This is a genomic window from Micromonospora zamorensis (assembly GCF_900090275.1).
In the GTDB taxonomy this organism is placed as follows: Bacteria; Actinomycetota; Actinomycetes; order Mycobacteriales; family Micromonosporaceae; genus Micromonospora; species Micromonospora zamorensis.
In genome coordinates this window covers 6821205-6934361 of record NZ_LT607755.1, presented here as the reverse complement: position 1 = coordinate 6934361, position 113157 = coordinate 6821205, and the positions used below count along the sequence as shown (strand labels likewise).

General features: G+C 71.8%; 111 protein-coding genes and 1 riboswitch (2 of these 112 running past the window's edge). Of the genes, 50 read left to right on the top strand and 61 right to left on the bottom strand.

Going from position 1 to position 113157, the window contains the following annotated elements; all coding sequences use genetic code 11:
• The 6 genes in view from GA0070619_RS31290 to GA0070619_RS31265 are tightly spaced (at most 47 nt apart) and all read right to left on the bottom strand, a layout consistent with a single transcriptional unit that may run on beyond the window.
• Positions 1 to 196 carry the 5' end (the start) of an IucA/IucC family protein gene (locus GA0070619_RS31290; protein ID WP_088951339.1) on the bottom strand. It extends 1403 nt beyond the left edge of the window, so only the first 196 of its 1599 coding nucleotides appear in the window; its start codon is at positions 194 to 196; its stop codon lies beyond the left edge, outside the window.
• Positions 193 to 1821, bottom strand: coding sequence for an IucA/IucC family protein (locus GA0070619_RS31285; protein WP_088951338.1), 1629 nt, complete (start codon positions 1819 to 1821; stop codon positions 193 to 195). Before GA0070619_RS31285 ends, GA0070619_RS31290 begins: the two co-directional genes overlap by 4 nt.
• On the bottom strand, positions 1818 to 2987 hold the full coding sequence (locus GA0070619_RS31280) for an ATP-grasp domain-containing protein (RefSeq protein ID WP_088951337.1): 1170 nt from the start codon (positions 2985 to 2987) through the stop codon (positions 1818 to 1820). The genes GA0070619_RS31285 and GA0070619_RS31280 overlap by 4 nt, the downstream gene beginning before the upstream one ends.
• A 47-nt stretch (positions 2988 to 3034) precedes the next feature.
• Positions 3035 to 4558, bottom strand: a complete 1524-nt coding sequence (locus tag GA0070619_RS31275; protein ID WP_088951336.1) for an MFS transporter — start codon at positions 4556 to 4558, stop codon at positions 3035 to 3037.
• Positions 4555 to 5811: an MFS transporter gene (locus GA0070619_RS31270; RefSeq protein WP_088951335.1), complete on the bottom strand. Its 1257-nt coding sequence runs from the start codon at positions 5809 to 5811 to the stop codon at positions 4555 to 4557. The genes GA0070619_RS31275 and GA0070619_RS31270 overlap by 4 nt, the downstream gene beginning before the upstream one ends.
• Complete coding sequence (locus GA0070619_RS31265; RefSeq protein WP_088951334.1) at positions 5808 to 6518, bottom strand: siderophore-interacting protein; 711 nt, start codon at positions 6516 to 6518, stop codon at positions 5808 to 5810. The genes GA0070619_RS31270 and GA0070619_RS31265 overlap by 4 nt, the downstream gene beginning before the upstream one ends.
• A gap of 81 nt (positions 6519 to 6599) precedes the next feature.
• Between GA0070619_RS31265 and GA0070619_RS31260 the strand changes: the two genes are divergently transcribed.
• A complete protein-coding gene (locus tag GA0070619_RS31260; protein ID WP_088951333.1) occupies positions 6600 to 7160 on the top strand; it encodes a GNAT family N-acetyltransferase in 561 nt (186 codons plus the stop codon).
• 42 nt (positions 7161 to 7202) lie between these two features.
• Here the strand turns inward: GA0070619_RS31260 and GA0070619_RS31255 are convergent, their stop codons facing one another.
• Positions 7203 to 7871: a DUF305 domain-containing protein gene (locus GA0070619_RS31255; RefSeq protein ID WP_088951332.1), complete on the bottom strand. Its 669-nt coding sequence runs from the start codon at positions 7869 to 7871 to the stop codon at positions 7203 to 7205.
• Between the two features lie 14 nt (positions 7872 to 7885).
• Complete coding sequence (locus tag GA0070619_RS31250) at positions 7886 to 9775, bottom strand: sigma-70 family RNA polymerase sigma factor (RefSeq protein ID WP_088951331.1); 1890 nt, start codon at positions 9773 to 9775, stop codon at positions 7886 to 7888.
• Between the two features lie 311 nt (positions 9776 to 10086).
• Here GA0070619_RS31250 and GA0070619_RS31245 point away from each other — a divergent pair, with 311 nt between their 5' ends.
• Both GA0070619_RS31245 and GA0070619_RS31240 read left to right on the top strand, forming a co-directional pair.
• Complete coding sequence (locus GA0070619_RS31245) at positions 10087 to 10272, top strand: hypothetical protein (RefSeq protein ID WP_088951330.1); 186 nt, start codon at positions 10087 to 10089, stop codon at positions 10270 to 10272.
• A 245-nt stretch (positions 10273 to 10517) separates the two neighbouring features.
• A complete protein-coding gene (locus GA0070619_RS31240; protein ID WP_088951329.1) occupies positions 10518 to 11324 on the top strand; it encodes an RNA polymerase sigma factor SigF in 807 nt (268 codons plus the stop codon).
• A 20-nt stretch (positions 11325 to 11344) separates the two neighbouring features.
• On the opposite strand, the gene GA0070619_RS31235 is transcribed toward GA0070619_RS31240, so the two are convergent.
• From GA0070619_RS31235 to GA0070619_RS31205, 8 genes are all read right to left on the bottom strand, one after another.
• Complete coding sequence (locus GA0070619_RS31235; RefSeq protein ID WP_088951328.1) at positions 11345 to 12412, bottom strand: DUF2855 family protein; 1068 nt, start codon at positions 12410 to 12412, stop codon at positions 11345 to 11347.
• Between the two features lie 68 nt (positions 12413 to 12480).
• Positions 12481 to 13695, bottom strand: a complete 1215-nt coding sequence (locus GA0070619_RS31230) for a PP2C family protein-serine/threonine phosphatase (protein ID WP_231927203.1) — start codon at positions 13693 to 13695, stop codon at positions 12481 to 12483.
• 57 nt (positions 13696 to 13752) lie between these two features.
• Positions 13753 to 15261, bottom strand: a complete 1509-nt coding sequence (locus tag GA0070619_RS31225; RefSeq protein ID WP_088951327.1) for a glycoside hydrolase family 130 protein — start codon at positions 15259 to 15261, stop codon at positions 13753 to 13755.
• Positions 15258 to 16310: a glycosyltransferase gene (locus tag GA0070619_RS31220; RefSeq protein ID WP_088951326.1), complete on the bottom strand. Its 1053-nt coding sequence runs from the start codon at positions 16308 to 16310 to the stop codon at positions 15258 to 15260. The genes GA0070619_RS31225 and GA0070619_RS31220 overlap by 4 nt, the downstream gene beginning before the upstream one ends.
• Complete coding sequence (locus GA0070619_RS31215) at positions 16307 to 17443, bottom strand: glycosyltransferase (RefSeq protein ID WP_088951325.1); 1137 nt, start codon at positions 17441 to 17443, stop codon at positions 16307 to 16309. The genes GA0070619_RS31220 and GA0070619_RS31215 overlap by 4 nt, the downstream gene beginning before the upstream one ends.
• 117 nt (positions 17444 to 17560) lie before the next feature.
• Positions 17561 to 18565 (bottom strand): glycosyltransferase family 4 protein, encoded by a 1005-nt coding sequence (locus GA0070619_RS31210; protein WP_088951324.1) that lies wholly within the window; start codon positions 18563 to 18565, stop codon positions 17561 to 17563.
• Positions 18562 to 18735, bottom strand: a complete 174-nt coding sequence (locus tag GA0070619_RS32920) for a hypothetical protein (RefSeq protein WP_172862148.1) — start codon at positions 18733 to 18735, stop codon at positions 18562 to 18564. Before GA0070619_RS32920 ends, GA0070619_RS31210 begins: the two co-directional genes overlap by 4 nt.
• 317 nt (positions 18736 to 19052) lie before the next feature.
• Positions 19053 to 19385 carry a nuclear transport factor 2 family protein gene (locus tag GA0070619_RS31205; protein ID WP_088951323.1) on the bottom strand — a complete coding sequence of 111 codons (333 nt, stop codon included), beginning with the start codon at positions 19383 to 19385 and terminating at the stop codon, positions 19053 to 19055.
• A gap of 136 nt (positions 19386 to 19521) precedes the next feature.
• On the opposite strand from GA0070619_RS31205, the gene GA0070619_RS31200 reads away from it, so the two are divergent.
• Entirely contained in the window at positions 19522 to 20031 is a 510-nt protein-coding gene (locus GA0070619_RS31200) for a winged helix-turn-helix transcriptional regulator (protein ID WP_088951322.1), read from the top strand.
• On the opposite strand, the gene GA0070619_RS31195 is transcribed toward GA0070619_RS31200, so the two are convergent.
• Positions 20016 to 20897 carry a helix-turn-helix domain-containing protein gene (locus tag GA0070619_RS31195; protein WP_088951321.1) on the bottom strand — a complete coding sequence of 294 codons (882 nt, stop codon included), beginning with the start codon at positions 20895 to 20897 and terminating at the stop codon, positions 20016 to 20018. The genes GA0070619_RS31200 and GA0070619_RS31195 overlap by 16 nt on opposite strands.
• 132 nt (positions 20898 to 21029) lie before the next feature.
• On the opposite strand from GA0070619_RS31195, the gene GA0070619_RS31190 reads away from it, so the two are divergent.
• A complete protein-coding gene (locus GA0070619_RS31190) occupies positions 21030 to 21896 on the top strand; it encodes an oxidoreductase (protein ID WP_088951320.1) in 867 nt (288 codons plus the stop codon).
• 34 nt (positions 21897 to 21930) lie between these two features.
• Here the strand turns inward: GA0070619_RS31190 and GA0070619_RS31185 are convergent, their stop codons facing one another.
• Complete coding sequence (locus GA0070619_RS31185; protein ID WP_088952173.1) at positions 21931 to 22836, bottom strand: LysR family transcriptional regulator; 906 nt, start codon at positions 22834 to 22836, stop codon at positions 21931 to 21933.
• Between GA0070619_RS31185 and GA0070619_RS31180 the strand changes: the two genes are divergently transcribed.
• Together GA0070619_RS31180 and GA0070619_RS31175 are read left to right on the top strand one after the other, a co-directional pair.
• Positions 22784 to 23746: an NAD(P)-dependent oxidoreductase gene (locus GA0070619_RS31180; protein ID WP_331716859.1), complete on the top strand. Its 963-nt coding sequence runs from the start codon at positions 22784 to 22786 to the stop codon at positions 23744 to 23746. The genes GA0070619_RS31185 and GA0070619_RS31180 overlap by 53 nt on opposite strands.
• A complete protein-coding gene (locus tag GA0070619_RS31175; protein WP_172862147.1) occupies positions 23743 to 24150 on the top strand; it encodes a RidA family protein in 408 nt (135 codons plus the stop codon). Before GA0070619_RS31180 ends, GA0070619_RS31175 begins: the two co-directional genes overlap by 4 nt.
• Positions 24151 to 24274: 124 nt before the next feature.
• Here GA0070619_RS31175 and GA0070619_RS31170 read toward each other — a convergent pair whose 3' ends face one another.
• A complete protein-coding gene (locus GA0070619_RS31170) occupies positions 24275 to 25822 on the bottom strand; it encodes an MFS transporter (RefSeq protein ID WP_231927202.1) in 1548 nt (515 codons plus the stop codon).
• Positions 25823 to 25926: 104 nt separating this feature from the next.
• Here GA0070619_RS31170 and GA0070619_RS31165 point away from each other — a divergent pair, with 104 nt between their 5' ends.
• Together GA0070619_RS31165 and GA0070619_RS31160 are read left to right on the top strand one after the other, a co-directional pair.
• Positions 25927 to 26406, top strand: a complete 480-nt coding sequence (locus tag GA0070619_RS31165) for a winged helix-turn-helix transcriptional regulator (RefSeq protein WP_088951318.1) — start codon at positions 25927 to 25929, stop codon at positions 26404 to 26406.
• Between the two features lie 153 nt (positions 26407 to 26559).
• Positions 26560 to 27810: an HNH endonuclease signature motif containing protein gene (locus tag GA0070619_RS31160; protein WP_088951317.1), complete on the top strand. Its 1251-nt coding sequence runs from the start codon at positions 26560 to 26562 to the stop codon at positions 27808 to 27810.
• Between the two features lie 285 nt (positions 27811 to 28095).
• Here GA0070619_RS31160 and GA0070619_RS31155 read toward each other — a convergent pair whose 3' ends face one another.
• Genes GA0070619_RS31155 through GA0070619_RS31130 form a run of 6 tightly spaced genes read right to left on the bottom strand, consistent with a single transcriptional unit; the run spans position 28096 to position 36214 of the window.
• Positions 28096 to 28836, bottom strand: a complete 741-nt coding sequence (locus tag GA0070619_RS31155) for a serine/threonine protein kinase (RefSeq protein ID WP_231927201.1) — start codon at positions 28834 to 28836, stop codon at positions 28096 to 28098.
• The gene (locus tag GA0070619_RS31150) at positions 28836 to 31049 is read right to left on the bottom strand and encodes a glycoside hydrolase family 27 protein (RefSeq protein ID WP_088951316.1); all 2214 of its coding nucleotides are present in this window, start codon (positions 31047 to 31049) and stop codon (positions 28836 to 28838) included. Before GA0070619_RS31150 ends, GA0070619_RS31155 begins: the two co-directional genes overlap by 1 nt.
• A 45-nt stretch (positions 31050 to 31094) precedes the next feature.
• Positions 31095 to 33182 (bottom strand): alpha-galactosidase, encoded by a 2088-nt coding sequence (locus GA0070619_RS31145; protein ID WP_088951315.1) that lies wholly within the window; start codon positions 33180 to 33182, stop codon positions 31095 to 31097.
• Positions 33179 to 34000, bottom strand: coding sequence for a carbohydrate ABC transporter permease (locus GA0070619_RS31140; protein ID WP_088951314.1), 822 nt, complete (start codon positions 33998 to 34000; stop codon positions 33179 to 33181). The genes GA0070619_RS31145 and GA0070619_RS31140 overlap by 4 nt, the downstream gene beginning before the upstream one ends.
• Complete coding sequence (locus GA0070619_RS31135) at positions 34000 to 34917, bottom strand: carbohydrate ABC transporter permease (protein ID WP_088951313.1); 918 nt, start codon at positions 34915 to 34917, stop codon at positions 34000 to 34002. The genes GA0070619_RS31140 and GA0070619_RS31135 overlap by 1 nt, the downstream gene beginning before the upstream one ends.
• A 1-nt stretch (position 34918) precedes the next feature.
• On the bottom strand, positions 34919 to 36214 hold the full coding sequence (locus GA0070619_RS31130; RefSeq protein WP_088951312.1) for an ABC transporter substrate-binding protein: 1296 nt from the start codon (positions 36212 to 36214) through the stop codon (positions 34919 to 34921).
• Between the two features lie 147 nt (positions 36215 to 36361).
• Here GA0070619_RS31130 and GA0070619_RS31125 point away from each other — a divergent pair, with 147 nt between their 5' ends.
• The 8 genes from GA0070619_RS31125 to GA0070619_RS31090 all read left to right on the top strand — a co-directional run bounded on the left by GA0070619_RS31125 (position 36362) and on the right by GA0070619_RS31090 (position 43517).
• Positions 36362 to 37120 (top strand): SDR family NAD(P)-dependent oxidoreductase, encoded by a 759-nt coding sequence (locus GA0070619_RS31125; protein ID WP_231927200.1) that lies wholly within the window; start codon positions 36362 to 36364, stop codon positions 37118 to 37120.
• 35 nt (positions 37121 to 37155) lie between these two features.
• Positions 37156 to 37866: a FadR/GntR family transcriptional regulator gene (locus GA0070619_RS31120; RefSeq protein WP_088951310.1), complete on the top strand. Its 711-nt coding sequence runs from the start codon at positions 37156 to 37158 to the stop codon at positions 37864 to 37866.
• On the top strand, positions 37863 to 39008 hold the full coding sequence (dgoD, locus tag GA0070619_RS31115) for a galactonate dehydratase (protein ID WP_088951309.1): 1146 nt from the start codon (positions 37863 to 37865) through the stop codon (positions 39006 to 39008). The genes GA0070619_RS31120 and dgoD overlap by 4 nt, the downstream gene beginning before the upstream one ends.
• Positions 39002 to 39841 (top strand): hypothetical protein, encoded by an 840-nt coding sequence (locus GA0070619_RS31110; protein ID WP_088951308.1) that lies wholly within the window; start codon positions 39002 to 39004, stop codon positions 39839 to 39841. The genes dgoD and GA0070619_RS31110 overlap by 7 nt, the downstream gene beginning before the upstream one ends.
• 10 nt (positions 39842 to 39851) lie before the next feature.
• Positions 39852 to 40472: a bifunctional 4-hydroxy-2-oxoglutarate aldolase/2-dehydro-3-deoxy-phosphogluconate aldolase gene (locus tag GA0070619_RS31105; protein WP_088951307.1), complete on the top strand. Its 621-nt coding sequence runs from the start codon at positions 39852 to 39854 to the stop codon at positions 40470 to 40472.
• Positions 40469 to 41410 carry a sugar kinase gene (locus GA0070619_RS31100; protein ID WP_088951306.1) on the top strand — a complete coding sequence of 314 codons (942 nt, stop codon included), beginning with the start codon at positions 40469 to 40471 and terminating at the stop codon, positions 41408 to 41410. Before GA0070619_RS31105 ends, GA0070619_RS31100 begins: the two co-directional genes overlap by 4 nt.
• Before the next feature lie 20 nt (positions 41411 to 41430).
• On the top strand, positions 41431 to 42312 hold the full coding sequence (locus GA0070619_RS31095; RefSeq protein WP_088951305.1) for an SMP-30/gluconolactonase/LRE family protein: 882 nt from the start codon (positions 41431 to 41433) through the stop codon (positions 42310 to 42312).
• Between the two features lie 101 nt (positions 42313 to 42413).
• Entirely contained in the window at positions 42414 to 43517 is a 1104-nt protein-coding gene (locus GA0070619_RS31090; RefSeq protein ID WP_088951304.1) for an L-dopachrome tautomerase-related protein, read from the top strand.
• Positions 43518 to 43535: 18 nt separating this feature from the next.
• Here GA0070619_RS31090 and GA0070619_RS31085 read toward each other — a convergent pair whose 3' ends face one another.
• Positions 43536 to 44288: a dienelactone hydrolase family protein gene (locus GA0070619_RS31085; protein WP_231927199.1), complete on the bottom strand. Its 753-nt coding sequence runs from the start codon at positions 44286 to 44288 to the stop codon at positions 43536 to 43538.
• A 164-nt stretch (positions 44289 to 44452) separates the two neighbouring features.
• Between GA0070619_RS31085 and GA0070619_RS31080 the strand changes: the two genes are divergently transcribed.
• Both GA0070619_RS31080 and GA0070619_RS31075 read left to right on the top strand, forming a co-directional pair.
• Complete coding sequence (locus GA0070619_RS31080; RefSeq protein ID WP_143743152.1) at positions 44453 to 44863, top strand: hypothetical protein; 411 nt, start codon at positions 44453 to 44455, stop codon at positions 44861 to 44863.
• Positions 44860 to 45288, top strand: coding sequence for an SAV_915 family protein (locus GA0070619_RS31075; RefSeq protein ID WP_157744119.1), 429 nt, complete (start codon positions 44860 to 44862; stop codon positions 45286 to 45288). Before GA0070619_RS31080 ends, GA0070619_RS31075 begins: the two co-directional genes overlap by 4 nt.
• On the opposite strand, the gene GA0070619_RS31070 is transcribed toward GA0070619_RS31075, so the two are convergent.
• From GA0070619_RS31070 to GA0070619_RS31040, 7 genes are all read right to left on the bottom strand, one after another.
• Positions 45251 to 45931 carry a response regulator gene (locus GA0070619_RS31070; protein ID WP_088951300.1) on the bottom strand — a complete coding sequence of 227 codons (681 nt, stop codon included), beginning with the start codon at positions 45929 to 45931 and terminating at the stop codon, positions 45251 to 45253. The genes GA0070619_RS31075 and GA0070619_RS31070 overlap by 38 nt on opposite strands.
• Complete coding sequence (locus GA0070619_RS31065) at positions 45928 to 48477, bottom strand: sensor histidine kinase (protein ID WP_088951299.1); 2550 nt, start codon at positions 48475 to 48477, stop codon at positions 45928 to 45930. Before GA0070619_RS31065 ends, GA0070619_RS31070 begins: the two co-directional genes overlap by 4 nt.
• 72 nt (positions 48478 to 48549) lie before the next feature.
• A complete protein-coding gene (locus GA0070619_RS31060) occupies positions 48550 to 49431 on the bottom strand; it encodes a potassium-transporting ATPase subunit C (RefSeq protein ID WP_088951298.1) in 882 nt (293 codons plus the stop codon).
• Positions 49431 to 51638 (bottom strand): potassium-transporting ATPase subunit KdpB, encoded by a 2208-nt coding sequence (kdpB, locus tag GA0070619_RS31055; RefSeq protein ID WP_088951297.1) that lies wholly within the window; start codon positions 51636 to 51638, stop codon positions 49431 to 49433. The genes GA0070619_RS31060 and kdpB overlap by 1 nt, the downstream gene beginning before the upstream one ends.
• Before the next feature lie 20 nt (positions 51639 to 51658).
• Entirely contained in the window at positions 51659 to 53314 is a 1656-nt protein-coding gene (gene kdpA, locus GA0070619_RS31050; RefSeq protein ID WP_088951296.1) for a potassium-transporting ATPase subunit KdpA, read from the bottom strand.
• Positions 53314 to 53403: a K(+)-transporting ATPase subunit F gene (kdpF, locus tag GA0070619_RS31045; RefSeq protein WP_088951295.1), complete on the bottom strand. Its 90-nt coding sequence runs from the start codon at positions 53401 to 53403 to the stop codon at positions 53314 to 53316. Before kdpF ends, kdpA begins: the two co-directional genes overlap by 1 nt.
• 457 nt (positions 53404 to 53860) lie before the next feature.
• Positions 53861 to 54901, bottom strand: a complete 1041-nt coding sequence (locus GA0070619_RS31040; RefSeq protein ID WP_088951294.1) for a TRM11 family SAM-dependent methyltransferase — start codon at positions 54899 to 54901, stop codon at positions 53861 to 53863.
• Positions 54902 to 54973: 72 nt separating this feature from the next.
• Here GA0070619_RS31040 and GA0070619_RS31035 point away from each other — a divergent pair, with 72 nt between their 5' ends.
• Positions 54974 to 55831, top strand: coding sequence for a zf-HC2 domain-containing protein (locus GA0070619_RS31035; protein WP_088951293.1), 858 nt, complete (start codon positions 54974 to 54976; stop codon positions 55829 to 55831).
• A gap of 9 nt (positions 55832 to 55840) precedes the next feature.
• On the opposite strand, the gene GA0070619_RS31030 is transcribed toward GA0070619_RS31035, so the two are convergent.
• The 4 genes from GA0070619_RS31030 to GA0070619_RS31015 form a co-directional block, all read right to left on the bottom strand.
• Positions 55841 to 56515 carry a CGNR zinc finger domain-containing protein gene (locus tag GA0070619_RS31030; protein ID WP_231927198.1) on the bottom strand — a complete coding sequence of 225 codons (675 nt, stop codon included), beginning with the start codon at positions 56513 to 56515 and terminating at the stop codon, positions 55841 to 55843.
• Entirely contained in the window at positions 56508 to 57356 is an 849-nt protein-coding gene (locus tag GA0070619_RS31025) for an MBL fold metallo-hydrolase (RefSeq protein ID WP_088951291.1), read from the bottom strand. The genes GA0070619_RS31030 and GA0070619_RS31025 overlap by 8 nt, the downstream gene beginning before the upstream one ends.
• Positions 57357 to 57488: 132 nt before the next feature.
• Entirely contained in the window at positions 57489 to 58148 is a 660-nt protein-coding gene (locus GA0070619_RS31020) for a TetR/AcrR family transcriptional regulator (protein WP_088951290.1), read from the bottom strand.
• Positions 58149 to 58169: 21 nt separating this feature from the next.
• The gene (locus tag GA0070619_RS31015; protein ID WP_088951289.1) at positions 58170 to 58577 is read right to left on the bottom strand and encodes a VOC family protein; all 408 of its coding nucleotides are present in this window, start codon (positions 58575 to 58577) and stop codon (positions 58170 to 58172) included.
• Between the two features lie 100 nt (positions 58578 to 58677).
• Between GA0070619_RS31015 and GA0070619_RS31010 the strand changes: the two genes are divergently transcribed.
• The 9 genes from GA0070619_RS31010 (at position 58678) to GA0070619_RS30970 (ending at position 67713) form a co-directional block, all read left to right on the top strand.
• Complete coding sequence (locus tag GA0070619_RS31010; RefSeq protein ID WP_088951288.1) at positions 58678 to 59652, top strand: helix-turn-helix transcriptional regulator; 975 nt, start codon at positions 58678 to 58680, stop codon at positions 59650 to 59652.
• A gap of 141 nt (positions 59653 to 59793) precedes the next feature.
• A complete protein-coding gene (locus GA0070619_RS31005) occupies positions 59794 to 60960 on the top strand; it encodes an acyl-CoA dehydrogenase family protein (RefSeq protein WP_088952171.1) in 1167 nt (388 codons plus the stop codon).
• Complete coding sequence (locus GA0070619_RS31000; RefSeq protein WP_088951287.1) at positions 60950 to 62164, top strand: acetyl-CoA C-acetyltransferase; 1215 nt, start codon at positions 60950 to 60952, stop codon at positions 62162 to 62164. Before GA0070619_RS31005 ends, GA0070619_RS31000 begins: the two co-directional genes overlap by 11 nt.
• Positions 62165 to 62178: 14 nt before the next feature.
• Positions 62179 to 64335: a 3-hydroxyacyl-CoA dehydrogenase NAD-binding domain-containing protein gene (locus tag GA0070619_RS30995; protein WP_088951286.1), complete on the top strand. Its 2157-nt coding sequence runs from the start codon at positions 62179 to 62181 to the stop codon at positions 64333 to 64335.
• Positions 64332 to 65453, top strand: a complete 1122-nt coding sequence (locus GA0070619_RS30990; RefSeq protein WP_088951285.1) for a CaiB/BaiF CoA transferase family protein — start codon at positions 64332 to 64334, stop codon at positions 65451 to 65453. Before GA0070619_RS30995 ends, GA0070619_RS30990 begins: the two co-directional genes overlap by 4 nt.
• 111 nt (positions 65454 to 65564) lie before the next feature.
• The gene (locus GA0070619_RS30985) at positions 65565 to 66014 is read left to right on the top strand and encodes a YbaB/EbfC family nucleoid-associated protein (RefSeq protein WP_088951284.1); all 450 of its coding nucleotides are present in this window, start codon (positions 65565 to 65567) and stop codon (positions 66012 to 66014) included.
• Between the two features lie 4 nt (positions 66015 to 66018).
• A complete protein-coding gene (locus GA0070619_RS30980; protein WP_088951283.1) occupies positions 66019 to 66360 on the top strand; it encodes a WXG100 family type VII secretion target in 342 nt (113 codons plus the stop codon).
• Positions 66338 to 67423, top strand: a complete 1086-nt coding sequence (locus GA0070619_RS30975) for a WXG100-like domain-containing protein (RefSeq protein WP_157744118.1) — start codon at positions 66338 to 66340, stop codon at positions 67421 to 67423. The genes GA0070619_RS30980 and GA0070619_RS30975 overlap by 23 nt, the downstream gene beginning before the upstream one ends.
• A gap of 14 nt (positions 67424 to 67437) precedes the next feature.
• A complete protein-coding gene (locus GA0070619_RS30970; protein ID WP_088951281.1) occupies positions 67438 to 67713 on the top strand; it encodes a hypothetical protein in 276 nt (91 codons plus the stop codon).
• A gap of 12 nt (positions 67714 to 67725) precedes the next feature.
• On the opposite strand, the gene GA0070619_RS30965 is transcribed toward GA0070619_RS30970, so the two are convergent.
• Both GA0070619_RS30965 and GA0070619_RS30960 read right to left on the bottom strand, forming a co-directional pair.
• The gene (locus GA0070619_RS30965) at positions 67726 to 68556 is read right to left on the bottom strand and encodes a cytochrome c oxidase assembly protein (RefSeq protein WP_197699582.1); all 831 of its coding nucleotides are present in this window, start codon (positions 68554 to 68556) and stop codon (positions 67726 to 67728) included.
• A gap of 2 nt (positions 68557 to 68558) precedes the next feature.
• Positions 68559 to 69047 (bottom strand): DUF2243 domain-containing protein, encoded by a 489-nt coding sequence (locus GA0070619_RS30960; RefSeq protein WP_197699581.1) that lies wholly within the window; start codon positions 69045 to 69047, stop codon positions 68559 to 68561.
• 186 nt (positions 69048 to 69233) lie between these two features.
• Here GA0070619_RS30960 and GA0070619_RS30955 point away from each other — a divergent pair, with 186 nt between their 5' ends.
• The 3 genes from GA0070619_RS30955 to GA0070619_RS30945 all read left to right on the top strand — a co-directional run bounded on the left by GA0070619_RS30955 (position 69234) and on the right by GA0070619_RS30945 (position 72253).
• Positions 69234 to 70499: a DUF2786 domain-containing protein gene (locus tag GA0070619_RS30955; protein ID WP_088951279.1), complete on the top strand. Its 1266-nt coding sequence runs from the start codon at positions 69234 to 69236 to the stop codon at positions 70497 to 70499.
• 147 nt (positions 70500 to 70646) lie between these two features.
• Positions 70647 to 71003, top strand: coding sequence for a YciI family protein (locus tag GA0070619_RS30950; protein WP_231927527.1), 357 nt, complete (start codon positions 70647 to 70649; stop codon positions 71001 to 71003).
• The gene (locus tag GA0070619_RS30945; RefSeq protein ID WP_088951277.1) at positions 71000 to 72253 is read left to right on the top strand and encodes an RNA polymerase sigma factor; all 1254 of its coding nucleotides are present in this window, start codon (positions 71000 to 71002) and stop codon (positions 72251 to 72253) included. Before GA0070619_RS30950 ends, GA0070619_RS30945 begins: the two co-directional genes overlap by 4 nt.
• Positions 72254 to 72259: 6 nt before the next feature.
• On the opposite strand, the gene GA0070619_RS30940 is transcribed toward GA0070619_RS30945, so the two are convergent.
• A complete protein-coding gene (locus GA0070619_RS30940; RefSeq protein WP_088951276.1) occupies positions 72260 to 72844 on the bottom strand; it encodes a helix-turn-helix domain-containing protein in 585 nt (194 codons plus the stop codon).
• Positions 72845 to 72932: 88 nt separating this feature from the next.
• Here GA0070619_RS30940 and GA0070619_RS30935 point away from each other — a divergent pair, with 88 nt between their 5' ends.
• The gene (locus GA0070619_RS30935) at positions 72933 to 73565 is read left to right on the top strand and encodes a class I SAM-dependent methyltransferase (protein WP_088951275.1); all 633 of its coding nucleotides are present in this window, start codon (positions 72933 to 72935) and stop codon (positions 73563 to 73565) included.
• A 55-nt stretch (positions 73566 to 73620) separates the two neighbouring features.
• Here the strand turns inward: GA0070619_RS30935 and GA0070619_RS30930 are convergent, their stop codons facing one another.
• From GA0070619_RS30930 to GA0070619_RS30905, 6 genes are all read right to left on the bottom strand, one after another.
• Entirely contained in the window at positions 73621 to 75093 is a 1473-nt protein-coding gene (locus tag GA0070619_RS30930; protein ID WP_088951274.1) for an alpha/beta hydrolase, read from the bottom strand.
• Positions 75094 to 75218: 125 nt separating this feature from the next.
• The gene (locus GA0070619_RS30925) at positions 75219 to 75488 is read right to left on the bottom strand and encodes a hypothetical protein (protein ID WP_088951273.1); all 270 of its coding nucleotides are present in this window, start codon (positions 75486 to 75488) and stop codon (positions 75219 to 75221) included.
• A gap of 239 nt (positions 75489 to 75727) precedes the next feature.
• Entirely contained in the window at positions 75728 to 75901 is a 174-nt protein-coding gene (locus tag GA0070619_RS30920; RefSeq protein WP_088951272.1) for a CsbD family protein, read from the bottom strand.
• A gap of 74 nt (positions 75902 to 75975) precedes the next feature.
• Complete coding sequence (locus tag GA0070619_RS30915) at positions 75976 to 78231, bottom strand: heavy metal translocating P-type ATPase (protein WP_088951271.1); 2256 nt, start codon at positions 78229 to 78231, stop codon at positions 75976 to 75978.
• Between the two features lie 12 nt (positions 78232 to 78243).
• Complete coding sequence (locus GA0070619_RS30910; RefSeq protein ID WP_088951270.1) at positions 78244 to 79215, bottom strand: hypothetical protein; 972 nt, start codon at positions 79213 to 79215, stop codon at positions 78244 to 78246.
• Positions 79216 to 79228: 13 nt separating this feature from the next.
• On the bottom strand, positions 79229 to 79438 hold the full coding sequence (locus GA0070619_RS30905) for a heavy-metal-associated domain-containing protein (RefSeq protein WP_088951269.1): 210 nt from the start codon (positions 79436 to 79438) through the stop codon (positions 79229 to 79231).
• 98 nt (positions 79439 to 79536) lie between these two features.
• On the opposite strand from GA0070619_RS30905, the gene GA0070619_RS30900 reads away from it, so the two are divergent.
• Positions 79537 to 79833: a metal-sensitive transcriptional regulator gene (locus GA0070619_RS30900; protein ID WP_088951268.1), complete on the top strand. Its 297-nt coding sequence runs from the start codon at positions 79537 to 79539 to the stop codon at positions 79831 to 79833.
• A 6-nt stretch (positions 79834 to 79839) separates the two neighbouring features.
• Here GA0070619_RS30900 and GA0070619_RS30895 read toward each other — a convergent pair whose 3' ends face one another.
• Positions 79840 to 81978: a heavy metal translocating P-type ATPase gene (locus GA0070619_RS30895; protein ID WP_088951267.1), complete on the bottom strand. Its 2139-nt coding sequence runs from the start codon at positions 81976 to 81978 to the stop codon at positions 79840 to 79842.
• Positions 81979 to 82287: 309 nt separating this feature from the next.
• Between GA0070619_RS30895 and GA0070619_RS30890 the strand changes: the two genes are divergently transcribed.
• Complete coding sequence (locus GA0070619_RS30890; protein WP_088951266.1) at positions 82288 to 83658, top strand: YibE/F family protein; 1371 nt, start codon at positions 82288 to 82290, stop codon at positions 83656 to 83658.
• Between the two features lie 166 nt (positions 83659 to 83824).
• Positions 83825 to 83955: riboswitch (cyclic di-AMP (ydaO/yuaA leader) on the top strand.
• A 4-nt stretch (positions 83956 to 83959) separates the two neighbouring features.
• Positions 83960 to 84979 carry a coiled-coil domain-containing protein gene (locus tag GA0070619_RS30885; RefSeq protein ID WP_088951265.1) on the top strand — a complete coding sequence of 340 codons (1020 nt, stop codon included), beginning with the start codon at positions 83960 to 83962 and terminating at the stop codon, positions 84977 to 84979.
• Positions 84980 to 85035: 56 nt separating this feature from the next.
• Here the strand turns inward: GA0070619_RS30885 and GA0070619_RS30880 are convergent, their stop codons facing one another.
• A complete protein-coding gene (locus GA0070619_RS30880; protein WP_088951264.1) occupies positions 85036 to 85764 on the bottom strand; it encodes a carbonic anhydrase in 729 nt (242 codons plus the stop codon).
• Between the two features lie 227 nt (positions 85765 to 85991).
• On the opposite strand from GA0070619_RS30880, the gene GA0070619_RS30875 reads away from it, so the two are divergent.
• Both GA0070619_RS30875 and mycP read left to right on the top strand, forming a co-directional pair.
• The gene (locus GA0070619_RS30875) at positions 85992 to 86327 is read left to right on the top strand and encodes a helix-turn-helix transcriptional regulator (protein WP_088951263.1); all 336 of its coding nucleotides are present in this window, start codon (positions 85992 to 85994) and stop codon (positions 86325 to 86327) included.
• Between the two features lie 51 nt (positions 86328 to 86378).
• Positions 86379 to 87611, top strand: coding sequence for a type VII secretion-associated serine protease mycosin (mycP, locus tag GA0070619_RS30870; protein ID WP_231927196.1), 1233 nt, complete (start codon positions 86379 to 86381; stop codon positions 87609 to 87611).
• A 79-nt stretch (positions 87612 to 87690) separates the two neighbouring features.
• Here the strand turns inward: mycP and GA0070619_RS30865 are convergent, their stop codons facing one another.
• The 3 genes from GA0070619_RS30865 to eccCa form a co-directional block, all read right to left on the bottom strand.
• The gene (locus tag GA0070619_RS30865; RefSeq protein WP_088951261.1) at positions 87691 to 87969 is read right to left on the bottom strand and encodes a WXG100 family type VII secretion target; all 279 of its coding nucleotides are present in this window, start codon (positions 87967 to 87969) and stop codon (positions 87691 to 87693) included.
• A gap of 25 nt (positions 87970 to 87994) precedes the next feature.
• Positions 87995 to 88303, bottom strand: a complete 309-nt coding sequence (locus GA0070619_RS30860) for a WXG100 family type VII secretion target (RefSeq protein ID WP_088951260.1) — start codon at positions 88301 to 88303, stop codon at positions 87995 to 87997.
• A gap of 206 nt (positions 88304 to 88509) precedes the next feature.
• Entirely contained in the window at positions 88510 to 92475 is a 3966-nt protein-coding gene (gene eccCa, locus GA0070619_RS30855) for a type VII secretion protein EccCa (RefSeq protein ID WP_088951259.1), read from the bottom strand.
• Between the two features lie 165 nt (positions 92476 to 92640).
• Here eccCa and eccD point away from each other — a divergent pair, with 165 nt between their 5' ends.
• Positions 92641 to 94038, top strand: a complete 1398-nt coding sequence (eccD, locus tag GA0070619_RS30850) for a type VII secretion integral membrane protein EccD (RefSeq protein WP_088951258.1) — start codon at positions 92641 to 92643, stop codon at positions 94036 to 94038.
• 16 nt (positions 94039 to 94054) lie between these two features.
• On the opposite strand, the gene GA0070619_RS30845 is transcribed toward eccD, so the two are convergent.
• Positions 94055 to 95239, bottom strand: coding sequence for a type VII secretion protein EccE (locus GA0070619_RS30845; protein WP_088951257.1), 1185 nt, complete (start codon positions 95237 to 95239; stop codon positions 94055 to 94057).
• Between the two features lie 160 nt (positions 95240 to 95399).
• Here GA0070619_RS30845 and eccB point away from each other — a divergent pair, with 160 nt between their 5' ends.
• The 8 genes from eccB to GA0070619_RS30805 all read left to right on the top strand — a co-directional run bounded on the left by eccB (position 95400) and on the right by GA0070619_RS30805 (position 101912).
• Positions 95400 to 96935, top strand: coding sequence for a type VII secretion protein EccB (gene eccB / locus GA0070619_RS30840; RefSeq protein ID WP_088951256.1), 1536 nt, complete (start codon positions 95400 to 95402; stop codon positions 96933 to 96935).
• A gap of 89 nt (positions 96936 to 97024) precedes the next feature.
• Complete coding sequence (locus GA0070619_RS30835) at positions 97025 to 97393, top strand: hypothetical protein (RefSeq protein ID WP_088951255.1); 369 nt, start codon at positions 97025 to 97027, stop codon at positions 97391 to 97393.
• Positions 97386 to 98669: a WXG100 family type VII secretion target gene (locus GA0070619_RS30830; protein WP_088951254.1), complete on the top strand. Its 1284-nt coding sequence runs from the start codon at positions 97386 to 97388 to the stop codon at positions 98667 to 98669. The genes GA0070619_RS30835 and GA0070619_RS30830 overlap by 8 nt, the downstream gene beginning before the upstream one ends.
• 207 nt (positions 98670 to 98876) lie before the next feature.
• Positions 98877 to 99233: a hypothetical protein gene (locus GA0070619_RS30825; RefSeq protein ID WP_157744117.1), complete on the top strand. Its 357-nt coding sequence runs from the start codon at positions 98877 to 98879 to the stop codon at positions 99231 to 99233.
• 154 nt (positions 99234 to 99387) lie between these two features.
• A complete protein-coding gene (locus GA0070619_RS30820; protein ID WP_088952169.1) occupies positions 99388 to 100185 on the top strand; it encodes a hypothetical protein in 798 nt (265 codons plus the stop codon).
• A gap of 33 nt (positions 100186 to 100218) precedes the next feature.
• The gene (locus tag GA0070619_RS30815) at positions 100219 to 100560 is read left to right on the top strand and encodes a YkvA family protein (protein ID WP_088951252.1); all 342 of its coding nucleotides are present in this window, start codon (positions 100219 to 100221) and stop codon (positions 100558 to 100560) included.
• A gap of 31 nt (positions 100561 to 100591) precedes the next feature.
• Positions 100592 to 100999: a pyridoxamine 5'-phosphate oxidase family protein gene (locus GA0070619_RS30810; RefSeq protein WP_088951251.1), complete on the top strand. Its 408-nt coding sequence runs from the start codon at positions 100592 to 100594 to the stop codon at positions 100997 to 100999.
• A 268-nt stretch (positions 101000 to 101267) separates the two neighbouring features.
• On the top strand, positions 101268 to 101912 hold the full coding sequence (locus GA0070619_RS30805) for a C39 family peptidase (RefSeq protein WP_088951250.1): 645 nt from the start codon (positions 101268 to 101270) through the stop codon (positions 101910 to 101912).
• Positions 101913 to 101922: 10 nt separating this feature from the next.
• Here the strand turns inward: GA0070619_RS30805 and GA0070619_RS30800 are convergent, their stop codons facing one another.
• On the bottom strand, positions 101923 to 103293 hold the full coding sequence (locus GA0070619_RS30800) for an FUSC family protein (protein WP_231927195.1): 1371 nt from the start codon (positions 103291 to 103293) through the stop codon (positions 101923 to 101925).
• Between the two features lie 123 nt (positions 103294 to 103416).
• Here GA0070619_RS30800 and GA0070619_RS30795 point away from each other — a divergent pair, with 123 nt between their 5' ends.
• A complete protein-coding gene (locus GA0070619_RS30795; RefSeq protein WP_088951249.1) occupies positions 103417 to 104022 on the top strand; it encodes a hemerythrin domain-containing protein in 606 nt (201 codons plus the stop codon).
• A gap of 67 nt (positions 104023 to 104089) precedes the next feature.
• Here GA0070619_RS30795 and GA0070619_RS30790 read toward each other — a convergent pair whose 3' ends face one another.
• Positions 104090 to 104260, bottom strand: a complete 171-nt coding sequence (locus GA0070619_RS30790; protein WP_218908168.1) for an antitoxin — start codon at positions 104258 to 104260, stop codon at positions 104090 to 104092.
• Between the two features lie 225 nt (positions 104261 to 104485).
• Here GA0070619_RS30790 and GA0070619_RS30785 point away from each other — a divergent pair, with 225 nt between their 5' ends.
• A complete protein-coding gene (locus GA0070619_RS30785; RefSeq protein WP_088951247.1) occupies positions 104486 to 105607 on the top strand; it encodes an AI-2E family transporter in 1122 nt (373 codons plus the stop codon).
• Here GA0070619_RS30785 and GA0070619_RS30780 read toward each other — a convergent pair whose 3' ends face one another.
• Complete coding sequence (locus GA0070619_RS30780) at positions 105608 to 106261, bottom strand: dienelactone hydrolase family protein (protein WP_088951246.1); 654 nt, start codon at positions 106259 to 106261, stop codon at positions 105608 to 105610.
• 169 nt (positions 106262 to 106430) lie between these two features.
• On the opposite strand from GA0070619_RS30780, the gene GA0070619_RS30775 reads away from it, so the two are divergent.
• A complete protein-coding gene (locus GA0070619_RS30775; RefSeq protein ID WP_088951245.1) occupies positions 106431 to 106610 on the top strand; it encodes a hypothetical protein in 180 nt (59 codons plus the stop codon).
• 76 nt (positions 106611 to 106686) lie between these two features.
• On the opposite strand, the gene GA0070619_RS30770 is transcribed toward GA0070619_RS30775, so the two are convergent.
• From GA0070619_RS30770 to GA0070619_RS30745, 6 genes are all read right to left on the bottom strand, one after another.
• The gene (locus GA0070619_RS30770; protein WP_088951244.1) at positions 106687 to 109059 is read right to left on the bottom strand and encodes a glycoside hydrolase family 65 protein; all 2373 of its coding nucleotides are present in this window, start codon (positions 109057 to 109059) and stop codon (positions 106687 to 106689) included.
• Positions 109056 to 109859, bottom strand: coding sequence for a beta-phosphoglucomutase family hydrolase (locus GA0070619_RS30765; protein ID WP_088951243.1), 804 nt, complete (start codon positions 109857 to 109859; stop codon positions 109056 to 109058). The genes GA0070619_RS30770 and GA0070619_RS30765 overlap by 4 nt, the downstream gene beginning before the upstream one ends.
• A 59-nt stretch (positions 109860 to 109918) precedes the next feature.
• Positions 109919 to 110383 carry a DUF4442 domain-containing protein gene (locus GA0070619_RS30760; protein WP_088951242.1) on the bottom strand — a complete coding sequence of 155 codons (465 nt, stop codon included), beginning with the start codon at positions 110381 to 110383 and terminating at the stop codon, positions 109919 to 109921.
• A gap of 63 nt (positions 110384 to 110446) precedes the next feature.
• A complete protein-coding gene (locus tag GA0070619_RS30755; RefSeq protein WP_088951241.1) occupies positions 110447 to 111463 on the bottom strand; it encodes a hypothetical protein in 1017 nt (338 codons plus the stop codon).
• 94 nt (positions 111464 to 111557) lie between these two features.
• The gene (locus tag GA0070619_RS30750; RefSeq protein WP_088952167.1) at positions 111558 to 112859 is read right to left on the bottom strand and encodes an ABC transporter ATP-binding protein; all 1302 of its coding nucleotides are present in this window, start codon (positions 112857 to 112859) and stop codon (positions 111558 to 111560) included.
• A 133-nt stretch (positions 112860 to 112992) separates the two neighbouring features.
• Positions 112993 to 113157: the end of a bifunctional glycosyltransferase/CDP-glycerol:glycerophosphate glycerophosphotransferase gene (locus tag GA0070619_RS30745; protein WP_088951240.1), read on the bottom strand. Its footprint extends 2046 nt past the window's final position; only the last 165 of its 2211 coding nucleotides appear in the window; its start codon lies off the right edge, out of view — the gene reads right to left on this strand; it ends in the stop codon at positions 112993 to 112995.

Below are 113157 nucleotides of genomic sequence, written 5' to 3'. Positions count from 1 at the left end.
GTCGCGCCACACCGCAGCGCACCGTGACGCCGAGGTGCCGCAGCAGCAGATGCCCGGCACCGTCGACCACGCTCGGGCCGCCGTCCGGCGGGGTGAGTTCGCGGACCAGGCAACCGAAGACGGCGTGGGCGGTGGCCAGGTCGGCGAGCTGACCGGTCTCGGTGGCCGGGCGGGAGCGCAACTGGGCGCTCGTCATCGTGTCTCCCGGAGGTAGTTCGGGCCGGTACGCAGGTAGTACTTGTTGATGTCGGTGCAGCCCAGCCGCTGTTTGGGCAGCAGGGTGCCGGCGGTGAGCATCGCCTTGATGGGCAGGTGGCCGGCCCGTAGGACCCGGTCGGTGAAGGTTCGTGCCGCTGGCCCGTCACCCCACCGGTCGCGGGCGGCGGCGAGCCGGGGTGCCAGCGCCTCGGCGGGTGACGGCACGGGCAGCCCTCGGGCGGCCAGCGCGACCAGGGGTGCGGCGGCGGCCAGGTGCAGCGTGATGGTGATGAACACGTCGGCCAGCTCCTGCGGGTCGCGCGCCCACATCCGGTCGTCGTCGAGGGTGAGCCCACCCGGGCCGCCGTGCCGCGGGTCGAGGCGGGCCCCGTCGTTGTCCTTGTAGAGCAGGCCGACAGTGCCGTCGGGGTGCACCAGCAGGTGGATGTTCTGCGGATGCGCCTCCAGCGCGATCCCGTGGCGGAGCCAGAGGAAGACGTGCCAGTCGAGCAACAGGTCCAAATAGGACTCCAGCAGCGCCCCGGGCCGCTCGGGGCTGATCCGTTCGAGGACCGTTGCCGCGACCGGGTCGGGTGCGGCCAGGGCCGCGACCGGCACCACGTGGACGCCGGCCAGATCACCCGGGAATCGGCGCAGCAGGAAGCTGCGCCGCTCGTCGCCGCCGACGTGCGCCCAGGTGCTCTCGTCGACGTGCCGGATCCGCCCGGCGAAGGTTGGTTCGGCGTTGGCGATCCGGTCAAGCAGCGCGGCGACGGCCGCGCCGTCGGCGAGCGAGCCGGGGTGCAGCGTGCGCCGGTTGCGGGCGCCGAGGCTCGCGGTCGGCAGCGGCAGCTTGAGGTGCAGGTACGGGTGATCGTCGAGCGCCACCGTCCGCATGGAGAGGGTGGGCCGTACGGTGATCGCCGGCAGGTCCGTCACCGGTAACGCGTCGCGCTCAGCGGTGATCGGGTGCGCCGGCAGCAACAGGTGGTCCGGCCGCCGTGCCCGTGGCCACCAGGACGGGAGTTCGCCGGTGAGCTGGACGTCCTCGGCAGGGACGGTGTACCAGCGCAGCGCGAAACGCGGGGCGTGCTCCGGGGCGTACCGGAGAAGGTCGTCGTCTCCGAGACCGTGCCGGCACCGGTCGGTGGGGTAGACCGGGTGGCCGAGGTGGGCGGCGAGTACGTCGTCCAGGAGCGCCGCCGGCAGTCCCGTGGGGGTGGTGGCGCGTTCGGCGGCGACCTCGGCGAGCACCCGCGAGCGGTGTCGGGCCGCGAGCCGCCGGGCGCGCAGGTCGGCGCGGCACTCGACGCCGAAGTCCCGCCAGCCGGCCTCGGCCTCGGCGTTGCCCTGCGGGGTGAGCAACCTGAGCAGGCCTTCCACCGTGTCCGTGCGGTGGGTGTCGCCGCCGCTGTCGAGCAGCAGCATCATCGGTGCGGCGCTGCGCAGGGCCTGCTGGAACCCGTCCGCCCGGACCGGGATCCGCAACAGGCCGGCGGGGTGCGGTGCCTGCCACCAGTCGGGCCCGTCCGGTCGGCCGGTGCTGAGCAGACCGAGGTGATCCTCGCGCAGCAGGGCGTCGAGGACCCGGGTGAACACCTCCCGCTCGCAGTCGTCGCTCACTCGACGATGGTCCACTGGAGGTCGCCGCGGAAGGCGGCCAGCGACTGCCGGACCGCGCCCTCGTCGGGGCCGATCCCGTGCAGCACGGCGAGGTAGTCGCGGTTCGTGCCGGTGTGCTCGGCGGTGCGCCCCACCTCGCGCAGCGGATGGCAGCCCAGCCGGACATCATCATGGACGGTGTCCAGTCGGCCCGGCGCGGCGACCAGGCGGCCGGAACGATCCGCGCAGACGTACTCGACCTGGGCGTACCGGTCGACACTGGCGGGCAGGTCGAGGGCGGCCAGGGGCTCGCCGAGGTGCAGCCGGATGACGTGTTCGAACAGCGGCACACCGAGCAGCTCGGACAGGATCAGGTCCATTCGGTCGCCGATGAGCCGATAGTTCACCTCGATCAGCCGGACCCTGCCGTCGGCGATGACGTACTCGGTGTGGCAGGCGCCGAAGCCGACCCCGAGCGCGTCGAGCCGCGCCCGAAGCTGGGTGGTCTCCGGCTCCGCCGGAGGCGACCAGGCGAGGCTCTCCTCGGTGAAGGTCGGTGGCGGCCCGAGGCCGGTGCGCCAGCCGCCGAGGGAGGCCAGCGCCGTGCCGTCGCCGAGGGTCTCGAAGGTCCGCAGCTCGCCGGGGAGGTACTCCTCCACCACCAGGGCCACGTCCGGCCGACGGCCACGGATCTCGGCGATCCGGGCGACCAGTTCGGCATGGTCGGCCACCAGGTACGCGTCCTCGCTGGCCACCCCCTCGCGGGGTTTGACCACGGCTGGGAACATCCCGTCCGGCACCTGCGGTGCGGCACCGGGATCGACGGTGACGGTGCGTACCAGATCGAGGCCCGCAGCCGCGATCACCCGGCGGGCCGCGGCCTTGTCCTTGCAGAGACGGGCGGCGTCGGGATCCTTGCCGGGCAGACCGAGCTTCCGTGCGGCGATCGCGGTGGCCTCCTGAAGGTGGTCGCTGTTGGACAGTAGCGCCACCGGTCGGGTCGGTGCCGTCGCCGCGACCACAGCGGCCGCGTCCCGGACCGCGCAGCGCGCCACCGGCACGCCCGCCGGCCACTCCGCCGGCCGGTCGGTCAACACGGTGACCGACAGCCCGAGCGACGCCGCCGCGGGGAGGAACCCCTCCAGCACGGCGTCGGTGGGGTTGAGCGCGGTCAGGTACAGCCGCATACCGCCTCCGTCGACTACGACGATGTCGTGATTAGGATAGCCTACCCTTATTGGGCGGTTTTGGGGCGGTCTGCCCGGTAGAGCAGCCCAGCGGCGACCAGCCCACCGATCAGCACCGCGGCAGCGCCCGCCAACTGTCCCGTCTCCAGCGCCGAGGCGAAGGCGACAGTGACGGCCTCCCGCTCGGCTCCGTCGCGGGCGGCGGCGAGGGCGGCGGGAAACGATCCGGCGCCGGCCAGGGCCGCCGGCAGCAGGGCGGCGAACCGGGCGTTCAGCACGGCACCCAGCACCGCGATGCCGAGACTGCTGCCGACCTCGGTCATGGTGCCGTCGACACCCGCGCCCGCGCCGGCCCTCTGCGCCGGGATGGCGCTCATCACGGCCTCGACGATGGCCGGGTTGGCCAACGCGCACCCGACACCCATCACGAGCAGCCCGGCCAGCAGCACCCCGTACCCGTCGGACGGGAAGAGGGTGATCAGCGCGAGACCGCCCGCGAGCAGCGTCATACCGATGGCGATGGCGGCGGCCAGGCCGAGCCGACGGATCACGACCGCGACCGCACCGCTGACGTTGAGCAGCACAATGGACAGCGCGAAGGGCGCCATCCGCAGACCGGCTTCCCAGGCGGGATAGCCGCGGACGAACTGCAGATGCTGGGTGAGCAGGAACAACGCGCCGGTGGCGCCGAACGTGATCAGCACGACCCCGGAGATCGCGCCCACGAACCGCCGGTCCTGGAAGAAGTGCATGTCCAGCATGGGGTGCGGGATCCGCCGCTCCCAGCGGACGAAGAAACCGAGCAGGAGTACGCCGACAGCAGCCGCCCCGAGCACCTCAGCCGACGTCCACCCGCGCTCCGGCCCGGAGATGATCGCCCAGACGACAGCGGTCAGGCCGGCGGTGGAGAGCGCCGCGCCCACCACGTCCAGGCGGCCACCGGCCGGGTCACGGGACTCGGGTATCAGCGCGCGAGCGACGAACAGGCAGACCAGCACGATGGGCACGTTGACCAGGAAGATCGCGCCCCACGGCAGATGCGCGAGGATGGTGCCGCCGATCGGTGGCCCGACGGCGAAGCCCAGCGCGCTGGTGGCCGCCCAGATGCCGATCGCTCGGGACCGCTCGGTGGCGTCGAAGACCTGCATCGCGACCGCGAGCGTCGAGGTGATCAGCAACGCGCCACCGACACCCATGCCGGCCCGGGCCGCGATCAGTTGCCCACTGGTGCTGGACAGCCCGGCGGCCAGCGAGCTGAGACCGAACAGGACGAGCCCGGTGAGCAGCATCCGACGACGCCCGTACCGGTCGGCGGCGCTGCCGGCGGTCAGCAGCAACCCAGACAGCACCAACGCGTACGCGTTGATCATCCATTGCACGTCGGCGGTGCTGGCGCCCAGCTCGGTGGTGAGCACCGGCACCGCCACGGTCAGCACTGTGTTGTCCAGCACCACCACGAGCTGCGCGACGCAGAGCACGGCCAGGATCAGCCACCGCTGCGGCAGTCGCGCCGAGGCCGTGGCACCGCCGGCCGGCTCGGTGGTGTCGCTGGCCGGCTGAACCGTGGTCACGCCACGGCCTTCACGCCATCCACCGTCGGGTGCTCCGCCGTCGAGCCGACGGGACCGGGCCTGCGGGGGAATCGCCGCTGGTGGGCGAGGCCGAGGATGACACCCGCGGCCACCAGCACGATGGCCGCGATCGCGACCGGCGGGTAGCCGACCCCGTCGGCGGCCGCGAGACCGATGGACGAGGCCACGAACGAGCAGACCAGGCCGAACGACGACAGGACGGTGAAGTCGGTGCCACCGGTGTCGGGGCGCGAATAGTCCATGTTGACGGTGTAGAGCACCACGTTGGCGATGGTGTAGGCCACCATGAAGCAGCAGAGCGCGGCGACCGTCCCGCCCAGTGGGGCGCGACCGTTCATCAACGGCAGCAGCAGCAGCGTCGACACCGTGAGTGCCACGCCGCCGACCACGAGCACGCCGCCGCGCCCGAACCGGCCGATGCCGAGCCCGGCGACCAGGCCCGCCACGATGGCCGGGACGCTGGTCACCACTCCGGTGACGACGCCGATGCGGCCCAACGACCACCCCGCGTCGACCAGCGCCGGCGTCACCAGGGCGTACGCCATCCCCGCCCCGACGTAGACCAGCGGCACCACGCCGAACGTCCACCACCGGCAGCCCGGCTGGCCGAACACCGACAGCAGGGCCCGGTAGGCCGTGCCGACCTTGGCCACCCGGTCGGTACGCGGAGGTTCCCGGAACCGCCACACAACCACCAGCCCGACCGCCGTCATCGCGGCCAGCAGACCGATCGCCGCCGCCCAGCCGAACTGGTCGTAGACCAGGACGCACGCCCCGCCGCCGAGCAGGTTGCCGAGGTAACTCGCGGCGACCTGGATCCCGTTACCGGTCCCCCGGCTCGACTCGGCGAGCATCCGGACCGCCACGGCGTCCACGGCGATGTCCTGCGTTGCGGAGAAGAAGACGTACGCGGCGCAGATCGCAACGATCGGGCCGAGCGCGTCGGCCGGGTCGGTGAACGGCAGCAGCGCCAGCAGAGCGAGCACCAGGGCGGTCTGGAGCACGAGTAACCAGGATCGGTAGTGGCCGCGGTGCCGCGAGCCGTACCGGTCGAGGATCGGCGCCCAGAGGAACTTGATGGGCCAGATCAGGCCGACGATCTGCAACAGGGCCAGCGTGTCCAGCGAGGTGCCGCCGTCGCGCAGGATGGCGGTCAGCCCGACGGTGATGAAGCCGACGCCGAGGTACTGCGTGACGTACAGCGCGGTCAGGGTGCCAAGCCGACCCTTCATGCGGCTTTCCAGTAGCCGAGGGAGGTCACCCGGTCCTTGTCGACACCCAGCGTTCGTCGGATGTGTCGGGTGATGCCACGGGTGGTGGCCGCCTCGCAGGCCACCCAGTAGTGCCCCGCGCCGCTGGTCGGCAGGGCCGCGCAGACCGTGTCGACGAGGTGTTGACCGTCGTCGCGCCGAGGCACCCAGGTGATGTCGTGGTGTGCCCGGGCCCGCAACGCGAGAGCCTTCTCGCCCTCGTGGGCGTACTCCAGCCACACGGTCGCCGGGATGTCGGCGCTGGCGTCGAGCAGGCTGTTCACCGCGGGCAGGGAGGCCGCGTCGCCGACGAGGTAGAGGTGCTCGGGCGCCGGGTCGGGCAGGTCGAAGGCGCTGCCCTGGACGGTCGCGCTGATGGTGTCGCCGACCTGGGCGGTGGTGGCCCAGCGGGCGGCGCAGCCGTCGTGGATGGCGAATTCGAGGGTGAACCGGCCGGTGGACGGGTCGGGGTCCACCAGTGTGTACGCGCGCTGGTGTGCCCGGCCGTCGTTGTCGAACCACAGCCGGATCCACATCGTGGGGTGCACCCCGCACGCCTCCAGCAGGCCGCCGCCGTCCAGGAGGAGCCGCTGATAGTGGCCGTCGATCGACTCGGTGCCCAGCACGGTCAACCGAAAGTCCCGGCCTCCCATGGCCTTGAGGACCAGGGCCTCCCAGTTCCGTTTCACGCACCCCTCCAGGTAAGGTCATCCTTGGTTAGGGGAGGTTAACCTAAGTCGCGCCCCGGATGGAACAGAGGACAGCGCCCGATGACGTACCTGGAGAAGATCGCCGGTCTCGGTGAGTTGTCATTGGTGACCGTCGACCCCGACCGGCACGCCGCCCTCCTGCACGGCTGGGTCACCCAACCTCGAAACTCGTTCTGGGGCATGGGTTCGCACACCCTGGAACAGGTACGCGAGATCTACGCCTTCGTGGCCAGTCTGCCGACGCACCACGCGTACCTGATCATGGTCGACGCGGAGCCGGTCGGCCTCTTCCAGACCTACCAGCCCGAGGCGGACCCGGTCGGCGAGCGCTACCGCGTGCAGCCCGGTGACATCGGGATGCACCTGCTGCTCAGTCCCGACCGGCGCCTCGCCCGCGGCCTCACCAACGTCGTCGGCCCGGCCCTCGCCCGCTTCCTGTTCCGCGACCCGGCCGCCCAGCGGATCGTGGTCGAGCCGGACATCCGCAACCACCTCGCGCTGCGCCGACTGGAGATCGAGGGGTTCACCTTCGATTCGGAGATCGACATGCCGGACAAGCGGGCCCAACTGGCGTTCCTGACGCGCGACCGGTTCGACGCGAACCACCCGACGCCGGCCTGAGCAGCGACGCCGCGACTTCGGTAGGTCTTCTGCGCGGCATGCTCAGTCGGTCTGCGGGGTTCCGGTCGCGCCGGGCTGACCGTCCAGTGCGCTCAACTCGGCGGCCCGGGCCTGCTGGATCCGGCCGGCGAGCGCCTTCAGCTCCGGGCTGCCCCCGGCGCTCTGCTCGCCCCGGCACAGCACCACGGTCTGCGCGAGGTGCGCCCGCACCAACGCGGCGGCCCGGGACGGCACCTCGGTGTCGGGGGCGGCGCGCAGCTCGGCGAGGCTGGCGTCGGTGACCATGCCGGGCATCTGGTGCCCCTCGTGGATGTTCTGCTCCGCGACGTTGCCCGCGGCCAGCAGCCCGCGCAGGTCCCGCAACTCGGCCTGGTGAGCAGCCCGGAGGTTGTTGAGCAGTGCCCGCAGCGACGGATCCGCGCCCGCCGACCGGCTGTCGACGTGGTCGATCAGCGCGAGCGCACCCTCGTTCATCGGGATGAGCAGTTGGATGAAGGCGTCATCGGTGCTGTTGAGCACCACCGACGCGGTCGGCGCCGGGCCGGTCGGCGGGGATGCCGTCGACGGGAATGCCGTCTGGTCGGCGCGGCCCCAACCCTGACTGAGCACGACCGCCACCGTCGTCACGACCAGTGTCGCGACGACGCCGACGATCCGCCCGGCGCGGCCACGGAACGCCGGGCGTCTGGTCGTGGTCGGCTGCTGGTCCACCGGCGCGTCGCCGCTCAACGGGCGGCCTGGAACGCGCGACCGACCACTGTCGCCTCGGTGCCGTTGCTGAACAACCCGGACCGGTCCTTGTCCGTGGCGGGCAGGCCGAACCACGCGTACCGCTGCACATAGGACAGTTGGCCGAGCATGGTGGTGGCCGCGGTGAGGAACGCCGCCTGCTGCTCCTGACCGGGAAACTGTGCGCCGCCGCTGTCGAAGCGGATCAGTGCGAACTCGGTCAGCCAGATCGGTTTGCGGTACCGCTGGTGGACGGCCTGGAGATACCGCCGGAGCTGGTCGACCGCGGTGCTGGTCGTGAAGTCGGCGCCGAACCAGTGCAGGGTGATGAAGTCGACGCGGTGGCCGCGGGCCTGGGCGCCGGTCATGAACCTGTCCAGCCAACCCTGCGGATCCGGCCCGCCCCAGGCGACCGCCGGGCTGCCCAGTCTGCTGCCCGTCGCCATCAGTTGCGGCCAGAGGTCCAGCGCCTGCTCGACGGTCATGTTCGCCTGCTCGGGCATGTCCGGCTCGTTGAAGGTGAGCAGATCGGGCCCCGCCGCCCTGGCCCGGGCCAACTCCGTGGCGGTGACGTTCTCCGCACTGCGGATCATGGGCACGAACGTCACACCGCGCGGCGTGCTGATTCCCGGGTGCTGGGTGCCCCAGGTGTAGTACCAGCCGGCCTTCGAGTTCGCCAACGCCTGACTGGCTCCGGCGAAGTTCCACACTCCGACGCCCTTACGGGCGGAGCTGACCGCCGGGACGACCGGAGCCTTCGACGAGGGGCGTGCGCTCGGTGACGGTGCGACGCTCGGGCTGGCCACGGCGGTGGGGGCTGCGGGCGGCGGTGCAGCCCACGAGGGCGCTGGTGGGTCCTCCGGCAGGATCACCACCGCCATGGTGATGGCGAGAACTGCCGCTGCCACCCCGGCGGCGAGGGACGGGACCAGGCCACGGGGGCGGTTCACCGCGAGGTCGACGATGCTCGGGCCACCGCCGCCGTCGGAGGGCACACCGCCGGGCGGGGTCGTCCCGGCGGTGTGCCCGGCCGTCGGGCCCGGGGGGTGGTACCCGACGGCCTGCGCGGCAGCCGGGGGTGCGGCCGCGCTCGGAATGTGGGCGCTCAGACCCGCCGGCAACGGCAGCATCGGCAGACCGGCGAGCAGCCGGTCGATCGGTAGGAGCGTGGAGCCCAGTCGCCCACAGAACGCGCAGTCGCGGACGTGTCGGGCCAGCCTCTTGCGCCACAGCGGGCTGGGAGTGCCGTCCCACTCGCCGCTCACGGCGCGCAGGTCCGGGCAACCGGGGCGGGCGCCGAGCGCGCGTACGACGCCCCGGGCGCTCTGGATCTGCTCCTTCATCCGGTGGATCCGCACGGCGACGTGCCCGGGTGACAGCCCCAGCGCGTCGGCGACCTCGGCGCGGGTGATCTCGCCGGTCTCCTCCAGCCACCACAGCGACAGCAACTCCTGGTCGTCCGGGTCGAGCCAGCGGGTCGCCTCGGCGACCTCGCGTCGCTGGTCGGTGAGGCCAAGCCGGAGGATGGTCATCCCCGCGAAGTCGGAGGCCGGGTCGGGCACGTTGTGGATCGCGTCGAGCCCCGCGTCGCGGTTGAGCGCGAGCCGTCGACGCTGTTCCCAGTCACGCACCTGACGGATGGCGATCGCCACCAGCCACGAGCGGTACGCCGCCGGGTCGTTGAGCGCGGGCAGGTACCGGATCACCCGTACCAACGTCTCCTGGACCACGTCGTCGACGTCGGCGTGACCGCGCAGCGCACGCCCGACGATGTTGTAGACCAGCGGGAGCGAGGCCGCGACGACGTCATCGAGGGCGCGCTGGTCGCCCTGTCGGGCCGCGACGACCAACCCGGCATCGGGTAGTGCTCGACCGGCTGACGACATGCGTGTCACTCCTTGTGTGCTCGTCCGCGCGGCACCCGCGCTGCGCGTTGACCGCCCTCAGGATCGGAGACTGGCAGCACCGGGTCGGATTACAGAATTCTCGGCTGCTGGCGGTGCGGATGCGATCCCGGGGCCTCGGCGGCGCATGAGGGGTGCCGAGGGCGGGTATGGTGCGGGGTGTCGGTGTCGCCGGGCGTTCGCCCGTGCACGAGGCACCTGATCGGGCGCCAGTGTGAGCGCCGCATGTCACGAGGTCGCACGGCGAGAGCCGGGGCCCGGACGCACTCCTCAATGGAAGACAGGAATCCTGCATGACATCGAACGACAACCCTCGACCGGCCCTGTTCCTCGCCACGTCGACCTCCGACGTGCTCGACGGGTCGATGGCGACCTTCGACGGCAGCGAGGAGGCCATGCTGCGGCTGCGCCATCCGTTCGCGGTGAAGCCGGCCCAGCAGGCCCCGATCGCCGGCGACGAGCCGGACCCGCAGGGCTGATCGGGGCCGTTCTCACCCGTTTCGAGCACCATCCACCTGCACCGGATCGTACTTTCGGCTAGTAAACATTCAGTATTTCGGGTAGTGTCCGGGCCATCAAGTGAACGACATGACGCGGCGGCGAGGCCCGTGCTCGTGGCCTTGCGACAGCGCACCTTCGCCCGTACGTGCGCCCCGGCGTCAGCCGGTTCGGAGACCCCTTCCGGTCGACTCGATCGACGGGCAGTGCGGGAAGGACCACTCCCATGGCCATCATCGTCGACACCGCGATCAGCACCAGCATCGACCAGCGGCGCAGTGAGCAGAGCCCGGAAGACCTCCTGGCCGCCCTGGCGGCGACGCCGGCCGACGACCCTCGCCGCCCAGCCCTGCGCGACCGCACCATCGAGGCGTGGCTTCCGCTCGCCCGGCACCTGGCCCGCCGCTACGGCGGTCGTGGCGCGCCGGACGACGACCTGGTCCAGATCGCCTCGGTCGGTCTGATCAAGGCTGTGGACAACTTCGACCACAGTCGAGGCGTCGACTTCGCCGGGTACGCCATCCCCACCATCATCGGCGAGATCAAGCGCTACTTCCGGGACCGCACCTGGGCGATCCGGGTGCCCCGCCGCCTCCAGGAGCTACGCCTGTCGATCAGCGCGGCCAACAGCGTTCTGACCCAGACCCTCGGTCGGTCGCCGACCGTGGCCGACATCGCGTCCTACCTGGCCGTGACCGAGGAGACGGTGCTGGAAGGGCTGGAGGGCGCACGCGCCTACCGGGCCACGTCGCTGTCCACGCCGATCGGTGGCGAGGGCAGCCGGGAGCTCGGCGACACCCTCGGCGGCGACGACCACGAGTTCGACGTCGTGGAGATCAGGGTCGCCCTCGGCCCGGCCCTCGCCACGCTGCCGGAGCGCGAGCGCGAGATCCTGAGCCTGCGCTTCCACGGCAACCTGACCCAGTCCCAGATCGCCGACCGGGTCGGTGTCTCGCAGATGCACGTCTCCCGGCTGATCAACCGGTCGTTGGCCACGCTGCGTCGCCACCTCTCCGGCGACAACTCGTTCTGACCGTCGGCGTCGTCGACCGCTCAGAGTTGGACGACGTGACCCACCCGCGGCGGCGTACGACCCGCGAGGACGTCGGCCCAGGCCCGTTGCAGGGCCTCCGGCCCGACACCCACCTGGACGTCGAGCCACCCGCTGACCACTGCGGTGAAGCGCTGCCAGGCTTCGGTGAACCGTTGGTCGAGCCCTTCGCGGCCCCAGTCCTGGCCGCGCTTGCGCATCTGGACCGGCGCGAAGAACACCTCCTCCGCGGCGGCGGCGTTCGGTGTCTGGTTGGTGAGCCCGACCGCGATGTCCCGGACGAGTCGGTCGCCGAGGTGCTGGCGCAGGGCGGCACGGGTCGAGGGCGCGCCGGACAGGTCGAGGTAGACGGTCGGGACCACGTCGAGGGCGCTGATGTCGTCGTACGGGACGACCTCGTCATAGCAGCCGAGTGACCGGGTGAAGGCCAGGTTGCCGGGTGAGGTGAGCCCGACCAGGCGCGGTCCGCGACCGCGCAGCTCGAACGCGGCGGCGTACGCGGTCTTGCTCGACGCCGACGACACCAGCAGCGCCTCGGCACCGTAGAAGCCGTTGTCGACGACCTGGTCGGCCAGCATGAACGAGGTGAAGAACAGGGGCCGGAACAGGATCAGCAGGTCCTCCTGGTCGGCCTGGTACGCCGGGTCGCCGGTGGTCGACCGGTACGCGTTGTACGGCGACGGCAACTCGGCCCGGTGCGTGCTCGCGTCGCGGAACCCGGACGCGTCCACCCGGTCCGGCCGCACCACGAGGTGCCCCGCGGGAGGCAGGTAACCGTAGGCCCGTTGCCCCACCTCGACACCGGCAACCGTCGAGGCGACCACCTCGGCGAAACCCCAGAGCGGCGGGAGGCCCCACTGCGGCCCGAGCCCACGGGCCGCAGGCGGAAAGAACTCCCAGTAGCGCATCGCGTCGCCGAGCACCGCGTAGGTCACGTTGTTGGCGGTGAGGCCGACGCGGTCCACCCGCAGCAGAGCCTCACCATCGGCCACCTCGGGCGTGGCGCCATCGACGAGCGTGCTCTGCCCGAGGTCGTCACGTGCGACGGCGAAGGTCCATGAGTCAGCCATGAGGTGACGCTAGACAGCGCCACAACCGGAGACAAGTGCACTGCGAGTGCAAAATCCCACTGCTGCGGTCAGTGGCGGTTCGCCGCGAGGTCACGGAGGTGTGCGAGCGGCAGGTGCGGCGGCCGCCACTCCACGAAGAGCGCCGTCGCGTCGTCCTGAAGCTGGTCGTCCTGGTAGCCGACGACGGCGCGTACCAGGCGACGCATCGTCTCCGGGCTGGGCAACCCGTCGTTGAGGGCCCGGTTGACGAAGTCGACCAGCCGGTCCAGCCCGAAGTGCTCACCGTCGGCGCTGCGCGCATCGGTGATGCCGTCGGTGTAGGCGAGGATCCGGTCGCCCGGGTGCAGGTCCTCGACGTGCACCTGCGGGCGGTGTGGGGTCAGATGACCCAGGCCGAGCGGCAACGCGGTCGGCCCTGGCAACTCACGGATGGCCTTGCCGTCGCGCAGCAACATCGCACCGGGATGACCCGCGTTGATCGCGCTCAGCCGGCCGGTCCGGCGGTCCAGTTCGAGGAGCAGGCCGGTCGCGAAGAAGTTCGGGTGCTCGGATCGCACCCACCGGTCGATGCTGATCGCCGTGTCGACCAGGTCGAGGCCACACCGGCGGGCGTTGCGGTACGCGCTGACGACCAGCGAGGCCAGGGTGCTCGCCTTGATGCCGTGCCCGCAGGTGTCGAAGAGCCCGACGCTGAGCACGTCGTCGTTGAGCGCGTAGTCGAAGATGTCGCCGCCGACGTCGTAGCACGGTTCGAGGATGGCGGTGATCACCAGGTCGTCGGTGGCGAAGGTCAACGGGGGCAGCAGACCCCACACGATCTCGGCCGCGACCTGCATCGGGAGCCGGCGACGCATCCGCTCGACCACGTCGCCGTAGAGCCGGCGGTTGACCAGGATCTGGGCGATGGTGACCGCCACCTCCCAGGCCGGCCCGTCCATCGCCTCGTCGGCGGCCGTCGGCGCCACGATCTCCAGCACGCCCATCCGCTCGCACCCGAGCAGCAGCGGCACCCAGACCCGGTCCGGATTGTCGGGCGCGCGCTGGATGGTGAGGTTGGTGAAGGCCCGGCCGGCGAGGGTCGTCTCGATCGGCAGCTCGTCCCGGTCGAGGCCCGCGCCGAGCAGGGGCACGAGCAGGGACTGCGTGTAGTCGGCCAGATAGAGCACCATCTCGCTGGCATCGAGGGCGGGAGCCGCCTCGGCGATCAGCTGAGACAGCTCGTCCGGCCCGCCACGGGGCGCGTTGAGCTGAAGCCAGCGCACCATCTCGCCGACGTCACCCACGCTCCACCTCCCCCGAGTCCTCCCCCGACCGCGGGAGCACGTAGTGCCAGCGTGAGGCTACCCTGCCCCACCCAGTTCATCAGTCGCGGTCACCGGCGGTGGGGCCTGCACCATGGCGCTGAGCAGCGCGGGCACCGACACGGTGGCGAAACCGACCCGGGCGTCACTCGCCCCGTACGGCACCCACAGCTCACCGTCGTGCACGAGTGCCCCGCAGGAGTAGACGACGTTGGGAACGTACCCGTCCCGGTCGTTCTCGTCGGGTGCCAGGAGCACGCCGGGCAGGTGCGCGACGACCCGCTCCGGTCTGTGCAGGTCGAGCAGGAGCGCGCCGATCGCGTACCGGCGCATCGGCCCGACCCCGTGGGTGAGGACGAGCCAACCCGCGTCGGTCTCGATGGGAGACCCGCAGTTGCCGACCTGGATCAGCTCCCAACTCTCGCCCGGGGCGTGCAACGGGGCCGGAGCCTGCCAGCGGTTGTCGCTGTCCAGAGTGGTCAGACCGATGGTCTCGCCGTCGGCACGGCACAAGGCCAGATGCCGGCCGCCGACCGTACGCGGAAACAGCGCGATCCCCTTGTTCCGGGCACCCGGCCCACGCATCGGGGTCATCTCGAAGCGGCGCAGGTCACTGCTGACCAGCGCACGGGTGGCGATGCTCCGGCCGTCGTAGGCGGTGTAGGTGGCCCGGTACACCGGCCCGGACTCGTCGACGAACCGGACGAACCGCGCGTCCTCCATGCCGTTGCTCTCTGCCGGGGTGGCCGGCCAGAGCACCCGTTGGTGCAGGGCCGTGTCGGTGGGAAAGGCCGTGGCGTAGCTGCCGGCGTTGGTGCGACGCAGTTGTTCGAGGGTGCCCAACCCGGTGCTGCGAGAGAGCAGATCGGGTGGCAGGTTGGCGAGCACCCGCTCGAAGGTGGCCTCGTCGTACCACTCGGGCAGGGCGTCGAGCACCGTGGCGGCGACCTCGTTGTCGCAGTCCTCCTCGGCCAGGCCGGCGACGAGCAGGTCCCGACGGTGCCGTACGCCCACCCGCTGCCCGACGGCCAACGGACCGGACCGGTCGGCGACCGTGAGCTGCCGCCCTGGTCCGATGACCGCGGTGGCGAACCCGATGGAGGACACGTGCCCCTCCCCGACCTGGCGCAGGCTGACGGCGACACGAAGTTGCCCGGTGCCGAGTTCGGTCTGGTCCGGGTGGGCCACCATCGACGGGTTGCAGAGGGCGGCGGCCTCGACGGCGTACTCGTGGCTGAAGTAGGCGCCGACCAGCAGCCGGCTGGTCGGCGAGAGGTCCCGGGCCCGCGCGGCCCGGTGCCGGACCAGGTCGTAGTGGTGGTGGAACGTGCCGGCCAGGTCGCGGTGCCGGGCGCCGAAGCGGTCGAAGGTGTCCCGCAGCAGCCGGCCGGTCTCCTCGTCGCCGAGGCGCGCGACCCGGTCGATGAGTGCCCGCGCGCGGGTGCGTACCACCGCGGCGTCCTCACCCGGGACGAAGAGCTTGATGATGACCCGGCGTGGGTCCGGGGTGAGGGTGACGTCCTGACGGACGGCCAGGCTCCGGGTCACGACCACCGCCGGGCGTGCTGCAGGGTGGAGATGAGCGCGAGGGTGGACTCGGCGCCCTGGTTGAGGTTGGGCCCGTGCGCGGTCAGCCCGTCGTAGCCACCGCCGGTCGCCGGATCCCACATCGGGCTGCCGAGGTCGTTGTCACCGAGGAACCACCCGACCGACTGCCGCACGCCGGCGTCCCACCCGGGGTCCCCGGTGACAGTGGCAGCGGTGGCGCAGGCGTCCGCGAAGGCGGCGACCTCGATCGGCTGCTGGTCGTGGTGCAGTCGTACGGCGCCGCGCCGCCACCCCCCTGCGGGTACGACCGACAACCGCCCGTCGCGGAGCTGGGCCTGGTGCAGCCAGGTCAGCATCCGCAGGCCGTCGTAGAGAGGTGGACCACCCTCGCGAAGCTGGCTGGCGGCGATGACCACCTCGGCGAGGGCCGCGTTCGCGTAGGTCAGCTCCTGCCGTGGCCACGGCCACCGCGGGTCGGACCCGGCCGGGCCGACAGTGCTGGCCGCGTCCGCGAGCAGGGATGCCGCGGCGACGTGACCCGGGTGACGGCGGAGCACCTCGGCCGCGCCCAGACCGGCGAACGCCATCGCGTGCGGTGCCTTGGCGCGCCGGGTGGCACCCCGGCTGAACGCCACCAGCGCCTCCTCCCGTACCCAGGGTGCGGAGCTGCGGGCGACGGCAGTGCCCAGGCCCCACAGCGCCCGACCCCACCAGTCGCCGAGCCCTGGTTCGTCGGCCCAGCGCCGGTCGTGCCCGAGTCGGTTGTGGAACGCGCCGTCGGTGTCCTGCGCGTGGGTCAGGAACGCCAGGTAGCGCTCCGCGAGCCGGAGCAGCTCGTCGCTCGGCTCCGGCTCGCGGCTGACGACCACCAGGCCGCGAGCCACGTCGTCGGTGCAGTAGCCGTGCTCGCGGCGGACGATGGCGTGCCGGGCATGCTCGAACAGACCGGTGTCGTCACTCAGCCGTGCCAGGTGCGCGAAGCTCGGCGCGGGCGCCGTCACCCAGCGCTCACCCGTCGCGGTCCGGGGGTGTCCGGTGGTCGCCGTCACGCCGGCACGGGGCTGACGGTGGGCGAGCGGGCGGCCAGGAGGTCTTCGGCGAGGGTGCCGTAGCGGGCCGCCACCGCCGGCCAGCGCAGGTCCGCGGCCAGCGGGCGGACCCGCCCGGCCAACCGGGCGGCCAGGCCCGGCTCGGTCAGGACCCGCCGGATCGCCTTGGCCAGCGCCGCCGGGTTCTGATGGGGTACGACCAGACCGGGCCCACCGGTCAGCAGCTCGACGGCGTGCGGGAACGCCGTCGCCACGACGGGCACCCCGGCGGCCACCGCTTCGATGAGGACACCGGAGGTGACCTGTTCGCGGGAGTCGTAGGGCAGGACGACCACGTCGGCGGAGCGGATCAGCCGACCCAGTGCCTCCTGGTCGTGGTAGATGTCCTGATAGTCGACGGCGTGCGCGACACCCAACTGGGCACCGAGCTGGTGCAACCCGGCCCGGTACGCCTCACCGTGGTGCTCGATCACCTTCGGGTGGGTCCGTCCGGCGACCGTGTAGGTCGGAGTCGGTTCCAGATCCTGCAACCGCGCGAGGGCCCGCAACGACCACTCGATGCCCTTGCCCGGGCCGATCAGTCCCCAGGTCAGCAGGTGCGGGCGGGCACGCCGGTCGACGGGCACACCGGCAAGCTCGGCGGCGCCGTGCGGGATGACCGTCACCTTTCCCGCTGGCACTGCGTACCCGACGAGCAGCCGGTCCCGGGCGGTGTCGGTCATCGTGACGACCGCCCCGGCGGTGGCCACGATCTGCTCCAGCAGGGATTTCTGCCGGGCGGAGGGCTGGCTGAGGACGGTGTGCAGGACCACGATGCTCGGCACGCTGAGGCGCCGCAGCAACGGCAGGACCTCCTCGCCGTCGGTGCCGGGGTAGATGCCGTACTCGTGCTGGACGATCGCCACGTCGTACGCGTTGAGGGCGGCCGCCGCGTCCCGCCAGCCGGACGGGTCCCGCGCCGACCAGGTGTGCACGACCCCTGGGGTGGGCCGTTGGTCGTCGCCGTGATCGGTGACCCGGACGATGCCGCCGTGGGTGCCGTCGGCGGTGAGCTGGGCGGCGAGGGCGGCGTTGAACGTGGCCAGGCCGCACCGGGTCGGTGGGTGGGTGCTGAGGAAGCCGTAGCTGGGCATGAACGTCGTGCCTTCCGGTTGTCGGCCCACCACAGGAGTACGCGGTGAGCCTCACGCGGGAACGGCGCACGCCGGTCAGCGTGTGTGACCGGCGGAACGAAGAGGTGTGCGGCTGAGTCAGTTACGAACGAGCTGGTCGTAGACCGCGAGATAGTCGGTGACCATCCGGTCGGCGCTGAAGCGCTTCAAAGCCTGCGCCCGACACTCCGCCCGATCGAGGTCGGCGGCCCGGGTGATCGCCTCGACGGCCTGGTCGACGGTGTGGACGAGGAGGCCCGTCACCCCTTCGTCGACCACCTCGGGCATGGACCCCCGCCGATAGGCGACGACCGGGGTGCCGCAGACCATCGATTCCACGACCGACAGCCCGAACGGCTCGTCGAAGGCGATCGGGTGCAGCAGCGCGGTGCTCTCGCCCAGCACCTCGGCACGCCGTTGCGGGCCCACCGACCCGAGGAAGACGACCTGGTCACCGTCGATGTGCGGTGCCACCTCTTCGGCGAAGTACCGCTCGTCCTGCACGATCCCGCAGATGGTCAGCGGCCGGCCGGCGCGGCGGGCGATCTCGATAGCGGTGTGGGTGCCCTTGTCCGGGTGGATCCGGCCGAAGGCGGCCAGCCCGGGGCCGGCCTTGTCGGTGAACGGCAGACCGCCGACGTCGACGCCGTGGTACACCGTGGCAACGTAGTCGAGCTCCGGTGCCCGGTCGGCGTCGGAGATCGACACGTACGACGATCGGGCTCGGCCGTAGGCGGGCAGGATCCCCGCGCCGGAGAAGCCGTGCACCGTGGTCAGCAGCGGTGCCCGGCAGTGTTCCGCGAAGGCCAGGGGCAGCCAGTCCAGGTGGCTGTGCACCACGTCGAACTGCGCCGAGCGGGCCATCGCGTGGGAGACGTGCATCGCCTCCCACACCCGACCGTCCAGGTCGGGGTCGTCCGCGTACCCCCGTGGGCAGACTCCGTCGAGCTGGGCGGAGGTGACGGAGTCCAGTGTCGCGAAGAGCGTCACGTCCACGCCGCGGCTGACCAGCCCCTCGGCGAGCAGGCCGGTCACCTGCTCCCACGGCCCGTAGTGGTGCGGGGGCGTACGCCAGGCGACCGGTCCGAGCAGCGCAACCCTCAAGGGGAGGACGCGTCGACGAGATCAGCTGGGTTGAGGTGCAGGGTGGCGAGCAGCCCGGAGTGCTTCGCCGGGTCCACGCGCTCCGGCAGTTCGCGCTCGACCCAGTCGGCCCGGGCCTGCTGGCCCCGGTCGCGAAGTGCGGTGACGATCCTGTCCCTGGCGATCCTCATCTGGTGCTCCCCCTGGTTGGGTGTTCAAAACGATCATTCGCACGGACAGTGGTGTGCATGCGTGCGTCGGATCCGGACCACCAACTGTTCCGACCGCGATGACGGCGGAACCCGACAGCCGGCACGTGCTCGGCGATCGGCCGACACGGCCAAAGAGTCGCGGCGACGGGGATGACGATCGGTAACGCCCCTGATGGGCTGGTGGCGACGGCGTCTGGCGGCCACCGGGATCCCGGGCGACGTGTCCACCGTACGCCCTCGGGGCCCTCGACTGCATACGCACCGGTGGCGAGGCCTGCCGGACACGTGTGTGATGGTCAGGGCGCGATCCGCAGGGCCCGGATCGCGCTCTCGTCGTAGTCACCGAAGCGGTAGCGGAGCCCGGCGAAGGGACTGCCGGGAAAGTCGCCGGTGATCGTCGCGGTCACGATCGTGCCAGCGGGAGTCTCCTCGATGTCGGTGATCTCGTACGACACCAGCGGCACGGCTCGACGCCACCGGCGGATGGCCTCGATGCCCCGGTACTCGGTCGACTCGTCCTCGACCACGGCGTCCTCGGCGAAGAGGCGGAAGTAGTCCTCCGAGTCGGGCTGGCCGGCCAGCTCGAAATAGCGGCGGATGATGGCCGGTGCGGCCTGGGTGGCGGTCATGGTGTCGCGTTCCTCCCGGACGTGGCTGGGCAGCAGGAAGCCGACGTCGCGAGGACGTCGTATAGTTACTGCTGAAATAGCACCTACTAACTTCGACACTAGCACCGACTGCACCGACTCGGAGAAGGGCACACCCGTGGCAGGGAAGATCCGGCTGGAGGACCGCGAATGTCCGCTGTCGAGCGCACTGGGCCACGTGGGCGAGTGGTGGACGCTGCTGATCCTGCATGACGCCTTCGACGGCTACACCAGGTTCGATCAGTTCCAGGCCAACCTGGGCGTCTCGTCCAGCATCCTGACCAGCCGACTCAAGACCCTGACGGGGCAGGGGCTGCTCGAACGACGCCGCTACCAGACCAGGCCCGACCGCTACGAGTACGTCCTCACCGACCTCGGTCGCAGCCTGCGGCCCGTCGTCGTCGCCCTCGCCGCCTGGGGCAACTCACGCCTCGACCCGAGCGAGCGCAGCATGATCCTGGTCGACCGGAACACCGGCGTGGAGGCCGACCCGGTGATCGTGGATCGCAGCACCGGGCGTCCGCTCGACGACGCCGACTTCGTCTTCGCCGCCGGCCCGGCCGCCAGCGAGGCCATGCGCAAGCGCTACGAGCACATCCCTACCGAGTCAGCTCACTCCGACGGGTAGAGCCGGGCCGGGTCACCGGGTCGGAGACTGTCCGGGGTGTCGTCCGGGGTGCTGGCGGCGATCAAGCCGAGCAGCGCCAACGAGCGTGCGGACTCCGTACCCGGCTCGGCGTGGTAGATCACCAGCAGTTGCCCGTCGGCGCCCGCGACCGCGAGCTTGTCGCAGTACAGGTCGAGGTCACCCACCTCGGGATGACGCAGCCGGCTGACCACGCCCTCCCGCCGACGCACCTCGTGACGCGCCCACAACCGGCGGAAGCAGTCGCTCTTGAGTGACAGCTCCCCCACCAACGCCGTCAACCGGGGGTCGTCGGTGGCCCCGCCCGAGTCGGCGCGCATCTGCCCCACCACGCTCTGCATCGCCTGCCGCCAGTCGCGGAACAGCTCCCGCTCGGCCGGGTCCAGAAACACCGCGCGTAGTCGGTTGGCGCCCGGGGCGAGATTCGGCGACAGTGCCCTCGCCATCGGGTTCGAGGCCAGGATGTCGAGGTAGCGGTTCTGCACGAAGGCCGGCATGTCGAGCTCCCGCAGCAGGTGCAGGATGCTGGCCGGCACCCGGTCAGCGGCCGGCCGGGCGGCCCGGCGCGACCGCGCACGGCTCAGCCCGATCATGTACGCGGTCGCCTCCGGGTCCAACCCCAGCACCCCGGCCAGGGCATCGAGGACCTGCACCGACGGATGCCGCTCGCGGCCCTGCTCCAACCGCAGGTAGTAGTCGGCGCTGATCCCGGCCAGCATCGCCACCTCCTCGCGCCGCAGCCCCGGCACCCGGCGCAGGCCCACTCCCGGGCCGAGCCCGACGTCCTCGGGCCGGGTCTGCTCCCGGCGGGCACGCAGAAAGTCGCCGAGCGGGTTCGTCGCGTCCATGAGACCGACGGTAGATCGCCGGGCCGCCCGGTGACTGGCTGTGTCACTACCAGGAACAGCTCGCCCTGCCGGCCGGCTGATCCCCGACGCACAGTCGACGCATATCCACTCCGATCACGGATAGAGGACGACATGAGCGAGAACCTTCCCGGCGGGTCCCTGACCCTGGCTGACGGCCTCACCCTCAGCCGGATGGGCTACGGAGCTATGCAGTTGGCCGGCCCGGGTGTCTTCGGCCCGCCCCGCGACCGCGAGCAGGCGATCGCCGTGCTCCGCGAGGCCGTCGACCTCGGTGTCCGGCACATCGACACCAGCGACTTCTACGGCCCGGTGGTGGTGAACGAGCTGATCCGCGAGGCGCTGCACCCGTACCCCGAGGATCTGCACCTGGTCACCAAGGTCGGCGCGCGCCGCGGCGCCGACCGCTCCTGGATCCCGGCGCTCGAGCCGGACGAACTGAAGGCCCAGGTCCGGGACAACCTCCAGCACCTCGGCCTGGACGTCCTCGACGTGGTCAACCTGCGGGTCGGTGTGGCGGAGGGCACCGGCGACGATCCCCTCTCCGAGCAGTTCGGCGCCCTCGCCGAACTGCGGCAGGAAGGGCTGATCCGGCACCTCGGGCTCAGCAACGTCACGCTCGACCAGCTGAGCGAGGCCCAGGCCATCGCCCCGGTGGTCACTGTCCAGAACCTTTACAACCTCGCCAACCGACAGGACGACGCCCTGGTGGACCGGTGCGCGGCGGAGAACATCGCGTTCGCCGCGTTCTTCCCGCTCGGCGGTTTCACGCCGTTGCAGTCCGACACGCTCAACGACGTGGCCGCCCGGGTGGGGTCGTCGCCGCAGCAGGTCGCCCTGGCGTGGCTGCTCCAGCGCTCCCCCACCACGGTGCTGATCCCGGGCACCTCGACGCTGGCGCACCTGCGGGAGAACATCGCCGCTGCCGACCTGAAGCTGCCGGCCGACGCGATCGAAGAGCTCGACACCATTGGCGGCTGACGCCGGGACGCGGACCGCCACTCGGCGGTCCGCGTCACCCGCCCGCTTCACTCAGGCCCGCCGCCCGGTCCAGATGGGTGAGGAACCGCCGCACCGCCGGTGGTCGGCTCCGCCCGGCGACGGTCGCGGCGAAGATCCGCCGGACAGAGACGTCGTCGGGGTGCAGGCGGAGCAGAGTCAGGTCGGATGGAGCGGCGCGTACGGCCAGGGCCGGCACCAGCGCGACGCCCAGGCCTGCCGCGACACAGCCGAGCTTGCCGGTCCACTCGGCCGCGACGATGTCGATGCGCGGGCGAAAACCCGCCGGTAGGGTCGCCCGCAGCAGGGTCTCCTCGGCGGTCGCCGAGCCGGCGATGAACGACTCGTCGGCCAGGTCGCGCAGACGGATGGTCCGCCGGTGGGCGAGCCGATGCGTCCGGGGAACAGCCACCAGAAGCGTCTCGTCGACGAGGTGGTGCAGGTCGAACTGGTCGCCGTCGAGCGGCTTGTCCGACGCGGCGCTCACCACGGCGATGTCGGCGTCGCCGTCGACCAGACGCTCCAGCAGCCCCGGCGTGAGCCCTTCGACCAGCGACAGGGCCACCTCGGGATGCTCGGACCTGAAGCTGGCCAGAGCACGTGGCACAAGCGCGGCGACCGCCGTGGGGAACGCGCCGACCCGCAACCGGCCGGCGGACAGGTCGCGCAGCGCCGCCAGGTCCCGCCGGGCGGTGTCCAGCCGGTCGAGCACCGCCTCGGCGTGGCCGAGCAGGCAACGGCCCTGCTCGGTCAGGGCGACACCGCGCGGCATCCGGTCCAGCAACGGCGACCCGGTCTCGGCTTCCAGTGCGGCGATCTGTCGGGACACCGCCGACTGGGTGTAGCGCAGGCTGCGGGCAGCAGCCGTGATGGAGCCGTGCTCGGCGACGGCACGGAAGACCTGGAGCGCGTTCAGCTGCATCGTGCCATGCTCCCGCAGCATGGCAACGATGCGTAACAGTCGTTGGTGGCATGACTTCCCGCCCCATAGCGTTGGCGACATGTTCGAGATCGCACTGTTGGGTACGGGCACGATGGGCACCGCGATCGGCCGTCGGCTGCTGGCTACCGGGCATCGGCTCACCGTCTGGAATCGCACGTCCGCCCGCACGGCGCCGCTCGTCGACGCCGGGGCGCGAGCCGCCGGCAGCCCAGCCGAGGCGGTCCGCGACGCCGACGTGGTGATCACCATGCTCACCGATGCGGTGGCCGTCCGGCACACGTTGGTCGACTCCGGTGCGGCACTGGCGCTGCGGTCGGGCACCCCCGTGATCGAGATGTCCACCATCGGTCCCCGGGCCGTGGCCGAACTGGCCACCCTGCTGCCGGCGGGAGTACCGCTGGTTGACGCTCCGGTCGCCGGCAGTGCCGGGGCTGCCGAGACAGGCCAACTCGTGGTCCTGGCCGGCGGGGAAGAGGCGGTCGTCGAGCGGATCGCCCCGCTGCTGGGGACGTTGGGCACCGTCCGTCGCTGCGGCGGCTCCGGCCGGGGCGCCGCGTTGAAGCTGGTGCTCAACACCGCGCTGATCACCGCTGTCACCGCGGTCGCGGACACGCTCACCGTCGCGGACGCCGTCGGCGTCGACCGACGTACCGCGATCGATGCCCTTGGCACCGGACCGCTCGGCGGCGCGGTCGCCCGGGCGACCGCCACGGACGCCGCGTTCGCTGCCGCCCTGGCCGCCAAGGACGCCCGACTCGCCCTCGACGTGCTCGGCGACGCGCCGGTGCCCCTGCTGCGCGCCGCCGCGTCGGCGCTGGCGGCCGCACGCCATCCGCAGGACGACATCGCCCGTCTCACCGACGCCGCCGCTTCCGAGGAGAATCAGTGAACCTGACCCTGGACAACCCGACGACCGTCGCCGCGCCGTTCGGCGACCGCTTCGCGCACGTCGCCCGCCTCGACCTGCCAGGGGGCGCGCTGCTGATGCTCTCCGGTCAGGTCGGTGTGGACGACGCCGGCGCGGTGATCGCACCCGGCGACGTGCGGACGCAGTCCGAACGGATCTTCGAGTTGATCGGCGCGCTGCTCGCGGCGCACGGCGCCACCTTCGCCGACGTGCTGCACGTCCGGACGTTCATGACCGACCTCGGCGACCTGGCCGGCTATGCGGACGTCCGCAACCGCTACTTCGGGCAGAGCAGGCCCGCCAGCACCACCGTCGAGGTGAGCCGGCTCTTTCTCGACGGCGCGGTGCTGGAGGTCGAGGTCACCGCGGCCGTGACCACGGGTTGACCGGCATCGGCTGATCTTCGTGGTGATCGGCGCAGTCGGCGCGCTGGTCTCAGCGCTGGTCTCAGTGCTGGTGCGGCCGGTCTCAGCCCTGGTGCGGCCGGTCTCAGCCCTGGTGCGGCCGGTCTCAGCGCTGGTGCGGCCGGTTGCGGACGAGGGCGAGCGTGAGCACGGCGGTGACGAGGAAGACGATGCCGTTGATCCGCAACCCGGCCTGGACGCCGGAGGTCATGGCTTCGGCGATCGCCGCCCGGACCGGGTCGGGCAGCGGCTGGTCGCCGGTGACACCGGCGGCCACCGCCGCCTGCACGGCGCCACGGGTGGGTTCGCCGACCTGGTGCGCGGCCAACCGGTCGGGCAGGTCAGCCAGCATCGTGGTGGTGAGCAGCGTGCCCAGCAGGGACGTGCCGAGCACGGAGCCGACCTGTCGGGCGGCGTTGACCGCGCCGGAGGCCATCCCGGCCTGCGCGGGCGCGACGCTGGCCAACGCGGCGGCGGTCGCCGGAGCCACCACAAGGCCGCCTGCGGCACCGAACAGGGCGAACAGCGCCCACCGGTGACCGAACGACGCGGTGGGACCCTGGGCCGCCAGGCCGAAGCTCGCCACCGCACCGAGGACCAGGCCGAGGGTGAGCGGCGCTTTGAAGCCGGTACGACGGATCGCCCGCCCGGCACCGAAGGCGACGACCACGTAGGCGCCGAAGAGCACCAGCATCCGCCAGCCGGTGTCCAGCGGGCTGAGTGCCTGGACACGTTCGTGGAAGAGGACCAGCAGGATCGCCACGCCGGTGAAGCCGAACAGCGACACCGCGGCGACGACCATGACGGCGCTGAACGACGCGGACCGGAACAGCCGCATGTCGAGCATCGGCGCATCGGAACGCAGCTCGACCAGGACGAACGCGACAAGCGCGGCAGCCGCGGCGATCCAGGCCACCGTCACCACCGGGCTGGTGTAGCCGTCCTTGCCGCCCTGGATCAGGGCGTAGACGGCCGCGGCGATGGCGACGGTGCCGAGCAGCAGGCCGGGTACGTCGAGTCGGCCTGCGCTCGGCCGGGACTCGGCCACGCCGATGGCGGCGACGACGAGGGTGACCACGCCCAGCACGATCGTCGACAGGTAGACGCTGTGCCACGCGTAGTGCTTCAGCAGGGTGCCGGCGATGAGCGGGCCGATCGCGAGCCCGATGCCGGAGGCGGCCGCCCACGCGGTGATGACCTCGGTACGGCGGTGCGGGTCGGTGAAGGTCGCGCCGAGGATCGCCAGGCTGTTGGGCAGGATCAGGGCCCCGCCGAGGCCGGCGACCAACTGCCCGACGATCACCCAGGCCACGGTGGGGGCACCGGCCACCACGGCACCGCCAACGATCATGGCGAGGATGCCGGCACCGAACATGCGCCTGCGTCCGTAGCGGTTGCCGAGAGTGGCTGCGGACAGCACCACGCTGGCCACGACCAGGGTGTAGGCGCTGGGAATCCAGATCACGGTGGTCGGGTCGACCCGAAGATCGCGCTGGATGGTCGTCAGGGCGGAGACCGTCGCGGTGATCTGGAGGAACGTGATCATCGCGCCCAGGCACATGGCGATCAGGGTCACCGGGCGGGAACCGCGAACGGACCTGGCGGTGGCCGGTCCGGGTGCGGCTGCGGTCGGGGCCGTGGTGTTGGTGGTCACTGGCGTCCTCGATGCTCGTCGGGCTGACTTGCGTTCGCATAAGCCAGCGACGGCCAAGTGAACCACCTGGCTAGCTTTTACGCAAGTCAGGTAGGCTGGACGGCATGGAGGACCTCCGAGAAGATCGCGACTCCTGGTCGAGCGAGAACTGCTCGGTAGCCCGGGCGATGGACATCGTCGGCAGCAGGTCAACGGTCCTGATCATGCGTGAGGCGCTGCTCGGCACACGCCGCTTCGACGACTTCGTCCGCCGGGTCGGCGTCGGCGAGCCCGCCATGGCCGCCCGACTCAAGGAAATGGTCGCCGCCAACCTGCTCGAACGCATCCCCTACCGGGAGCCGGGTCAGCGCACCCGCCACGAATACCAGCTCACCCGCAAGGGCCACGAACTGCTGCCAGTGATCACCGCGCTGCGCAACTGGGGCGACACCTGGGCCGCCGACGACGCCGGCCCGTCCGTCGTCGCCACCCACCACGACTGCGGCGAGCCGGTCCGCGCGGTGCTCCGCTGCGCGGCGGGCCACGAGGTGGAGGACGGCGACATCGACATCGCCGCCGGCCCGGGTCTGATCCGGCGCAGCTGACGGCCGGGGCGCCGGATCAGGCCCAGGTCTGATCCGGCGCAGCTGACGGCCGGGGCGCCGACGACCCGAGGCGCTGACGGGGCCAGCGGCGTGCCGCCATCCAATCGATCCTGGCCACTGAAAATTGTCGTACACCTGTTCTAGTCTCTGGTCATGGTCGAGGAGTTGGCGCAGGCAGACGACGCGGTCGCTGCCTGCGTTGACAACACCGTCTGGGCCCTCGCCGACGATGAACTGATCGCGGCGCTCGACGCCGCACACCGCTTGGAGCAGCGTCTCGCCGCCGTGAAGCTGGCGTTGGTGCGGGAGGTGGACGGTCGGGGCACGGCGGTGGCGCAGGGCGCGTCCAGCACAGCGGTCTGGTTGCGTGAGCGACTGCGGTTGACCATTCCGGCGGCCCGTCGGTTGGTCGATCTCGCGGCGTGCGTTGACGCGGCCCCGACGGCCGTGCGGGGCGCGCTGGCGGCCGGCGCGGTCAGCGTGGAGCAGGTGCGGGTCATCGCCGACACCGTCGCCACTGTGCAGTCGACCGCCGGGCCGGAGGTGGCCGACAAGGCCGCCGGTGTGCTGGTCGACTGGGCCGGGCAGTTCGACCCCACCCTGCTGCGCAAACTCGGCACCCGCATCCTCGACCACGTCGCACCCGACATCGCCGACGCCGCCGCCCAGGCCGCACTGGAAGCCGACGCCCGCCGAACGAGCCGCGACCGCCACGTCACGATGTCGACGCTGACCGACGGCCGACTCCGACTCACCGGCATCCTCGACAGCGAAACGGCCGGCCTGCTGCGCGCCGCGATCGACCCGCTGACCGCCCCGTCCGGCCCCGACGACCAGCGCTGCGCCGGGCAGCGCCGCCATGACGCCCTCGCTGACCTCTGCCGGCTCAGCCTGCGCACCGGGGAGCTACCCGAACACGGCGGCGACCCCGCCCAGGTCGTCGTCACCACCAGCTACGACGCCCTCGCGGGGCAGCTCGGCGCCGGCACCCTCGACACCGGCCTGCACCTCACCCCGGAAACGGTGCGCCGACTCGCCTGCGACGCCGCGATCCTGCCCGCCGTGCTCGGCGGCACCGGTCAGGTCCTCGACGTCGGCCGACAACGCCGCCTCATCACCGGCCCACTACGCCGCGCCCTCGTGCTCCGCGACGGTGGCTGCGCCTTCCCCGGCTGCGACCGACCACCCCGCTGGTGCGACGCCCACCACATCCACCACTGGGCCGACGGCGGCCCCACCAACCTCAACAACGCCGTCCTACTCTGCGGCCACCACCACCGACACCTCCACCACAACGACTGGACCGTCCGGCTGACAGGCGACGGCTACCCCGAATTCATACCGCCCGCCTGGCTCGACCCCGACCAACTCCCCCGCCGCAACCACTACCACCGGCGGACATAGACACGACCAGCCGCGCTGAGCGCACTGTCACCCCGCAGGCGGATCCCGGTAGTCGCACGCGCGACAAGGCCGGGGCCTCGGATGACGCCGCTCGCTCGGCGGCACCGGCACGGTGGCGCGACGGCGCAGGCCGGCGCTGGGCATGAGCCCAAACCGCTGCGGGCCACGCTCCCGAACGCGGAGAACCAGCCCCTTCCCGCACCAGGCCACCAGGCCACCAGGCCACCAGGCCACCAGGCCACCAGGCCACCAGGCCACCAGGCCACCAGGCCACCAGGATGAGGGTCAGGGTGTCGCGGACTGACGACAAGGGCATCCCGGTCGGCAACCAGCCCGCCGCCAAGCACCTACCAGCGCTGGCACGTCGGAGTAACGGGCGGCGGGGGCAGCCCTGGTCGCCCGGTCCACGACGCGACGCTGGTCGTCGTTGCCCCGCCAGCCCTCGGGTGAGTCAAGCAGGTGGTGCAGGGTGCGGCCGAGCAGGTGCACGGTGGTCCGCTCGTCGATCACCGCGCCACGGACGAACTCCTCCAGTGCCATGTAGCGCCGCGAGCCGGGCAGCCGTTCGGCATCGAGCAGGAAGGACCCGGGTCGGTACTCGTCCAGGTCGATCAGCCGCATCCGCCCGGCGGAGAAGTCGTACAGGAAGCAGCCGGCGTAGAGGTCGACCGCGACCAGGCCGGCGGCGCTGACGGCGAGATGGGCGTCGAGGATCGCGTCGAGGGCCTCCTCGACCTGCGGCAGCGGCAGTTGCTGGAACCGGGTGAGCCCGCTGCGGTCGGCGCCGTGGACTGTCGCGTGGTTCAACAGGTCGCCGTCGTACCAGGGGTAGACGAGCGTTGGCCCGGCCGGTCCGTGAACTGTCCGCACTGGACGGACGACCGCCGGGTGGTGGACTGCGGTGTGCACCGCGCAGGCCCGGTCGAGGGAAGCTCTGCCCTCGGCCGCGATGGCCGTCTTGCCGCCTGAGCGGACCGGGATGGTGCAGGGTGGCGGGCTGCCCAACGACGGCCCGCCACCGTGCATCAGAGGACGACTTGGTGCACCCGGTTGTCCACGCCGCGTACGGCCAGCCAGGCGCTGCCGTTGGCACCGACGGCGGCCCCGGGCGCGCCCCGGAACGCGTCGGTCGCGAACTCACCGCGCCGGAACCAGCCACCCCAGGCGCCGTCGGTCAGGTTGCGCTGCCAGAGCCGGTTGTCGGCGGCCAAGGAGAACAGGTAGACCCGGCCGGACGTGGCGAGCAACGTCGGGCTGCCACTGGTGGTGCCGCCCAGGTTGGTCCAGGCGGACCAGGTGGTGCCGGTCCGGCTGCTCCACCACACCTCGTCGGTGCGGCTGCGGACCGCCACGTGCAGGACGCCGTCGTCGTCGACGACAGCGCTCGGCCGACCGTAGAACGGCCGGTTCTCCGGAGCCCCGACACCGGTCCAACCGGTGCTCGCTGCACGGGACCAGAGCTTGCCGTCCGCGCCTCGGGCGACGAGCGTCCACTGGGTCGGGCTGGTCCAGGCCACCGTGGGCGCGTCGGTCAACGTGCCACCGAGGCTGCGCCACGGGCCCCATTTTCCGTTGGTGTAACTGCGCTGCCAGGCCGCATTGTCGGTGCCACGGACGAAGACGTCGAGTCGCCCACCGGCGGAGCCGTACGCGGCTGGCTGGCCGAGGATCCGGCCGCCGACCGGGCCGCCGAGCGAGGTCCAGCGCGTGCCCCACGTCGTACCGGTGCGGGTGTTCATTGCCAGCGCACCGGAGGCGTCGCGGACGAAGGCGGCGGCGTGCGTGTCGTCCACCCGGACCAGCGCCGGGCTGGCGCTGGCGGTGCCGCCGAGGTTGGCGCCGGCGACCTGGTCGGTGCCGGTCAGACCGAGCATGGCCACGCCGTGCGCCGGCACCTCGACGGTGTACGAGCCGGTGAACGGCTGGACTCCGGCGGCGCCGGGCTGGGCGTCCACGTCAGCGCGGGACCACAGGTCACGGACGCGCACCGACCCGCCGAGCGCGACGTCGGCGAAATTCACAGTGATCTGTTGAGCGGTGTCGTGCCGGTTGAGCAGCGCGACGGCCCGCTTGCCGGAACCGGTGAGCACCTTGCTCCAGACCTGCGCGTCGGTGCCGGTGTCGGCGACCTTGACGCCCTGTCGGACCAGCGGGTCCTGGTCCACCGCGATGATCTCCGGGTTGGTCAACGCCGAGATCATCTCCGCCGGCAGGCCACGCGGGTCGGAGCCGATCACCAGTGGTGCGGCCATGATGGCCCACATGCCGAGCTGCGTCTTGGACTCGTCCAGGCTCAACTCGTACCCGCCGTCGGGCAGCGGGCGCATCGGCAGCAGGTAGTCCGGGTCGTTGTAGTGCCCCGGCCCGGTGGCCGCAGGGTGGTACGCGTTGACGTCCATGTTGCGCAGCACCCACGGGTACGCCCACTGCGGGCTCGGGTCGGTCAGGCCCACGTCGGTGTACGTCCGCCAGGAGTCGGCGATGGTGGGCGCGTACGTGTAGCTCCAGGTGGAGAGCTCTTCCGGGGTGTACGGGCCGCCACCCCAGTCGGAGCTGACCGGGTTGCAGATGTTGAGCAGCATCGACCGCGGCGACTGGCGTACCGCCTCGGCCAGCTCACGGAAGGTGGCCTCCGGGTCGAGGCCGGCGGCCCGGCCGCAGAGCCAGTCGGCCTTGAGCGCGTCGAAGCCCCAGCCAGCGAACTGGGCGACGTCGGCCTGGTAGTGGCCGTTGCTGCCGAGCCCGCACTGCCCCGGCAGGTACGGCCCGGCGTCGGTGTAGATGCCGGCCTTCATCCCCTTGCTGTGGATGTACGCGGCCAGCGCTTCCATTCCGCCGGGGAAGCGGGCGGGGTCGGCGACGAGCTGACCGGCCTCGTTGCGTGGGGTGGGCGCGGCCCAGTTGCCGTCGATCCAGACGTAGGTGTAGCCGGCGTCGCGCAGGCCACTGTGGACCATGTGGTCGGTGACGGACCTGACCTCGGCCTCGGTGGGATCGCCACCGAGGCCGAAGTAGGTGTTCCAGCCCTGGTAGGGCGTCGGGGCGAGGCCGCTGTTGAAGAACGTCGGGGCCCCCTGGTCCTCCGCGCCGGTGGCGGCCGGGGCGTGGCCGGGCCGGCCGGGCCCGTGACCGACCTGGGGTGGGTCGGTCTGCGGTGGGCCGGCCAGTGCCGGCGTCGGGCTGACCAGGCCCAGGCCGAGCACGGCCAGGGCAGCGGTCAGCGGTCGGTTCAGGCGCATGGAGGTACTCCTGTCCCTCGGGGGTGGGGTGGTGGTGCTCCGACCTCAGTCGCGGGTCAGCACGATGAGGTCGGCGTCATGGGTCGGGCTCCACTGCACGGGCAGGCCGACAGCGGCGAGGTGACTGCCGGAGTAGTGGCGGTCGCCGTGTCGGTAGCGGGCCGCCGGGTCGAGGCCGTGCAGCGGCAGCCGTACCGGGCGCGACGGCAGCAGGCCGACGCCGTCGAGCCGGCCGGTGTGCCAGGCCAGGACGACCACCCGGCGCTCGTCGGGCGCCGTGTACTGCACCGCGCAGCGGGCCTGGTCGGGCCCACCGATCAGGTGCACCTCGCCGTGCGTGACGACGTCCCGGATCTGCTTGTACCGGGCGATCCAGCCGGCCGCCTCGGCCCGTTCCTCGGGAGTCCAGGCCCGGATGTCCGCGCCGATGCCGAGCACACCGGCCATCGCCAGGACGAAGCGGAACGCAAGCGTTCGCGGTCGACTGTCGAACAGGCCGGGCGCGTCGGTGACCCAGGAGCTGAGCAGGTGCGGGGCGTTGGCGTGCAGGAAGCCGTACTGGATGGCCAGCCGGTCGAGTGGGCCGGTGTTGTCACTGGGCCAGAACACGTCGGCGCGGGCGGCCATCGCCAGGTCGGTCCGCGCGCCGCCGCCGGCACAGGTCTCGATCAGCACACCGGGGTGGTCCCGGCGCAGCCGCTCGTAGATCCGGTGCAGGTTGGCGACGTGGGCGCCGTCCAGGTCGAGCGGACCGACACCGCCCGGCCGGCCCGGCTCGGTACGCGGCCGGTTGAAGTCCCACTTCAGGTAGTCGATGTCGTACCGGCGCAGCAGATCGTCCACAGTGGAGTGGACGAACTCGGCGACCTCCGGCCGGCCCAGGTCGAGCAGGTACTGGTTGCGCACGGGGGTGAGCGGCCGACCGTCGACGGAGTAGACCCATTCCGGGTGCTCGGCGTAGAGGGTCGACCTCGGGTTGACGCACTCCGGCTCGACCCAGAGCCCGAAGTTCAGCCCGAGCGCGCGGACGTCGGCGATGAACGTGTCGAACCCGGCGGGGAACTTCGCCGGGTCGGGCGTCCAGTCACCCAGTCCGGCGGTGTCGTCGTCGCGGCCGACGAACCAGCCGTCGTCCACCACGAACGTCTCGACGCCCAGGTCGGCGGCGATCCGGGCGAGCGCGAGCTGGCTCTCCGCCTCGACGGCGAAGTAGGTGGCCTCCCACGAGTTGTAGAGCACCGGACGTGGGGTGAGCCGGTCGGCGGCGAGCAACCGCTGGTGGGTGTGCCAGACCCGGGCCAGCCCGTCCAGGCCGTCCGGGCTGTACGCCCCGGTGACCACCGGCAGGGCCAGCACCTCGCCGGGGGCCAGCGCCAGCGGGCCGTCGACCAACTGTCGGCCGGCCCGGACCCGGGTCAGCCCGCCGGTGTCCCGCTCGGCGCTGATCTCCCACGAACCGGTCCAGGCCAACGCCATCCCCCACGCCGGACCGGCCGGCTCGGCGGTGTCCCGCACGGCCAGCCAGGGCACGTGCAGATGCCCGGGTACGCCCTGGGAGCTGCCGATGCTGAAGGTGCCGTGGCCCAGCTCGACGTGGGAGAGCTGGAACTCCTGCGCCCACTGCCCCCACTGGTGGCTGAGCAGCGCGCCGTGCGGCGTCGGTACGCAGAAGCCGCCCGACCCGGCCCGGACCACCCGCAGCGGGGCGGAACCGGCGTTGGTCAGCTCGACCCACCGCTGCACCACATCGGTGCCGGCGGGCACCCGGTAGTGCACCGTGGTGCGCAGCCCGGTCACCGCATCGGCGAAGTCGACGGCCAGCTCTCGCTGGTCGGCGTCGACCCGTACGCCGGTGTGCGTGAAGCCCACCCGGCGCTGCCCAGTCACGGTCTCCACCACCAGGTCCGCGCCGGTGAACGGCCGGTCGGCGTCGGTGGCGTACTCGATGGGGGCGGCGTCCCCGGCGGTGAGGAACGGCACCGGGCCGTCGTAGGCGACCGGCGACGGCCCGTCGGAGACGCCGTGCGGCCCCCACGCGACCAGTTCCAGCCAGCGGCCGTGCGCCGGCACGGTGACTGTGTACTCGGTGTGCGTGCCGCGCAGCGTCCAACGCTGCCCGGGCGCGGCGGTCACTTGACCGCTCCGAGCGCCAGGCCGGAGACGAAGTGCCGCTGGAAACGCAGGAAGACCGCGACGGTGGGGACGGCCGCGATGACGGTGCCGGCGGCGATCACGTTCCAGGACGAGACGAACTGGCCCTGGAGGGCGAGCAGCGCCGGGGTGACCGGCATGTTGTCGTCGGTACGCAACACGGTGATCGCCCAGAGCAGGTCGTTGAAGATCCAGGTGAAGGACAGCGCCCCGAGAGCGGCGAGCGCCGGCCGGGTCAGTGGCAGCATCACCCTGGTGAAGATCTGCGCCGTGCCGGCACCGTCGATGGTGGCCGCCTCCTGGATCTCGCCCGGCAGGTCCCGCATGAAGCCGTGCAGGACGAAGGTGTAGAAGCCGAGCCCGAAGCCGACCTGCACCGCGATCAGCGCCCAGAGCGTGTCGTACAGGCCGGTCAGCTCGCTGAACTTCGCCACCGGGATGAGCAGGATCTGCGGTGGCAGCAGGTTGCCGGCGAGCATCAGCAGCAGGATTGTCCGCCGGCCGGGGATCCGGAAGCGGCTCAGCGCGAACGCGGCCATCGCGGCCAGCCCCAGGCTCAATGCCACCGACGGGACGGCGACCAGCATGCTGTTGATCAGGGCGCGGAGCTCGCCGCCGTCGGTCCACGCCTGTCGGTAGGTGTCCAGCGTGAACGACCGGGGCAGACTGCCCACTCCGTGTGCGGCGATGTCGTCGAACGACCGGGTGGACATCACCACGACCCAGAGCACCGGGCCCAGCCAGAGCAGCGAGAGCAGGATCATGCCGGTGTGGAAGGCCCCGGTACGGAGCTTGTTCATCACGCTTCCTCCCGGAACGCGCGGACCAGGTAGCCGAGGATGACGGCCAGCGCGAGCACGAAGATCACCACGGCGATCGCGGAGGCGTAACCCAGCCGCAGGCTCTGGAACGCTGTCGAGTACATGTAGGTGCTGAGCAGCTCCGACGAGTGGTACGGCCCACCCTTGGTCAGCGACCAGACGATGTCGAACGAGCGCAGCGAGTCGATCACGATGACCGACAGCACGACGGCGTTGACCCCCTTGAGCTGGGGGATCGTGACGTGCCGCAGCCGCTGCCAGGCGTTGGCGCCGTCCATCCGGGCGGCCTCGTGCAGCGCCGGGTCGATCGCCTTCAGCCCGGCCAGGAACAGCACCATCACGTAGCCGATCTGCCGCCACAGGGCGGGCAGGATCACCGCATAGAGGGCGGTCTGCGGGTCGGCGAGCCAGGGCCGGATCAGGTGCTCCAGGCCGACGGCCCGCAGCAACGTGTCGGCGATGCCGTCGGGCTGGTAGAAGACCCGCCAGACCAGCGCGGTCACCACCAGTGAGAACACCACAGGGGTGAACAGCGCGGCCCGGTAGAAGCCGACCCAGCGCCTCTCCTTCTGCAGGACCAGCGCCATGCCGAAGCCACCCAGCACGGAGAGACCACCGAAGAGCACCAGCCAGATCACCGTGTTGACCAGCGCGCCTCGGAAGGTGGCGTCACCGGCCAGCTCGACGTAGTTGTCCGTGCCCACGAAGGTCGGCGACGACATGCCGTCCCAGCGGGTGAGGGAGAACCAGAAGCCCTGCAGCGCAGGCCAGAAGACCCAGATGCTCTCGACCGCGAACGGCACGAGGACGAACGCCACCAGCAGCGGCGACAGTCGAGCCGACCGTCGCCGCCGCCGGGTGGGGGTGACCGAGGTCGTGGAGATCGTTGCTGTCACGTCAGCCCTTGAAGACCTTCTCGGCGCCGGCCTGCCACTCCCGCAGGATCGCGTCGATCTGGTCCGGCTTGTCGATGAACTTGGTCAGCGCGGTGTCCGCAGACGGCTGGAGTGCGTCACTGGAGTCGCGGTTGAAGAACTGGGTCAGCTCCTTGGCCTCGTCGAGCATCGCCTTGCCCTTGACCACCAGCGGCGAGTCGGACGCCTTGGCCCTGGGGTTGGCCGGCAGGACGATGCCCGAGCTGGCCTTGACGTACGCCTCCTGGGCCTCGACGCCGGAGAGGTAGCTGAGCAGGGCCCTGGTGCCGGTCGGGTTGGCGGTCTTCGCGCTGGCGAAGAAGCCGTCCGTCGGGGCCTCCTCGGCCAGCGGCACCGCCGGGTCGATGATCGGGAACCGGAAGAAGTCCAGGTCACCGAGGGCGTCCTTCGGTGCCGCGTCGGCGAAGAACGTGCCGATCAGGAACATGCCAGTCTTGCCGGCCAGCAGCGCGGTGGTCGCCTCCTGGAACGGGTACGCCTTGCCCTTGGGGTCGAAGTAGGGCAGGGCCTCGCGCCAGCGGGTGAAGACCGCCTTGACCTTTGGGTCGTCGAAGCGCTGCTTGCCGGCGAGCAACTCGCGGTGGAACGGCGCGCCGTTGATCCGGATGTTGAGGTAGTCGAACCAGGCCGAGGCCACCCATGGGGTGTCGCCGAGGCCGATGCCGATCGGCGGGATGCCCTTGCTCTTCAGCGTCTCGCACAGCGCCAGGAAGTCGGTCCAGGTCTTCGGCTCCTGCACGCCCCACTTGGCGAAGTTGGACTTGCGGTAGAAGAAGCCCCACCAGTAGTTGTTCATCGGCACGAAGATCTGCTTGCCGCTGGCATCGGTGGAGAGGGTGCGCAGCGACTGGGGGTAGTCGCCCAGCGACTTCCAGACGTCGGAGACGTCCAGCAGCAGGTTCTTGCTGGCGTAGTCGTTGGCGACCGAGCCCGCGTACCAGGTGTAGAGGTCCGGCGGGTTCGCCGAGGTCAGGTACGTCGGCAGCTGGGTCCGGAAGGTCTCCGAGGCGATCGTGTTGAGGCTCGCCGTTCCCTTGCCCTGCGCGTTGAAGTTCTCGATCAGCTTCTCCATCGCGGCCTTGGCCTGCGGCGAGGAGAGGTTGGACTGGATGGTGACCGCGCCCGAGCCGTTGCTCGTCGTCGGCCCGCTGGCGGAGCTGGCGCACGCGCTGAGGAACGAGCTGGCGCCGAGCGCGCCCATGCCGGCGAGCCCAAGGTGACCAAGGAATCGCCGGCGACCGGGGTCGAAGTCGCTCACGGAGGTATCCCTTCCTCTACGACACGCAGCGTCACTGCGCAGTGTGTCGTCCATGTGAATGCTGTGACGAGAAGGTTGCATCGGCCGCCGCCGGCTGTCAAGATATCTTCGTAATTAATGATTAGATGAGATCAAGGTGAGGGTCAGGTGGATCAGCCTATGCGTCGGCTCGAAGGCAAGAACGCGCTGGTCACTGGCGCTATGGGCGGGATCGGCGCGGCCATCGCCCGGCGGCTCGCCGCCGAAGGTGCGGCCCTCGCGCTGCTCGACGTGCAGGATCCGACCCCGCTGGCCGACGAGCTGACCGCCGCCGGTCACCGAGCACTGTCCGTAATGGGCAGTGTCAGCGAGGAGAGCGACTGGACGGCCGCGGTGTCGGCGGCACGAGCGAGCCTCGGCCCGATCGACATCCTGGTCAGCACCGCGTACGCCGTGCAGGTCGCTCCGGCGCACGAGACCAGCCGGCAGTCCTGGGACGACCAGCTCGGCGTCAGCCTCACCGGCTCGTTCCTCGGCGTCCGCGCCTGCCTGGACGACCTGCGGGCCCGCTCGGGCGCGGTGGTCCTGATCTCCTCGGTGCACGCGCTGGTCGGGCTGCCCGGCCGACCCGCGTACGCCGCGGCCAAGGGCGGCCTGGTCGCGCTCGGCCGCCAACTCGCCGTGGAGTACGGCCCACAGGTGCGGGTCAACACCGTGCTGCCCGGGCCCATCCTCACCGGCGCCTGGGCCGACGTGTCCGAAGAGGACCGGCAGCGTAGCGTCGCCGAAACCGTGGTGAAGCGCTTCGGCACGCCCGACGAGGTGGCCTCGACAGTTGCCTTCCTCGCCTCACCGGACGCCGCCTACATCACCGGCGCGAGCCTCGTGGTGGACGGTGGCTGGACAGCGGTGAAAGCCTCGGCCTGAGAGATCGATACCGACCAGCGAAAAGGCCAGGAGCATTGGCACAGTACGCACGCCGCGGCGTCCACGGGCAGACCGTCGAAGCGATCGCCCGTCGCATCCTCACCGGCGAGATCGCCGTCGGCGCGACCCTGAACATCGTCGCGTTGCAGGAGGAGTTCGGCGTCAGCCTGACCGCGCTACGCGAGGCGCTGAAGGTCCTCTCCGCGAAGGGCATCGTCGACGCCCGGCAGAAGCGCGGCACCTTCGTGCGGCCCCGCGCGGACTGGAACCTGCTCGACGGTGACGTGATCCGCTGGCAGTTCGCCGAGGGCCCCGACGAGCGCCTGCTCGAAAAGCTGCACGAGGTACGCGCCATCATCGAGCCCGCCGCCGCGCGACTGGCCGCCACCCGTGCGACCGAGGACGACCTGGCCGCCCTCGACCAGGCACTCGCCGAGATGACCGACGCCATCGGTGATCCCGCCGCCGCCATCGCCGCCGACCTCGCCTTCCACCGCGCGCTGCTCGCCGCCACCCACAACGAGCTGTTGGAGCGGATGGAGGTGGTGATGGAGACCGGGCTCGCCGAACGGGACCGGCTGGTGCACGGCGGTGACGCGCACGACGACCCGGTGCCCAGCCACCGTGCGGTCGTCGACGGGCTGCGCGAGCGGGACGAGACGGCGGCCGAGACCGCCATGCGTGAGTTGCTGGACAAGGCCGTCCGCGACGTCGAGAAGGCACGGGGACGAAGGGGCAGTCAGTGAAGATCGAGCGGATCGAGACCTTCCTGGTCGCGCCACGGTGGCTGTTCTGCCGGGTGGAGACCGACGACGGGTTGGTCGGGTGGGGCGAACCGGTGGTGGAGGGGCGCGCCGAAGTGGTGCGCAGCGCCGTCGAGGTGCTCGCCGAACACCTGATCGGCGCCGATCCACTGCGCATCGAACAGCACTGGCAGGTGCTCACCAAGGGCGGCTTCTACCGGGGCGGCCCGATCCTCTCCAGCGCGGTCGCCGGCCTCGACCAGGCACTCTGGGACATCGCCGGGCAGGCGTACGGCGCGCCGGTGCACGCGCTGCTCGGCGGGCCCGTACGCGACCGGGTGCGGATCTACTCGTGGATCGGCGGGGACGAGCCGGACGAGGTGGCCGACGCCGCCGCCGCGCAGGTCGCCGCCGGTCTCACCGGCGTCAAGATGAACGCCTGCGGGCGGCTCTCCCCCATCCCCACCTCCGCCGAGGTGGACGCGGTCGTCGGCCGGGTCGCCGCAGCCCGCGAGGTGCTCGGCCCCGACCGGGACATCGCGCTGGACTTCCACGGCCGGGCCGGGATGGCCGCCGTACGCCGGATCCTGCCCGAGCTGGTCTCCCTGCGCCCGTTCTTCGTGGAGGAGCCGGTCCTGCCCGACCAGGCCCACCACCTGCGCGACATCGTCGCCAGCACACCGATCCCGGTGGCCACCGGTGAGCGGCTCTACGGCCGGTCCGAGTTCCTCGGCCCGTTGCAGGCCGGAGTCGCCGTGGTTCAGCCGGACCTGTCGCACGCGGGTGGGATCTCCGAGGTCCGCCGGATCGCCGCGCTGGCCGAGACGTACGGCGCGTTGCTCGCCCCGCACTGCCCGCTCGGCCCGATCTCCCTGGCGGCGAGCCTCCAGGTGGCCTTCGCGACGCCGAACTTCCTGATCCAGGAGCAGAGCATCGGCATCCACTACAACGCCGGCTCGGAGTTGCTGGACTACCTGATCGACCCGGAGCCGTTCCGGTTCGTGGACGGGCACATCGCCCGCTTCGACCGGCCCGGCCTGGGCATCACTGTGGACGAGGCGGCGGTCCGCAAGGCCGCGCAGACCCCGCACACCTGGCGTAACCCGGTCTGGCAGCACGCCGACGGGTCGTTCGCGGAATGGTGACCGGCGCGACGCCGGTGCCGCTGCGGGTGGCGTACGACACGGCGCTCGGCGGCCGGTGGACCAGCCTGCACGGCGGCGGTCGGGAATGGCTGTGGCGCGGCCCGGAACCCGGCCGCCACGAGGTACGCCCCGACGACGCGTTCGTCGACGCCGGCGGCCTGGAGGAGTGCCTGCCCACAGTGCGCGGTCGACCCGACCACGGCGAGGTGTGGTCGCGGCCGTGGCACAGCGCCGGCCCCGACACGCTGGTGATCCAGCGGCCGACGTTCACAGTGAGCCGCCGGATCACCGACGAAGGCGGCGTGGTGGTGGCCGACTACCGACTGTCCGCCGACCCCGGTCACCGGTTCGTCTGGGCCGCGCACGCCCTGCTCGACCTGTCCCCCGCAGCCCGCCTCGACGCACCCGCCGGCACGCCGACCCGGCTGCATCCGGAGGCTGCCGCGTTCCTGCCGTCGGGCACCTGGCCCACGAACGCCCCGTGGCTCACCGGGGCGTGGCCGGTCCCCGCCGGGCTGACGCTGGACACCTTCGGCCCGGACGACGGGACGGCGCTCGGCGCGGTGCTGCTCGACTGCCCCCGAGTCCAGGTGATCGACGGCCCCGACCGGCTGACCCTGGAGCTGGAGTGCGCTGACCAGCCCCGCAGCACCGCGCTCTGGCGCAACCTGGGCGGCTGGCCGGCCAACGGCCCCTACCGCAGCGTCGGAGTCGAACCGATGCTCGGCGCCGCCTTCGACCTGGCCGACGCCGGCCCGTCCGACGCGGCGGTGGTTCCCGCCGCCGGTGAGGTCGCCTGGCGACTCACCATCTCCGCCCACCGCACCCCCTGAGGACACCGCGATGAACCTGCTCGACGAGTTGCGTACCCACCGGCTGCTGGCCATCGTGCGCGGCCCCGACCCGGCGGCGGCGCTGACCGCCGTGCTCACCCTGGCCGAGAGCGGCGTCGCACTGGTCGAGGTCTCGCTCACCAGCGCCGACGCGCTGGACGTCATCCGACGTGCCCGGGCCGCCCTCGGGCCTGACTACGCCCTGGGCGCGGGCACCGTGCTCAGCGCCGAGGACGCCCGCGCGGCGGCCGACGCGGGCGCCGCCTTCCTGGTCACCCCGGCGATCTCCGCCAGCCTCGCCGAAGGTGGCCGGCTCGGGTTGCCGGTGCTCGCCGGCGCGCTCACCCCCACCGAGGTGGTGCAGGCCAGCAGCGGCGGGGCCGCCGCGGTCAAGCTCTTCCCGGCCTCCCTGGGTGGGCCCGACTACCTCGGCGCGCTGCGTGACCCGTTCCCCGGCACCGCGTTCGTACCGGTCGGTGGGGTCGACGCGGACGGCGCGCGACAGTACCTGGACCGGGGCGCGGTCGCGGTCGGCGTCGGCTCCCCGCTGCTCGGTGACGCCGTTCGCGGCGGCGACCCGACGGCGCTGCGCGAGCGCGCCGAGACCTTCCTCGCGGCGGTCCGGCGATGACCGACCTGCTCACGCTCGGCGAGACGATGGCGGCCTTCCGCACCACCGGGCCGCTGCGACTGGGCGGCACCGCCGGGATCTCCATCGCCGGTTCCGAGTCGACGGTGGCGATCGGGTTGGCTCGGCTCGGCCACCAGGCCGCCTGGATCGGGGTCACCGGCACCGACGAGCCCGGCGAACTGGTCCGCCGCACACTGCGCGCCGAGGGTGTCGACCTGCGCTGGTCCCGGATCGACCCGACCGCTCCGACCGGCCTGATCCTCTTCGAGAACCGGGTCGCCGACATCAACCGGGTCACCTACCACCGCGCGGGGTCGGCAGGCTCCCGGCTGCGCCCGGTCGACGTGACACCGGCCTTCGACGCGCCCGGGCCGCCGCCCCGGCTGCTGCACGTCACCGGCATCACCTGCGCGCTCGGAATCGAGCCGTACCAGGCCGTGGTGGAGGCCGTCCGGCGCGCCCGCGCGGCCGGCAGCACGATCTGCCTTGACGTCAACCACCGCAACCGGCTCTGGTCGGTCGCGGAGGCCGCCGCCGCGCTGCGCCCGCTGCTGCCCTCGATCGATCTGGTGGTCGCCTCCGACGACGAGCTGGCCGTGCTGACCGGCGCCTCCGACCCGGTCCCGGCGTTACTCTCGGCCGGCGTCACCGAGGTCGTGGTCAAGCACGGTGCCGGCGGGGCGACCAGCCACAGCGCGACCGGCTTGGTGCACCGTCCAGCCCGGACGGTGCCGGTGGTGGACACCGTCGGCGCGGGCGACGCCTTCGTGGCCGGCTTGCTCTCCGGCTGGCTCGACGGCGCCGACGTCCCGCGTCGGCTGGACCGGGCCGTCACCACCGGGGCGTTCGCGGTGGCCACCCGGGGCGACTGGGAGGGCCTGCCCGACCGGGCCGAGCTGGCGCTGCTCGACCATGGCCCCGGCGGTACCGTCCGCTGACGATCCTTTGGAGGAGCACCATGGAGCTGACCGAGCCGACCATCTGGAGCACCGACCGCTTGGAGCTGGGCGAGGGGCTGCGCTGGGTCGACGACCGGCTGGTCCTGGTCGACCTGCTGGCCGGGCGACTGCTGGAGACCGACGGTGACGCCCCGACCCCGCTGCGGGAACTGCGCCGCCTGGATGTCCCGCTCGGCGCGGTCGCCCCGGTGACCGGCCGACCCGGCGACTGGCTGGCCGCCGCCGGGACCGGCATCACAGTGCTCACCACCGCCGGAGACCCCCGACCGGTCGCCGACCTGGTCGGTGACGCACCCGAGCCGACCCGGATGAACGACGCGGTCGCCGACCCGCACGGCCGCTTCTGGGCCGGCAGCATGACGTACGCCGCGGTGCCCGGCGGAGGCACGTTGTTCCGCCTCACCCCGGGCAGCGAGCCGGTGCCCGCGGTGACCGGGCTGACCATCCCGAACGGGCCCGCCTTCGACGCCGCCGGCACCACCATGTACCTGGCCGACACGCCGCTTGGCGCCATCGACCGGTTCACCGTCGACCCCGAGACCGGGGCCCTGCACGGGCGGGAGCCGTTCCTGCGGATCTCCTCCGCCGACGGTGGCCCGGACGGCATGACCGTGGACGCGGCCGGCCATCTCTGGATCGCACTGTGGGGCGGTTCCGCGGTACGCCGCTACCGTCCCGACGGCACCCTCGACCGGGAGATCCGGCTACCGGCGAAGCAGCCGGCCGGCATCTGCCTGGGCGGCCCCGACCTGCGCCGACTCTTCGTCGGCACCGCCCGCGTGGGGCTGGACACCGCCGGCCCGGCGGACGGCGCGCTGCTCGCGGTGGACGTCGAGGTCCCCGGCCTGCCCGCCGCGGGCGCCACCGCGCCCCCGAGCTGACCGCAGGCATATCGGACGCCGGGGCGGGAATAGTCCCGCCGAAGCGGGACAACGGGCCGACTGGCAGGGGGCGGGACGATGAGCACCATGGGGCGGGAGTCGTGAACGGGCCGGTCGGCGACGAGCCGGTCGGCGAGTTGGAGCTGGTGCACACCTTCACCGGCCCCATGCCGACCGGCGTGAGCGTCTCGCACCAGGGCCGGATCTTCGTCAACTTCCCCAAGTGGGGCGACGAGGTGCCGGCCACGGTCGTCGAGCTGCGCGACGGCCAGGAGGTGCCCTACCCCGACCAGCAGTGGAACGACCCGTCCGGCGACGACGACGCGGGCGCGTTCGTGTCGGTGCAGAGCATCGTGGTCGACCCGGCCGACCGGCTCTGGGTGCTGGACACCGGCAGCCCGATGTTCCAGCCCACGAAACCGGGCGGCCCGAAGCTGGTCCGCGTCGACCTGGACACCGACACGGTGGCCCAGGTGATCACCTTCCCGACGGACGTGGCGCTGCCGACGACGTACCTCAACGACGTCCGCTTCGACCTGCGGCGGGGCGAGGCTGGGATCGCGTACATCACCGACTCGGCGGACTCCGGCCCGAACGGGATCATCGTGGTGGACCTGGCCAGCGGTGCGTCCTGGCGACGGCTGCACGACCACCCGTCCACCAAGGCGGAGCCGCTGACGTCGTTCCGCCCGGTGGTCGAGGGCCGACCGTTCCTCGAACGCCCGGCGGACGGCCCACCGAAGCCGGTGAGCATGGGCTCCGACGGCATCGCCATCTCCGCCGACGGCACCCGGCTCTACTACTGCCCGTTGGCATCCCGGCGCCTGCACAGCGTGTCCACCGAGGCGCTGGCCGACCCGGGCGTCACCCAGGAGGCGGTCGCGGAGACAGTCGTCGACGAGGGCGACCGGGGCACCGCCTCGGACGGGTTGGAGAGCGACGATGCGGGGCGGCTCTACCTGACCTCGTACGAGCACAACGCGGTGCTGCGTCGACTGCCCGACGGCGAGTACGAGACGCTGGTCCACGATCCGCGGCTGCTCTGGCCGGACACCATGTCGGTGGCCACCGACGGGTACCTCTACGTCACCGCCAACCAACTGCACCGCCAGCCGCAGTACCAGCGGGGCCAGGACCTCCGGCGCAAGCCGTACGCGCTGTTCCGCACCCGCATCGACGCCGGCCCGGTGCTGCTGCGCCGCTGATCCGGGCCGGCGGGCTCGTCAGCTCGCGGGCAGGGTGCGGTCCAGGAGGTCGAACAGGGCGGCCCAGTGACGCTCGGTGGCCTTCTCGTCGTACGCCGGGGTGTCGGCCATGGTGAAGCCGTGGTGGGCGCCCTCGTACACCTCGGAGCGGTAGCGCACGCCGGCGGCGTCGAGCGCCTGCTCCAGCGTGGCGATCTGCTCGGGCGTCATCGACTGGTCGGCGTCGGCGTGCCCGAAGTACACCTCGCCGGTGATCGAGCCGACGCCCCGGTGCGGGCTGTCCGGCGCGTCGGTGACGAGGTGCCCGCCGTGGAAGCTGGCGACGGCCGCGATGCGGTCGGGGTGCGCCTCGATGGCCCGCAGCGCGTTGGTGCCGCCCAGGCAGTAGCCGGTGATCGCGACCGGGCCCGGCCGGACGTCGTCGCGGGCGGCCAGGAAGTCGAGGTACGCGGCGGTGTCCCGGCTGATCGCCTCGGGGGTCAGCGCCTGGGCCAGCGGCGCGATCTTCGCGAAGAGCGCACCGCGCTGGTCGGCCTCACCGAGCCGGGACAGGTCGAACATTGGTGCCCGGCCGCCTCGGTAGAACAGGTGGGGCGTCAACACCAGGTAACCGCGCTCGGCGATCCGCTCCGCCATCTCCACCAGGCGCGGACGCGGCCCGAAGGCATCCATGAAGAGCAGGACCGCCGGGAACGGGCCGTCCCCGTCGGGCCGGATGAGGGACGCGTCCGCCACTCCGTCACTGGTCGGGATGTCCACCGTCGTCTGCACAGGAGCCTCCTCGTACGCCGATCTTGGTCCGTCCGGAACGCTACTCCCCGTGTCTGTGGGCCGGCCTGGCAGGCGCGTGAACGCGGCGTCAAGAATTGGCGGTGACCCGTCGAAAGCGCGTATCGGCGGGCGCTCCATCGCCGTCCGGTGGTGACGATGGGTCCATGAGTCCTTGGCGGATGACACGCTGGGAACGCGGTGGATCGCCGGCCGGCACCGACACAGACAACGGCCCCGGCGAGCCCGCGACCAGCGCGGAAGAGCCGGTACGGCGGCACGAGGCGCTGGTCAGCGTCCGGCTCGGCCCGTCCGCGCCCGGCAGTCACCTGGTGGAGTACCTGCGGCACGAGCCCTGCGCCGTCGACGCGTGGTGGATCGCCGCCGACGTCGACGCCGTGGTGCGGCTCTCCGCCGACAGTATGACGGTGCTGCACCGCGCCGTGGCCGACCTGCGCCGCCGCGCCGGGGTGGAGGTCGCCGTGGCCAACTACATCCTCCGCGCACTCGACCTGACCACGCCCGCCGACCCGCGTACCGGGAAGGACGCCCCGGCGTGGGCGGTGTCCGCCGCATGAGCCGCCCCGCCGACGACCGCTTCCTTTCGGAAAGGACCAACCCGACCATGGACGTGGCCCCGATAATTTACGCCGTTCCGGTGCGCGATCTGCCGGGGCGGCTGGTGCGGACGGTGCGGACCGGCCGTTCGCCACAGGGGCAACGGGTGGGCATCGCCTTCACCCGACCCGAACTGCTGGCCACCGCGATGGGCGCCGACCAGCAGTGGGAGGAGCTGTGCGAGTCGGCGCTGCGCGGCATGCTGCGCCCTCTCGGTATCGACGTGATCCAGGTCGACCCGCTGCTGGTGGCGCCGCCGCTGGATCCGAAGACCGCCGCCCGTCCGATCGGTATCCGGGTGGTCACCCCGCCGGCGTACGCGATGTCCACGGGCGGGTGTCAACGAGTCAGGGGCGGTAGCGGTAGCCCATTCCCGGCTCGGTGATGAGGTGGCGGGGGCGGGCCGGGTCGTCCTCCAGCTTGCGCCGCAGCTGGGCCAGGTACTGACGCAGGTAGTTGGTTTCGTTCTGGTATTCCGGGCCCCACACGTCCTGGAGGAGCTGACGCTGACTGACCAGTTTGCCGGGGTGACGCAGCAGCTTCTCCAGCACGCTCCACTGGATCGGGGTCAACTTGACCTCGGTGCCGTCGTCGCGCCGCACGCTGTGGTCGGCCAGGTCGACGGTGTGCTGGCCGATCCGCAACGCCGGCACCGCCTCGCTGGGCCCGCCGAGGCGACGGGTGACGGCACGGATGCGGGCCAGCAGCTCCTCCACCCCGAACGGCTTCGTGACGTAGTCGTCGGCGCCCGCGTCGAGCGCCGCGACCTTGTCCTCGCTGCCGGCCCGGCCGGAGAGCACGATGATCGGCACGGCGGTCCATCCGCGCAGGCCGCGGATCACCTCCACCCCGTCGATGTCGGGCAGACCGAGATCCAGCACCACCAGGTCGGGCGGGTGGCTGGCGGCGGCCTTCAACGCGGCGGCGCCGGTCGCGGCGACGTCCACGTCGTACCGGCGGGCCCGCAGGTTGATCCGCAGGGCGCGCAGGATCTGCGGTTCGTCGTCGACGACCAGGATGCGCGTCATTCCTGCGACCCCTCCGAACTGGTCGGCGCGGCGGGCAACCGCAGCACCATGGTGAGCCCACCGCCGGGCGTGGTCTCCGGGGTGATGCTGCCACCCATCGCCTCGGCCAACCCCCGGGACAGGGCAAGCCCGAGACCGACACCCGTCTGGTTGTCCCGGTCGCCGAGGCGTTGGAACGGCAGGAAGACGTGCTCCCACTGGTCCTCCGGGATGCCCGGCCCCCGGTCGATCACCCGCAGCTCCACCTGGCCGGCGTGCGCGCTGGCGGTGATCGTGGGCGGCTGGTCCGGTGGGCTGTAGCGCAGCGCGTTGGCGACGATGTTGACCAGCACCCGTTCCAGCAGGCCCGGGTCGGCGGTGGCGGCCGGCAGGTCGGCCGGGATGTCCGTGCCGACAGTCGCGGCCGCCGGGCCAAGTTCGTCCAACGCCAGGGGTACGGCGTCCTCCAGGCCGATCGCCGTGGCCGTGATGCCGAGGACACCGGCCTGGAGCCGGCTCATGTCCAGCAGGTTGCCGACCAGCCGGGCGAGCCGGTCCAGCGACTCCTCGGCGGTCTCCAGCAACTCCTCACGGTCGGACTCGTCGAACTCGATGTCGTGGCTGCGCAGGCTGGTCACCGCCGCCTTCGCCGACGCCAGCGGCGTACGCAGGTCGTGGCTGACCGCGGCGAGCAGCGCGGTGCGCATCCGGTCCGCGGCGGCCAGCGGCCGGGCGGTGGCGGCCTCCTCGGCGAGCCGCTCCTGCCGCAGCGCGACGGCGGCCTGGGCGGCGAACGCCTCGACGATGCGCCGGTCGGCGGCCTCCAACCGTCGGCCACAGAGCACGACGGTGATCCGGTCGTCGACCGGTACCGTCGTCTCACCGCCTTCGGGTGTGCAGGGCGGGCTCTCGCCGACGCTGGCCACGACACACCAGGCGTGCTCCTCGCGGGCCCGTTCGGGGCGCCCGCTGGCGTCCTCGGCCAGCTCCAGGACGCTCACGGCGCGCAGCCCGAAGGTCTCCCGGAGCTGTTCCAGCAGTGCGGGAAGTGGGCGTTCGCCGCGCAGCACGCCACCGGCGAGGGCGGCGAGGGTCTGCGCGTCGGCGGCGGCGCGGGCGGCCTCCCGGGTGCGCCGGGCGGCCACGTCGACGACCCAGCTCACCGCCAGCGCCACGGCGACGAAGACGGCCAGGGCGAGCAGGTTGTCGGCCTCGGCGATGGTCAACGTGCGGTAGGGCGGTGTGAAGAACCAGTTGAGCAGCAGCGAGCCGCCGAGCGCGGCGACCAGGGCCGGCCACACCCCACCGACCAGCGCGACACCGACGACCCCGGCGAGGAACAGCAGGATGTCGTTGGTCAGCGTCAGGTCGGGCAGTGTCCTCAGCAGCAGGGTGAGCAGCGGCATCCCCAGCGCGGCCAGACCGAAGCCGAGCAGCCGTCGACGCCGGGACAGCGCCGCCGGCACGGCCATGGCTCGGCGGCCCTTGCCGGCCTGCTTGTGGGTGACCAGGTGCACGTCGATCGACCCGGACAGCGCTGTGGTGGTCACCCCGACGCCCCGGGCGAAGATCTGCGCGAGGCGACCCCGTCGGCTGGCGCCGAGCACCAGCTGGGTGGCGTTCACGCCCTGGGCGAAGTCCAGCAGAGCGGCCGGTACGTCGGTGCCGAGCACCTGGTGGTACGTGCCACCCAGACTCTCCACGAGCACCCGCTGACGGGCCAGTTGGGCCGGGTCGGCGCCGGCCAGGCCGTCGCTGCGGGCCACGTGCACGGCGAGCAGGTCGGCGCCCTTGCTGCGGGCCGCGACCCGGGCCGCGCGCCGGACCAGCGTCTCACCCTCCGGGCCACCGGTCAGTGCCACCACGACCCGTTCCCGGGCCTCCCAGGTGGCGGCGATGCCCTGCTGGCTGCGGTAGCGGTCGAGCTGCTCGTCGACCTTGTCGGCCAGCCAGATCAGCGCCAGTTCGCGCAGCGCGGTGAGGTTGCCGACCCGGAAGTAGTTGCCCAGCGCGGCGTCGATCTTGTCGGGTCGGTAGATGTTGCCGTGCGCCATCCGCCGGCGCAGCGCCTCGGGGGTCATGTCGACCAGCTCGACCTGTTCGGCGGCGCGGACGATCTCGTCCGGCACGGTCTCCCGCTGGGTGGTGCCGGTGATCTGGGCGACGACGTCGTTGACCGACTCCAGGTGCTGCACGTTGACCGTGGACAGCACGTCGATCCCCGCGTCGAGCAGCTCCTGGATGTCCTGCCAGCGCTTGTCGTGCCGGGAACCGGGCACGTTGGTGTGCGCCAACTCGTCGACCACCGCGATCTCCGGCCGGCGGGCCAGCACCGCGTCGAGGTCCATCTCGGTGAACTCGACGCCCCGGTACTCCATCGTGCGGCGGGGCACCTGCTCCAGGTCGGCGAGCATCGCGGCGGTGTGCTGGCGACCGTGGGTTTCCACGAAGCCGATCACCACGTCGGTGCCGCGCGCGGCCCGCCGTTGGGCTTCCTCCAACATGGCGTACGTCTTACCGACGCCGGGGGCCGCCCCGAGATAGATGCGCAGTTCTCCGCGTGGCACGGGGACCATCCTCCCTGGTCAGATCGGCGGGCGGGGCCGTGCCCGGTTGGCACGGCCCCGCCCAGAGTGTGCTCAGCGTGCGGCGAACTGCTTGTCGAGGGCGATGTTGAGCTCCAACACGTTGACCCCGGGCTCGCCCATGAAGCCGAGCCCGCGCCCGCCGGTGTGCTCCTTGACCAGCTTGCGGACCGCCGCCGGGTCCGCGCCACGCTCGCGCGCGACCCGGTTCACCTGCAACTCGGCGTACGCCGGGCTGATCTGCGGGTCGAGACCGCTGCCGCTGGCGGTGACCGCGTCGGCGGGCACTGCCGGCTCGGCGGGCGCGTCGCCGCGGATCGGGGTGACCACCCCGCCGGCGGCCACGTAGTCCTCGCCGGGCTGGGCCGGCTCCACAGCGACACCCTCGTACTCGGTGACGAACGGAGTGGCCGGGGCAGCCTGGTTGACGCTGACCACCCGGGTGACCGGGCCGGTCAGACCGTCGGCGCGGAAGACCGCGAGCACGGCGCCCACCCCGTCGTCGGTGCAGAAGGGGCGCCGGCCGTCGACGCCGTTGAGTTCACCGACGGACTTGCTGCGCCCGCACACCTGGGTGAGCAGGCTCTCGCTGGACTCCTCCGGGTCGGTGGCGATGGTGTCGACCACGCTCTCCGGGCCCAGGTTGCTGGCCGAGGTGGACGTCGGGTCGTAGCCGTCGCCAGCGGCGGACGGGCGGGACTGGAAGTAGCGGGCGACGGGGTTGCCGTCCGCGTCGGTGAAGGACTGGCCGATCAGCGCGCTGCCGACGGTGTCCCCGCCCACGGTGATCAGCGAGCCGTCGGCCTTGTGGTTGAGGCCGGGCAGCTGACCGAGCGCCACCAGGGCCAGCGGGTAGACCAGGCCGAGCAGCACCGTGAAGACGAGTACGGCGCGCAGCGCGGCGAGGTGTTGGGCGATCCAGGTCGGTAGGCGCATCACGAAATCCCCGGGATGAACTGGATGAGCAGGTCGATGAGTTTGATCCCGATGAACGGCACGATGATGCCGCCCAGCCCGTAGACCAGCAGGTTGCGGCTGAGCAGCTTCGACGCGGCCGCCGGCCGGTACCGCACGCCCCGCAGGGCGAGTGGGATCAGCGCGATGATCACCAGGGCGTTGAAGATGACCGCGGACAGGATCGCCGACTCCGGGCTGGACAGCCGCATGATGTTCAGCGCGTCCAGGCTCGGGTAGAGGCCGGCGAACATGGCCGGGATGATCGCGAAGTACTTCGCGATGTCGTTGGCGATGCTGAACGTGGTCAGCGCGCCGCGGGTGATCAGCAACTGCTTGCCGATCTCCACGATCTCGATCAGTTTGGTCGGGTCCGAGTCGAGGTCGACCATGTTGCCGGCCTCCTTGGCGGCCGACGTACCGGTGTTCATCGCCACGCCGACGTCGGCCTGGGCGAGGGCCGGGGCGTCGTTGGTGCCGTCACCGGTCATCGCGACCAGGCGGCCGCCCTCCTGCTCCCGCTTGATCAGCGCGAGCTTGTCCTCCGGCGTGGCCTCGGCCAGGAAGTCGTCCACCCCGGCCTCGTCGGCGATGGCCTTCGCGGTGCGCGGGTTGTCACCGGTGATCATCACGGTCCGGATGCCCATCCGGCGCATCTCGTCGAACCGCTCGCGCATGCCGGACTTCACGACGTCCTTGAGGTGGATGACGCCCAGGGCGCGGGCGGGTTCACCGTCGATGTGCTCGGCGACCACCAGCGGGGTGCCGCCGGTGCCGCTGATCGCGTCCACGATCTCGCCGACCTGTTCGGTCGGGTGGCCGCCGTTCTCCCGTACCCACTTCATCACCGCGGCGGCGGCACCCTTGCGGACCCGACGCCCCGTTCCGGAGGCCCCGCCGTCCACGCTGGCCTCCGGCGCCATGTCGACGCCGCTCATCCGGGTCTGCGCGGTGAACGGTACGAACGTGGCGTGCGGCATCACGCCGGGCTCCCGCTCGCGCAACCCGAACTCGTTCTTCGCCAGTACGACCACCGAGCGCCCCTCCGGGGTCTCGTCGGCCAGGCTGGACAGCTGCGCGGCGTCGGCCACGGTCGCGGCCGTGACGCCCTCGACGGGTACGAACTCGGCGGCCTGCCGGTTGCCCAGCGTGATGGTGCCGGTCTTGTCCAGCAGCAGGGTGTTGACGTCACCGGCCGCCTCGACGGCCCGGCCGCTCATGGCGAGGACGTTGCGCTGCACCAGCCGGTCCATGCCGGCGATTCCGATGGCGGAGAGCAGGGCGCCGATGGTGGTCGGGATCAGGCAGACCAGCAGCGAGACCAGCACGACCCCGGTGACACCGGAACCGGTGATCGCCCCGCTGTCCGGCGCGGCCGCCTGGTACGCCTTGGAGAAGATCGCCAGCGGCTGGAGGGTGACAACGGCCAGCAGGAAGATGACCGTGAGCGCAGCGAGCAGGATGTTCAGCGCGATCTCGTTCGGCGTCTTCTGCCGGTTGGCGCCCTCGACCAGGGCGATCATCCGGTCGATGAAGCTCTCCCCCGGCTTCTGGGTGATCTTCACGATGATCTGGTCGGAGAGCACCTTGGTGCCACCGGTGACCGCGCTGCGGTCACCACCGGACTCCCGGATGACCGGGGCCGACTCGCCGGTGATTGCCGACTCGTCGACGCTGGCGATGCCCTCGACGATGTCGCCGTCACCGGGGATGATGCCGCCCGCCTCGATGAGCACGATGTCGCCCTGACGCAGCGCGGGCGCGGGCACCGCCTCGTCCCGGTAGGTGTTGGCCCGTGCGCCGGGCTTCCAGTCGATCAACCGGGTGGCGATGGTGTCCTGCTTGGCCTGCCGCAGCGCGGCGGCCTGGGCCTTGCCCCGGCCCTCGGCGACCGCCTCGGCGAGGTTGGCGAAGACCACGGTCAGCCACAGCCAGATGGTGATCGCCCAGGCGAACACCGACGGGTCGATCACCGCCAGGACCGTGGTGAAGGCCGCGCCGACCTCCACGATCAGCATCACCGGGTTGCGCCACAGCGTGGTCGGGTTGAGCTTGCGTACCGCGTCCGGGAGGGACCGGATGAGCTGCTTGGGGTCGAGCAGGCCCCCGCCGATCCGGTTGCCCTGGGTGGCCGGGGTGCCTGCGGTCGGTTGCTCGTCGGTCCCGGATGTCACAGAGGTGACGGACATGTCCTTGTTCCTCATGATGGTCAGAGCCCCTCTGCCAGCGGGCCGAGCGCGAGCGCGGGCAGGAAGGTCAGCGCGACGAGGACCACCGTGACGCCGACGACCATGCCGATGAACAGCGGTCGGTGGGTCGGCAGAGTGCCCTCGGACGCGGGGGTGGGTGCCTGGCGGGCCAGCGAGCCGGCCAACGCGAGCACGAAGATGAGCGGCAGGAATCGGCCCAGCAGCATGCACAACCCGAGCGCGGTGTCCCACCAGGTGGTGTTGACAGTGATGCCGCCGAAGGCTGAGCCGTTGTTGTTGCTGGCCGAGGTGAACGCGTACAGCACCTCGGAGAGGCCGTGCGGGCCGACGTTGAGCGCCGTGGAGTTGTTTCCGGTGGCGAACGCGGCCGCCGTGCCGACGAGCACCAGGATCGGCGTGATCAGGAAGTAGAGCGAGGCGAACTTGATCTCCCGCGACCCGATCTTCTTACCCAGGTACTCCGGGGTGCGACCCACCATCAGGCCAGCCACGAAGACCGTGATCACCGCGAGTATGAGCAGGCCGTACAGCCCGGAGCCAGTGCCGCCCGGCGCGACCTCGCCGAGCATCATGTTGACCATGGTCATCATGCCGCCGAGTGAGGTGAACGAGTCGTGGAACGAGTTGACCGCACCGGTCGAGGTCAGCGTGGTGGCGGCGGCGAAGGTGGCCGAGTTCGACACGTCGAACCGCACCTCCTTGCCCTCCAGGGCCGCGCCGACCGCCTGTGGCACCGTGCCGTGGCCGGCCAGCTCGAAGACGTTGGTGATGACGACGCTGATGAACGCGAGGATGCCCATCACCGCGGCGATGGCGTAGCCCTGCCGGTTCTGCCCCACCATCCGGCCGAAGACCCGGGGCAGGCTGAACGGGATCAGGAAGATCAGGAAGATCTCCAGCCAGTTCGTCCAGCTGGTGGGGTTCTCGAACGGGTGGGCGCTGTTGACGTTGTAGAAGCCGCCACCATTGGTGCCCAGCTCCTTGATCACTTCCTGGCTGGCGACCGGACCACCGGTGATGGTCTGGGTGCCACCGGTCAGCGTGCTCACGTCGGTGCCGCCGGAGAGGTTCTGCACCACGCCGCCGATCATCAGCGCGATGGCGCCGAGCACGGCGATCGGCAGCAGGATCCGCAGCACGATCCGGGTCAGGTCGACCCAGAAGTTGCCGAGCTGCCCGGTGCGGCTGCGGGCGAAGCCGCGTACCAGGGCGACCGCCACCGCGATGCCGACCGCCGCAGATACGAAGTTCTGCACGGCCAGGCCGGCCATCTGCACCAGGTGACCCATGGTCGACTCACCCGAGTACGACTGCCAGTTGGTGTTGGTCACGAACGACACGGCAGTGTTCCACGCACCGTGCGGCACCACCGGGTCGAAGCCCAGGGACAGCCACAAATGGTTCTGTACGCGCTGGAACAGGTACAGGAACAGGAGCGAGACCGCGGAGAACGCGAGCACGCTGCGGGCGTACACCCCCCAGGTCTGCTCGGCGGCCGGGTTGACCCCGATCAGGCGGAAGATTCCCCGCTCGACCCGCGACTGCTTCGTCCCGGCGACCGCCCGGAACATGTAGTCGCCGAACGGCTTGTAGACGGCGACGAGGGCCGCCACCAGCGTCACGATGAAGATGACGCCCGCTGTTGTCATGGTCATCAGAAGCGCTCCGGAAACAGCAGGGCGAACAACAGGAACGCGCCCAGGACGATCGCGAGCACCAGACCGACGGCGTTGACCGCGTTCACAGCTTCTCCACCGCCCGGACCACCAGGGCGAGCACTGCGAACAGCACCACCGTCAGGACCACGAACACCACGTCAGACACGCTGACTCCTCATACCGGAAAGGTTCGTCGCGACCGCCTTCCGGTCGCGCCGGGCAATCAAAGCCCCACCACCCACCGGTCGGCAGGGGTCATAACGCGACCATGACGGAGCCGAACCTTTTCTTGACGTGGTTTTCACACCCATGCACTGAACAGGTGAAATGCGGCACAGGCCCTGGACCGTCGGCGAGGCCAAGGCCTGTTGTCCGCCCCCTTTGCTCTGCACCCGCGGAGGCACCAGCTACAGAGCGTGAGTGTCGCCTCCGCGGGTGCAGAGCAAAGGACAGACGAGAGAGACCATGCGCGACCCAAATGGGTGGCGCATGGCGGGGGGCGAGGCCGTTCAGGCCGGGCGGCGGGCCGGGCAGTGGGCCGGGTCAGGCCGGGCGGCGGGCCACCAGCACGTCGCGCATGATCGACTGGTCGACCCGGTGCCGCAGCGCGCGGTAGGGCTCGGCGTCGACCACGGTCAGCCCGGCGTCGGCCAACGCCGCCGCCGCGTCCTCGCGACTGGCGACGTGGGTGTTCCAGGAGATTCCGAGCGCACCGCCGGGACGCAGCAACCGCGCCCAGACCGGCGCGGCGTCCGCGAGCAACGCCAGCGGATCACGGGTCAGGCCCTTCTCGGCCGTACGGCTGCCGTGCTGCACGCCGTATGGCGCGTCGGCGACGACCAGGTCGACGGTCTCCGGGCGGAAGAACTCCGCCGAGCGGGCGGTGTCGGCGTTGACCACGTCCAGCAGTTGGGTCTGACCGGCCTTGTGCTCCTCGCGGGTCGGCGCCAGCTCGATCCGCACCCGCCGGCCGACCACCTTGCGCTCCCGCCGCACCGGTCCGGACTCCAGCACCCGGTGCTTGACCCGCTTCTGCTTCAGCCAGGTGGTGATGAACGCCCGGTACGCCTCGACGTCCTTCTGGTCGCGCTCGATCCCGGCGGCGTCGAAGCCATACATCAGCGCCTGGTTGAGTGTGGTGCCCCGGCCGCAGAGCGGGTCGAGCACCCGGAACCGCCGGCTGGTCATCTCGGTGGCCCAGTCCGAGGCGAGCAGGGTGACGTTGAGCAGCAGCTTGGTGAACTGCTCGTTGGTCTTGCCCGGGTACTTCTGGATGGTGAGCAGGTCGTCGTCGTAGCGGTCCAGCCGGCTCCACTCGATCGGGCGCAGCAGCTCACCGACGATCTCGAACAGCGCGTACCCGGCGGAGAGATTGCCCAGGACGGTCAGGTCCCGCTCGGTCAACCCGTCACCGGTGAACGTGACGTAGGAGGCCCCACCGACCACCTCGGTGTCCAACTCGCCGATCTGGCCGTCGAGGGCCGAGAGACCGAAGATCTCCAGCTCGGCCCGGGTGAGGTCGATGGCGGAGCGGGCGTACACCCGGTTGGTGGCGGGCAGGATCAGCAGGCCGTAACGCGTCATGATCGGGCGAGTATTCCACAACAGGCCACGGTCCCCGGGAACCGGAGCGGCCCCCGGAGCGACTACCGGTACATGGGGTGTGAGCAGTGGCGGGAGGTCCTGTCCGCGCAGTTGGACGGGGAGGAGACCGCCGCCGAACTGACGGCGGTGCAGGGGCACCTCGACGGGTGTGCCGATTGTCGGGCCTGGTTCACGGCGGCGGCTGCGGTGACCCGTCGGGTTCGTACCCGTCTGGTCACCGACGTGCCCGACCGGACCGAGGCGATTCTGGCCGCCATCGCGGCGGCACCGGCCCGTCGGCCGTGGTGGCGGCGAGGCGGGTTGGTCGCGGGCGGTCGGTCGGTCGCCGGGCTGCGCGCGGCGTTCGGGCGCGGCAAGCTGGTCGCCGGGCTGCGCGCGGCGCTCGGGCTGCTCGGCGCGGTGCAGTTGGTGCTCGGGCTGGCCCAGGTGGGCCGGGGCGCCGCCGCCGATCACCTGCACCCCACCGGTCAGCACCTGTGGCACGAGTCAGCCGCCTGGAACGTCGCGGTGGGCGCCGGCTTCCTCTTCGTGGCGGTGCGTCGCAGCCCGCCGGCCGGGCTGCTGCCGATGCTCAGCGCGTTCGTCGGCACCTTGCTGCTGCTCTCGGTCAACGACCTGGCCACCGGCTCGGTGGGCGGTGAACGGTTGGTAAGCCACGGCTTCCTGGTGGTCGGCTACCTGATCACCGTGCTGCTGTCCCGGCCCGGTCTGCGCCCCGGTGGGCCCGCGCCGCAGCGGCAACCGACGCCGTCGCGCTGGCGGTTCGGCGCCGACGAGGTGGACCGGTCGCTGCGGGTGGTCCGCGCCGAGTCGTACCCGGCGCAGGCCGCCGACCGGTACGCCGCCCCGGCAGCGCGTACCGGCCGACCCGCGCGCAGCGGCCAGGCCGACGAACGCCGCGCCGCCTGACCGGCCAGGTCAATCCGCTTGCCGCTGGCGTGCGCGGTGGGCGCGCAGGTTGGTCGGGTGCCCGCAGACACGCACGGAGTGCCACACCCCGCTGTTGTTGCGCGAGCGGTCGTAGAACGCCACCCGGCAGCGGGGGTTGCGGCAGGTCTTGATCCGCCGCCCGACGTCGGCGAGTTGCGCCTCGAACAGCGCGGCGAGAACGAGCGAGATCAGCAGATCGGCTCCGACCCCGGCGGGGTCGAGGTGGACGGATCCGTTCCGATCGAGCCGAAGGGTGGCGCCGCTGGTCCGGGACCCGGTCGGTGCACGGTCCGGCGCCCCGGTGCCGGGTTGCCCAGGTTCCGCCGGGACGTGGAGTCTGGCGTCGATCCCGTCCCGCAGTTCCTCGCGGAAGATCCGCAGCGCCCGGAGTCCCGCAGCGTCAAGCGTGACGTCGGGTGCCGGCCGCCCGGTGGCCGTCGACCACTGGACGACGGCCTGCTGTGCCCACTCGGTAGCACTGGTCAGGTCGTCAAGGAGATCGGCCTGCCGTGGCACGCCAGCCGAGATCGTGTTGAGCAGATCCTGGACAAGCCCGAGACCCCCTGGGGCCTGGTCCAGCTCGTATCTGGCGGTGGCGATCCACGGCGCGACCACCACACCTGCCGCGCTGTCGGGAACCGAGGGCACCGTCAGCTCACTCACCGAGCAGGGCGAGCGCCCCGTACCACGCCGGTCCCGGATTCACCCAGTCTGGGTAGAGCCGCACCATCTCGTCGAAGAACTCTCGGGCAGTCGGCTTCTCGGCCAGCAGTCGCTCCACGTTCAGCAGGTAGTTCCGGGTCTGATCGATGCTGGCCGGGTCGTCCGGGCGGTCGCGGTTCTTGTGGCCGGCGACGACTGCGCGGGGCGCGAGCGCCTCGACGCGGTCGAGAGCCTTGAGCCATTCCCGCAGGCCACCGTCGGCTGTCTCCACGATGTACTGGTGAACGCCGTTGTAGACGACGTCACCGGCAACCACGAGGCCGATCGACGGGACGTGCAGGACTGTCGTCTGGTCGGTGTCGGTGTGCCCGGTCTCGACCGGCTGGATAAGGTTGCCCTCGAGCAGGAATCCATCGGCAGGCACGGGCACGGCGTCGACCGGTGTTTCCGGAATCAGGCCGGGGAAGACCTGGTCGAACAGCTGGCTCCGCCCGACGGTGGCCTGCTGGCGCATGACGTCGATGGTGCCGGGCGTCGCGTAGGTGACGGCCCCGGGGAAGCGCTTGACCAGCTCACCGGCGCCGAACCAGTGGTCGCCGTGCCCGTGAGTGGCGTAGATGTAGGTCAGCCGTTTGCCCGACTGTGCGATCCAGTCACCCACCGTCGCGATCTGCTCGTGAGTGAACGGGGGATCCACGAGGAGCGCCTCCTCGGTCCCGAAGATCAGCGTGGACGAGATCGGGTTCCAGTGGATCCGCGAGCCGTCCGGCATGCGCTGGTCACCCGCTCGAACCGGACCATCCGAGACGAAAACCTCGTAGGACAGGGCGGATGGGTTCATGCGTCCCCCTCGGTGATGTGACGAACCAGGTGCCGCAAGCACTGGCGTACCCCTGGGTCAGCGAAATAACCATAGCTCGTATGCCTATTTCACCCGCGCCATCGCTTCCATGGCCTGCGTCACCCACCCGGGTCAGGTCCTAGGCGGAATGCACCGACGACCGGTCGGACCGTCATCGGCGATGACCTGCGGGATGACCTGTTCGACGATGGTCAGCAGGGTGGTGGTGAGCAGCAGGTGCACCTGTGCGCGGGTCAGGGCGCCACGCTGTAGCCACTCCCGGGCGGTCGACGTCGCCAACCCGCAGTACGCCCGCACCATGCCGCGAAGCTCCTCGTGGTGCGCAGCCTGGCCAGCCAGACCGACGGCGACGAGCATCCGGTCCGCGGCGACCTCCTCGGCCTCGGCGAGCACCCGCTCGACGTCGGCGTCGCCGCCCATCCCCCGGGCGGTGACGGCGGCGAGCCAGGAGGTGCTGTGCCGGGACACCACGTCGAGGAACCAGGTGACGCTGGCGTCGACCCGGGTCCGCAGGTCCCCCTTGGGCAGGCGCTCCACGGCGACCTCCGGGATGGTCACCATGACCCGGACGACCTCCAGGTAGAGGCCCTTCTTGGCACCGAAGTAGTGGTTGACCAGGCCGCGAGCGACACCGGCCTCCCGGGCGATGTCGGTGGTCGACACGTCCGCGTACGGGCGTTCGCCGAACAGCCGGACCGCACACGCCAGGATCTGCCCCCGCCGGGCGTCCGGCTCCAAACGGCGGCGGCGCGGAGCCGTCTCGACACTCATCTGCCCGACCCTATCGGCAGCTCACCGATCGGCCGCCGTTCGCGCTCGCTGCACCCGGTCGACGACCGGGGTGAAGAAGTTGACCAGGTTGCCGTCGGGGTCGCGGAAGAGCAGGGCTCGGTTACCCCAGGGCATGGTCGTGGGCTCGTTCACGAAGTCCTCCACCACGTTCTTCAGCTTCTCGTAAAGCGCGTCCACGTCTGCCACGAGGAACTCGATGATCACGGTGTGGTTGTCGGCCGGGCGGGCCGACCCTGGCGCGAATAGCGGGACCGTGCGGGTACTGCCAATCGCCAGCGTGCCGTGGGCAGTGCGCAACTCGGCGAAGTCCTCGTTGCCCCAGGCCGCCTGCACGCCGGTGATCTTCTCGTAGAAGCCGACCAGGCGGTTGATGTCGCCAGTGATGATGCGGATCGAGACAAAATCCACTGTCTTCTCCCTGCTCAGTACGGTCGGGACCGGTCTGTCGTCAGGACGCTAACCTGAATACCGGACAGATCTGGTCCAGTATTCGGATTAGGTTCAGACCATGGCACGACCGACAGCCCAGGTGCTCGCACTGCTGGGGCTCTTGCAGTCCGGCGGTGTCCGGACAATGGCCGAGCTTGCCGAGCGCCTCGGTGTCGAACCGCGCACGGTGCGGCGCTATGTGAGTCACCTGGTCGACCTCGACGTGCCAGTGGAGTCGGTGCGCGGTCGCTACGGCGGGTATCGGCTCGCCGCCGGCTATCGTCTGCCGCCGCTGATGTTCAGCGACGACGAAGCCTTGGCCGTCCTGCTCGGCCTGGTTGCCGGCCGCCGTGCCGGGCTGGCGACGGCTACAGGTACGGCGGGTGAGACTGCCGCCGCGAAAATCCGGCGCGTCCTGCCGTCGCGGATCGCGGACCGGCTGGACGCCGTACTCCAGTCCCTAGCCTTCACCACCGAACCCGACGACTTCCCTGCGCCGCAGGCAGATGTACTACTCACCGTCGCCGAGGCGGTCCGCCAGCAGCGGCCGATCTCACTCCAGTACACCTCGCGCAACGGCAGGCGTAGCGTCCGCGCCCTGCATCCGTTCGGGCTGGTCAACCATGCGGGCCGGTGGTATGTCATCGGGGCCGATCCGGATATCGGTGAGGATCGAACCCTTCGGCTCGACCGCATCGCGGACGCGAGAACGCTGCCCGGCTCGTTCGAGCCGCCCGCCGGGAACGATCCGGCAGGGCACCTCCTCACCTCGATGGCACAGGCGCCCTACCAGCATGCGGTGTCGCTACGGATACAAGGAACACCTGAGCAGATCCGCAGGCAGCTACCGGCCAGCGTCGCCGAGGTGCGGGAGGGTGCGGACGAAGGCTGGCAGGACGTGGAGATCCGGGCAGAGAGTCTCGACTGGTTACCCGGTGTGCTCGCCGCGCTCGACCTGCCGTTCGTCATCGAACGCCCGGACGAACTCCGCGACCGTGTCGTCGCACTCGCTGAGCGGTTGGCGGCATCCGGACGACGTGAGTCGCCGTCGTAGCGGGCAGTCGCGAGGCGTACGCCCGGCACGTGGCGCTGGCGGGCTGCGGACATCTGCCCTTCGCGGACGACCCAGAACCGGTCTCCGCCCGCGGATCTCTACTTATTGACATGCCGCCAACAGCGCGCGAGGGTGGTGCACATGCCGACGCCCCCACTCGACGGTCCCCTCTCGCCCTGGCGCGAGCCGGAGCACGACGACCTGGCCGACCTGGCCCGCACCTTCTTCACCAAGGAGGTCCTGCCGCACGCCGACCGCCTTCAGGAGCAGGGCCACCCGGACCGCGAGCACTACCGGCGCGCCGGTGAGCTGGGGCTGCTCGGCCTGTCCGTCCCGGAGGAGTACGGCGGCGGGGGCGGTGGGTTCACCCACGAGGCCGTGATGCTGCACGAGCAGGCGTACACCGGGGAGAGCAGCCTCGGGCTGGCCGTCCACAGTGGCATCGTCACCGGTTACCTGGTCGCGTACGGCAGCGAGGAGCAGAAGCGACGCTGGCTGCCCGGCCTGTGCAGCGGCGAGCTGGTCGGCGCGATCGCGATGACCGAGCCAGACGGCGGCTCCGATCTTCAGGCGATGCGGACCAGGGCGGTCCGTGACGGCGACGACTACCTGGTCACCGGCGCGAAGACGTTCATCACCAACGGTGGCCTGGCCGATCTGATCATCGTGGCCGTGAAGACCGACCCCGAGCAGCGGGCAGCCGGCGTCTCCCTGCTGATCTGCGAGGTGGGCGGCGACCCGGAAGGCTTCCGCCGCGGCCGACTGTTGTCCAAGATCGGGCTGCACGCCAACGACACCGCAGAGCTGTTCTTCGACGAGTTCCGGGTACCGGCGGCCAACCTGCTCGGCGGCGCCGAAGGGCTGGGCTTCATCCAGCTCATGCAGCAGCTCCCGCAGGAACGGCTGGTGATCGGCGTCGGCGCGGTCGCGGCAATGGAACGGGCCGTCGCGCTGACCGTCGCGTACGCCAAGGAGCGCACCGCCTTCGGCAAGACCCTGATGGGCCACCAGAACACCCGGATGGTGCTCGCCGAGTGCGCGACGCGTACCCGGGTCAGCCGGGTCTTCCTGGACGACTGCATCGTCCGGCACAGCCGCGGCGACCTGGACGTGGCGACCGCGGCGATGGCGAAGTCGTGGCTCACCGACGGGCAGTGCGAGGTCATCGACCGGTGCCTGCAACTGTTCGGCGGCTACGGCTACACGACGGAATACCCGATCGCCCGGATGTACGCCGACGCCCGCGTCCAGAAGATCTACGGCGGCACCAACGAGATCATGAAGGAGCTGATCGCCCGTGCCCTCTGAGGCGTACGTCTATGACGCGGTCCGCACCCCGCGCGGACGCGGCCGGGACACCGGCGCGCTGCACGGGGTCAAGCCGATCTCCCTGGTGGTCGGCCTGATCGACGCGTTGCGTGAGCGCAATCCCGGCCTGGACGTCGGTCGGCTGGAGGATCTGCTGCTGGGCATCGTGACTCCGGTCGGCGAGCAGGGTGGCGACCTGGCACGGGCCGCCGCGCTGCTGGCCGGGCTGCCCGACGAGGTTGGTGGGGTGCAGCTCAACCGGTTCTGCGCCTCCGGGCTGGAGGCGGTCAACTCCGCCGCCGCGCGGATCCGCTCCGGCTGGGAGCACCTGTTGCTCGCCGGCGGGGTGGAGTCGATGTCCCGGGTGCCGATGGGCTCCGACGGCGCGGCCTGGGCCACCGACCCGCAGACCGCCCTGGCCACGTCGTTCGTGCCGCAGGGGGTCAGCGCCGACCTGATCGCGACCCTGGAGGGCTTCACCCGCGACGACGTGGACGGCTACGCGCTGCGGTCGCAGGAGCGGGCCGCCAAGGCGATGGCCGGCGGGTACTTCGCCCGCTCGGTGGTGCCGGTCCGTGACGGCAACGGGCTGGACATCCTCACCGTCGACGAGCACCCGCGCCCGGAGACCACCCGGGAGGCGCTGGCCCGGCTCATCCCATCCTTCGCCACGATGGGTGAGGCGGCGGGCTTCGACGCGGTCGCGTTGCAGAAGTTCCACTGGCTGGAGGCCATCGAGCACGTCCACCACGCCGGCAACTCGTCCGGCATCGTGGACGGCGCGGCGCTGGTGCTGATCGGTTCGGAGCAGGTGGGTCGGGATCTCGGCCTCACTCCGCGCGCCCGGATCGCCGGCGCGGCGGTCACCGGCGCGGACCCGACGCTGATGTTGACCGGCCCGATCCCGGCCACCCACAAGGCGCTCGCCGTCGCCGGGCTCACCCTCGACGACATCGACCTGTTCGAGATCAACGAGGCGTTCGCCGCTGTGGTGCTCAAGTACGTCCGCGACCTGGGCCTCGACCCGGACCGGGTGAACGTCAACGGCGGGGCGATCGCTCTCGGCCATCCGCTCGGCGCGACCGGAGCGATGCTGCTCGGCACCGCGTTGGACGAGTTGGAGCGCCGCGACCTGCGCCGCGCCGTGGTGACCCTCTGCATCGGTGGCGGCATGGGCGTCGCCACCGTTCTCGAGCGCTGCTGACCCGGAGGACGACCATGACCACCACCATCCGGTACGACCGCGGCGCCGACGGCATCGTCACGCTCACCCTGGACGACCCCGAGCAGTCCGCCAACACCATGAACCGCGCGTACGCCGCCTCGATGAGCGCGATCCTCGACCGGCTGGAGGCCGAACGCGACGACGTGACCGGAGTCATCGTGACCAGCGCGAAGTCGACGTTCTTCGCCGGCGGTGACCTGCCCGAGATGATCCGGGCCACCCGCGAGGACGCGCCCGCGCTGGCGGAGCTGCTCGGCACCATCAAACGGGACCTGCGCCGCCTGGAGACACTGGGCCGGCCGGTGGTCGCGGCCGTCAACGGCTCCGCGCTCGGCGGCGGGCTGGAGATCGCGCTCGCCTGCCACCACCGGATCGCGCTGGACGTGCCGGACAGCCGGCTCGGGCTGCCCGAGGTGACCCTGGGCCTGCTGCCCGGGGCCGGCGGTGTCACCCGGACGGTACGGATGCTCGGCCTGGCGGGTGCGCTGACCACTGTGCTGCTCACCGGCCGGCGGATGCGCCCGTCCGATGCCCTGGCCGCCGGCATCGTGGACGAGGTGGTCGCCACCGAGGCGGAGCTGCTGGACCGCGCGCGGGCCTGGATCGCCGCGAACCCGTCTCCCAAACAGCCGTGGGACCGACCGGACTACCGGATGCCCGGTGGCACCCCGGCCAGCCGTTCTCTGGCCGCCCAGCTGCCCGCCTTCCCGGCCACCCTGCGCAAGCAGCTCAAGGGTGCCCGGCTGCCCGCACCCGAGGCGATCCTGGCCACCGCCGTCGAAGGCGCACAGGTCGACCTGGAGACCGCCCTGACCGTGGAGACCCGGCACCTGATCGGCCTGCTCACCGGGCAGGTCGCCAAGAACATGATCGGGGCCTTCTTCTTCGATCTGAAGGCCGTCAACGGTGGTGCCGCCCGACCGTCCGTCGACGTTCCGCCGGTGCGGCGGGTGGCGGTGCTCGGCGCCGGCATGATGGGCGCGGGCATCGCGTACGTCTGCGCCAGCGCCGGCCTGGACGTCGTGGTCAGGGACGTCTCGCCCGAGGCCGCCGGGCGGGCCCGGGAGCACGCCGAACGGCTGCTGGCCCGCAAGGTCCGTAAGGGCCGCGCCACGGAGGCGGAGGCCCGCGCGGTGCTGGACCGGATCACCACCACCGACCAGGTGGACGCCCTCGCTGGATGCGACGCGGTCATCGAGGCGGTCTTCGAGGACCCGGCGCTGAAGCAGGCCGTGTTCGCCGAGGTGCTGCCGGTGCTGGCGCCCGACGCGCTGATCGCCTCCAACACCTCTACCCTGCCGATCACCGGGCTCGCCGCCGGGGTGGACCGCCCGGCCGACTTCATCGGCATGCACTTCTTCTCCCCGGTGGACCGGATGCCCCTGCTGGAGATCGTGGTCGGCGAACGGACCGGTGACGCCGCGCTGGCGCGGGCGTTCGACCTGGGTCGGCGGATCGGCAAGACCCCGATCGTGGTCAACGACGGCCGGGGTTTCTTCACCAGCCGGGTGATCGGCCGGTTCATCGACGAGGCGGTCGGCATGGTCGCCGAGGGTGTTCCCGCCGCCTCGGTGGAGCAGGCCGCCCTTCAGGCCGGCTATCCCACCGGGCCGCTCGCGCTGGCCGACGAGGTCAGCCTCATCCTGATCCAGCGGATCCGCCGCCAGTTCGAGGCGGCCAGCGAGGAGTTCCTGCCGCTGCCGGCGCACCGGCTCGTCGACGAGCTGGTCGACGCGTACGACCGGCCGGGGCGTGCCGCTGGGCGCGGCTTCTACTCCTACGACGAGGGCACCCGCGGCCGGCTCTGGCCCGGCCTTGCCGACCTGGCCACCGACGCTGGTCGGGCGGTGCCCTTCACCGACCTCCAGGAGCGGATGCTCTTCGCCGAGGCGCTGGACGCGCTGCGCTGCCTCGACGAGGGCGTGCTGCGTACCGAGACCGACGCCAACATCGGCTCGATCTTCGGCATCGGCTTCCCGGCCTGGACCGGAGGGGTGATCCGCTACGTCCGGCAGTACGCGGGCGGCCCGGCCGGCTTCGCGGCCCGCGCCACCGAACTGGCTGACCGCTACGGCGACCGGTTCACACCCCCCGCCGACCTGGTCGACCGGCTGGCCGCCCGTCCCGCCGAAACGGCCGGCGTCGCGTGACGGCGGCGCGGGGTGGGCCGCTCGCCGGGGTGCGGGTGGTCGAACTCGCGAGCCTCGCCCCGGCGCCGTTCGGGTGCATGGTGCTCGCGGACCTCGGCGCGGACGTGGTGCGGGTGGACCGGCCGGGCGCTCCGGGTGCGGGGCGCCTGGCCGCGCCGACCGGCGGGCCGTTGCAGCGCGGCCGGCGGGTCACCACGCTGGACCTGAAGTCCCCGGCCGGCATGGCGGACCTGCTGCGCCTGACCGAGCGGGCGGACGTGCTGGTCGAGGCGTACCGGCCGGGGGTCGCTGAGCGGCTCGGCTTCGGCCCTGAGGTGTGCCAGGCCCGCAACCCCAGACTGGTGTACGCGCGGATGACCGGCTGGGGTCAGGACGGCCCGCTGGCGGCCCGCGCCGGGCACGACATCGACTACATCGCTGTCGCCGGGGCGTTGGAGCCGTTGGGCCGGGCCGGCGAGCGCCCGTACGCGCCGATGAACCTGCTCGGCGACTTCGGCGGAGGCGGCATGCTGCTCGCCGTCGGCGTGCTGGCCGCGCTGCTGGAACGGGAACGCTCCGGTGTCGGTCAGGTGGTCGACGCGGCGATGGTGGACGGTTCGGCTCTTCTCACGTCGTTCCTGCACGGGCTGCTCGGCACCGGACTGTGGGCGGCGCCGCGCGGGCGCAACATGTTCGACGGCGGTGCGCCGTTCTACGACACGTACGTCACCTCGGACGGCGGTTTCATGGCCGTCGGCGCGATGGAACCGGCCTTCTACGCCGTACTGCTCGCGGGCCTCGACCTCGCCGACGACCCGGACCTGCCCGCGCAGTACGACCCGAGCGGCTGGGACGAGCTGCGGCGACGGTTCACCGAGCGGTTCGCCGAGCGGACCCGGGACGAGTGGACGGCGGTCTTCGCCGACCTGGATGCCTGCGTCGCGCCGGTGCTCGCCCCCGGTGAGGCGCACCAGCATCCGCACAACGCCGCCCGGGGCACGTTCGTCGAGGTTGGCGGCGAGATCCAGCCGGCTCCAGCGCCACGCTTCGACCGGACGCCGACTGACCGACCGGCCCCCGCGCCGGACCCGGAACGGGACGTCCTGCCGGTCGAGGAGATCCTCACCGGGTGGCAGTGAAGCCCCTCATCTGCGCCGTCCACACGGGACGCTCAGGGCCGCGAACCTGGTGGCCGCGTTGGTACTGTCGCTCCCCGAGGGGGAAGGACCGCGAATCGTAGGGGGACGAGCATGGCGAGTGCGATCGATCCGTCTGGCCTGAGCCGGTCGCTCGAAGAGACGATGCGCCTGCTGAGCCAGGCCACAGCCACCACCTCGGCGCAGCCGGACGCCGACGACGATCGGGCCGTACCGACCGCCGAGCAGATGGTGGGGCGGGGCGTCGGCGGTGACGGCCTCGTTGAGGCGGAGGTTTCCGCATTCGGTGGTCTGCGCAGCCTCGTGATCGACCCGAGCCTGTCCCGCGCCGGCACCAGCGCGATCGCCGAGTACGTCCTGGAGGCGGTCCAGGCGGCCCAGGCGGATGAGCGCGCCCGACGTGCCGAGCTGACCGCGGCGGCTGCTGCCGACGGAGCGGCCCTGACCGAGCAGCTCGAACGGGCCTCCGAGGACGCGTTCCGCGGGTTCCAGCGGATGATCGGCGACCTCGACGCGGTGACCCGTCGGATGGATCGACGCTGAGTCGATGCCTGACGGGATTGAGGTCGACCTCGACGCTCTCCGTGCCGCAGCGGATTCGCTCGCGGCCACCGGGCAGCAACTCGGGGCGGAGGTCAGCGGTCTTGAGTCGACGGTGAACGGGGCGGGTAATCCGTGGGGCGCCGACGAGGCGGGCTCTCTCTTCGGCGCCGTCTACGTTGAGGTACTGACGCACGCGCTGGACGTGTACCGGTCGATGGCCGACCAGTTGTTGGAGGCCGCCGCGAACCTCGATCAGGGGGCCGACGCGCACGAGGCGACCGACACCGCCAACGCGGAGCTCTTCACCAGGATGGAGCTGCCTCATGGGTATGCAGCTACCTCCTGAGCTGGCCGAGGCTCTGGGCTGGGTCGGTTTCACCTGGCCGACGGCCGACGAGGAGTTGTTGTTCGAGGCGTCGCAGATGTGGTTCGCGTTCGCCGGTCGGCTGCGTACGGCGGTCGGTGAGGCGCAGGCGGGCGCGGCGAAGGTCGGCGCGACCAACCGCGGGGAGGACGTCCGCGCGTTCGAGTTGGCCTGGAACGGCGAGGAGGGTGCACCGCGCCGGATGGAGGACGGCGCGGAGGCGGCCGAGCTGATCGGCATGGCGTTGCTGGTGATGGCCATCATCACCCTGACGCAGAAGATCCTGGTGATCATCCAGCTGGTGATCCTCGTGGTTCAGGTGGCGATCGCGCTGGCGGCTGCGGCCCCCAGCCTGGGTGCCTCGCTGGCCCAGATCCCCGTCTCGATCGGCCTGGCCCGGATGGCGATCCAGCGGATCATCAAGGAGGTCGTCGAGCGGGTCGTCAAGGAAATCATTCCGCGTCTGTTGAAGCGGGCGAAGACGTTGCTGCGCCGATTCACCCGCAAGGGCGGGGGGCGTAAAGGCCCGGGACGGCCCGGTGTGCCCGGCCCGCACACGACGCCCCGCTATAACCACACCCAGCCGATGCTCGACAAGTACCGCAACGAGCACCTGCCGGGAGGGCACTTCCCGACGGCCGTGCGCCGGCTCAGTCCGGAGGAGCTCGAACAGCATCGGGTGTTCTTCGACAGCAACGGCGTCCTGCGCAGCGCGAAGAATGGCGAGCCGTTCGACACCGCGAGCGCCCAGACAGTCTTCAGTGGAGACGGTCGAGCGATCTTCGTGATGGACCGGAACGGCAACCTGTACGCCTCCAACTACCAGAAGGTGGGCGACTTCCACCACTCGACGCTGGGTAACGGGCAGCCCGTCGCAGCGGCGGGCGAGCTGGTCGTGAAGGACGGTATGGTCCAGCAGGCGACGGCGCGCAGCGGTCATTACCAGCCCGACGTGAGCCACATGGCCAACCTCGACGCCGAGTTCAAGCGGAACGGCCTCGGCGACGTCCCGATCCTGGGCTGGGACGGCAGTCAGATCTTCTAGGGGAGCAGACGAGCATGGGTACGGACAGTTGGAAGGGCCACGTCAACGGGATCCTCTACGGGATCCAGTTCGACCGGGCGCTCGACGACACGGTCGTGACCCGGGTCGCCGACGGGGTGGTCCGCGGGCTCTATCCGGGAGGGCGGGCCGAGACGCTGGACGCGCTCGAGCAGGCGCTGCGCTACTCGGGCCCGCTCAACGACCAGGCCGAGACGCACCACAGCGAGGAAAGCATCCGCGAGTTCCTCAGCCGGCTCGTCACCGCCCTGAACGCCCGCGCCGCGAGTTGAGCAGCGATCGCGTCAGGGAGCGGCCTTCTCTGCGGCGATCGGCCTGATCAAGCCGGGCGCCCGGGTCGCACAACGGCGTGCCCGACGCCAGTACCAGCTTCCGAAGAGGGCGATGGCGAGAAGCAGTTCGGCGACGTCGCCGCCGTAGTACATGAGTTGGGCGGCCGACTGGAACGCCGCCGGGTCCCGGTCGGTGAGGCCGGGTGGCAGGGTCTCGGCGTTCGCGTACAGGTACTTGGCCAGCACGGCGTGACCGGCCGCCGCCCCCAGCAGCGCGCCCACCCGTACCGCCAGGCCGGGTCGACGCGGCGCCGGGTCCGGGCCGGCCAGGGACCAGGCGAAGAGATAGCCGGCGGCGACATAGTGCAGGTGCAGGGCGTGGTGCAGCGCAGAGTGACGTTCGGCCGCCGCGTACAGCGGGGTGAGCAGCACCAGCGCCAGCCCACCCGTGCTGAGCAGCGCGGCGGTGACCGGGTGCGCGATCAGGTGCAGCGGACGGGCGCGCAGCAGCCGGCCCACCACCCGGCGTACGGGCGGCGGGGCGACCCGCAGCAGCAACGTCACCGGGGCGCCGAGCACCAGCCCGAGCGGGGCCAGCATGCCGAGCAGCAGGTGCTGCGCCATGTGCCCGCGCGGGTCGTCCGGCAGCGGGGTAAGCGGCCCGACGGCGACCGCCAGCAGGGCGCAGCCGACCAGCCAGGCGGCGGTGCGCCGGTGGTCCCAACCCCGCGGGTCGCGTACGGCCGCCAGCAGGTAGCCGACGGCCAGCAGCACGACCGGGAGCAGCGGGAACCAGCTCGGGCCCTCCGCCACGTGCCCGCCGTGCGCGAACGCGGGCGGCACGGTCACCGTCCCCGACGGCCGTCGCCCGGCCGCCGGGACCGGGCCCACCAGACCACGGCGACGCCGGCCAGCAGCAGCACAGCGCCGGACGCGATCCACACCACGTCGTACGGCAGCAGGTGCACGCCGTAGCGGATCTGGTGCAGCCGGAGCACCTTGTGGTCGACCACCCCGTCGAAGACCTGGAACCCTCCGGCGCCGAGCAGGAATCCGCCCCAGGCCAGCCGGGTCGACAGGGCACGTCGTCGACGCAGGTCGGCGAACCAGAAGAACCCACCGACCAGGATGATCACCTCGGCGGCGTGCAGCAGCCCGTCGGAGAGCAGCGCCACCGACGGGGTGGACCGGTCGTAGAAGTGGTGCCACGCCAGCAACTGGTGGAAGACGATCTCGTCCACCGCAGCCATGATGGCGATGCCGATCAGGACGCCGACGAGCGTGGAGGAACGTACGTCGGCGGTGCGTGCACTCGGCAGGCTCGAATCGGCCACCACACACCTCGCATCCACCTCGGGGTCAGGTCGGAAACTACCCCGAACATGTCGAAACATGCCCAGTCAGCGCCGCCGCGGGCCATCCCCGTTTCACGACTCGCACACCACTAGCGGCATGATCATGCAGCCTGAAGGGGCAGCGAACACCGAGCCGAGCAACCAGAGCCCGAGAAGGAGGTGCCCGTGCCGGACGCGGACGAACTCGTCGCCAACGCACTCGCGGCGGTGCGCGGCACCGACGTACGGCAGGCCGAACGGCAGCTGGACCAACTGATGGTCGGCACCGGCGCGGCGGACGGCACCACGGCGGTGGACGCGGCCCTGCTGCGTCGCCTGGTCCGCGCGCTGGGCCGGCTCTGGCCGCGTGGCTGGCAGCCGGTCGACGTGGACCGGCTCACCAGCCGGCGGCTCGACCCCCGCTCGGCGCGGCTGGTCCGCGAGGCGATGGCCGCCCAACGGCGTGAGCAGGCCGAACCGATCCCGGCCTGGTGGGACGACCAGCTACGCGAGTTGACCGCCGACGTCCGGGACGACGGCCATGACGTGCTGGCTGCCTGGACCGCCGCGGAGGGGCTGGACCGGGCGGACGCGCTCCGCGCGGCCGTGGACACTCTCGCGCTGGTGGAGAGCCTGCCGCCGATCGCGGTGCTGCGCCCACCGCCGGGCACGACCGGCGCGCTCACCTCCCGGTCGGCGGGCACGACGCGCAGCGGGTCACCGATGCTGGACCGGGTCCGGGCGCTGCTGGCGAAGGCCGAGTCGACCACCTTCCCGGCCGAGGCGGAGGCGTTGACCGGTAAGGCGCAGGAGCTGATCGCCCGGCACAGCATCGACGAGGCGCTGCTGGCGGCCGGGTCGGAGCGCGGCGACGTGCCCGGTGGGGTGCGCCTGAGCACCGACACTCCGTACGCGGGCGCGAAGGCGCTGCTGGTGCAGGAGGTGGCGGCGGCGAACAGGTGCGAGGCGGTCTGGTCCGACGATCTCGGCTTCGCCACCGTGCTGGGCTGGCCGGCCGATCTGGTGGCGGTGGAGCTGCTCTACACGTCGCTGCTGGTCCAGGCCACGGCCGCGATGTTGCGCGGGCGCGCTGAGCGCCGGTCGGGGTCGGGGCGGCGCACGAAGGTGTGGGACGAGTCCTTCCTCAACGCGTTCGCGCTGCGGATCGGCGAGCGGCTGCGTACGGCCACCGAGGCGGCGACCGAAGCGGCGGACCAGGCGTCGGCCGAGACGGCCGGGGCGGAGCGACTGTTGCCGGTGCTCGCCGCCCGGGGCGAGGCCGTCCGGGAACGACTGGACACCCTCTTCCCCGGCGTGACCCGGCACCGGCTCAGCGTCCGGGACGCCGAGGGCTGGTCCTCCGGCACGTCGGCCGCCGACCGGGCCTCGTTGGACGTCGGTGGCGGGCGCAAGCAGCCCCGACAGGTGCCCGGCCGGCCCGATCGCCGCTGACCCGACCGGCGTGGGACCACCACCGGCGAAGTTATCTGCGATTTTCTTCGGTACGCCGTAGGGAACGGGTTGTCGGCTCCGACCCTCCGGTGAGCCGCGCCCCGACCGGGGGTGCGACCAGAGCTGAGGAGCACCGCCGTGAAGTACATGCTGCTGATCTGGAACCGGCCCGGCTTCACCGAGGAGCTGACCGAGCAGGACCGCACCACTCTCTTCGGCGAGGTCGACGAGATCATGAAGGAGCTGACCGAGACCGGCGAGCTGGTCGACGGCCAGGCGCTGGCCAACCCGTCGCAGACGTTGACGGTCCGGCAGATCGACGGCAGCACCGAGATCGTCGACGGGCCGTTCATGGAGAGCAAGGAGCAGTTCGCCGGTTACCTGACCGTCGAGTGCGACAGCCCGCAGCGGGCCGCCGAGATCGCGGCCCGCTGGCCGGACGTCCGTTACGGCGGCGCGATGGAGGTCCGCCCGGTGATGGAGCAGGCCGGGACGGAGATGTGACCGAGGACCGGACGGTCGAGGATCTGCTGCGCACCCTCGCGCCGCAGGTCCTCGGCCTGCTGGTCCGCCGGCACGGCCAGTTCGACCGGTGCGAGGACGCGGTCCAGGAGGCGCTGCTGGCCGCCGCGACACAGTGGCCCGGGCAGGGCGTACCGGACAGTCCCCGCGCCTGGCTGTTCACCGTGGCCACCCGCCGGCTCACCGACGAGTGGCGCAGCGAGAGCGCTCGCCGGGACCGCGAGGTGGCGGTGGCGCTGCGCGAGCCGGCGTACGCCAAGGTGGCGCCGGCGGCCGACGCGGAGCCGGCGGCGCCAGCCGCGGACGACACCCTGACGCTGCTGTTCCTCTGCTGCCACCCGGCGCTGACCGGATCGGCGCAGGTGACGCTCACCCTGCGCGCGGTCGGTGGTCTCAGCACCGCCCAGATCGCCCGGGCGCACCTGGTGCCGGAGGCGACGATGAGTCAACGGATCCGCCGGGCCAAGCAGCGGATCGAGGCCGCCGGGGCCCGGTTCACGATGCCCGAGCCGGCTGAGCGGGACGAGCGGCTGCGGTCGGTGCTCCGGGTGCTCTATCTGATCTTCAACGAGGGGTACACCGCGTCGAGTGGCCCGGACCTGCACCGGGCCGAGCTGACCGGCGAGGCGATCCGGCTGGCCCGCATCCTGCGCGGGCTGCTGCCCGACGACGGCGAGGTGGCCGGGCTGCTGGCGCTCATGCTGCTCACCGACGCGCACCGGGCGGCCCGGCTCGGCCCGGACGGGGAACTGGTGCCCCTCGCCGAGCAGGACCGCACCCGGTGGGACTCGGCTGCCATCGCGGAGGGCATCGCGCTGATCACCGAGGCGTTGACCTGGTCTCCGCCGGGCCCGTACCAGCTCCAGGCGGCGATCGCCGCCGTGCACGCCGAGGCGTCGACGGCGGCGGAGACGGACTGGCGGCAGATCGTCGCGCTCTACCGACTGCTGGCCCGGATCGCGCCGAACCCGATGATCACCCTCAACCAGTCGGTGGCGGTGGCGATGGTGGACGGGCCAGGGGCCGGGCTCGCGCTGCTCACACCGCTGATCGCCGACGAGCGCACGGCCGGGCACCATCGGCTCGCCGCCGTCCGGGCGCACCTGTTGGAGATGGCCGGGGACGCCGAGGCGGCGCGGGAGGCGTACCTGGCCGCGGCACGCGGCACCACGAGCCTGCCCGAGCAGCGGTATCTGGAGCTGAAGGCCAGCCGACTGACTGGGCAGCGATGACCTGGGTCAATCGGGCTTCGGGGCGGCGCGGACGTGCGCGCGTTCGCCCTGTTTTCCGATCAGGCTGAGGAACTCGACGGGGCCGGAGCTGGTGGCCCCGAACCAGTGCGGGGTGCGGGTGTCGAACTCGGCGGCCTCCCCGGGCGTGAGGACGAGATTGTGCTCGCCGAGGACCAGTCGCAGCGTGCCGTTGAGGACGTAGACCCAGTCGTGTCCCTCGTGGGTGCGCAGGTCGGGTTCGCGGTCGTCGGCGCTGGCCGGGAGCACGTACTTGTAGGCCTGGATGCCCCCGGGTCGCCGGGTCAGCGGCAGGATGACCGATCCGTCGCTGCACGTGATGGGGCGCAGGTTGATGCGGGGATCGCCGGTCGGCGGCGCGCCGACGAGCTCGTCGAGCGTCACGCCGTGGACGCGGGCGAGCGGGAGGAGTTGCTCCAGCGTGGGGCGACGCAGACCGGCTTCGAGCCTGGACAGGGTGCTGGCGGAGATGCCGGTCTCCGCGGCGAGGTCGGTGAGCGTGATGTCGCGGCGGAGCCGAAGGTGTTTCAGTCTTCCTCCGACAGCGTCCAGGGTGCGGTCCGGCTCGTCCATGTCGCCAATTTTGCCATTCGGCAAGAAGTTTTGCGGATCGGCGGGTGAGCCGGTCACAGTCGCTACCGAGACGCGAAGGAGCAGGTAGATGACCGAGCAGCACGAGTTCGACAAGGGCTACTGGGATCGGCACTGGCACCAGGTAAACCATGATCATCCGGATGCCGTCGGCGCGGCTCCCCCGCACCCGTACCTGGCCCGTGAGACCGCCGGCCTGACGCCCGGCACGGTGTTGGACGCCGGCTGCGGCACCGGCACGGAGGCGATCTGGCTCGCTTCGCACGGCTGGCAGGTCACCGCTGTCGACATCGCATCCGCCGCCCTCGCTCTCGCCGCCGGACGCGCGGCGGACGCCGGGGTGCCCGAGCGCGTGCGGTGGGTGGAGGCGGACCTGACGACCTGGGAGCCGGGGACGCAGTTCGATCTGGTGACGACGCACTACGCGCACCCGGCGATGCCGCACCTGGCCTTCTACGACCGCATCGCCGGGTGGGTGGCGCCGGGTGGCAGCCTGCTGATCGTCGGGCACCTGCACACCTCGGAAGCCACCGGGCACGGCCACCACCCACCCGAGGAGGCATCGGTCACCCTCGCGGACATCACCGCCGGCCTGGACAGCGCCACCTGGGAGATGGTCACCGCCGAGGAGCACCGCCGCTCGATGCCCGGCCGGGAAGTCCCGCTGCACGACGTGGTCGTCCGCGCCACCCGACGCCGCTGAACCCGCCGCTGCCGGCCGTCGGGCGAACCTGACCACCCGACGGCCGGCGGCACGCTCACACGTCGGGGTCGACGGCCGGGCAGCTGGCACCACGGGCGGGCACCACCTGATCGATCAGGTAGGCGTCGACGGCTCGTTGCACGCACGGGCTGCTGCTGTAACTGCCGTGCCCCCACCCCTGGTAGGTGAGCAGAGCGCCGTGCCTGCTCAACTGCCGGGCCACAGTGCGGGCCCAGTCGTACCCGCTCGCCGGGTCGTGCACCGTGGCGGCGATCAGCAGTGGCACGTCGGTGCGGACCCGCAGTCGGTGCTGCGGGTTGGCGACCGGCGACGGAGTGCCCAGGCAGGTGACGAGCGCGAACAGGGCCGGCGGATACCGCAGGTCCGGTGCGAGCAGGGCCGCCCGGCGCACGTGTGCGTCGTACTCCCGGTAGTCGCGGACGGGCAGGCTCCAGTCCTGGCAGAAGACCGCGAAGGGGTACGGCGCGACGGCGTCGACCGTCGTCGTGGCGTCGGCCGGGGGCGCGGTGGTCGGCGAGGCGGCCGCGTCCATCCTGCCGAGCCAGTCGGCCAGCCCTGGCCACCGCCACGTGTCGTAGAACCTCTTGTGGGTGAGCCGGGCCAACTCGAACGGGGTCAGCACCACGCCGGCCCGGTCCGGGTCGGTCAGCGTGCCGCTCTCGGCCCGGGCGCGCAGCCCGGCCCAGATCGCCCGTACGTCCCGTCCGTTGAGCCCGCAGGCGGTGGACCGGTCACACCAGGCGACGAACTCGTCGAACGCGTTCTCCGCGGTGAGCGCCTGGCTGTCGAGGAAGGCGCGGGTGCCGAGGCTGTGGTCCATCGCGGCCTCCAGCACGACGGCCCGGACCCGGTTCGGGTACAGCTCCGCGTACCGCTGCCCGAGCAGCGTGCCGTACGAGCTGCCGTGGAAGGTCAGCTGACGCTCGCCGAGCGCGGCGCGGACCGCGTCCAGGTCCCGGGCGGCGCTGGTCGTGTCGACGTGGTCGTAGAGCGCCCCGGTGCGGGCCCGGCAGTCGGCGCGCAGCAGCGCGTTGTTGGCCACTGTCGCGTCGAACTGGGCCTGGTCGGCGATCAGCTGCGGCTGCCGGGCGAGCAGGTCCCGTGCGCAGATCACCGGGTGGCTGCCGCCGGTGCCGCGTGGGTCGAAGCTGACGATGTCGAACCGGCGGCGCAGGTCGGCACTGAACCGGGAGCTGCCGTTCACCACCCGGTCGACCCCGCTGTCGCCCGGCCCACCCGGGCCGAAGACCAGCGCACCCTTGCGGGTGGTCTTGTCGGCGGCCCGGCGAGCCAACGCCAGGTCGAAGCGCTCACCTCGGGGCTGGTTCCAGTCGACCGGCAGCGACAGGGTGCCGCACTCGGCATCCGAGTCGGTGGCGCAGGGCCGCCAGTCGATCGTCGGACCGGGCTGTGGTCGAGCGGCGGCGGGGCTCGCCGGGGTCAGGCCGGTGGCCGTGAGAGCCAGGGCGACCGCCCAGCCCACGGCGGATTTGCGTACGCGCAGCATGAGGTGCTGTCCTCTCCTCGAAGGAGCGTTACCGGTGAAGCTCGCCCACTGGGCGAGGTGATGCTGCTTCCACCCGGGCCGTCGAGTAGCCGCTCGACGGCCCGGGGCCTCCTGCTCTCAGCGGGTCACTCGACCTCGAGCAGGACGCGCTCGAGCGTGGTCATCCGGGTTTCCATCCCGCCCAGCCGCCCGTCCATCGCCGCGAGCAGTCGGGCGTTCTCGGCCTGGGCCTGGGCTGCCGTCTCGGCCAGCCGGCGGTAGTCGTCCGCGCGGGCCAGTTCGAGCCGGGCCCGGCGTGTCTTGGCCAACTGGACGACGGTCACCGTGAACACGCTGATGATCAGGGCGAAGATGCCGATCGCGCCGACCACCTCGGTCCAGTCGTGCTCGCTCATCGGCCCGCTCCCGGCTGCTCGGCCGAGCGGGGCACGGTCGGCGACTCGACCGCCGCCGCGATGACCTCGGGGGTGAGTGTGAGCGCGAACGGCTTCACCTGGAAGTTAGCAGGTAGAGGCGTGCGGCTGTGGGTGCCGGAAGCGGAATCAGGGGGATCTCAGGGTCACGGAAAGCGCCGGACAGACAGAACGCCGGGCCGGTGATGATCACCGGCCCGGCGTGCAATGTGCGTCGTACGTCAGCTCTTGAAGGCGTCCTTGATCTTCTCGCCGGCCTGCTTGAGCTTGGCCTTGGACTGGTCAGTGCGACCCTCGGCCTCGAGCTGCTCGTCGTCGGTGGCCCGACCGGCGCCTTCCTTCAGCTTGCCGGTCGCGTCCTCGGTGGCGTTGTTGATCTTATCGTCGATACCCATTGCCAACCTCCATTGCAAGCGTCGCTACAACACCAGCAATACCCCGGCCATCACCGGTCCAACCATTCCCCTCGTCACAGTCCGCGATCGGCGGTGGCCGAACGAAACCGTCGCAGCCGCAGACTGTTGGCCACTACGAAGACCGAGGACAGCGCCATCGTGGCACCGGCGATCATCGGGTTGAGCAGCCCGGCGGCGGCCAACGGCAGGGCCGCCACGTTGTAGCCGAAGGCCCAGAACAGGTTGCCCCGGATGATGCCGAGCGTGCGTCGGGACAATCGGATGGCGTCCACAGCGGCGTCCAGGTCACCCCGGACGAGAGTGAGGTCGGACGCCTCGATCGCCACGTCGGTGCCGGTGCCCATGGCCAGCCCGAGGTCGGCCTGGGCCAGCGCCGGGGCGTCGTTGACCCCGTCGCCGACCATCGCCACCGACCGCCCCTCGGCCTGGAGCCGCTTGACCACGTCGACCTTCCCGGCCGGCAGCACCTCGGCGATCACCTCGTCGATGCCCACCTCGGCGGCGACCGCCCGGGCCACTGTGGTGTTGTCCCCGGTCAGCAGGACCGGAGTGAGCCCCAGCGCGCGCAACCGGGCCACCGCCGCCCGACTGGTCGGCCGCACCACGTCGGCGACCGCGAGCACGCCCCGGGCCTGCCCGTCCCAGCCGGCGACGATCGCCGTGCGGCCGGCGGCCTCCGCGTCGCGCACGGCCCACTCGACCTCCGGCGGTACGTCGATGTCGTGCTCGCGCAGCAGGCGGGCCCGACCGACCAGCACGACAGTTCCGTCGACAGTGCCGGTCACGCCCAGCCCTTCGAGGTTGCGGAAGCCGGTCACCGAAGGCAGTGCGCCGGCCTCGGCGGCACCCGCGGCGACGGCACGGGCGATCGGGTGCTCGGAGGCGGCCTCCACCGCGCCGGCGAGCCGGAGCAGCTCGGCCCGGTCCTCCCCGCTCGCCGGCACCACGTCCACCAGCGTCATCCGGCCGGTCGTGACGGTGCCCGTCTTGTCCAGCACCACGGTGTCCACCCGGCGGGTCGACTCCAGGACCTCCGGCCCCTTGATGAGCACACCGAGCTGCGCGCCCCGACCGGTGCCGACCAACAGCGCGGTCGGCGTGGCCAGGCCCAGCGCGCACGGGCAGGCGATGATCAGGACGGCCACGGCGGCCGTGAACGCGGCGGTCGGGCCAGCTCCGGTGCCGAGCCACCAGCCGAGGGTGCCGACGGTCAGCGTGATGACGATCGGCACGAAGACGCCGGAGATCCGGTCCGCCAGCCGCTGCACGGCCGCCTTGCCGCTCTGCGCCTGCTCGACCAGATCGGCCATCCGGGCGAGCTGGGTGTCCGCGCCGACCCGGGTCGCGGTGACCACCAGTCGGCCGCCCGCGTTGATGGTGGCGCCGACCACGCCGTCGCCGGGGCCGACCTCGACCGGCACCGACTCACCGGTGAGCATGCTGGCGTCCACGGCGGAGGTGCCCTCGTCGACCACCCCGTCGGTGGCGATCTTCTCCCCGGGACGGACCACGAACCGGTCACCGACGACGAGCCGGTCCACCGGAATCAGGGTCTCCACCCCGTCCCGCAGCACCGCCACCTCCCTGGCCCCGAGTTCGAGCAGGGCGCGCAGGGCGGCACCGGCGGTCCGCTTGGAACGGGCCTCGAAATAGCGACCGGCCAGGATGAACACCGTCACCCCGGCGGCCGCCTCCAGGTAGATGTTGCCGGCACCGTCGGTGCGGGTGATGTCGAAGCGGAACGGGTGCGTCATCCCCGGCATCCCGGCGTCGCCGAGGAAGAGCGCCCAGAGCGACCAGCCGAACGCCGCCAGGGTGCCAAGCGACACCAGCGTGTCCATGGTCGCGGCGCCGTGCCGCAGATTGGTCCAGGCGGCCCGGTGGAACGGCAGCCCACCCCAGACCACCACCGGGGCGGCCAGGGTCAACGACAGCCACTGCCAGTAGTCGAACTGCCAGGCCGGGACCATCGCCAGCAGGACCACCGGCACGCTCAGCGCCACCGACACCCAGAGCCGGGTACGCGGGCCCTTCAGCGGGTCCACCGACTGCTCTTCGGTCGGCGCGCTGGGCAGTGCGGCCGTGTAGCCGGTCTTCTGCACGGTCTCGATCAGGTCGTCCGGTGTGACGGCGTCGGCGTACCGGACGGTCGCCTTCTCGGTGGCGTAGTTGACTGTGGCACTCACGCCGTCCATCCGGTTGAGCTTCTTCTCGATCCGGGCGGCGCAGGCTGCGCACGTCATCCCGCCGATCGCCAACTCGATCCGGTTCGGCGCCTCGGGCAGTGGTCTGCTGCTGGTGGTGGTCATCGTCTGGTCCCGTCAGTTGTGCCCGTGTCCGGGGGTGCCGTGGTCGGCGCCCCCGGTCGGTGCGGGTCCGCTCGGGTCGCCCCCGGTGGGTGGGGCGTCGGCCGCTGGGGTGCCGGCCGCTGGGGTGCCGGCGACGACGGTGAACTCGGCGGTGTGCACCGCCCCGCCGTGCCGGAAGTCGAGGTAGAGCCGGTAGCTGCCAGCCGACGGCACCTCGGCGAGGAAGGTGACCGCGGGGCCGGGCCGGGTCCGCCCGTCGCCGGGAGTCCCGTCCGGGTGCACGTGCAGGTACGCCATGTCGCCCCGGCGCAGGGCCACCAGGTGCCCGTACGCGCCCAGGTAGGGCTCCAGGTCGGTGACCGGCTGCCCGCCCCGACTCACCGTCAGGGTCAGCGGTGAGGTGCGGCCAGGCTGCGGCGAGCCGGTCAGGGTGACGGTGTAGCCGTCGACGGTGGTGCTGGTCGAGGGGGCGGGTAGCGGCCGTTCGGTCAGCTCACCGGGGACGGTCACGTCCACCCCGAGGGTCAGCGGCTCGCCTCCGGTCGGGGTGAAGTCGGCGAACGCCCGCCACAGCCCGGGACCGGCCAGCGGGGTGTCGACCCGCCAGGTGCCGTCCGCTGCCAGCTCGGGGTGCACGTGACGGAAGCCGGAGAGGTCCCGCCGGGCCACGATCAGGTGCATCTGCTTGTCGTGCGCCACGTCGTACCGGGTCACCGGTTGACCGTCCGGCCCGGCGATCCGGAAGGCGAACTCGTCCGCCGGGGCGTCGACCGGTTCGAGGGTGTAGCCCCGGTCGGAGACGAGCAGGCCGCCGGGGAGCCGGTCGGTCGTCTCGTCGTGCTCGCCCGTCGCATGGGCGCCGTCGCCGTCGTGCCGGCCCTCGACCACCGGGGCGCGGTCGACGACCCGCCCGATCCCGTACGTCGTGCCGAAGACCGCCGCGAGGCCCACGGCGAACCCGGCCAGTCTCGTCACGGTGCGCATGCCCGCCCTCCGATCACGCGTCGACGAGGTCGTAGCCGGCCTCGTCGACGGCAGCCCGGACAACTGCCGGGTCGAGGGGCTGGTCGCTGCTGACGGTGACCCGGCCGGCCGCGAGGTCGACCTGGACGTCCTGCACGCCCGGGATCGCGCCGACCTCGGCGCTCACCGCGCTGACGCAGTGCCCACAGGTCATGCCCTGCACCTGGTACGTCGTGTTGACCATTGGAACGCCTCCCTGAACGGATTACCCGTACCCGGTGGGGGTATCCCACCCGAAGACGACCGTACCATACCCCCCAGGGGTACGCTATCCTGGTTCGCATGACCGCACCCACCCCGATCCGCGGGTACACCGCCAGCAAGGACCAGCTGCTCACGCGGCTCCGCCGCGTCGAGGGGCAGGTCCGCGGCATCGAGAAGATGGTCGACGACGACCGCTACTGCATCGACGTGCTCACCCAGATCTCCGCCATCCAGGCCGCACTCGACAAGGTGGCGCTGGGGCTGCTCGACGGGCATGCCCGGCACTGCATGCACGAGGGGGCGGCCGAGGGCCGGGCCGACGAGATGGCCACCGAGATGATGGCGGCGGTCGGCCGGCTGATGAAGCGCGGCTGACGCCCCTCAGTCCGGCGCCGGGTCGAGACGGACGCGGCGCAGCAACTGCGCGTTGAGCGCCACCACGATGGTGGACGCGGACATCAGCACTGCTGCCACCGCCGGGCTCAACGCCACGCCGGCCCAGGCCAGCACACCCGCCGCCAGCGGCAGCGCCACCACGTTGTAGCCCGCCGCCCAGGCCAGGTTCTGTCGCATCTTCCGGTACGAGCCCCGGGACAACCGAACCACGGCAGCCACCCCGCGCGGGTCCGAGGACGCCAGCACCACCCCGGCGGACTCGATCGCCACATCGGTGCCCGCGCCGATCGCGATACCGACGTCCGCTCGGGCCAACGCCGGAGCGTCGTTCACCCCGTCACCGACCATCGCCACGACCAACCCTCGCCGCTGAAGCTCCGCCACCCGGTCGTCCTTCTCCCCCGGCAGCACCTCGGCGAAGACCTCGTCGACACCGGGCCGGAAACCGACCTCGGCCGCGACCGCCTCGGCGACCGGGCGGGCGTCACCCGTGATCATGGCGATGGTTCGGACGCCCTCGGCACGCAGCTCGTCGACGGCCCGCCGGGCCTCCGGACGCACCTCGTCGGTCAACACGAACGCGCCGAGCACGGCGTCCGGCAGCCGCACCAGATGCAGCACCGCCGCACCCCGCGCCGACCACCGCTCGTTCGCCGTCACCAGCTCCGTCGGGAGCGACAGGCCCAGTTCCCGCAGCAGCGCCGGCCCGCCCACCGCGTACTCCGTACCGTCGATCGTCGCCTGCACACCGCGGCCCGGCAGCGAGCGGAACCCGGCGGCCGGGGCCGGGCCTGCGTGTCCGGCCGCTGCCACGATCGCCCGGGCCAACGGATGTTCGCTGTCCGACTCGACACCCGCCGCGATCCGCAGCACCTCGTCCCGCCCGATGCCCGGCACCGTCACCACGTCGGTGACCGCGTGCTCGCCCCGGGTCAGCGTGCCGGTCTTGTCGAAGAGAACCGCGCCGACCGTCCGCATCCGCTCCAACGCCAACCGGTCCTTGACCAGGATTCCGGACCGCGCGGCCAACGCGGTGGAGAGCGCGACGACCAGGGGGATGGCCAGACCCAGCGCGTGCGGGCAGGCGATCACCAGGACGGTGACCGCGCGGACCACCGCCTCGTCGGGCTGACCGAGCGCGGTCCAGACCAGCACGGTCAGCCCGGCGGTGCCGGTGGCCACGTAGAACAGCGCCGCGGCGAAACGGTCGGCCAGCAGTTGGGTCCGCCCACCGGAGGCCTGGGCCTGCGCGACCATGCGCTGGATGCCGGCGAGTGCGGTCTGCTCACCCAGCGCCTCCACACCGACCCGGATCGCCGAGTCGGTGGCGAGGGTGCCGGCCACCACCCGATCACCCGTCGACCGGGCGACCGGCCGCGACTCCCCGGTGATCATCGATTCATCCAGCTCGGCGCCGCCATCGATGATCCGCCCGTCGGCCGGCACCCGCCCGCCCGGGCGGACCAGCACCACGTCACCGACCCGCAGACCGGTCACCGGCACCGCCTCGACCCGGCCATCCGCCGCCACCCGCTCGGCCTCGTCCGGTAGCAGCGCGGCCAGCGCCACGAGCGCTCCCCGGGCCTGCCCGATGGCCTTCATCTCCTGCCAGTGCCCGAGCAGCATGATGGTGACCAGCGCGGCCAACTCCCACCAGAAGTCCAGGTCGAAGACGCCCACGCTGGTCGCCAGGGACGCGGTGTACGCCACGGTGATCGCCATCGCGACCAGCAGCATCATCCCGGGCGCCCGGTCCCGCACCTCCCGGACCGCACCGACCAGGAACGGCCAGCCGCCCCACCAGAACACCGCCGAGCCGAGCACCGGACCCACCCAGGAACGGCCGGGAACGTCCCAGCTCAGACCCAGCTGGTCCCAGACCAGGTGGCTGGCCAGGACCACCGGGATGGTGAGCGCAAGGCAGACCCAGAAGCGACGACGGAACATCGCCGGATCGTGCCCGGCGTGCTTGTCGTGCCCGGCGTGCTTGTCGTGCCCGGCGTGCTTGTCGTGCCCGGCGTGCTTGTCGTGCCCGGCGTGCTTGTCGTGCCCGGCTCTCTCCGGGGGCGTGGCCGGGGTGGCGTGCCGCTCATAGCCGGGATCGGGCGGTGATTGAGCGGGCATGTCTCCAACATGCCTGGCCGGGGACCGGCACGCGAGCGGTTCGGCGGCGACACTCCGTCACGACCTGCGTCCCCGGGCCGGGCTGGTTAGCATTCCCCACGATGACCCCCCGCATGCCGCTGCACGAACGGGCACCGGCGCCGCCACCCGGTGGCGTCGCTCCTGGCCGCCCGGGCCGGGCACTGACCATCCGTGATCGGGTGGTCGCCGGTCAGCGATCCGCCGCGTCTCCCGCCGCGATTCCGCAGTGCGGATGAACCGACCGGCCCACTGACACGTACCCCGCACCGGATCGTTGGGAGTCTCGCCTTGGGTTCCGACCACACCCGCCCCGCTCCGTCCGCCCCGCCCCGGGTCCGGCGGATCCTCATCATGACGGTAGTGCCCCTCTTCGTCGCCACCGTGCTCGCAGCACTGCTGCTCTGGCCGCGCGGTGGGGCACCGGAGACCGACGGCGGGGCGGATGTGCCGCGCTTCCCCGGCACGGTGACCCGGGTGGTGACCGAACCATGCCCGCCGACGCCGTCGAGCCCGGAGGGCACACCACGCGTCGGCGGCGGGCCGTGCGGCACTGTCGACGTCCGGGTGGACGACGGGCCGTCCGCCGGCCAGCAGGTGCAGACACCCGTGCCCGACGGGCCGGGCGCACCCCGGGTCGCGGTCGGCGACGAGGTCATCCTGGTCGAGCTGACCGATCCCACCGATCCCAGCACCAGCAACTGGAACATCTCCGAGCACCAGCGTGGCACCCCGATGCTGTGGTTGGCGGTGGTCTTCGCCGCGGCGATCGTCGCGTTCGGTAGGTGGCGGGGCCTGGCCGCGCTCGCCGGGTTGGCGGCCAGCTTCGCCATCCTGCTCACCTTCGTGCTGCCGGGCATCGGCGCCGGCAGGTCACCTCTGCTGGTGGCGGTGGTCGGCGCAGCCCTGATCATGTTCGTGGTGCTCTACCTGACGCACGGGGTCACCGCACAGACCTCGGTCGCGGTGCTCGGCACCCTGGGCAGCCTGGTGCTGACCGGCGTGCTCGCCACCATCGCCACGGCGGCAACCCACCTCACCGGCTTCGGCAGCGAGGACGCCACCACGCTGTCGATGTTCCAGGGCGACGTGGACCTGCACGGTCTGCTGCTCGCCGGGATCATCATCGGCTCGCTCGGGGTGCTCGACGACGTGACGGTCACCCAGGCGGCCACCGTCACCGAGCTGGCGCACGCCAACCCCGGCCTGACCCGGTTGCAGCTCTACCGGGCCGCGACCCGGGTCGGCCGCGCGCACATCGCCTCCACTGTCAACACCATCGTGCTGGCGTACGCGGGCGCGTCGCTGCCCCTGCTGCTCCTGCTCACCGCCGACGCACGGCCGATCGGGCAGATCCTCACCAGCGAGTTCCTCGCGCAGGAGATCGTCCGCAGCGCGGTCGCCACCCTCGGCCTGATCGCCGCCGTGCCACTGACCACCGGGCTGGCCGCAGTGGTGACCGCAGCCGGGCGCACGGACGCCACACCGTCCACCGACGCTTCCGCCCCGCGACCTCAGCCGGACCGGGCGGAGGCACTGGCCGCACTCATCTCACCGCGAGCGGGTCGCTCCGACGAGCCGGAACCGACGCGGACCCCACCCCCATCCACCGCCACCGACGGGTGGCCGGAGCCGAACAGGAGCACGGATACGGCATGGTGACACTCCTCAGCGTGACCAGATCGGGCGTCCACCCTGAGAACCACGTCACTGGTCACTCAACGCTATGGCGAAATGACGCTTTTGGTCGGCATCCAGGCGTAGCTCACACGACCGACTCTCGGGTAACCTCGCTGCCGGTTACCGATGAAGGCGCGAAGCGGCGCCTGCGGTGCCACCGCCCAATCGCCAACCGGCGAATCGGGGACCCAGGTACGTGGGGTGAATCCGCGTCAGCGGTAGGGGCCACTTCCGCCCCGAACCCGTCAGCTAACCCGGTCGGCGGTCGACGGAAGGGAACATTGTGACGGCACCCCTACGCCGCTGGTTGACACCCGTGGTGGCCGTGATCGCCGCATTGACCGTGCTCGCCGGGCCCCTCCCGGCCCACGCCGCCCCGACGACCCCCACACCGTCCGGGCACGAGGAGGACGGCGAGCCGCAGCTGCTCACCGACGTCATCGAGCAGGCCAACCGCGACTACTCCGCCGCCAAGTCCCAACTGGACAAATCCAAGAAGCGGCAGTTGGAGCTGGCCCTGGAGGTCGACCGGGCAAAGGCCGACCTGGACGCGTTGACCCCACAGGTCGGGCTGATCGCCGCCCAGTCGTACCGGACCGGCCGGATCGGCGCGCTCGCGATGCTGCTGGAGAGCAAGGCTCCCGACGCCTTCGTCCAGCGCGCCGCGGTGCTCGACGAGATGAACATGGTCAATGAGAAGAAGCTCGCCGAGGTCAACACGGCGAAGGCCCGCGCCGAGCAGGCCAAGCTGGCCCTCGACGCGGAGGTCCGCGAGCAGCAGAAGCAGACCGCCCTGATGGCGAAGCGGAAGAGCGAGGCGGACAAGGCGCTCTCCCTCGTTGGCGGCAAGGGCTTCACCGGCGGCCTGGTGGACGCCACCTCGAAGGTGGCCAAGATCGGGCCGGGTCGCACCGCCGACGGTGACTGGAAGCCGCAGTCGTGCAGCGAGAATGACCCGACCACGTCCGGTTGCGTCACGCCCCGCACGCTGCACGCGTACAAGGAGGTCAAGGCGGCCGGCTACAACCGGTTCGTCGGCTGCTACCGATCCGGTGGGCCGTGGGAGCACCCGAAGGGCCGTGCCTGCGACTGGTCGCTGCAGAAGAGCGGCTTCGCCCCGTGGCACAACGATGACACCCGGAGGTACGGCAACAACGTCGCCGCCTTCCTCATCCGTAACGCCGACCGGCTGGGCATCTACTACGTGATCTGGAACCGGCAGATCTGGTTCCCGGCGACCGGCTGGAGTTCGTACAGCGGGCCGTCGAACCACACCGACCACGTCCACATGTCGCTGCTCTGACCCGCTGAACCCTCGCCGAGGGCCGTTCCGCGTCGCGCGGAGCGGCCCTCGTCGCGTCAGGCGGCGGCGGGCGCGGCCGGGTCGAGGGGCCCGGCCTCCTCGCCGAGCGTCGCGAAGCCGGCCGGCACGGCGGCCACCGGGCGGACCGCTCCGGCGGCGAGCCGGTACGACACACCGACCACCGCGCACCGCCCCTGCGCCACCTCGTCGGCCAGCACCGGCGACTGCCCGAGCAGCGTCTCGACGGTCTGTGCGATGTGGATGTCGACGATGCCGTCGATGTCCTGCACACCCTCGGTCTCGGCCCGGCGCAGGCTGGGCAGCACCGCGTCGACCACCGCCCGCAGGTGCCCCTGAGGTTGGGTGCCGGTCGTGGCGACCTCCCGGGCCGCCTGCACCGCACCGCACGAGTCGTGCCCGAGCACCACCACCAGCGGGGTGCCCAGCACTGTCACCGCGTACTCCACGCTGCCGAGCACCTCGGGGCCGGCGGTGTGGCCGGCGGTGCGGACCACGAACAGGTCGCCCAGCCCGCGGTCGAAGATGATCTCAGCGGCCAGGCGGGAGTCGGAGCAGCCGACGATCACCGCGAACGGGTGCTGCCCGTCGGCCACGGCGGCCCGGTGCCCGGCGTCCTGGTTGGGGTGGCGGGGGGCGCCGCCGACGAAGCGCCGGTTGCCGGCGACCAACTCGGCGTACGCGCGGGCCGGCTCGCTCAGCGCCGGGGCGCGGTCGGCGGTCCGCTGCGGGCCCGGCTGTCCGCCGGGCGTTCCGGAATGACTCATCCCCGCACCTCGTCTCGACGCATCTGACCTGGTCAACCGGCTCTTGAGCCGGGCCGGCGCCGGGCGCTGGCTCGGCTTTTACGGTCACACGCACCGTAAGATGCGTCAAGGTATACGTGATATGGATTTCATACGTTGACCTCAGCTCGCCCCTGGGTAACGCACCTCGGGCAGGGCCGACGAGACTCCTCGAGGGCAGGGTCGGCATCCGGAGAGGCGGTCACACGATGACGAAGACGGCAGCGGGCGACACCGGTGGTGGGCGGAACTGGACGTTCCTCACCAACCACGGGCACGTTCTGCTGGCCATCGCCCGCGACCCCACCGCCCGGCTGCGGGATGTCGCCGCCGAGGTCGGCGTGACCGAACGTGCCGCGCAGGCGATCGTCGCCGACCTGGAGGCGGGCGGATACCTGCACCGCACCCGCGTCGGGCGGCGCAACGAGTACACCCTCAACCCGTCCGGTCGGTTCCGTCATCCCGCCGAGGCCGACCGCCAGGTCGGTGCCCTGCTCGCGCTGTTCGCCGATCCGTCCACCGCGGAGGTCGGTCCCCAGGCCTGAGCGTCGGTCGCCGGGCCGCTGCAAGACCGGGCACAGCGGTAATCTCTGCGGGTGCGCGAATGCCCGCCGTTGAGCGCGACCACCCTGTCCCGTCGTCCCGTCACAGCGGTCCTCAGTGGAGCGTTGGCGGCTCTGCTCGGTGCCGGCCTGGTGGCACCCACCCCGGCAGCCGCGGCAGCGCCCTCCTGCGGCCCCGGCAGCGAGGAGAGCCTGACGGAGACGCCATGGGCGTTGCGCCGACTTGAGCCGTCCTCCGCGTGGCCACTGTCCCGGGGCGCCGGCGTCACGGTGGCGGTGATCGACTCCGGGGTCTCCGCGACCCATCCGCTGCTCAATGGTCAGGTGCTCGAAGGCCGCGACTTCAATGATCTGCCGGCCAACCAGGGCCAGTGCGACCTGGTCGGGCACGGCACGATGATCGCCGGCATCATCGCCGGCCGGGAGGGCACGGGCGTCCCGTTCAGCGGCATCGCCCCGGCTGCCCGCATCCTCCCCGTCCGGGTCCTGCCGGACCTCAAGGACACCAACGACCCCGACCTCCCCGGGCAGATCGCCGCGGCCATCGACTGGGCGGTCGAGCAGGGCGCCGACGTCATCAACCTGTCCCTGACCACCGTTCCCGGCCCCGAGCTGACAGCCGCCGTCGAGCGTGCCCTGGCCAAGCGGGTGGTGCTGGTCGCCGCCGCCGGCAACCGGCAGGAGGGCCAGCAGGACAGACCGGGTTACCCGGCCGCGTACCCCGGGGTGATCGCCGTCGGTGGGGTCGACGAGCAGGGCGGTCACGTGGGCAGCTCGATCAGCGGCGACTACGTCGACATCGCCGCACCGGGGTTGAACATCATCGGGCCGGCACCGCAGGGAGCCGGCTACCGCGGCGAGCCGAACGGCGGCACCAGCTACGCCGCCGCGTACGTCTCGGGAGCGGCCGCGCTGGTCCGGGCCGCATACCCGGACCTCAGTCCACAACAGATCGCCGAACGGCTGGAACGCACGGCCGACAACCCACCGGAAGGCCACAACGCCGACATCGGCTACGGCATGGTGAATCCATACCGTGCGGTGTCGAGCCTGCTGGGCACCCGGACGAACCCGCCCGCCGGCGCCCTCCCGATGCCCCCGGCGCAGGACGACCCGCTGGGCTGGCAACGCCCCGCCGCGATCTGGGCGGCGGCGGTCGGTGGCCTGCTCACCGTGCTGCTGCTGATCGCGCGACCGATCGTCACCCGTGGTCGCCGACGGGGCTGGCGCCCGGGCCGGCGCACCGACTCAGCGGCTGCCGGCTGACCGGCGCCGCCGCACCGAGGCCAGACACAGTGCGGCTCCGGCCCGGATCAACCGGACCGGAGCCACCCCGCCGAATGCCTCAGCCCCACACCTTCGAGTTGCTCATCTCGGTGGTGAGGTAGTTTTCCCGGGCGATGCCGACGGCGCCGCCGATCTCGTTCAGGATGCGGTTGATGTCCTGGACCGCCGCGTCCCACTTGGCCTGGTGCTGCTCGTAGGCAACCCGGTCCTCGCCGTCCCAGTGGAGCTTGGTCAGCATCGACCGCAGCGTGTCGAGCTTCTCCTCGAGGGTCTTCGAGATGGCCTGCATCTGCTGGTTGCTGCTCTCGAGGACCGCATAGTCAACTTTGATCGTCACGATTTCCTCCTCTGCTGGCTGCGGATCACGGGTTGAGAGCAGAGTGGAACTTGTCCAGCATCTGCTGCTGCTCTTCGTCGTTGACCTGGTGCGTCGTACCCGACTTGTCGAGCAGATCGGCGATGTTGTCCATCGCCGTCAGCAGCTTGCTCGTGTCTTCGCTCCAGCGCGTCATCAGCGACTGGAAGCCCGTGGACGCCTGGCCCTTCCATGCCATCGCCAGGTCGTCGACCACGTTCCAGAGCTTCTTCAGCTCGCCGTCAACCTCGCTGCGCGTGGACCGCACGTCACTCGCGGCGGTATGCAGAGTCGCTGCTTCGACCTCGAACGCCATGCCTCACACCCTTCCGTCATGTTGTGGTGGCGGATTCGCCGCACCCCTCCCCCGCGGCAAGGCAGCAACACCCCACCGACGGACACTCCAGTGAAGACCGTAGCGGAAGCAGACCAGCCCTCGCAGCCCTGACCGGCGACGTCCGATGGATGGTGGTGAATCGGACCTGAGCGGTCGATCACCTCGCACCGGACGGCGGACACCGGTCAGGACGGCTCCGCCCAGGCGGTCTGGATCAGTTGCTGACCATCACGCCGTCGGACGAGGGTGCCGCGACCAGGCGGCTGCGGGCTCGGCCGCAACGTTCCGAAGACCGCGCCCTCCTCCCGGTTGCCGGACATCAGCAGGCCCGGTGAGTCCAGTTCGCGCAACCGTTGCAGCACCGGCTCGTAGAGCGCCCGGGACACCCCGCCGACCCGACGTGTGATGACCAGGTGCAGACCGATGTCGCGTGCCTGCGGCAGCAGCTCCTGCAGGGCGCTGAGCGGATTGCTGCCACCGGAGGCGACCAGGTCGTAGTCGTCCACCAGGATGTACAGGTCGGGGCCCTTCCACCAACTGCGGTCGCGCAGCTGGGCGGTGGTCACGTCCGGGCCGGGCAGCCGGTTGGACAACGCGCTGCGGATCGAGCCGAGACCCTGCGCGAACGCCTGGTTCGACGGGGCGTAGTCCAGCAGGTGATCACCCTCGACCGCACCCAGCAGACCACGCCGGTAGTCGGCGATCACCAGGCGGGCCTGCGCCGGCGTGTACCGCTCGGTGATGCCCCGGGCGATCAACCGCAGCAGGTTGGTCTTGCCGCACTCCGCGTCGCCGAAGACCGTCAGGTGCGGCTCGTTGACCAGGTCCAGGTAGACCGGCGCGAGCGCCGACTCGTTGACACCGATCGGCAGGCCGGGTGCCGACCGGTCGATGAGCCGGGCCAGCTCGGCCACCGGAAGCCTGCGCGGCAGTAGCCGCACCTTCGGCGCCGGACGCCCCGGCCAGTTGGCCGCCACGTGCCCCGCCAGGGACAACGACGCCTCACTCAGGTCGTCGATGTCCCGACGACCGTCGATGCGCGAGATGGCAGTGAGGAAGTGCAGCTTGTCGCGCGTCAGACCGCGACCGGGCGACTTCTCCGGCACGTTCGTCGCCGCCCGACGATCGATCTCGGACTCCGACGCGTCACCGAGGCGCAGCTCCAACTTGGTGCCGAGCAGATCCCGCATGTTGATCCGGATCTCGGCCCAACGCACCGCCGTGAGCACCACGTGAACGCCGAAACCGAGCCCCCGGTTGGCCAGCGTGGTGATCGTCTGCTCCAGCTCCTCGTACTCCTGGCGCAGCGTGTTCCAGCCGTCCACCACCAGGAACACGTCGCCGAACGGGTCGTCCGCGAACTCACCGGCGGCCCGGCGGCGACGGTAGCTGGCCACCGAGTCGATGCCGTGCTGGGCGAAACGCGTCTCCCGTTCGTCCAGGACGGCCACCACCTCGGCCACCGTCCGGCGGACCGCCTCGACGTCCCGACGACCGGCCACCCCCGCCATGTGCGGCAACCGGTCGAGACTGCGCAGCGCGCCCCCACCGAAGTCCAGGCAGAAGAACTGCACCTCACGCGGCGTGTGGGTGAGTGCCAACGAGGCGAGCAGCGTACGCAGCATGGTGCTCTTGCCACTCAGTGAGCGGCCGACGATGACCACGTTGCCGCCGGCGCCGGCCAGCTCGACCATCATCGGGTCACGGCGCTGCTCGTACGGGCGGTCCACCACCCCGACCGGTACGGTCAGCCGCCCCCGCCCGGGCCAGGACGCCGTGCACAGCCCGTAGGTCGGGTCGACCGCCAGCGCGCCGAGCAGCTCGCCGAGGCCCGGCGGATCGGCCAGCGGCGGCAGCCACACCTGGTGGGCGGGACGCCCTCGACCCTTGAGCTGGTCGATCAGCACGTCGAGCATCGCCACGGCCTTGCCGTCGGCCGGTTGCTCCGGCTCGGGCGTGGTGGCCACCGGCACCTGCGGGACCTGGGCCGGAACGAAGTCGAGGCCGTACGGCACGATCCGTCGCTGCACCAGCGCCTGCGACGCGGAGGCCTGCTGCCCCGGCGCCCGGTACGCCCCCGACACGTACGCGGCCCGGAACCGCAGCATCGTGCTGGTGTCGGTCTTCAGGTAACCGTGACCGGGCGCGTTCGGCAGCTCGTACGCGTCCGGGACACCGAGCACGATCCGGCTCTCCACGGCGGAGAAGGTACGCAGACCGATCCGGTACGACAGGTGCGTGTCCAGACCGCGGAGCTTGCCCTCTTCGAGTCGCTGGCTGGCCAGCAGCAGGTGCACGCCGAGCGACCGGCCCAGTCGGCCGATCATCACGAACAGGTCGATGAAGTCGGGCTTGGCGGCGAGCAGCTCGCTGAACTCGTCACAGATGATCAACAGGCTGGGCATCGGGGCGAGCGGCTCACCGGCCGCGCGGGCCTTCTCGTACTCAAAGCGGGAGACGTAGTTGCCGGCCGCCCGCAGCAGCTCCTGCCGGCGCACCATCTCCCCGGCGAGCGCGTCGCGCATCCGGTCGACCAGCGGCAGCTCGTCGGCCAGGTTGGTGATGACCGCGCTGGTGTGCGGCAGCGCCTCCAACGAGGCGAACGTCGCGCCGCCCTTGAAGTCCACCAGGACGAAGTTCAGCTCCTCCGACGAGTGGGTCACCGCCAACGCGGCCACCACCGTCCGGAGCAGCTCGCTCTTGCCCGACCCGGTCGCACCGATCACCAGACCGTGCGGGCCCATGCCCTCGTGCGCCGACTCCTTGAAGTCCAGCTCGACCACGTTGCCGTCCGGGCCGACACCGAGCGGGATTCGCAGCCGGTCCCGGTGGCCCCGCGGTCGCCAGGTGTTCTGGACGTCGACCGTCGCGGCGTCACCCACACCGAGCAGGTCCGGCAGCTCCATGCTGCGGGCCAGCGGCTCGTCGCTGCTGGTCTGCTGCTGGGAGAGCCGGTACGGGGCGATCTGCCGGGCCAGCCCCTCGGCGGCCTCGGCGCTGAGCTGGTCGGGTCGACCCAGCGGCGACGACGAGCTGCCCCGGATCAGGTCGAGCGAGCTTCCGTCAGCCACGTCGAGGCAGAGCAGCCAGCGGCCCGCGTCGCGCGGCACCGTCCCGGAAAGGTCGATCACGGTGGTGCCGAGCAACCCTGGCCCCACCAGTTGGCAGGTCGGTGAGACCTCCCCGCCGTCGATGACCACGACCAGGTGCGCGGCGGTGGTCAGCGGCTTGGCCTCGGGGGCGAACCGGGGTCGCCCCGCCAGCTCACCGGCGAGCGCGGCCTCGGCCTCGGCCAGGCTGGCGAAGACCAACCGGCGCGCGCCGGCGGCGTCCGTACGGGCGCTGTGGTGGGCGTGTGGCAGCCACTTGACCCAGCCCCACGACGACTGTCGGTCCGGAGCGGCGACCACCGCGACCACCAGGTCGTCCGGTGCGTGGAAGGTGGCCAGCTGCCCGAGCGCCGCCCGGGTCAGGTTGAGCACGGGCTCGCGGTCACCACGCAGCGCCACTCGACTGAACGCGCGCACCGACAGGGCGGTCGGCAGCTCGGGCACTGTGGAGTGCGCGCGGACGAACCGGCGGAGCGCGATGGCGCTCATCGGCTCCAGGTCCTCCACCGGCTTCGTCTCCGGCGGGACGATCTCCACGGCCAGCCGCTGCGGGCCGAGGGCGATGCGGGTCTCGCCGAAGTCGTCCTCGGTGATCCGCCGCTCCCAGAGGCGGCGGGACGCCGCGATCGACCAGAGCGCGTCGGGCTCCGGGTGCCGCCAGGCCATCGCGGCCCGCTGCTGCTCAGCGGCCCGCCGGGTGCGCTTGCGCATCTGGGCCAGGTAACGCATGTAGTCGCGGCGGTCGGCGTTCAACTCGGCCTTGTCCTTGCCACCGCTGTTGGCGAGTGAACCGATCGCCATGCCGAGCATCGAGACGCCGAAGAGACCACCGGCGACGTACGTCATCATGCCGCCGCCCTTGCCGGCGTAGAGGAAGGCCATCGCACCGACCCCGCAGAACATCGGCAGGATCATGAGCAGCTGCCCCATGCCGCGGGGCGTCGGCTCCGGCAGCTCGGGAGGCGACTCCAGCAGCACCTCGCCGCGCGGTAGGGCGGGCCCCGGCTGACGCGGGAGCCTGCGGAACACGACAGTGCTCACGGCTGTCTCCTCCCCAGAAGCGGCCCTGATGACGTGCCGCCGCGGACCGGAGCCCGCGGGTGGGCATCGTACGTGCCCGCCATCGTAGGTAATCTGCCGTGGGCGCGGTGGACCCGGACGCAGCATCGCGGCCAGCCGATCACAGACGCACACCTGGAGGCCACTGTGGCGACGAACACGGCGACCGGTGGTCTGAGCCGGATCACCATCGTGGCTCCGCGTACCCGGATGGACCTGGCGCTGCCGTCAGACGTCCCGATGGCGGACCTGCTTCCCACCCTGCTGCGCTACGCGGGTGAGGACATGGCCGACGAGGGCGCGCGGCACGGTGGCTGGGCACTGTCCAGACTGGGCGGTGCGCCGCTGGACGGTGGGCGTACGGCTGCGCAGCTCAGTGTTCGTGACGGTGAGGTGCTCTACTTCAATCCGCGGTCCGCGGCCGCTCCGGAGATCGTCTTCGACGACGTGGTGGATGCGGTCGCCACCGCGACCAACCAGCGCCCCGGTGCCTGGCAGGTCGGTGCGACCCGGTCCTTCGCGGTGGTCTTCGCGGCGGCGGCGCTCGGCGCCGGTGCGTTGGCCGCGCTCTTCGCCGGCCCGCCGCACCTGCCCGGCGCGGTGGCCGCCCTGCTGGTCGCGGTGGCGTTGCTGGTGGGTGCGGCGGTGCTGTCCAGGGCCGTCGGCGACAGTCAGACCGGCGCGGTGCTGGCCATCGTCGGCCTGGTGCACGCCGCCACCGGCGGTCTGCTGCTGCTCGCCGGTGATCGGCCGCTGACCGAGCTGGCCAGCCCGCACGTGCTGCTGGCGTCGACCGCCGCGGTGGTCGCCGGGGCGGTGGCCGTGATGGCGGTCGGTGACCGGTACCCCCTCTTCTTCGCCGCGATCGGGGTGGGGGCCGCGACCGGCCTGGGCGCACTGCTCTGCCTGGTCTTCGGCCTGGACGCGCCGGCGGCCGCGGCGGTGGTGGCCGCTGTGGCGTTCGGCGTCGTGCCGGCGCTGCCGATGATGGCCTACCGGCTGGCGAGACTGCCGGTGCCGTCGATCCCGACCGGCCCGGAGGACCTGAAGACCGACACCGAGTCGGTGGACGGCCGGCAGGTGCTCCAGCGCAGCGAACGCGCCGACCAGTTCATGACCGGTCTGCTGTGGACGGTGTCGCTGCTGGTGCTGGGCGCGCAGTTCGTGCTGGCCCTCGACGGACGCCTGCCGGCGGTGCTGCTGTGCCTGGTGCTGGCCCTGCTGTCGTTGCTGCGGGCCCGACCGCTCCTGGGCCGTGCGCAGCGCACCCCGGTGCTGCTGGCGGGCACCGTCGGGCTGGGTCTGGCCGCTGCGGCCACCTTCGCCGACGGATCGCTGTCGGTCCGGCTCGGTCTGATCCTCGGCGGGCTGGTGCTGGCCGCCGTGGTCAGCCTGATCTACGGTCTGAGCGTCGCCGGCAAGCGCATCTCGCCGGTCTGGGGCCGCCTCCTCGACATCGCTGAGATCCTGCTGATCATCGCGCTGGTCCCGCTCGCCTTCTGGGTGTGCGGCCTCTACGGCTGGATCGTCAACCTCCGGCCCTGACCGCCCATGCCGGTCCCTACGCTTGCGGGCGGGCGGCGACCCCCAGCGCGGATGCGACCGGCGCGGTGGCGTAGACGCCCGGACCATGCTGACCGTCCAGGGGTCGGGCGGACATGCCCGTCCGATGGGCGACGTCACGTACCACCTTGACCAGCGCCTCGACGTGGTTGTCCATCGCGGCGACCCGCAGCAGCGGCGCCGCCACCCGGCCGTCCACCGACACGGTCGCGGCAACCGTGTGCGACGGCGCCGAGGTCGCGGTGATCGCGTCGACGAGCGGACCGAGTGGCGCGTCCGAACGACCCCGCAGGGTCATGCACCGGTGGGTCCAACCGCCGCCGCGCAGCCCTCGCCAGGTCTCCGTCGGCGCCTCCGGGCCCAGGTCCAGACCGGCGGCCGAGACAACGGCCGCGCGCAGCTCCTCGCGACCCAGCGGCCGATGCGCCAGACCCGCGCTGGTCAGCGCCTTGCCGAGCCGACCGATCCCGGCGGCCACGGTCCGGTGTACGCCGGGCAGCCCGCCACCCCTGCTGACCGCCTCGACCCGCGCGTCGCTGACGGTGACCCGCAGCGCCACCCAGACGGTCCGGTGAGCCGCTGGCGGCGCACCGGGCGCCGGATACCAGACCAGGGTGTGTGCGACGACCTGGGCCCGGGACACGGGGGCACTGAAGTCCGTGAGCACGCCCAGAACCCGATCCACGGTGGAGGCGTGCGCCGAGCCGACCGTCGTACCGCTGGCGGACTGCAACGCGACAGCGGCGAACCACCCCTGGGCGTCCTGCCCGATGCCGAGCCGGGTGCCCCGGTCGGTCAACTCGATGAAGCTCAACTCGGGGGCGAGCGCGACCAACCGCGGGTCGGCGGCCGTGCCGCCGGCAAGCGCCGCCGACGCGCGCTCACCGCGACGTCGCATCCGCCGGCGCAGCAGCAGATCCTCGAACCACCAGCGGCCACCCCTGCGGGCGAAGGTCGCCAGGACGACCAGCACCGCCGCGCCGCCCGCCACGGCGAGCACCCAACCGGGCCCGGCCGACGCGGCCCAGACGCCGACCACGCACAACTCCAACAACACGAGCTGCCCGACCAGCACCGGGCCAACCCGTCCACGGCCGGGCCGGTCGGTCGGCGGCGTCGACCGCGTCGCAACGGTGGACGGGTCCGTGGCCGCTCGGGCGGGTCGTGCCTGAACCTGCGTCATCGCTGACTGTCCCTCCTGCACGTACGACTCTGCGCCGGGTCGGTCCGGTGCCGGCCACGAACGGTGGTCCCGAGGAACCCCGGTCGGCCCCTTATCGTAGGGAAGCCCGCGACGGCACCCCGACCTGATCGTCGCGGATCCACCCCGCCGGAGGTAAGTCATGCGGACCCGCCGCGATCAGGTGCAGGCGTACCGCTTCGTCACCCGCCGGATCGTCTCCGCGTTGCTGTCGGGCGATCCGGAGACCACCAACCTGCCGATGCGGCGGCTCGGCATGGCCGTCTTCGGCAGTGTCATCACCGCAGCCGTCGTGCTCGGTGGCGTCGGCGCCTACGGCCAGCTGACCGGGAACACCGCGCCGCTGAACGACCAGACCCTGGTCATCGAACGGGAAACCGGCGCGACGTACGTCTTCATGAGCGGGCAGCTGCATCCGACGCTCAACTACGCGTCGGCCCGCCTGATCCTCGACAAGCCCGACGCCGAGGTGCGGACGATGTCCCAGGCGGCACTGCGGGACCGTCCACGGGGGTTGACCCTCGGCATCGTCGGGGCGCCGGACGCTCTGCCGGACCGCAAGTCGCTGACCGGTCTGCCCTGGTCGGTCTGCGACGTGCCCGATCCGGTCGACCCGCAGCGCTCCGGCACCCGGGTGGTGATCGACCGGGCGCTGCCCGGCGGTGTGCCGCTGGGCGACCGGGCGGTGCTGGTCGTGGTGGACGATCAGAAGTACCTGGTCACCAACAACATCCGACTCCAGGTGCTCGGCGGTGACCAGACGATCACGGCGTTGAAGTTGCCCGGCGCCGCGCAGTTGCGGGTCGGGCAGCAACTGCTCAACGCCGTACCGGCCGGGCCACCGCTGCGCAAGCCGTCGCTGGCCGGTGAGGGTGAGTCCAGCACCCGGATGGTGGCCAGCCGACCGGCCACCATCGGTCAGGTGTTCAGCGCGGCCGGGCGGCACTACGTGCTCACCCGGGAGGGCCTCGCGTCGATCAGTGAGATCACCGCCCTGCTGATGGTCGGCGGCGGCGGTCAGATCACCGACATCACCCCCAACCAGGCGGGCGAGCTGTATGTCGAGCAGCGCGTCGAGGAGGAGGGGCTGCCGGAGACGATGCCCGCCTTCCACCCGGCCGCGTCGGGTCGGACCGCCCTCTGCGCGACCTACCGGGCGAGCAGTTCCGGCGGCCCTCCCACCACGACCCTGGAGGTCTTCGACCGGGTGCCGAACGAGCTGACCGCGACCGATCCGGGCGCGGTGCCGGTGCCACAGACCAGGCGGGACGCCGTACGCACCGCCGAGGCGGTGCTGCTGCCCGGCGGCAAGGGCGTCATCGCGCAGGCCTCGCCCGGTGCCGGGACCAGCGGTTCCGGTGCCGCCGGTTCGACGATCTACCTGATCAGCCCGCAGGGCATCCGATACCCCCTCGGCTCGGCGGCGACGCTGGGGGTGCTCGGTTACGGCGGGGTCACTCCGCTCGCGGTGCCCGGTTCGCTGCTCGCACTGATCCCGACCGGACCCACCCTGAAGCGTGAGGACGCGCTCTCGGTCTTCTCGCCGGACGGGTCGGCGGCGGCCGCATCTCCGGCCGGACCGGCGCCGTCTCCTCCGGCGAACGGCGCGGCGCCGCCGACCGGTGGGGCGGGCGGCGGGACGCCGACGGCGTCGGGATCGACGGGGGCCGACGGCTGAGCAGCCTTGACGGGTCGCCCCGTGTCGCAGTGGTGGACTAACCTGAGTGTCGCTGACGGTTGTCAACCAGAACGACGGGGATGTTTGCCATGACCGGGCGTACGGAAGTCGACCTGCTGTCCCTTGAGGACTTCCACCTGCATCTGGCATCGCGGTTGAGCCAGGTGGAGTCGGTGCTGCGCAAGCTCAACACCGAGATGCAGTGCCGCCCACCCGCGTTGGGTTCGTTCTTCGACGCCACCGACAAGGCGCGCCGCTACAGCGAGGTCCACCAGTCCTATGTCGACCAGGCTGAGCGCGTGCGGCGGGCGGTGCTGGCGGCACAGCAGGCGACGAGCACGATCCTGAGCAACTACCGCACCGCCGAGGCACGAAACGCGGCCAACGCCACCGATGTCACCGCCGCGCTGACCGGGGTCGACCAGGCGTTGCAGCCGAAGGAGGACGGGCGTGTCTGACTCCACCCACCGCTACGAGGGCAGCAGCCACCAGGAGCTCTATGACGGCGTGATGGCCGGCCAGCCGGAGCAGATCGAGGGTGTGGCCGCCCAGTGGGCCGAGCTCAAGGGAATCCTGGACGGTCTCAGCCGGGAGCTGAGCGGCGACCTGGAGAAGCTCGGCAACACCTGGACGGGCTCGGCCGGTCGTGAGTTCCACCGGCGACTCAGCCTGATCGTCGCCCACTCCGACGCGCTGAGCGACGGGATGTCCGGCGTCAAGCAGGGGCTGACCATGATGGCCGACCATCTGCGCACGGCCCGCAAGCAGGCCGAGAGCCCGGAGGAGACCGACGACAACGACAAGGCGTTGTCCGGTGCGGCCAAGGGTGCCATCACCTTCGGTCTGCCGGGCGCCGTGGTCATGGGCCTCGCGGGTCACCAGCAGGACAAGGAAGAGCAGGAGAAGGCCCACCAGCGGATGGTGAACCTGGTGGCCAAACTGGCCGACGGTTACGAGATCTCCGCCTACGACCGCGTGGTCGACCCGCCCCTGCCGGGACCGGACACTCCCGACACGGTCAGCAAGGACCCGACGTCCCCGCGGGGCGTTCCGAGCATCGCCACGGCGACCGCCGGGCCCAGCAGCACCGGCGTCACCGCGCACACCGGCAGCGCGACCATCGCGAGGCCCGACCGCGTCGCCGCGCCGCCGGTCACCGGCGGTGGCTCGTTCCCCGAGCAGAGCGTCCCCGGCACCGGTGGGGCGCCGACCGTCGGCAGCGGCACGATCGGCGTCGGCAGCGATGTCGATGTCCGCGGCACCTCACTCGCCGGGGCGGACCCGCTGGTCGGCGGCGCGTTGGTCGCTGGTGGTGCCGCCGGGCTGGCTGGTCTGTCCGGGCCGACCACCGTGACCGCTGGCGCCGGCACCGGCCCAGGTCTGCTCTACGGCGCGCAGGGTGGGGCACCGGCCGGTGGGGTCCTCCGCACCGCCACGCTCGCCAGTTCGAGCAGCACGTCCACCACGTCGGCTCGTCCGACGGGTGCGGCCGCCCCGGCTGACAGTCGCTCCGCCAGCGGGATCGGGCGCAGCATCGACGGCCAGCGTGGGGGTCGTGCAGGCGCGACCGGCAGCGGCCGCGGAGCGGGCGGCAGCGGTTCCGGCGTGCTCGGAGGACGGGGTCGGCCTCAGGAGGACGACTCCGATGAGCGGCTGACCTGGTTGACCGAGGACGAGATGGTGTGGCGCGACGGAGACAACGCAGCGCCGCCTGTGCTCGGCGCCAGCGACTGACCGCGATCCGCCACGGGCGAGCAGTCGCCCCCGGCGCTGCCGGACGAACGACACGGGGTGCCCCCCGACCGGACCAGCTCCGGCCGGGGGCGCCGCCTTCCCGGATCTTGATATTCGGCGTCCACAGTGCGCATGGTGGTGGCGGTCACGGCAGAAACCGGCGGTCGCCGTGCTGCGGCGCGCCGGGTCGGGCGATAGGTTGGTCGGGTGTCGTCCGCAGCCTGTGTCCGCCCAGCCCCGTGGGCTGTGCTGCGGTCACTGCGCGAGATGACCCGACTGGCGATCACCGCGCTGGTGCTCGCGGTCGGCCTCGGTGGCGCTCTCGCCGCGACCTCACCGCCCGCCCCGACGTCTGCGCGGCCGAGTGCCGTGAGCAGCCGGGTGGCCACCGTCCGCCCCGATGCCGTGCCGGCCGCCGAGCGCGCGGGCCAGCCCGCCGCCCCGCCCGCCGGCGCGGTCGACACCATCGCCGCACCCGGTCCGGTCACTGCGGTCCCGGGGCACGCGCCGGCCATCGATCCCGGCCGTGGCACCCCGGCGCGGCGCGGTCCGCCCACCCGCTGATCCAGGCCCGGCTGTCCCCGGGGCCCGGTTGCGGGTGATCCGTCGCGGCACCTTAGTCGCCGCTGACGGCACGATCCCACCTCCCGGCCGACCGGCGCCGTCGGGCTCCTCCTGACACCCGTCGATACCCGCCTTCGAGCGCGAGGTGCTGATCATGCAAACCGTCCTCTCCGCCGTCCTGCCCGACCTGTCCCGAGCCGCCGTCATCTGGCTGAGCCTGCTCGGGGTGGTCGCTGTTGCTGTCGCCGCTCTCCTGCTGCGGCCCGGTCGACTTCGCCTCGACCCGGTCGCCCGGATCCGTCGCGCGGCCATGCCGAGCCAACTCGAACACGCGCAGGAGGAACGGGAGCAGAGCCGCTACGCGCAGGAGGTCGCGGTTGCCGCGGAGCGGGCCACCACCACCGCGCAGCGCCGCCGGGCGGAGTGGGTGGCCGCGCAGGAGGCGGTGGAGGCAGCCTGGCAGACGTGCGAGGCGGCCGAGGCAGCCGTGCGACGGCTCGCCGCCGCGGCCGCGATGCCGCTGCCGCACACCGCCCGGACCCCGGCGGAGTACGTGGACCGTGAGCGCTACCTGCACCGTGCCGCCCTCGATGCGTACTGGCGGCGGGAGTTGTCGGTGGAGCAGCTCAGTGAGGTCTTCGCGCACCGGGACGGCTGGGACCCGCGGTTGCACCCGGTCGAGCAGGAGCTGGTGCTGCAACGGGCGATCCGCGACAACCTGGCGGCCCGGCACGCCGCCGCCCGTGAGCAGGAGCAGGTTGCCTGGCGGGCGGCCGAGTTGGCAGTGGCGGCGGCCCGCAGTCTGCGCGAGGAGGCCCACGCCGCGACCGGACGGCGGGTCGCGGAGTCGGCGTCGGTGTTGCCGCTCAGCGAAGTTGTCCGGCCGGCAGTCGACCAGACCCGGGAGAACAAGGTGATCGCTCGCGGTCGTGCGACGGTGCCCGCGTTCTGAGCCGTATGGCGTCGGGTGGGTTAGCGTGACGGCATGTCCCGACAGGCGTGGGTGCTCGTGGTGGTCGCCGGCATCCTGGCGATCGCCACACTGGTCGGTGCCGTGGTGCTGGCGGTGCGGGTGGTGCGTACGCGACGAATGTTGACCGGGCTAGGCGCGGGCGGCAAGTTCGCCTTCTACGGGGCGCTGATCTACACGATCTTCCCGGTCGACGTGCTCCCGGACCCGATCTATTTGGATGACATGGGTGTCCTGGCCGCCGCGCTGATCTACCTCACCCGGCTGGTGCACCAACGGCGGGCGGCCGGTCGACAACTGCCCGGTCAGCCGGACGCCCTGCCGGATCGGGACCACGCCCACCGTCGCGTGCCATGATCGGGGTCGGTTCGGCGGACAGGGGACGGGCATGGCGGGCGATCATAGACTGGACGTGCGCGATGAGCGGGTTGTCGCCTTCTGCGCGGAACGGCACCTCGCGACGCTGACCACCCTGCGCGCCGACGGCACCCCGCACGTCGTACCGGTAGGGGTCACCCTCGACCCGGCGGCCGGGCTGGCCCGGGTGATCACCTCCGGCGCGTCCCGCAAGGCCCGTCAGGTGGCCGCTGCGGGCCCGGCGGGCGCGGCAGTGGCCGTGTGCCACGTGGATGGCCGCCGCTGGCTGACCATCGAGGGCCGCGCGGTCCTGCGGTCGGATCCCGCCTCCGTGGCGGAGGCCGAGCGTCGCTATGCCGAGCGGTATCGGACCCCCCGTCCGAATCCGGAGCGGGTCGTCATCGAGATCACCGTGACCCGGCTCCTGGGGAGCCTCTGACCCCGACCGTGTGACGGGTCGTCCGGACGGGTCACGGTCAGCGCAGCCCGATTCGCCGGAATCCCTCCCGGCCGGCAGCCGTTACACCTGATCGCGACGCCCGCACTCGCGGCCGGCGGAATGCCGGCCGGAGCAGGGCTGTTACGTCCCCGGTACGCCAGTGGCCCAGACCGCCGCTGGTCGTCGCCCCCGTGATGAGCCGAGCGCCATTCCCGGTGCTGCGCCCTCCGCCTGTCGGAGGCGTCAACCCCCGAACGGAGACTCGACCATGAACCCGATCGTCCAGAAGAGCGGTCTGTCCGTCGTCGGCCTGCTCGTCGCCGGCGGTTGCGCCCTCGGCCCCGCGGTAGCCGCCCAGGCCGCCCCGACGCCTTCCGCGTCGACCTCGTCGAGCCAGACGCAGCGCTCCGCCGAGCGGGTCCTCGGCATCGACTACCAGGCCCAGCCCAACTTCTACTACTGCGGCCCGGCCGCGACCCGGATCGCGTTGTCCGCCCAGGGCAAGGCGCTCTCCCAGGACGAGGTGGCCAAGCTGCTCGGCACCACCGAGGCCGGCACCGCCTCGGCCCTGGACACCACCCGGGTGCTGAACGAACTGACCGGTGGCAAGTACCGGACCACCGAGATTCGTGACTCCGTGGCCCGGCCCGACCAGGTCGAGCAGTTGCGCCGGGACGTACTGGCCGCGGTGGACGCCGGCCGGCCGGTGGTGGCCAACATCAAGGGCACGACCGTCGACACCGACGGCAACCCGCACTCGTACGAGGGTGGCCACTACCTGACGCTCGTCGGCTACCGCGACGGTGGGGACAGCATCCGGGTCGCCGACCCGGCCGACCCGACGCTGGGCGAGTACTGGATGAGCCTGCCGAAGGTCGCCAACTGGATCGCCGAACGCGGTTACTCCTCCTGATCTGACGGTGTCACCGGGCCGGTCTCCCCTGCGGGGAGGCCGGCCCGTTCGCCATCCGCATCCGGGCGGCCAGGTGCGCGCGCCGACGAGCTCGCAGGGCCCGCGTCGGCCGGACGCGGTGCAGTTGTCGCCGGACCAGCGGGTGCACTGCCGCCTCACCGGCGCCGGCGGCCCGCCGCACGATCCGGTTGGCGTCGTCGGGTTCACAACCGCACGCCCGGAGCAGGTCGCTGGCCGCGGTACGCAGCCCGGTGACCAGGGACTCGCCGAACGATTTGACCCCACTCGCAGCAGCCTGCCCGGCCAACTCGGCACACTCCTCGATCAACCGGAGAGTTCGTCGTGGGTCGTCGCCGACGCGGCACTCCGTACGCATCTCCGCCACCGCCTGACCCAACCGGGTCATCGCGTCCGGCAGCTGCGGCGGGATCGGCTCGTCGTACTGGAGGGCGGTCGACGACCAGCGGGCCAGGGCGCGGGTGTCCAGCAGCAGCCGTTCGAGGTGATCCGCGCTGCGGGCGTACCGGTGGTACTGCTCGCGGCGGTGCCAGCGGACCGGGGCGAGCGTCACCACCTCCTCCGCCCCGCTCAACGCGTCGTGCAGCCTGCTGACGTCGTCCTCGGTGCCCCGCAGCCGATCGAGGACGCGCAGCGTCCGGTCCCCGTCGCGGTCCCGCAACCCCTGCGCCAGCTCGGCGAGCTGCTCGCAGAGAACCGCGAAGATCGGCGCTGCGGCCCGGTCCAGGACCCGCATCGGGTTCACCGGCAGCAACAGCGCGACCACCACCAGGCCGACCGCCCCGCCGACGAGCGCGTCGAAGATCCGGGGTAGCTCCAGGCCACGTTCCATCGGGGCCAGCGTGGCGATCAGCACGGCGGTACCGCCGGCCTGACCGACCAGCGGGCCGCCCCTCCCGGCCACGAGCAGGGCTACGGCGATGGCCAGGGCGACCACCACACCGGTCTGCCACGGGCCGGAGCCCAGCAGGAAACGCAGCGTGTCGCCGATGATGATGCCCAGGGCCACGCCACCCAACAGCTCGAACGTGCGTCGGGCCCGCTGGCCGATGGCGGTGGCGATCGTACCGACGGCGGCTGCGGGCGCGAAGACGTGCGATCCGGGCCCGAGCAGATTCTTGGCGAGCAGAGCAGCGATCGCCGCCGCGAGCCCGGCCTGGATGGAGATCACCAGGGTGACCTCCCACTGGCGGGCCCGGATCCGGCCGGCCTGTCCGCCCCGGTCGCGCGCCCGCTGGACGGCCTGACCGCTCCGCTCGGCAGCCTCGCCGAACCGCGACCGGTCGCGGTCGGCGGGTGGGCGGTCGTCGGCCATGGCGGCGCTTACCCCGGCCGCGGCGGGGCAGTCGTGTCGATCCGGCACCAGCGCCACCACAGGCCCCACCTGGATCCTGCAACGCATCGTCGTCCATGGGTTTGTGCAGCCCCGTGGGGGTACCTGGGCCTCACACCTCCCACCGATCCGCAACCGGTAAGGGGCCGTGACATGAGCAACCCGCAGAACGACGACGACCATGACGTCGTCGACATCCTGGTCGCCGACCATCGTGAGGTCGAGGCCCTCTTCGTCGAGTTGGAGACCGGACTGGGCACCCTCGAACACCGCCGCCAACTCGTCGACGTCGTGATCGCCGAACTCGTCCGCCACTCGGTCGCCGAGGAGGCGTACGTCTATCCGATCGCCCGCAAGGCGCTGCCCGACGGCAATGAGATCGCCGACCGCGAGATAGCGGAGCACACCGACGCCGAACGGACCATGAAGGAGCTGGAGTCCGTCGACCCGTCCGACCCGCGCTTCGACGAGTTGCTCGCCCACCTGGTGAGCACGATCCGCGACCACGTACGCGAGGAGGAGAACGAACTCTTTCCCCGGCTGCGCGCGGCGACCGCCCGGGAGGAGCTGATCGAGGTCGCCGACAAGGTGACGGCGGTCAAGGAGATCGGCCCGACCCGCCCGCACCCGGGAAAACCGCACCACCCGCCGGCGAACAAGCTGCTCGCACCGGGCATCGGCCTGGTGGACCGGCTGCGCGACGCGTTGAGCGGCCGGCCCACCTCGACGGACGAGTTACGCGAGGAGCAGCAGCGCTGACCGGTGCGTCCACACAGAACACTCCCGGGTCGCCGACGGCGCGGCGACCCGGGAGGCGTCTGGCGAATCAACGGACCTGGTCACCCTCACCGGTGCGCGCCTGGGCCTGGTCGACACCCTTGTCGATCTTGTCGTCGTACTTGCCGCCGGTGCGCTTGTCGGCCATGTCGCCGGCCTTTTCCATGCCCTGGTCGACCTGCTTGTCGTGCTTGTCCGCGAAGTCCTTGGCCTTGTCCATGAAATCACCCACGGTGCTCCTCCTCAGGTCCGGTTGCTCCTGATTGCGTTCCCTTGGGCGGACAGCGCAAACGCCGTCGCCCTGAACGCGGTTGGCGAACATCCACCCGGGGCACACCGAGCGGCGTACGATCCGCGCGGGCAGCGGCCAGCGTGCAGTTGGAGCGATACGGGTGTCGGCGCAGGACCGGCTGGGTACCGACTCGCCGAGATCGAGGAGGCCGACATGGCGGCAGAGGATCCCGGAGCGACAACGGATCCCGGAGCGACAACGAGCGGCGCCGGCCCGCGCCAGTCGTGGGCGGCACTGCCCTGGCTGGTCCGAACCGCGGTGTTGTGGAGCGCCTGCCTGGTGGTGATCGTCGCCGGGCTCTACCTGCTGGGCAAGATTGCCGTCCTGCTGGCACCGCTGGCCATCGCGCTGGCCGCCACCATCTTCCTCACCGCGTTGCTCGACCCGGTGCTGCTCCTGCTGCGTCGGCTGCGTCTGCCGTCGGCACTGGCCGCGCTGTGCACCGTACTTCTGCTGCTCGGCATCCTGGTCGGCGTCGGCGCGTTGGTGTGGAATCTGACCGCCAGTCAGTTCGACCAGCTCAGTCAGGAGTTGACGCAGGGCGTCGAGCGCAGTCGGGACTTCGTGACGTCGACGCTGCCGGTGACCGAGGCGCAGCTGGACCGGCTGGTGGACCAGGCCCGGCAGGGGTTGAGCGGCAGCTCGCCGGACCCGGTGGCGGGCGCCCGGACGGCCACCGAGGTGTTCGGTTCCGCACTGCTCGCCCTGGTGCTGCTCTTCTTCCTGCTCAAGGATGGCCGGTCGATGTGGCACTGGCTGGTGTCCCGGATGTCCGGCGCGACCCAGCCCGTGATGGCCGAGGCCGGCCGGGCCGGGTGGCAGACCCTGGGTGCGTACAGCCGGGGCACCATGTTGATCGCCGCGATCGACGCGCTCGGCATCGGGCTGGCTCTGGTGGTGCTGCGGGTGCCGCTGGCCCTGCCGTTGGCTCTGATCACCTTCCTCGGCGGGTTCGTGCCGATCATCGGAGCGACGGTGGCCGGTGCGGTGGCGGTGCTGGTGGCGTTGGCCGCGAACGGCCCCACCACCGCTCTGCTCACCCTCGCCGCGGTGATCGCGGTGCAGCAGATCGAGGGCAACCTGCTGGAGCCGCTGGTGATGAAACGGCAGGTACGGCTGCACCCGGCGGTGATCCTGGTGGCGGTCACGGCCGGCACGCTGATCGCCGGGATCGCGGGCGCCTTCGTCAGCGTCCCGATCACCGCCGTCCTCTGGCGCGTCATCGACACCGTCCAACAGCGCCGTGCGACCTCGGCTCTCGTGCCGGCGGAGTGATCACCGGCTGAGATGTGTGGTGAACCAGGTGCCAGCCTGGTCGGCGACCTGCTCCAGGGTGCCGGGCTCCTCGAAGAGGTGGGTGGCGCCGGGGATCACCCGCAGCTCACCGACCTCCCCCAACTCGGCCAGCGCCCGCTCGTTGAGCGCGATCACTTCCTCGTCCAGGCCGCCGACCAGGAGCAACGTGGGCGTACGCACCTGCGCCAGTGCTTCCTCGGCCAGGTCCGGTCGGCCGCCCCGGCTGACCACGGCACCCACCCGATCCGCCCGGGACGACGCCGCGACGAGTGCGGCGGCGGCCCCGGTGCTGGCGCCGAACAGCCCGATCGGCACGTCACCGGCGGGGCGTTGCACCGCCAACCAGTCGACGATCCCGGCCAGTCGACTGGCCAGCAGCCCGATGTCGAACCGGAGTTCCGCGGTGCGCGCGTCCACCTCGTCCTCGGTCGGCGTGAGCAGGTCCACCAGCACCGTGCCGAGCCCCCGACCGTTCAGCGCACGGGCCACCGCCACGTTGCGCGGGCTGTGCCGGGAACTGCCGCTGCCGTGTGCGAACAGCACGACACCGACCGGCTGAGCGGGCAGCATCAGATCAGCGGGGAGTTGGGCGTCGCCAACCGGAATGGCCACCGTGCTGCGTTGCTCGTCCATGCCCACCTCCGTGAGTTCGCCTACGGGCCGGGTACCCCGCCGGCCGCGCCGCACGCACGCCGACGGCCGCGCCGGCGGGCCGCGTTTGCCCAAAGGGGCGCCGGGTACGCGACGAGTGACCGCAGACCGTGTCGGCGCAGCCGCGCCCCGACGGATCGCGAGGATCGCCATGGCCAAGCAGCAGATTTCCGAGCAGCAGCAGATGACCGAGCGGGCCCAGCGCGAACAGGACGCCGAGCGCAACCAGGACTTCGGGGACCAGGCCGCTTCGGCCCGGCTGCCCGACGATCCCAAGGCGGCTGCGCCCCGGGACGCGATCGGACGCCCGTCAACCGGCGAGCCGGTCTGACGTAGGTGCTGACCGGCGAGCCGGTCTGACAACTGGTGCGAGGCGGTCGGGGCGGGAGCGAATCCCGCCCCGACCGTCACTGCTCGCGCTCGGGCAGCCGCAGCAGCGGTGACCGGCCCGGTGGCTGCTCGGGCGCGGGGCCGGACGGCTCCGCCCGGGGCACCGGCACCGTCACCGGCTCGTCGCAGGTGACCCGTAGCACCTGGTCGTGGTGGCGTAGTTCCACCACGTCGTCCGGGCCGCCGTGGCGGAGCGAATATGTCGTCTGGTGTGGTCGGACATCCACCCGCAGCGACAGCCCCCGCCACTGCAGGGAGAATTCCAACCGGCTGAGTCGGCTGGAGAGCCGGGGGGCGAAGGACAGCTCGCCGTGGTGGTCGCGCAGGCCGCCGAACCCGCTGACCAGGGCGAGCCACGCGCCGGCCAACGACGCCATGTGTACGCCGTCGCGGGTGTTCTCGTTGAGGTCGTGCAGGTCCATCAGCGCGGCTTCGCGCAGGTAGGTGTGCGCCAGCTCCGGGTGGCCCACCTCGGCGGCGAGCACCGCCTGGGTGCAGGCCGACAACGACGAGTCGCGTACGGTGCGGCGCTCGTAGTAGAGGAAGTTGCGCACCTTCTGCTCGGGGGTGAACGCGTCTCCCCGCCAGTGCATCGCGAGGACCAGGTCGGCCTGCTTGACCACCTGCTTTCGGTACAGCTCGAAGTACGGGTAGTGCAACAGCAGCGGATATTTCTCCGCCGGCGTGTGGGTGAAGTCCCATTCCTGGAGCCGGGTGAAGCCCTCCACCTGCTGGTGAACCCCAAGCTCCTCGTCGTACGGGACGTGCATCGAGGTGGCCGCGTCCCGCCAGCTCGCGGCCTCCTCGTCGGTGACTCCGAGGTGGAACGCGTCGTCCCGGTAGCGCATCACCACCTCGGCGGCGGCGAGCAGGTTCCGCTGTGCCATCAGGTTGGTGTAGACGTTGTCGTTCTTCACTGCCGTGTATTCGTCCGGGCCGGTGACGCCGTCGATGTGGAACTGCCCGTGCCGGTCGTGGTGGCCGATCGAACGCCACAGCCGGGCGGTCTCGACCAGGAGTTCCAGCCCGATCTCCCGTTCCATCTGGGTGTCCCCGGTGACCATCACGTAGCGGCGCATGGCATCGGCGATGTCGGCGGCGATGTGGAAGGCCGCCGTGCCGGCCGGCCAGTAGCCCGACGATTCCGGCCCCTCGATGGTCCGCCAGGGGAAGGCGGCACCCCTGAGGTTGAGCGTCTCGGCACGCTCCCTCGCCGAATCCAACGTGCTGTGCCGCCACTGGAGAGCGCTGCGGACCGCGCTCGGCTGGGTGTACGTGAGCACCGGCAGGACGAACATCTCGGTGTCCCAGAACGCGTGCCCGTCGTAACCGGGGCCGGTCAGCCCCTTCGCCGAGATCGGCCGCTGCTCGGCGCGGGCGCCGGCCTGGAGCACGTGGAAGAGACCGAACCGGACCGCCTGCTGCACCTCCGGGTCGCCCTCGACCAGCACGTCGGACGCGTCCCAGAACGCGTCGAGGTAGTTGCGCTGCTCGCGATGCAGGCCATCCCAGCCGTCCAGTCTGGCCCCGGCCAGCGCCGCGCCGACCTGGTCGCGCAGTGCGGGCAGCGACCGCCGGCTCGACCAGCTGTACGTCAGGTACTTGACCACCCGCAGCTTCTCGCCGGGCTTGAGCACGCAGGCGATGGTGGTGCGGACCCAGTCCTGGTAGCCCTCGGACTCGATGGTGGTGTGGTCCGGGCCGTGGACCTCGTGTTCCATGGCGGCGGCCACCCGCAGCCCGGAGACCTTGGTGCGGTGGATCAGCTGTCCACCGTCCGGGGTGGTCAGCTCCTCCTCGGCCTGCAGAGGTGACTCCAGCACCGCCGCCACCCGGGGGTCCTTGCTCTGCGCGGGCAGCGACTCGTTGGCCACCAACTCGGACTGCACGATCAGCCGCAGCGGGCCGTCGACGGCCTCCACCTCGTAGCTGATGGCGGCGACCGACCGCTGGGTGAAGGAGACCAGCCGGGTGCTGCGGACCTTGACCTCCCGGCCGGCCGGCGAGCGCCAGTGCACCTCCCGGTGCAGGGTGCCGGCTCGCAGGTCGAGGATCCGCTCGTGGGCCAGCAGCTCCCCGTAGCGCACGTCGAGCGGCTCGTCGTCGACGAGCAGTCGGATCAGTTTGCCGTTGGTGACGTTGACGATGGTCTGCCCAGACTCGGGGAAGCCGTAGCCCGCCTCCGCGTACGGCAGTGGTCGCAGCTCGTAGAACGAGTTGAGGTAGGTGCCGGGCAGGCCGTGCGGCTCACCCTCGTCGAGGTTGCCGCGCAGGCCGACGTGCCCGTTGGAGAGCGCGAAGACCGACTCCGACTGGGCCAGCACGTCCATGTCGAGCCGGGTCTCCCGGACGTGCCACGGCTCGACCGGATAGGCCCGCTCCCGGATCACGCGGGGCCTCGTTCATCGGCGGCGTGGGCGGTGGCGGCACGGCCCGGCGCCGACGGGTCGGCGACGGCGAGCAGCTCGGCGAGGTCCTGGACCACGATGTCGGCGCCGTGCGCGAGCAACTCGTCGGCCTGCCCGACCCGGTCGACGCCGACCACGTAGCCGAAGCCACCGGCACGGCCGGCAGCCACCCCGGAGAGCGCGTCCTCGAAGACGGCGGCCCGTGTCGGGTCGACGCCGAGCAGTGTGGCCCCGGCGAGGAAGGTGTCGGGGTGCGGTTTGCCACGCAGCCCCTGGGCGCGGGCGACCAGGCCGTCGACCCGGGCCTCCAGCAGCGGTTCCAGCCCGGCGGCGGCGACCACCTCGCCACCGTTGGCGCTGGCCGTCACCACGGCCCGGCGCAGCCCGGCGGCCCTCGCCGCCTCCAGGTAGTGCACCGAGCCCGGGTAGACCTCGACGCCGGCGGTGCGGAGGCGTTCCAGCAGCAGGACGTTCTTGCGGTTGCCCACGCCGTTGACGGTGTCGGCGTCCGGCGGGTCGTCCGGGGTGCCCTCCGGGAGGACTATGCCGCGGGAGGCGAGGAACGAGCGGACGCCGTCGGCCCGGGGTCGCCCGTCGACGTAGCGGTTGTAGTCCGGGCCCGGGTCGAACGGTTGGAAGGGCTCGCCGGAGACGGTGGCTCGCTGCCGGAGAAACTCGTCGAAGGTCTGCTTCCAGGCGGCGTTGTGCACGCGGGCGGTCTGCGTCAGCACACCGTCCAGATCGAAGAGACAGGCGGTCACGTGAGCAGGTAGGCCCAGCACGGTACGAATCTATCCACCCCACTGGGCCCGCAAACCCGTTTCCGCCGCCCCGGCGCGCCTCAGTTCGGCCGCAGCGTCCAGATCACGGTCATCGCCGAGGTCGGCTTGCCCTCCTCGGTCGCGATCTCCACCTCGACCGGGAACTCCGGCCGCTGACCGGACTCCAGCTCCTCGATCACCTCGAGCGCCGGGCGCCCGAGCCGCGCGGTGGCCAGCACCGGGCCCATGGCGAGCTTGCGGTAGGCGATGTCGGCCCGGACGGCGAGCGGCACGGCCCGGTCGAACAGCTGCCCGAAGGCGGCCAGCACGACCGCGCCGGAGGCCGTCTCGCCGAGGGTAAACATGGCACCGGCGTGCGGGCCGCCGATGTGGTTGTGGGTGGCCGGCGAGTCGGGCAGCCGGACGACCGCCCGCACCCCGCCCTTTGCCTCGGGTGCCACCTCGACGAATTCGATGCCGAGCGTACGAGCGAAGGGCACCGCTTCCAGGATGCCGGCCGCCACCTGGCGGGAGTCGATGGTCATGTCCTGACGTTACTAGCCGGTAACCAGGCCGGCAACCAGGGCCTTTCCCCGCTCGACCGGTGCTCAGAGGTTGGCGATCGTCCGCAGGATCTCCGCGTAGAAGTTGCCGTCGATGCTGCGGAAGAAGGCGAAATCCTGGCCCGGGTCACCGAAGAACGGGCGCAGCGTCCACGCCAACTGGGTGCCGACGAAACCGAAGAGCAGGATCCAGATGTAGAGCAGGGTCATGCTGGCTGGCCGCTGCGACGGGTCGCCGCGTCGGACGGGCGGGCTGCCCCACGGGCGTTGCGCCACCGGGGCGCCCGGAGGGAACGAGGCGCCCACCGGCTGGCCGGCCCACTGAGCCGGCACGTGCGCCGGAACCGGCGCGGCGGTCGCGGCGCCGTTCGGCGTCGACTCGGCAACCGCGGCCCCGACCGGCACGGCCACCGGCTCGGCACCCTGACCGGTGGCCGGGGTCGCTCCGGCGGGCACGGCGGCCGGCACAGCCTGGACCGGGGCCGGCACAGCCTGGACCGGGGCCGGGGCGGCCTGGACCGCGACCGGCGCGTTCGCCTGGGCGTTGGCGGCCTCCGGCGCAAGCAGGCCGTGGTCGTTGAGCACCTGCATCCCGCCGGTCAGGAAGCGCAACCCGACCACTGCCGACAGGGTCAGGATCGCCACGTTGAGCAGCTTGAAGAACCCGTAGTCGGGCGCGGTGATCAGGAAGAAGAGGCTGATCGGCGCGAACGCCACGGCGAGCATCGAGGTGACCGTGATCGCCACCATCACCAGCGCCAACGACTGACGCACCGACAGCCGGGCGCCGAAGACCAGGTTGAACAGGTAGAGCGTGGGCAGGCAGATGGCCAGCGTGACCAGGAACAGCAGCGGCAGCTTCAACGCGGAGGTCAGCGCCATCAGCGGGCTGTGGAAGGCGCCCAGCACCGCGCCGTAACAGGCCAACGCGATGGCGGAACTGCTCAGCATGCGAACGGTCAGCGCGTTGAGGTCACGCTCGGCCACGATCTGCTGCCAGATGCTCCCGCGATCGCGCAGGATGCGCTCGATGACGAGCGGGCTGGGACGGTCACCCGACACGGGTGCACCCCTCTCGGAGGTCTTTCACTGTGGACTGGGTGCGCAGACGGTAGGACACCGGACGGTGGGCCCGCCACCCCGCTCCGGCGAGTCGTCAGCGCCAACCCACGTCGATCCGGGCGCCACGCTCGTCGAAGAAGTGCAGCGCGTCCATCCGGACCGAGACGGCGAGCGGATGACCGGCGCTGACCGCCGGGTACGGCGCCAGCCGCACCGCCAGCTCCGCCGGCCGGCGGTGGTGCCGGCCCGGGTCGGGAAGCACGCTGGTCTGGGTGCCGCCGCCACTCGATGCCTCCTGCGGCTCCACCGGCTTGCCGGTGAGGCGCTGCATCACCGAGCCGAACCGACGCAGGCCGCGCTGACCGACCGGCGGCGATTCGACCGGCGCACCCATCTCGTCGACCACGACCGCTGTCGCACCGATGTCGAGGAACGCCAGCGACTCGTGCCCGTGGTGCTCCAGGTAGCGGATCCGCCCCCGCAGCACGTCGCCGGGGCTGTCCGGGGCGACCGGGGTGAGTGCCTCGGCCCGCATGCCGACCACGATCCGCTCACCGTGGTAGTGCGCCACCGCCCGACTGCGAATGTCGTTCCAGGGCAGGTAGAGCGACTGGTCACCGAGGTTCAGCGTGACGTACCGGTCGAGGTGGACGTAGACCGACGCCTCCAGCAGGTTCATCCGTGGGCTGCCCAGGAAGGCGGCCACGTAGAGCGTCGCCGGCCGGCCGTACACCTGGGTGGGTGTGCCGACGTCCTGGAGCACGCCGCGGCGCATGATGGCGACCCGGTCGGCCATGGTGAGCGCCTCGGCCTGGTCGTGGGTGACGTAGACGGTGGTGACCCCCAGCTCCCGGGTCAGGCCGGAGATCTCCGCGCGCAGCTCGGCGCGCAGGCCGCTGTCCAGATTCGAGAGCGGCTCGTCCATCAGGAACAGGCCGGGCCGCCGGACGATCGCCCGACCCATCGCCACCCGCTGCCGCTGGCCGCCGGAGAGCTGGCCCGGCTTACGGGCCAGCACGTCGCCGATGCCCAGCGCGCTGGCCACGTCGCTGACCCGCTCGTCCCGCGGCTCTTGCTCGATTCCCGCGAGGCGCAGTGGGAAGGCGATGTTGTCGCCGACGCTCATGTGCGGGTAGAGCGCGAAGTCCTGGAAGACCATTGCGATCTTGCGGTCGCGAGGAGGCAGGTCGTTCGCCAACTCCCCGTCGAGCAGCACCGCGCCCTGGGTCGGATCCTCCAACCCGGCGATCATCCGCAGCACCGTCGACTTGCCGCAGCCGGACGGCCCCAGAAGCACCATGAACTCGCCGTCGTTCACATCAAGATTGATGCTGTCGACCGCCAGCGTGCCGTCCCTGAAGACCTTGCTCACGTCCTTGAGCGTGACGGTGCTCACCGTCGTCCCCCCCAGCTCGTCTGCCGAACCCCACAAGACTGTGACCAGGATCATTGGATCCGCACATCGGGTAAACGTCTCATGTTCGACGGATGACGCCGCAATTACACGACAAAGGAGACGGACAGCGCTGTCAGCAGCGCGAAGATCGCCCGCTGGGCTCCCCCAGGAAAACCTCGCGCACCACCCGTTCCGCCGCGTGCCCGTCGTCCAATGTGCAGAACCGGCCCCGGAAATGCTCACGGGCCTTGGTCGCCGCGTCGGAGCGCACCGCGTCGGTGCGGAACAGGTCGACCAG

Bases quoted from the DNA above. Each gene is read 5' to 3' on its own strand.
- GA0070619_RS31280 (WP_088951337.1), bottom strand. From the start codon at position 2,987: ATGCGGCTGTACCTGACCGCGCTCAACCCCACCGACGCCGTGCTGGAG.
- GA0070619_RS31270 (WP_088951335.1), bottom strand. From the start codon at position 5,811: ATGAAGGGTCGGCTTGGCACCCTGACCGCGCTGTACGTCACGCAGTAC.
- GA0070619_RS31260 (WP_088951333.1), top strand. From the start codon at position 6,600: ATGACGTACCTGGAGAAGATCGCCGGTCTCGGTGAGTTGTCATTGGTG.
- GA0070619_RS31250 (WP_088951331.1), bottom strand. From the start codon at position 9,775: ATGTCGTCAGCCGGTCGAGCACTACCCGATGCCGGGTTGGTCGTCGCG.
- GA0070619_RS31245 (WP_088951330.1), top strand. From the start codon at position 10,087: ATGACATCGAACGACAACCCTCGACCGGCCCTGTTCCTCGCCACGTCG.
- GA0070619_RS31240 (WP_088951329.1), top strand. From the start codon at position 10,518: ATGGCCATCATCGTCGACACCGCGATCAGCACCAGCATCGACCAGCGG.
- GA0070619_RS31235 (WP_088951328.1), bottom strand. From the start codon at position 12,412: ATGGCTGACTCATGGACCTTCGCCGTCGCACGTGACGACCTCGGGCAG.
- GA0070619_RS31215 (WP_088951325.1), bottom strand. From the start codon at position 17,443: ATGCCCAGCTACGGCTTCCTCAGCACCCACCCACCGACCCGGTGCGGC.
- GA0070619_RS32920 (WP_172862148.1), bottom strand. From the start codon at position 18,735: ATGAGGATCGCCAGGGACAGGATCGTCACCGCACTTCGCGACCGGGGC.
- GA0070619_RS31205 (WP_088951323.1), bottom strand. From the start codon at position 19,385: ATGACCGCCACCCAGGCCGCACCGGCCATCATCCGCCGCTATTTCGAG.
- GA0070619_RS31195 (WP_088951321.1), bottom strand. From the start codon at position 20,897: ATGGACGCGACGAACCCGCTCGGCGACTTTCTGCGTGCCCGCCGGGAG.
- GA0070619_RS31190 (WP_088951320.1), top strand. From the start codon at position 21,030: ATGAGCGAGAACCTTCCCGGCGGGTCCCTGACCCTGGCTGACGGCCTC.
- GA0070619_RS31180 (WP_331716859.1), top strand. From the start codon at position 22,784: ATGGAGCCGTGCTCGGCGACGGCACGGAAGACCTGGAGCGCGTTCAGC.
- GA0070619_RS31185 (WP_088952173.1), bottom strand. From the start codon at position 22,836: ATGCAGCTGAACGCGCTCCAGGTCTTCCGTGCCGTCGCCGAGCACGGC.
- GA0070619_RS31165 (WP_088951318.1), top strand. From the start codon at position 25,927: ATGGAGGACCTCCGAGAAGATCGCGACTCCTGGTCGAGCGAGAACTGC.
- GA0070619_RS31160 (WP_088951317.1), top strand. From the start codon at position 26,560: ATGGTCGAGGAGTTGGCGCAGGCAGACGACGCGGTCGCTGCCTGCGTT.
- GA0070619_RS31155 (WP_231927201.1), bottom strand. From the start codon at position 28,836: ATGCACGGTGGCGGGCCGTCGTTGGGCAGCCCGCCACCCTGCACCATC.
- GA0070619_RS31150 (WP_088951316.1), bottom strand. From the start codon at position 31,049: ATGCGCCTGAACCGACCGCTGACCGCTGCCCTGGCCGTGCTCGGCCTG.
- GA0070619_RS31140 (WP_088951314.1), bottom strand. From the start codon at position 34,000: ATGAACAAGCTCCGTACCGGGGCCTTCCACACCGGCATGATCCTGCTC.
- GA0070619_RS31110 (WP_088951308.1), top strand. From the start codon at position 39,002: ATGGTGACCGGCGCGACGCCGGTGCCGCTGCGGGTGGCGTACGACACG.
- GA0070619_RS31105 (WP_088951307.1), top strand. From the start codon at position 39,852: ATGAACCTGCTCGACGAGTTGCGTACCCACCGGCTGCTGGCCATCGTG.
- GA0070619_RS31100 (WP_088951306.1), top strand. From the start codon at position 40,469: ATGACCGACCTGCTCACGCTCGGCGAGACGATGGCGGCCTTCCGCACC.
- GA0070619_RS31095 (WP_088951305.1), top strand. From the start codon at position 41,431: ATGGAGCTGACCGAGCCGACCATCTGGAGCACCGACCGCTTGGAGCTG.
- GA0070619_RS31080 (WP_143743152.1), top strand. From the start codon at position 44,453: ATGAGTCCTTGGCGGATGACACGCTGGGAACGCGGTGGATCGCCGGCC.
- GA0070619_RS31075 (WP_157744119.1), top strand. From the start codon at position 44,860: ATGAGCCGCCCCGCCGACGACCGCTTCCTTTCGGAAAGGACCAACCCG.
- GA0070619_RS31070 (WP_088951300.1), bottom strand. From the start codon at position 45,931: ATGACGCGCATCCTGGTCGTCGACGACGAACCGCAGATCCTGCGCGCC.
- GA0070619_RS31060 (WP_088951298.1), bottom strand. From the start codon at position 49,431: ATGCGCCTACCGACCTGGATCGCCCAACACCTCGCCGCGCTGCGCGCC.
- kdpB (WP_088951297.1), bottom strand. From the start codon at position 51,638: ATGTCCGTCACCTCTGTGACATCCGGGACCGACGAGCAACCGACCGCA.
- kdpA (WP_088951296.1), bottom strand. From the start codon at position 53,314: ATGACCATGACAACAGCGGGCGTCATCTTCATCGTGACGCTGGTGGCG.
- GA0070619_RS31040 (WP_088951294.1), bottom strand. From the start codon at position 54,901: ATGACGCGTTACGGCCTGCTGATCCTGCCCGCCACCAACCGGGTGTAC.
- GA0070619_RS31035 (WP_088951293.1), top strand. From the start codon at position 54,974: ATGGGGTGTGAGCAGTGGCGGGAGGTCCTGTCCGCGCAGTTGGACGGG.
- GA0070619_RS31025 (WP_088951291.1), bottom strand. From the start codon at position 57,356: ATGAACCCATCCGCCCTGTCCTACGAGGTTTTCGTCTCGGATGGTCCG.
- GA0070619_RS31020 (WP_088951290.1), bottom strand. From the start codon at position 58,148: ATGAGTGTCGAGACGGCTCCGCGCCGCCGCCGTTTGGAGCCGGACGCC.
- GA0070619_RS31010 (WP_088951288.1), top strand. From the start codon at position 58,678: ATGGCACGACCGACAGCCCAGGTGCTCGCACTGCTGGGGCTCTTGCAG.
- GA0070619_RS31005 (WP_088952171.1), top strand. From the start codon at position 59,794: ATGCCGACGCCCCCACTCGACGGTCCCCTCTCGCCCTGGCGCGAGCCG.
- GA0070619_RS30995 (WP_088951286.1), top strand. From the start codon at position 62,179: ATGACCACCACCATCCGGTACGACCGCGGCGCCGACGGCATCGTCACG.
- GA0070619_RS30985 (WP_088951284.1), top strand. From the start codon at position 65,565: ATGGCGAGTGCGATCGATCCGTCTGGCCTGAGCCGGTCGCTCGAAGAG.
- GA0070619_RS30980 (WP_088951283.1), top strand. From the start codon at position 66,019: ATGCCTGACGGGATTGAGGTCGACCTCGACGCTCTCCGTGCCGCAGCG.
- GA0070619_RS30975 (WP_157744118.1), top strand. From the start codon at position 66,338: ATGGGTATGCAGCTACCTCCTGAGCTGGCCGAGGCTCTGGGCTGGGTC.
- GA0070619_RS30970 (WP_088951281.1), top strand. From the start codon at position 67,438: ATGGGTACGGACAGTTGGAAGGGCCACGTCAACGGGATCCTCTACGGG.
- GA0070619_RS30950 (WP_231927527.1), top strand. From the start codon at position 70,647: ATGCTGCTGATCTGGAACCGGCCCGGCTTCACCGAGGAGCTGACCGAG.
- GA0070619_RS30940 (WP_088951276.1), bottom strand. From the start codon at position 72,844: ATGGACGAGCCGGACCGCACCCTGGACGCTGTCGGAGGAAGACTGAAA.
- GA0070619_RS30935 (WP_088951275.1), top strand. From the start codon at position 72,933: ATGACCGAGCAGCACGAGTTCGACAAGGGCTACTGGGATCGGCACTGG.
- GA0070619_RS30930 (WP_088951274.1), bottom strand. From the start codon at position 75,093: ATGCTGCGCGTACGCAAATCCGCCGTGGGCTGGGCGGTCGCCCTGGCT.
- GA0070619_RS30925 (WP_088951273.1), bottom strand. From the start codon at position 75,488: ATGAGCGAGCACGACTGGACCGAGGTGGTCGGCGCGATCGGCATCTTC.
- GA0070619_RS30920 (WP_088951272.1), bottom strand. From the start codon at position 75,901: ATGGGTATCGACGATAAGATCAACAACGCCACCGAGGACGCGACCGGC.
- GA0070619_RS30915 (WP_088951271.1), bottom strand. From the start codon at position 78,231: ATGACCACCACCAGCAGCAGACCACTGCCCGAGGCGCCGAACCGGATC.
- GA0070619_RS30910 (WP_088951270.1), bottom strand. From the start codon at position 79,215: ATGCGCACCGTGACGAGACTGGCCGGGTTCGCCGTGGGCCTCGCGGCG.
- GA0070619_RS30905 (WP_088951269.1), bottom strand. From the start codon at position 79,438: ATGGTCAACACGACGTACCAGGTGCAGGGCATGACCTGTGGGCACTGC.
- GA0070619_RS30900 (WP_088951268.1), top strand. From the start codon at position 79,537: ATGACCGCACCCACCCCGATCCGCGGGTACACCGCCAGCAAGGACCAG.
- GA0070619_RS30895 (WP_088951267.1), bottom strand. From the start codon at position 81,978: ATGCCCGCTCAATCACCGCCCGATCCCGGCTATGAGCGGCACGCCACC.
- GA0070619_RS30880 (WP_088951264.1), bottom strand. From the start codon at position 85,764: ATGAGTCATTCCGGAACGCCCGGCGGACAGCCGGGCCCGCAGCGGACC.
- GA0070619_RS30875 (WP_088951263.1), top strand. From the start codon at position 85,992: ATGACGAAGACGGCAGCGGGCGACACCGGTGGTGGGCGGAACTGGACG.
- GA0070619_RS30860 (WP_088951260.1), bottom strand. From the start codon at position 88,303: ATGGCGTTCGAGGTCGAAGCAGCGACTCTGCATACCGCCGCGAGTGAC.
- GA0070619_RS30845 (WP_088951257.1), bottom strand. From the start codon at position 95,239: ATGACGCAGGTTCAGGCACGACCCGCCCGAGCGGCCACGGACCCGTCC.
- eccB (WP_088951256.1), top strand. From the start codon at position 95,400: ATGCGGACCCGCCGCGATCAGGTGCAGGCGTACCGCTTCGTCACCCGC.
- GA0070619_RS30835 (WP_088951255.1), top strand. From the start codon at position 97,025: ATGACCGGGCGTACGGAAGTCGACCTGCTGTCCCTTGAGGACTTCCAC.
- GA0070619_RS30820 (WP_088952169.1), top strand. From the start codon at position 99,388: ATGCAAACCGTCCTCTCCGCCGTCCTGCCCGACCTGTCCCGAGCCGCC.
- GA0070619_RS30815 (WP_088951252.1), top strand. From the start codon at position 100,219: ATGTCCCGACAGGCGTGGGTGCTCGTGGTGGTCGCCGGCATCCTGGCG.
- GA0070619_RS30810 (WP_088951251.1), top strand. From the start codon at position 100,592: ATGGCGGGCGATCATAGACTGGACGTGCGCGATGAGCGGGTTGTCGCC.
- GA0070619_RS30805 (WP_088951250.1), top strand. From the start codon at position 101,268: ATGAACCCGATCGTCCAGAAGAGCGGTCTGTCCGTCGTCGGCCTGCTC.
- GA0070619_RS30795 (WP_088951249.1), top strand. From the start codon at position 103,417: ATGAGCAACCCGCAGAACGACGACGACCATGACGTCGTCGACATCCTG.
- GA0070619_RS30790 (WP_218908168.1), bottom strand. From the start codon at position 104,260: ATGGACAAGGCCAAGGACTTCGCGGACAAGCACGACAAGCAGGTCGAC.
- GA0070619_RS30785 (WP_088951247.1), top strand. From the start codon at position 104,486: ATGGCGGCAGAGGATCCCGGAGCGACAACGGATCCCGGAGCGACAACG.
- GA0070619_RS30780 (WP_088951246.1), bottom strand. From the start codon at position 106,261: ATGGACGAGCAACGCAGCACGGTGGCCATTCCGGTTGGCGACGCCCAA.
- GA0070619_RS30775 (WP_088951245.1), top strand. From the start codon at position 106,431: ATGGCCAAGCAGCAGATTTCCGAGCAGCAGCAGATGACCGAGCGGGCC.
- GA0070619_RS30760 (WP_088951242.1), bottom strand. From the start codon at position 110,383: ATGACCATCGACTCCCGCCAGGTGGCGGCCGGCATCCTGGAAGCGGTG.